This window comes from Bradyrhizobium sp. CCBAU 53338 (genome assembly GCF_015291665.1).
Classification (GTDB): Bacteria; Pseudomonadota; Alphaproteobacteria; order Rhizobiales; family Xanthobacteraceae; genus Bradyrhizobium.
On the sequence record NZ_CP030048.1, the window covers coordinates 7,058,692 to 7,174,034 of the forward strand.

General features: G+C 64.7%; 96 protein-coding genes (2 of these 96 only partly in view). 56 read left to right on the top strand and 40 right to left on the bottom strand.

Annotation, left to right across the window (positions count from 1 at the left end; genetic code table 11):
* From XH90_RS33250 to XH90_RS33280, 7 genes are all read left to right on the top strand, one after another.
* On the top strand, positions 1–213 hold the 3' portion of the coding sequence (locus tag XH90_RS33250; protein WP_194478434.1) for an ABC transporter substrate-binding protein. 918 nt of this gene lie to the left of the window's left edge; 213 of the gene's 1,131 nt are visible here — the last part of the coding sequence; its start codon lies beyond the left edge, outside the window; its stop codon occupies positions 211–213.
* A 164-nt stretch (positions 214–377) separates the two neighbouring features.
* Positions 378–1,253: a branched-chain amino acid ABC transporter permease gene (locus XH90_RS33255; protein ID WP_194478435.1), complete on the top strand. Its 876-nt coding sequence runs from the start codon at positions 378–380 to the stop codon at positions 1,251–1,253.
* The gene (locus tag XH90_RS33260; RefSeq protein ID WP_194478436.1) at positions 1,250–2,248 is read left to right on the top strand and encodes a branched-chain amino acid ABC transporter permease; all 999 of its coding nucleotides are present in this window, start codon (positions 1,250–1,252) and stop codon (positions 2,246–2,248) included. The genes XH90_RS33255 and XH90_RS33260 overlap by 4 nt, the downstream gene beginning before the upstream one ends.
* Positions 2,245–2,988 carry an ABC transporter ATP-binding protein gene (locus XH90_RS33265; protein ID WP_194478437.1) on the top strand — a complete coding sequence of 248 codons (744 nt, stop codon included), beginning with the start codon at positions 2,245–2,247 and terminating at the stop codon, positions 2,986–2,988. Before XH90_RS33260 ends, XH90_RS33265 begins: the two co-directional genes overlap by 4 nt.
* Positions 2,989–2,999: 11 nt before the next feature.
* Positions 3,000–3,737: an ABC transporter ATP-binding protein gene (locus XH90_RS33270; RefSeq protein WP_194478438.1), complete on the top strand. Its 738-nt coding sequence runs from the start codon at positions 3,000–3,002 to the stop codon at positions 3,735–3,737.
* Positions 3,734–4,792 (top strand): Gfo/Idh/MocA family protein, encoded by a 1,059-nt coding sequence (locus tag XH90_RS33275; protein WP_194478439.1) that lies wholly within the window; start codon positions 3,734–3,736, stop codon positions 4,790–4,792. Before XH90_RS33270 ends, XH90_RS33275 begins: the two co-directional genes overlap by 4 nt.
* Entirely contained in the window at positions 4,789–6,660 is a 1,872-nt protein-coding gene (locus XH90_RS33280; RefSeq protein WP_194478440.1) for a bifunctional sugar phosphate isomerase/epimerase/4-hydroxyphenylpyruvate dioxygenase family protein, read from the top strand. Before XH90_RS33275 ends, XH90_RS33280 begins: the two co-directional genes overlap by 4 nt.
* Positions 6,661–6,775: 115 nt before the next feature.
* Here XH90_RS33280 and XH90_RS33285 read toward each other — a convergent pair whose 3' ends face one another.
* On the bottom strand, positions 6,776–7,948 hold the full coding sequence (locus XH90_RS33285) for an ABC transporter substrate-binding protein (protein WP_194478441.1): 1,173 nt from the start codon (positions 7,946–7,948) through the stop codon (positions 6,776–6,778).
* A gap of 322 nt (positions 7,949–8,270) precedes the next feature.
* Between XH90_RS33285 and XH90_RS33290 the strand changes: the two genes are divergently transcribed.
* The gene (locus XH90_RS33290; RefSeq protein ID WP_194478442.1) at positions 8,271–9,533 is read left to right on the top strand and encodes an NAD(P)/FAD-dependent oxidoreductase; all 1,263 of its coding nucleotides are present in this window, start codon (positions 8,271–8,273) and stop codon (positions 9,531–9,533) included.
* A 59-nt stretch (positions 9,534–9,592) separates the two neighbouring features.
* On the opposite strand, the gene XH90_RS33295 is transcribed toward XH90_RS33290, so the two are convergent.
* Positions 9,593–10,801: a cytochrome P450 gene (locus XH90_RS33295; RefSeq protein WP_194478443.1), complete on the bottom strand. Its 1,209-nt coding sequence runs from the start codon at positions 10,799–10,801 to the stop codon at positions 9,593–9,595.
* An 83-nt stretch (positions 10,802–10,884) separates the two neighbouring features.
* Between XH90_RS33295 and XH90_RS33300 the strand changes: the two genes are divergently transcribed.
* The gene (locus XH90_RS33300; protein WP_194478444.1) at positions 10,885–11,385 is read left to right on the top strand and encodes a MarR family winged helix-turn-helix transcriptional regulator; all 501 of its coding nucleotides are present in this window, start codon (positions 10,885–10,887) and stop codon (positions 11,383–11,385) included.
* Between the two features lie 336 nt (positions 11,386–11,721).
* Here XH90_RS33300 and XH90_RS33305 read toward each other — a convergent pair whose 3' ends face one another.
* Together XH90_RS33305 and XH90_RS33310 are read right to left on the bottom strand one after the other, a co-directional pair.
* Positions 11,722–13,404: a tannase/feruloyl esterase family alpha/beta hydrolase gene (locus XH90_RS33305; protein ID WP_194478445.1), complete on the bottom strand. Its 1,683-nt coding sequence runs from the start codon at positions 13,402–13,404 to the stop codon at positions 11,722–11,724.
* A 215-nt stretch (positions 13,405–13,619) separates the two neighbouring features.
* Positions 13,620–15,476, bottom strand: coding sequence for a feruloyl-CoA synthase (locus tag XH90_RS33310; RefSeq protein ID WP_194478446.1), 1,857 nt, complete (start codon positions 15,474–15,476; stop codon positions 13,620–13,622).
* A 150-nt stretch (positions 15,477–15,626) separates the two neighbouring features.
* On the opposite strand from XH90_RS33310, the gene XH90_RS33315 reads away from it, so the two are divergent.
* Both XH90_RS33315 and atzF read left to right on the top strand, forming a co-directional pair.
* Positions 15,627–16,115 carry a MarR family winged helix-turn-helix transcriptional regulator gene (locus XH90_RS33315; protein WP_194478447.1) on the top strand — a complete coding sequence of 163 codons (489 nt, stop codon included), beginning with the start codon at positions 15,627–15,629 and terminating at the stop codon, positions 16,113–16,115.
* Positions 16,116–16,309: 194 nt separating this feature from the next.
* Positions 16,310–18,115, top strand: coding sequence for an allophanate hydrolase (atzF, locus tag XH90_RS33320; RefSeq protein ID WP_194478448.1), 1,806 nt, complete (start codon positions 16,310–16,312; stop codon positions 18,113–18,115).
* A 7-nt stretch (positions 18,116–18,122) separates the two neighbouring features.
* Here the strand turns inward: atzF and XH90_RS33325 are convergent, their stop codons facing one another.
* The 12 genes from XH90_RS33325 to ugpB form a co-directional block, all read right to left on the bottom strand.
* On the bottom strand, positions 18,123–18,845 hold the full coding sequence (locus tag XH90_RS33325; RefSeq protein ID WP_194478449.1) for a GntR family transcriptional regulator: 723 nt from the start codon (positions 18,843–18,845) through the stop codon (positions 18,123–18,125).
* 4 nt (positions 18,846–18,849) lie between these two features.
* The gene (hpxZ, locus tag XH90_RS33330) at positions 18,850–19,242 is read right to left on the bottom strand and encodes an oxalurate catabolism protein HpxZ (protein ID WP_194478450.1); all 393 of its coding nucleotides are present in this window, start codon (positions 19,240–19,242) and stop codon (positions 18,850–18,852) included.
* A gap of 1 nt (position 19,243) precedes the next feature.
* Positions 19,244–20,638, bottom strand: coding sequence for an AtzE family amidohydrolase (locus XH90_RS33335; RefSeq protein WP_194478451.1), 1,395 nt, complete (start codon positions 20,636–20,638; stop codon positions 19,244–19,246).
* A 7-nt stretch (positions 20,639–20,645) separates the two neighbouring features.
* On the bottom strand, positions 20,646–20,825 hold the full coding sequence (locus tag XH90_RS33340; RefSeq protein WP_194464956.1) for a DUF4089 domain-containing protein: 180 nt from the start codon (positions 20,823–20,825) through the stop codon (positions 20,646–20,648).
* Positions 20,826–20,854: 29 nt separating this feature from the next.
* Positions 20,855–22,624, bottom strand: coding sequence for an ABC transporter ATP-binding protein (locus XH90_RS33345; RefSeq protein ID WP_194478452.1), 1,770 nt, complete (start codon positions 22,622–22,624; stop codon positions 20,855–20,857).
* An 88-nt stretch (positions 22,625–22,712) separates the two neighbouring features.
* Positions 22,713–23,612 (bottom strand): ABC transporter permease, encoded by a 900-nt coding sequence (locus tag XH90_RS33350; RefSeq protein ID WP_194478453.1) that lies wholly within the window; start codon positions 23,610–23,612, stop codon positions 22,713–22,715.
* A 3-nt stretch (positions 23,613–23,615) separates the two neighbouring features.
* Complete coding sequence (locus tag XH90_RS33355) at positions 23,616–24,629, bottom strand: ABC transporter permease (protein ID WP_194478454.1); 1,014 nt, start codon at positions 24,627–24,629, stop codon at positions 23,616–23,618.
* Between the two features lie 249 nt (positions 24,630–24,878).
* Entirely contained in the window at positions 24,879–26,501 is a 1,623-nt protein-coding gene (locus XH90_RS33360; protein WP_194478455.1) for an ABC transporter substrate-binding protein, read from the bottom strand.
* 224 nt (positions 26,502–26,725) lie between these two features.
* Positions 26,726–27,703 carry a phosphotransferase gene (locus tag XH90_RS33365; RefSeq protein ID WP_194478456.1) on the bottom strand — a complete coding sequence of 326 codons (978 nt, stop codon included), beginning with the start codon at positions 27,701–27,703 and terminating at the stop codon, positions 26,726–26,728.
* Between the two features lie 18 nt (positions 27,704–27,721).
* Positions 27,722–27,997 (bottom strand): protealysin inhibitor emfourin, encoded by a 276-nt coding sequence (locus XH90_RS33370; protein ID WP_194478457.1) that lies wholly within the window; start codon positions 27,995–27,997, stop codon positions 27,722–27,724.
* 31 nt (positions 27,998–28,028) lie between these two features.
* Positions 28,029–29,060 carry a M4 family metallopeptidase gene (locus tag XH90_RS33375; RefSeq protein WP_194478458.1) on the bottom strand — a complete coding sequence of 344 codons (1,032 nt, stop codon included), beginning with the start codon at positions 29,058–29,060 and terminating at the stop codon, positions 28,029–28,031.
* A gap of 238 nt (positions 29,061–29,298) precedes the next feature.
* Positions 29,299–30,624 carry a sn-glycerol-3-phosphate ABC transporter substrate-binding protein UgpB gene (gene ugpB / locus XH90_RS33380; protein ID WP_371748287.1) on the bottom strand — a complete coding sequence of 442 codons (1,326 nt, stop codon included), beginning with the start codon at positions 30,622–30,624 and terminating at the stop codon, positions 29,299–29,301.
* 210 nt (positions 30,625–30,834) lie between these two features.
* On the opposite strand from ugpB, the gene XH90_RS33385 reads away from it, so the two are divergent.
* From XH90_RS33385 to XH90_RS33430, 10 genes are all read left to right on the top strand, one after another.
* Positions 30,835–31,830, top strand: a complete 996-nt coding sequence (locus XH90_RS33385) for a TRAP transporter substrate-binding protein (RefSeq protein ID WP_194478460.1) — start codon at positions 30,835–30,837, stop codon at positions 31,828–31,830.
* A 63-nt stretch (positions 31,831–31,893) separates the two neighbouring features.
* Positions 31,894–33,915, top strand: coding sequence for an ATP-binding protein (locus XH90_RS33390; RefSeq protein ID WP_194482894.1), 2,022 nt, complete (start codon positions 31,894–31,896; stop codon positions 33,913–33,915).
* Positions 33,885–35,630 carry a DUF3369 domain-containing protein gene (locus tag XH90_RS33395; protein WP_194478461.1) on the top strand — a complete coding sequence of 582 codons (1,746 nt, stop codon included), beginning with the start codon at positions 33,885–33,887 and terminating at the stop codon, positions 35,628–35,630. The genes XH90_RS33390 and XH90_RS33395 overlap by 31 nt, the downstream gene beginning before the upstream one ends.
* A gap of 24 nt (positions 35,631–35,654) precedes the next feature.
* On the top strand, positions 35,655–36,392 hold the full coding sequence (locus XH90_RS33400) for a response regulator (RefSeq protein ID WP_194478462.1): 738 nt from the start codon (positions 35,655–35,657) through the stop codon (positions 36,390–36,392).
* A 299-nt stretch (positions 36,393–36,691) separates the two neighbouring features.
* Complete coding sequence (locus XH90_RS33405) at positions 36,692–37,303, top strand: sigma-70 family RNA polymerase sigma factor (RefSeq protein WP_194478463.1); 612 nt, start codon at positions 36,692–36,694, stop codon at positions 37,301–37,303.
* 306 nt (positions 37,304–37,609) lie between these two features.
* Positions 37,610–38,302 (top strand): cytochrome c biogenesis CcdA family protein, encoded by a 693-nt coding sequence (locus XH90_RS33410; RefSeq protein WP_194478464.1) that lies wholly within the window; start codon positions 37,610–37,612, stop codon positions 38,300–38,302.
* Between the two features lie 30 nt (positions 38,303–38,332).
* On the top strand, positions 38,333–38,899 hold the full coding sequence (locus XH90_RS33415; protein WP_194478465.1) for a thioredoxin family protein: 567 nt from the start codon (positions 38,333–38,335) through the stop codon (positions 38,897–38,899).
* A gap of 83 nt (positions 38,900–38,982) precedes the next feature.
* Complete coding sequence (locus XH90_RS33420) at positions 38,983–39,957, top strand: hypothetical protein (protein ID WP_194478466.1); 975 nt, start codon at positions 38,983–38,985, stop codon at positions 39,955–39,957.
* Positions 39,958–40,154: 197 nt separating this feature from the next.
* A complete protein-coding gene (locus XH90_RS33425; protein ID WP_194478467.1) occupies positions 40,155–40,748 on the top strand; it encodes a L,D-transpeptidase in 594 nt (197 codons plus the stop codon).
* A 98-nt stretch (positions 40,749–40,846) separates the two neighbouring features.
* A complete protein-coding gene (locus tag XH90_RS33430) occupies positions 40,847–41,884 on the top strand; it encodes an amino acid ABC transporter substrate-binding protein (RefSeq protein ID WP_194482895.1) in 1,038 nt (345 codons plus the stop codon).
* A 168-nt stretch (positions 41,885–42,052) separates the two neighbouring features.
* On the opposite strand, the gene XH90_RS33435 is transcribed toward XH90_RS33430, so the two are convergent.
* A complete protein-coding gene (locus XH90_RS33435; RefSeq protein ID WP_194478468.1) occupies positions 42,053–43,192 on the bottom strand; it encodes an acyl-CoA dehydrogenase family protein in 1,140 nt (379 codons plus the stop codon).
* Positions 43,193–43,342: 150 nt separating this feature from the next.
* A complete protein-coding gene (locus tag XH90_RS33440; RefSeq protein ID WP_194478469.1) occupies positions 43,343–44,542 on the bottom strand; it encodes an acyl-CoA dehydrogenase family protein in 1,200 nt (399 codons plus the stop codon).
* Between the two features lie 136 nt (positions 44,543–44,678).
* Between XH90_RS33440 and XH90_RS33445 the strand changes: the two genes are divergently transcribed.
* On the top strand, positions 44,679–45,224 hold the full coding sequence (locus XH90_RS33445; protein ID WP_194478470.1) for a carboxymuconolactone decarboxylase family protein: 546 nt from the start codon (positions 44,679–44,681) through the stop codon (positions 45,222–45,224).
* A gap of 90 nt (positions 45,225–45,314) precedes the next feature.
* Complete coding sequence (locus XH90_RS33450; protein ID WP_194478471.1) at positions 45,315–45,809, top strand: VOC family protein; 495 nt, start codon at positions 45,315–45,317, stop codon at positions 45,807–45,809.
* Between the two features lie 95 nt (positions 45,810–45,904).
* Here the strand turns inward: XH90_RS33450 and XH90_RS33455 are convergent, their stop codons facing one another.
* Positions 45,905–47,143, bottom strand: a complete 1,239-nt coding sequence (locus tag XH90_RS33455; protein ID WP_194478472.1) for an MFS transporter — start codon at positions 47,141–47,143, stop codon at positions 45,905–45,907.
* 194 nt (positions 47,144–47,337) lie between these two features.
* Positions 47,338–48,585 carry an MFS transporter gene (locus XH90_RS33460; RefSeq protein ID WP_194478473.1) on the bottom strand — a complete coding sequence of 416 codons (1,248 nt, stop codon included), beginning with the start codon at positions 48,583–48,585 and terminating at the stop codon, positions 47,338–47,340.
* 187 nt (positions 48,586–48,772) lie between these two features.
* On the opposite strand from XH90_RS33460, the gene XH90_RS33465 reads away from it, so the two are divergent.
* A complete protein-coding gene (locus XH90_RS33465) occupies positions 48,773–50,842 on the top strand; it encodes a prolyl oligopeptidase family protein (protein ID WP_194478474.1) in 2,070 nt (689 codons plus the stop codon).
* Between the two features lie 11 nt (positions 50,843–50,853).
* Here XH90_RS33465 and XH90_RS33470 read toward each other — a convergent pair whose 3' ends face one another.
* Positions 50,854–51,528, bottom strand: a complete 675-nt coding sequence (locus XH90_RS33470; protein ID WP_194478475.1) for a DUF938 domain-containing protein — start codon at positions 51,526–51,528, stop codon at positions 50,854–50,856.
* Positions 51,529–51,749: 221 nt separating this feature from the next.
* Here XH90_RS33470 and soxX point away from each other — a divergent pair, with 221 nt between their 5' ends.
* The 10 genes from soxX (at position 51,750) to XH90_RS33520 (ending at position 59,288) form a co-directional block, all read left to right on the top strand.
* A complete protein-coding gene (soxX, locus tag XH90_RS33475; RefSeq protein WP_194478476.1) occupies positions 51,750–52,103 on the top strand; it encodes a sulfur oxidation c-type cytochrome SoxX in 354 nt (117 codons plus the stop codon).
* A gap of 22 nt (positions 52,104–52,125) precedes the next feature.
* Positions 52,126–52,611 (top strand): thiosulfate oxidation carrier protein SoxY, encoded by a 486-nt coding sequence (gene soxY / locus XH90_RS33480; protein ID WP_194478477.1) that lies wholly within the window; start codon positions 52,126–52,128, stop codon positions 52,609–52,611.
* A 19-nt stretch (positions 52,612–52,630) separates the two neighbouring features.
* Positions 52,631–52,942: a thiosulfate oxidation carrier complex protein SoxZ gene (soxZ, locus tag XH90_RS33485; RefSeq protein ID WP_194478478.1), complete on the top strand. Its 312-nt coding sequence runs from the start codon at positions 52,631–52,633 to the stop codon at positions 52,940–52,942.
* Positions 52,942–53,805 carry a sulfur oxidation c-type cytochrome SoxA gene (gene soxA / locus XH90_RS33490; RefSeq protein ID WP_194478479.1) on the top strand — a complete coding sequence of 288 codons (864 nt, stop codon included), beginning with the start codon at positions 52,942–52,944 and terminating at the stop codon, positions 53,803–53,805. Before soxZ ends, soxA begins: the two co-directional genes overlap by 1 nt.
* A complete protein-coding gene (locus XH90_RS33495) occupies positions 53,802–54,107 on the top strand; it encodes a hypothetical protein (protein ID WP_194478480.1) in 306 nt (101 codons plus the stop codon). The genes soxA and XH90_RS33495 overlap by 4 nt, the downstream gene beginning before the upstream one ends.
* A gap of 54 nt (positions 54,108–54,161) precedes the next feature.
* A complete protein-coding gene (soxB, locus tag XH90_RS33500) occupies positions 54,162–55,907 on the top strand; it encodes a thiosulfohydrolase SoxB (protein WP_194478481.1) in 1,746 nt (581 codons plus the stop codon).
* Positions 55,908–55,912: 5 nt separating this feature from the next.
* Positions 55,913–56,368 (top strand): hypothetical protein, encoded by a 456-nt coding sequence (locus tag XH90_RS33505; RefSeq protein ID WP_194478482.1) that lies wholly within the window; start codon positions 55,913–55,915, stop codon positions 56,366–56,368.
* A gap of 243 nt (positions 56,369–56,611) precedes the next feature.
* On the top strand, positions 56,612–57,652 hold the full coding sequence (locus XH90_RS33510; protein ID WP_194478483.1) for an MBL fold metallo-hydrolase: 1,041 nt from the start codon (positions 56,612–56,614) through the stop codon (positions 57,650–57,652).
* Positions 57,653–57,742: 90 nt separating this feature from the next.
* Positions 57,743–57,904 (top strand): hypothetical protein, encoded by a 162-nt coding sequence (locus XH90_RS33515; RefSeq protein ID WP_194478484.1) that lies wholly within the window; start codon positions 57,743–57,745, stop codon positions 57,902–57,904.
* Positions 57,905–58,079: 175 nt separating this feature from the next.
* Positions 58,080–59,288, top strand: coding sequence for an MFS transporter (locus XH90_RS33520; protein WP_194478485.1), 1,209 nt, complete (start codon positions 58,080–58,082; stop codon positions 59,286–59,288).
* A 99-nt stretch (positions 59,289–59,387) separates the two neighbouring features.
* Here XH90_RS33520 and XH90_RS33525 read toward each other — a convergent pair whose 3' ends face one another.
* Positions 59,388–60,734 carry an MFS transporter gene (locus tag XH90_RS33525; RefSeq protein WP_194478486.1) on the bottom strand — a complete coding sequence of 449 codons (1,347 nt, stop codon included), beginning with the start codon at positions 60,732–60,734 and terminating at the stop codon, positions 59,388–59,390.
* Positions 60,735–60,879: 145 nt separating this feature from the next.
* Here XH90_RS33525 and XH90_RS33530 point away from each other — a divergent pair, with 145 nt between their 5' ends.
* The 4 genes from XH90_RS33530 to XH90_RS33545 are packed head-to-tail and all read left to right on the top strand — an operon-like array spanning position 60,880 to position 65,477.
* A complete protein-coding gene (locus XH90_RS33530) occupies positions 60,880–61,533 on the top strand; it encodes an ABC transporter ATP-binding protein (protein WP_194478487.1) in 654 nt (217 codons plus the stop codon).
* Positions 61,530–63,992, top strand: a complete 2,463-nt coding sequence (locus XH90_RS33535) for an FtsX-like permease family protein (RefSeq protein ID WP_194478488.1) — start codon at positions 61,530–61,532, stop codon at positions 63,990–63,992. The genes XH90_RS33530 and XH90_RS33535 overlap by 4 nt, the downstream gene beginning before the upstream one ends.
* Positions 63,982–65,064 (top strand): lipocalin-like domain-containing protein, encoded by a 1,083-nt coding sequence (locus XH90_RS33540; protein ID WP_194478489.1) that lies wholly within the window; start codon positions 63,982–63,984, stop codon positions 65,062–65,064. The genes XH90_RS33535 and XH90_RS33540 overlap by 11 nt, the downstream gene beginning before the upstream one ends.
* Positions 65,065–65,090: 26 nt before the next feature.
* Entirely contained in the window at positions 65,091–65,477 is a 387-nt protein-coding gene (locus XH90_RS33545; protein WP_194478490.1) for an MAPEG family protein, read from the top strand.
* Between the two features lie 59 nt (positions 65,478–65,536).
* Here XH90_RS33545 and XH90_RS33550 read toward each other — a convergent pair whose 3' ends face one another.
* The 3 genes from XH90_RS33550 to XH90_RS33560 all read right to left on the bottom strand — a co-directional run bounded on the left by XH90_RS33550 (position 65,537) and on the right by XH90_RS33560 (position 71,262).
* Positions 65,537–66,727 carry an ABC transporter substrate-binding protein gene (locus XH90_RS33550; RefSeq protein ID WP_194478491.1) on the bottom strand — a complete coding sequence of 397 codons (1,191 nt, stop codon included), beginning with the start codon at positions 66,725–66,727 and terminating at the stop codon, positions 65,537–65,539.
* Positions 66,728–66,889: 162 nt separating this feature from the next.
* Complete coding sequence (locus XH90_RS33555) at positions 66,890–70,048, bottom strand: efflux RND transporter permease subunit (RefSeq protein ID WP_194478492.1); 3,159 nt, start codon at positions 70,046–70,048, stop codon at positions 66,890–66,892.
* Entirely contained in the window at positions 70,045–71,262 is a 1,218-nt protein-coding gene (locus XH90_RS33560) for an efflux RND transporter periplasmic adaptor subunit (RefSeq protein WP_194478493.1), read from the bottom strand. Before XH90_RS33560 ends, XH90_RS33555 begins: the two co-directional genes overlap by 4 nt.
* A 285-nt stretch (positions 71,263–71,547) precedes the next feature.
* On the opposite strand from XH90_RS33560, the gene XH90_RS33565 reads away from it, so the two are divergent.
* From XH90_RS33565 to XH90_RS33595, 7 genes are all read left to right on the top strand, one after another.
* On the top strand, positions 71,548–72,702 hold the full coding sequence (locus XH90_RS33565) for an iron-containing alcohol dehydrogenase (RefSeq protein WP_194478494.1): 1,155 nt from the start codon (positions 71,548–71,550) through the stop codon (positions 72,700–72,702).
* 19 nt (positions 72,703–72,721) lie between these two features.
* Positions 72,722–74,272: an AMP-binding protein gene (locus tag XH90_RS33570; RefSeq protein ID WP_194478495.1), complete on the top strand. Its 1,551-nt coding sequence runs from the start codon at positions 72,722–72,724 to the stop codon at positions 74,270–74,272.
* Between the two features lie 389 nt (positions 74,273–74,661).
* Positions 74,662–76,260 (top strand): ABC transporter substrate-binding protein, encoded by a 1,599-nt coding sequence (locus XH90_RS33575; RefSeq protein ID WP_194478496.1) that lies wholly within the window; start codon positions 74,662–74,664, stop codon positions 76,258–76,260.
* Between the two features lie 40 nt (positions 76,261–76,300).
* On the top strand, positions 76,301–77,248 hold the full coding sequence (locus tag XH90_RS33580) for an ABC transporter permease (protein ID WP_194478497.1): 948 nt from the start codon (positions 76,301–76,303) through the stop codon (positions 77,246–77,248).
* A gap of 9 nt (positions 77,249–77,257) precedes the next feature.
* A complete protein-coding gene (locus tag XH90_RS33585; RefSeq protein WP_194478498.1) occupies positions 77,258–78,151 on the top strand; it encodes an ABC transporter permease in 894 nt (297 codons plus the stop codon).
* A complete protein-coding gene (locus tag XH90_RS33590; RefSeq protein WP_194478499.1) occupies positions 78,151–79,158 on the top strand; it encodes an ABC transporter ATP-binding protein in 1,008 nt (335 codons plus the stop codon). Before XH90_RS33585 ends, XH90_RS33590 begins: the two co-directional genes overlap by 1 nt.
* Complete coding sequence (locus XH90_RS33595; RefSeq protein ID WP_194478500.1) at positions 79,155–80,141, top strand: ABC transporter ATP-binding protein; 987 nt, start codon at positions 79,155–79,157, stop codon at positions 80,139–80,141. Before XH90_RS33590 ends, XH90_RS33595 begins: the two co-directional genes overlap by 4 nt.
* Before the next feature lie 93 nt (positions 80,142–80,234).
* On the opposite strand, the gene XH90_RS33600 is transcribed toward XH90_RS33595, so the two are convergent.
* The 7 genes from XH90_RS33600 to XH90_RS33630 all read right to left on the bottom strand — a co-directional run bounded on the left by XH90_RS33600 (position 80,235) and on the right by XH90_RS33630 (position 88,903).
* The gene (locus tag XH90_RS33600) at positions 80,235–82,211 is read right to left on the bottom strand and encodes an acetyl-CoA carboxylase biotin carboxylase subunit (RefSeq protein ID WP_194478501.1); all 1,977 of its coding nucleotides are present in this window, start codon (positions 82,209–82,211) and stop codon (positions 80,235–80,237) included.
* Positions 82,208–83,824, bottom strand: coding sequence for an acyl-CoA carboxylase subunit beta (locus XH90_RS33605; protein WP_194478502.1), 1,617 nt, complete (start codon positions 83,822–83,824; stop codon positions 82,208–82,210). Before XH90_RS33605 ends, XH90_RS33600 begins: the two co-directional genes overlap by 4 nt.
* Positions 83,825–83,945: 121 nt before the next feature.
* The gene (locus XH90_RS33610) at positions 83,946–84,812 is read right to left on the bottom strand and encodes a 3-keto-5-aminohexanoate cleavage protein (RefSeq protein WP_194478503.1); all 867 of its coding nucleotides are present in this window, start codon (positions 84,810–84,812) and stop codon (positions 83,946–83,948) included.
* Between the two features lie 108 nt (positions 84,813–84,920).
* Positions 84,921–85,724, bottom strand: coding sequence for an AraC family transcriptional regulator (locus XH90_RS33615; RefSeq protein WP_194478504.1), 804 nt, complete (start codon positions 85,722–85,724; stop codon positions 84,921–84,923).
* A gap of 207 nt (positions 85,725–85,931) precedes the next feature.
* Positions 85,932–86,588 (bottom strand): glutathione S-transferase family protein, encoded by a 657-nt coding sequence (locus XH90_RS33620; protein WP_194478505.1) that lies wholly within the window; start codon positions 86,586–86,588, stop codon positions 85,932–85,934.
* On the bottom strand, positions 86,588–87,754 hold the full coding sequence (locus tag XH90_RS33625) for an acyl-CoA dehydrogenase family protein (RefSeq protein ID WP_194478506.1): 1,167 nt from the start codon (positions 87,752–87,754) through the stop codon (positions 86,588–86,590). The genes XH90_RS33620 and XH90_RS33625 overlap by 1 nt, the downstream gene beginning before the upstream one ends.
* Before the next feature lie 12 nt (positions 87,755–87,766).
* Positions 87,767–88,903: an acyl-CoA dehydrogenase family protein gene (locus XH90_RS33630; RefSeq protein WP_194478507.1), complete on the bottom strand. Its 1,137-nt coding sequence runs from the start codon at positions 88,901–88,903 to the stop codon at positions 87,767–87,769.
* A 266-nt stretch (positions 88,904–89,169) separates the two neighbouring features.
* On the opposite strand from XH90_RS33630, the gene XH90_RS33635 reads away from it, so the two are divergent.
* Positions 89,170–90,720, top strand: coding sequence for a long-chain fatty acid--CoA ligase (locus XH90_RS33635; protein ID WP_194478508.1), 1,551 nt, complete (start codon positions 89,170–89,172; stop codon positions 90,718–90,720).
* Between the two features lie 87 nt (positions 90,721–90,807).
* Positions 90,808–92,028: an ABC transporter substrate-binding protein gene (locus tag XH90_RS33640; protein WP_194478509.1), complete on the top strand. Its 1,221-nt coding sequence runs from the start codon at positions 90,808–90,810 to the stop codon at positions 92,026–92,028.
* 78 nt (positions 92,029–92,106) lie between these two features.
* On the opposite strand, the gene XH90_RS33645 is transcribed toward XH90_RS33640, so the two are convergent.
* Positions 92,107–92,877, bottom strand: a complete 771-nt coding sequence (locus XH90_RS33645; protein ID WP_194482896.1) for a helix-turn-helix transcriptional regulator — start codon at positions 92,875–92,877, stop codon at positions 92,107–92,109.
* Positions 92,878–93,063: 186 nt separating this feature from the next.
* Here XH90_RS33645 and XH90_RS33650 point away from each other — a divergent pair, with 186 nt between their 5' ends.
* The 4 genes from XH90_RS33650 to XH90_RS33665 all read left to right on the top strand — a co-directional run bounded on the left by XH90_RS33650 (position 93,064) and on the right by XH90_RS33665 (position 99,356).
* Positions 93,064–95,322, top strand: coding sequence for a marine proteobacterial sortase target protein (locus XH90_RS33650; RefSeq protein ID WP_194478510.1), 2,259 nt, complete (start codon positions 93,064–93,066; stop codon positions 95,320–95,322).
* Positions 95,323–95,412: 90 nt separating this feature from the next.
* Positions 95,413–95,982: a class GN sortase gene (locus XH90_RS33655; protein WP_194478511.1), complete on the top strand. Its 570-nt coding sequence runs from the start codon at positions 95,413–95,415 to the stop codon at positions 95,980–95,982.
* 143 nt (positions 95,983–96,125) lie between these two features.
* On the top strand, positions 96,126–98,345 hold the full coding sequence (locus XH90_RS33660) for an acetate--CoA ligase family protein (RefSeq protein ID WP_194478512.1): 2,220 nt from the start codon (positions 96,126–96,128) through the stop codon (positions 98,343–98,345).
* 180 nt (positions 98,346–98,525) lie between these two features.
* Positions 98,526–99,356 (top strand): MlaD family protein, encoded by an 831-nt coding sequence (locus XH90_RS33665; protein WP_194478513.1) that lies wholly within the window; start codon positions 98,526–98,528, stop codon positions 99,354–99,356.
* 3 nt (positions 99,357–99,359) lie between these two features.
* Here XH90_RS33665 and XH90_RS33670 read toward each other — a convergent pair whose 3' ends face one another.
* The 3 genes from XH90_RS33670 to XH90_RS33680 all read right to left on the bottom strand — a co-directional run bounded on the left by XH90_RS33670 (position 99,360) and on the right by XH90_RS33680 (position 105,040).
* On the bottom strand, positions 99,360–102,323 hold the full coding sequence (locus XH90_RS33670) for an autotransporter domain-containing protein (protein WP_194478514.1): 2,964 nt from the start codon (positions 102,321–102,323) through the stop codon (positions 99,360–99,362).
* Between the two features lie 335 nt (positions 102,324–102,658).
* Complete coding sequence (locus XH90_RS33675) at positions 102,659–104,161, bottom strand: NAD(P)/FAD-dependent oxidoreductase (protein WP_194478515.1); 1,503 nt, start codon at positions 104,159–104,161, stop codon at positions 102,659–102,661.
* Positions 104,162–104,281: 120 nt separating this feature from the next.
* Complete coding sequence (locus XH90_RS33680; protein ID WP_194478516.1) at positions 104,282–105,040, bottom strand: trypsin-like serine protease; 759 nt, start codon at positions 105,038–105,040, stop codon at positions 104,282–104,284.
* Positions 105,041–105,125: 85 nt separating this feature from the next.
* Between XH90_RS33680 and XH90_RS33685 the strand changes: the two genes are divergently transcribed.
* The gene (locus XH90_RS33685; protein WP_194478517.1) at positions 105,126–105,761 is read left to right on the top strand and encodes an HAD-IA family hydrolase; all 636 of its coding nucleotides are present in this window, start codon (positions 105,126–105,128) and stop codon (positions 105,759–105,761) included.
* Positions 105,762–105,865: 104 nt separating this feature from the next.
* Here the strand turns inward: XH90_RS33685 and mtnA are convergent, their stop codons facing one another.
* From mtnA to XH90_RS33700, 3 genes are all read right to left on the bottom strand, one after another.
* The gene (mtnA, locus tag XH90_RS33690; protein WP_194478518.1) at positions 105,866–106,975 is read right to left on the bottom strand and encodes an S-methyl-5-thioribose-1-phosphate isomerase; all 1,110 of its coding nucleotides are present in this window, start codon (positions 106,973–106,975) and stop codon (positions 105,866–105,868) included.
* A gap of 17 nt (positions 106,976–106,992) precedes the next feature.
* Positions 106,993–107,868, bottom strand: coding sequence for an S-methyl-5'-thioadenosine phosphorylase (locus XH90_RS33695; RefSeq protein WP_194478519.1), 876 nt, complete (start codon positions 107,866–107,868; stop codon positions 106,993–106,995).
* A 105-nt stretch (positions 107,869–107,973) separates the two neighbouring features.
* Positions 107,974–108,246: a phosphopantetheine-binding protein gene (locus XH90_RS33700; protein WP_194478520.1), complete on the bottom strand. Its 273-nt coding sequence runs from the start codon at positions 108,244–108,246 to the stop codon at positions 107,974–107,976.
* Positions 108,247–108,604: 358 nt separating this feature from the next.
* Between XH90_RS33700 and XH90_RS33705 the strand changes: the two genes are divergently transcribed.
* The 4 genes from XH90_RS33705 to XH90_RS33720 all read left to right on the top strand — a co-directional run bounded on the left by XH90_RS33705 (position 108,605) and on the right by XH90_RS33720 (position 114,799).
* On the top strand, positions 108,605–109,822 hold the full coding sequence (locus XH90_RS33705; RefSeq protein WP_194478521.1) for an acyl-CoA dehydrogenase family protein: 1,218 nt from the start codon (positions 108,605–108,607) through the stop codon (positions 109,820–109,822).
* A 39-nt stretch (positions 109,823–109,861) separates the two neighbouring features.
* Complete coding sequence (locus XH90_RS33710) at positions 109,862–110,842, top strand: amino acid--[acyl-carrier-protein] ligase (protein ID WP_194478522.1); 981 nt, start codon at positions 109,862–109,864, stop codon at positions 110,840–110,842.
* Positions 110,843–110,878: 36 nt separating this feature from the next.
* Positions 110,879–111,754 carry an acyl-CoA acyltransferase gene (locus XH90_RS33715; protein ID WP_194478523.1) on the top strand — a complete coding sequence of 292 codons (876 nt, stop codon included), beginning with the start codon at positions 110,879–110,881 and terminating at the stop codon, positions 111,752–111,754.
* A gap of 177 nt (positions 111,755–111,931) precedes the next feature.
* Positions 111,932–114,799, top strand: a complete 2,868-nt coding sequence (locus XH90_RS33720; protein ID WP_194478524.1) for a PAS-domain containing protein — start codon at positions 111,932–111,934, stop codon at positions 114,797–114,799.
* A 130-nt stretch (positions 114,800–114,929) separates the two neighbouring features.
* Here XH90_RS33720 and XH90_RS33725 read toward each other — a convergent pair whose 3' ends face one another.
* Positions 114,930–115,343 carry the final stretch of a bifunctional diguanylate cyclase/phosphodiesterase gene (locus XH90_RS33725; RefSeq protein WP_194478525.1) on the bottom strand. 1,281 nt of this gene lie beyond the right edge of the window, so 414 of the gene's 1,695 nt are visible here — the last part of the coding sequence; its start codon lies off the right edge, out of view; its stop codon occupies positions 114,930–114,932.

Below are 115,343 nucleotides of genomic sequence, written 5' to 3' on the forward strand. Positions count from 1 at the left end.
ATGGTGAAGGCCACCACCGAGAAGATGGGCAAGGTCGACTCCAAGGCTTTCGCCGACACGCTGCACGGATTGACCATCAAGGCCGCCGACGAGCCGGGCATCCTGATGGACGTCACCTTCGACCAGAATGGCGACATCGATCGCCAGAGCTTCCTGGTCGAAGTGGTCGACGGCAAACAGGTGGTGAAGCAGGTGCTGCCGAAGATGAAGTGATTTTCGCCTCCCTTCTCCCTCGCCCCGCTCTTGGCGGGGAGAGGGTCGGGGTGAGGAGTGCTTCTGCAAAGCCGGTGAGAGATGGGCTCGCGGACAGAGCCCCTCACCCGCCCTCTCCCGTAAGACTGGGAGAGGGAGACGAAAGAGCGACGCGAGAGGGGAAAATGTCCAATCTGTTCGATCTTCTGGTCGCTGGACTGGCCACCGGCGCGATCTACGCGCTGGTCGCGGTCGGCTTCACGCTGCTGTGGCAGACCTCGCAGACCATCAATTTCGCGCAAGGCGAGTTTGTGATGCTTCCGGCGTTCCTGATGCTGGCGGCAATGCATGTCGGCGCGCCGTTCTGGCTCGCGATCATCCTCGGTACCCTCTTGTCGATGATCCTGCTGGGCCTCGCCTTCAAGATGCTTCTGGTCGACCCGATGATGCGCCACGGCGTGCTGCCGCTGGCAATCGCGACCATGGCGCTCGCGATCGGGATCAAGGAAGCCGTAAAGCAATTCTTCAGCGCAGAGGCTTCGCCCTTCCCGTCGATCGTACCGACCAGCGACATCTCCGTGCTCGGCCACGCAGTCTCGCTGCAAAGCATCGGCGTGCTCGTCGTCGCGATCGTTGCCGTTTTCGGCCTGACCACGCTGCTGAACCGCACTTCGCTCGGCCACCAGATGCAGGCAGCGGCGCAGAACCCGACGGTCGCGCGCATCATCGGTGTGCCGGTCGAGCGTATGATCCTGTTGACCTTCCTGATCAACGCCTTCCTGGTCGCGCTGGCTTCGCTGCTGATCACGCCGATCTATCTGGCGAAATTCTCCTCCGGCGAAGTGCTCGGCCAGGCCGCCTTCATCGCGGCGATCGTCGGCGGCTTCAACCAGGTGCGCGGCGCGATCGCCGGCGGCCTGTTGATCGGCGTGCTCGACAACCTCGCGGCCGCCTACGTCTCGACGCAATACCGCGCCGCCGTGCCGATGATCTTCCTGATCGCCGTGATCCTGTTCCGGCCGCAAGGACTGCTCGGCCGCGCCGAGGAGCGCACGGTATGAGCGGCTTTGCCAAACCCCTGAAGATCGCGCTCGGCCTCATCGTCGTTGCCGGCCTGATCGTCATTCCCATCAACTTCAACCGCTACGGCCTGTTCATCCTCAGCCAGTGGGCGGTGATGACCATCGCGGCGATGGGCCTCAATCTCACGCTCGGCTATGCCGGCCAGGTCTCGCTGGCGCAGGGCGCCTTCGTCGGTATCGGCGCCTATGCTTCAGCGATCATGACCACTCACGGCTGGCCGCTGCCGGCCGCCATCGTGGCGGCGATCGTGCTCGCCTTCGCGGTCGGCTGGATCCTCGGCTATCCCGCGCTGCGCGTGCAGCACCACTACCTCGCCTTCGTCACCCTTGCCTTTTCCACGCTCGCCTTCCTCGTGTTCCGCAACGAGAGCTGGCTCACCGGTGGCATCTACGGCATCTCCAACATTCCGCGGCCGCATATTTTCGGCGTCGCGACCAACAAGCCCCTGCCGTTCTATTATGTCTGCCTCGGCTCACTCGCGATCGTCTCGGTTGCCGTGTGGTGGCTGATCCGTTCGCCCTGGGGCCGCGCCTTCATGGCGCTGCGCGAAAATCCGCTGCGCGCGCAATCGCTCGGCATCGACACCCGCCGCTATACGCTGATGGCGTTTGCAATCGGCTCGGCGCTCGGCGGCGTCGCGGGCGCACTCTATGCACCGCTGACGCAGTATATCGATCCCGTTCCCTTCAACCTGTCGCTCTCGCTCGATCTCCTGATGATGGTGATCGTCGGCGGCGCCGGCTTCTATTTCGGTCCCTTCCTGGGCGCGATGATTGCAGTGCTGCTGCCGGAATGGCTGCGCTTCACCGAAGGCTATTATCTGATGCTCTACGCCATCGCGGTCATGGGACTTCTGATCTGGTCGCCGACGGGCATCCTGGGCATCCTCGACCGCTATATGGCCGCGCGACGCACCAAGGCAGCCTCCGCGCTGCGTGCCGTCGCCAAGTCCCGCCTGGAGACGGCGCAATGAGTGCGGTGCTCGAAGTCACCAATATCAAGAAGAGCTTTGGCGGCATCACCGCGGTCGACGGCGTCTCCTTCGACGTGCGCGAGGGCGAGATCCTCGGCCTGATCGGCCCGAACGGCTGCGGCAAATCGACCCTGTTCAACTGCATCCTCGGCCAGCTCACGCCATCGGGCGGGGAGGTCAAGCTCGACGGCAAGCTCGTCACAGGCCTCCGCCCCTCCGAGCTCAACAAGCTCGGCGTCAGCCGCACCTTCCAGCTCTTGCAAGTGTTCCCAAAACTCTCGGTACGGGAGAACCTGATCCTCGCGGGCCAGGAGCATCAGGGCAACATGGCCTCGCGCCTGGTCGGCCGCTCCGATGCCGGACTGACCGAGGCCGCCAATCAGATGATCGGCTTCTTCAAGCTCGACCATCTCGCGGCCGAACCTGCCGGCGGCCTCTCCTACGGCCAGCAGAAGCTGCTCGACGCCGCCATGGCGTTCATGGGCGGGCCGCGTCTCGTGCTGCTCGACGAGCCCGCCGGCGGGGTCAACCCGACGATGCTGGCGGACCTGAAGGAGCGGCTGGTCGCGATCAACCGCGAGAAGAACGCCACCTTCGTCGTGATCGAGCACAACATGGAGTTCGTGATGTCGCTGTGCTCGCGCGTGATGGTGATGGCGGAAGGCAAGGTTCTGGCCATGGGACGGCCGGACGAAGTGCGCAAGAACCCTGCCGTGATCGAAGCCTATCTCGGACATTAGGGAAAGCGACCATGAGCGACCCGATCCTCTCGGTTCACAATCTCGTCGGTGGCTACGGCAAGATGACGATCCTGAACGGCACTAATTTCTCGGTGCCGCCGGCGACCATCACCACGATCATCGGCCCCAACGGCGCCGGAAAATCCACCGTGTTCAAGGCGATCTTCGGCCTGCTCAAGCTGCGCGACGGCAAGATCAGTTTTGCCGGCCGCGACGTCACCGGTTTGAGCCAGCGCGCACTGCTCAATGCCGGCATCTGCTACGTGCCGCAGGGCCGCAACATCTTCCCCGAGCTTTCGGTTCGCAGCAATATCGAGCTCGGCGGTGTCGCCGCCGGCAAGGGTATCGACCTGCCGACACGGATCGAAGCAGCGCTCGACCTCTTCCCCGCACTGCGTCGCAAATCGACGCAGCAGGCCTCGACGCTCTCGGGCGGCGAGCAGAAACAGCTCGAGATCGCGCGATCGCTGCTGCTCGAGCCCAAGCTCGTTCTGATCGACGAGCCCTCGATCGGCCTTTCGCCATTGATGGTGCAGCAGACCTTCGACATCCTCAAGTCCCTGCGCGACCGCGGCGTCACCATCCTGATGATCGAGCAGAATGCGCGCTCGGCGCTGGAGATCTCCGACATCGGCATCGTGCTCGAGCTCGGCCAGACCCGCATGGTCGACAAGGCGGAGCGCATCCTCAACGACCCCAGGATCGGCCAGCTCTTCCTCGGCGGCGCCATGGAGGAGAGCGCGGCATGAGCGCGAAAATGCGCATCGCCGTTGCCGGCGCCGGCCTGATCGGCCGCCGCCATGTCGAACTGATCGACGCGTCGCCCGATTGCGTGCTCGCGGGCATCGCCGACCCCTCCCCCGCCGCGAGTGAATTTGCGCTGGCGCGCGGCACGCCCTGGCATGCGGACCACCGCGCGCTCCTGGCGGACGAGAAGCCCGATGGTCTGATCATCGCTTCACCGAACGCGCTGCATTTCGAGATGGCGCTCGACTGCGCACAAGCCGGCGTGCCCGCGCTGATCGAGAAACCGGTGACTGACACCGTCGCGACCGCGCAACGCCTGTGCACGGCGATCAAACGGACGGGCGTGCCGATGCTGGTCGGCCATCACCGCCGGCACAATCCCATCATCAAGGCCGCGCGCGAGGCGGTGGCGACCGGCAAGCTCGGCCAGCTCACCGCCGTGGTCGGATTGTGGCTGCTGAAAAAGCCCGACGATTATTTCGACGTGGCGTGGCGGCGCGAGCACGGCGGCGGCCCCCTCCTCATCAACCTCATCCACGACATCGACAATTTCCGCTTCGTCTGCGGCGAGATCACCGAGGTGCAGGCGCTGACCTCGAACAAGGTTCGCGGCTTCGCCGTCGAGGACACCGCCGCCTTGCTGCTGCGCTTCGCCAATGGCGCGCTGGGCACGGTGACAGTGTCGGACGCAACGCCCGCGCCGTGGAGCTGGGAGCTCGCCTCGGGCGAGAATGCTGCGTATCCCAAGCAGGATCAGCCCTGTTACATCTTCTCCGGCACCGCGGGCTCGCTGTCGGTTCCCAATATGGAGCTGTGGTCCTACAGGCAGCAGCCTGGCTGGTATGCGCCGCTGTCGCGCGAGACGATCGCGCCTGTGACATTCGATCCGCTGGCCGAGCAGCTCCGGCACTTCTGCGCCGTGATCGCGGGCCGGGAACAACCCCTGATCTCAGTGGAAGACGCCATGGGCACGCTCGCGGTCGTCGAAGCCGTCAGCGAGGCGGCGCGCACGGGCCAAAAAATATCGCCGGGCCACATCATGGAGCAGGCCGCATGAACAAGCGCTCGATCGCAACCGTTTCCCTCTCAGGCGCGCTGGACGAGAAGCTGCGCGCCATCGCGTCCGCCGGCTTCGAGGCGGTCGAGATTTTCGAGAACGACCTGTTGTCGTTCGGTTCAGGCCCGCGCGACATCGCCAAGCTCTGCAAGGACCTCAACCTCGAGATCTGTGCGTTCCAGCCGTTCCGCGATTTCGAGGGCATGCCGGAGCCGCAGCGCGCGCGCAATTTTGCCCGTGCCGAGCGCAAGTTCGACCTGATGCAGGAGCTCGGCACCGATCTGTTGCTGATCTGCTCCAACGTGTCGCCAGCTTCGCTCGGCGGCATCGACCGCGCCGCCGACGATTTTCGCGAGCTCGGCGACCGCGCCGCCAAGCGCGGCTTGCGCGTCGGCTACGAGGCGCTGGCCTGGGGACGCCACGTCAACGACTATCGCGACGCCTGGGAGATCGTGCGACGTGCCGATCATCCCGCAATCGGCGTCATCCTCGACTCTTTTCACGCGCTGGCGCCGGGCTTCCCGGTTCGCGCGATGGCCTCGATCCCCGGCGACAAGATCTTCCTGGTGCAGCTTGCCGACGCGCCGAAGCTCGAGCTCGACATCTTGTCGTGGAGTCGGCACTTCCGTTCGTTCCCCGGGCAGGGCGATCTGCCGGTCGGCGAGTTCATGCAGGCGATCGCGGCGACCGGCTATTCCGGGCCGTGGTCGCTGGAGATCTTCAACGATCAGTTCCGCGCGGGCTCCGCGGCGCAGACCGCGGTCGACGGCCTGCGCTCGCTGATCCTGTTGCAGGACCACCTTGCCCCGGACTGGCCAAAGCTCGTGGGCGAGCCCCTGGCACCGAAGCCCAGGAGCAGCGGCACCGGCTTCATCGAATTCGCCGTCAACGAGACCAAGGCCGGCGAGCTCGCTCAGCTGTTTTCGCAGCTCGGCTTCCGCAAGACCGGCAAGCACCGCAGCAAGGCGGTGGAACGCTGGTCGCAGGGCAAGGTCGAGCTCGTGATCAACTCCGAGACCGACGGCTTTGCGCATTCGCACTACGTGACGCACGGCCCCGGCGTCTGCGCCATCGCGCTCGATGTCGACAACGCCGGCCTTGCCATGCAGCGAGCGGAGACGCTGAAGGCGCGCACCTTCTATCAACCGGTCGGACCGGGCGAGCTGGAAATCCCCGCGATCCACGGCGTCGGCGGCAGCCTTCTGTATTTCCTCGACCAGGCCGGCAAGAACTGGGATACGGATTTCGCACCGGTTGCAAGCGACGCAGGCACGGATGCGCTGCTCGCCGTCGACCACATCGCGCAGTCCATGCCCTATGACGAGATGCTGTCCTGGCTGCTGTTCTACACCGGGATCCTCGACCTCAAGCGGCTGCCGCAGATGGAGATCGCCGATCCCAGGGGCCTCGTGCAGAGCCAGGCTCTCATCAACGGCGACCAGAGCCTGCGCTTCGTCGTCAACGGCTCCTCCGCCAACCGCACGCTGCCGGCGCGTTTCATCTCGGAGTTTTTCGGCTCAGGCGTGCAGCACGTCGCCTTCGCGTGCGAGGACATTTTCGCCACCGTCGCCGCGATGCGTGCGCGCGGAGCCGGCTTCCTCGACATTCCCGACAATTACTACGACGACATCGAAGCCAAATACGAGCTCGCGCCCGATGTCATGGCAAAGCTCCGCGCCAACCACATTCTCTACGACCGCGAGGGCGACGGCGAGTTCTTCCAGGTCTACACCCATATCTTCGATGAGCGCTTCTTCTTCGAGATCGTCGAGCGGAGGAGCTATCAGGGCTTTGGCGCGGCCAATGCCGGGATCAGGCTTGCCGCGCAAGCCCGCGAAGTGCGCCCTCCGAGCATGCCGCGGGTGTAAACTCTATGCACGCAGTCATTGCGAGGAGCAAAGCGACGAAGCAATCCAGGGCCGTCCCGCAGGGGGATTCTGGATTGCTTCGCTTCGCTCGCAATGACGAAGGAAAGAGCTCAGCTCACTTCATCGGGCACTTGTCGTGGAAACGATCCTGGTCGTTCTCCACGATGGTCGCAACCGTCTTCAGCGAAAGCTGGCCTTCGCCGTCCTTGACCACGTCCTGGAGATAGAAGTTCTGCACCGGGATGTGGTTGTTGCCGTATTTGAAGGGACCGCGCAGCGACTTGAAGTTGGCCTTCTCCATCTCGGCCTTCATCGCGTCCTTCTTGCTGGTGTCGCCCTTCACCGCGACGACCGCGCTGTTGATGAGTTGGGCGGCGTCATAGGCTTGGGCGCCGTAGTAGGTCGGGCGCAGGCCGGTGTACTTCTTGCGGTAATCGGCGACGAAGCGCTTGTTCTGCTCGTTAGGCAGGTCGTTGACCCATTCCTGCGCGCCGGGAACGCCAAGCGCGTTCTCCTTCTGCAGCGGCAGCGACAACTCGTCGACGGTGAACGCCGTGTAGAGCGGCATCGTGCTCTTCAGGCCGGCTTGCGCGTATTGATTGAGGAACTGCACGCCGGCCGCACCGGGATAGAACACGAAGATCGACTCCGCGCCCGAGGCGCGCGCCTTCGAGAGTTCTGCGGAGAAATCGAGCTGGCTCGGCCAGACCGTATATTCCTCGCCCTTGACCTCACCCTTGAACGTACTCTTCACGCCCGCAAGCATGTCCTTGCCGGCCGCGTAGTTCGGTCCGATCAGGAACACGCTCTTGACGCCCTTCTGGTTCATGTAGAGGCCCATGGCGGCGGGCGTCTGGTCGTTCTGCCAGGAAGTCGAGAACACGTAAGGCGAGCATAGCTCACCGGCGAGCTGCGACGGACCTGCATTCGCCGAGACCAGAATGGTCTGCGAGTCCACCGCGGTCTTGAGCGAGGCCAGCAGGACGTTCGACCAGATGTAGCCGACAAGAAAATCGACCTTGTCGGACTGCACCAGCTTCTCGGTCTTCTGCTTGCCGACGTCGGGCTTCTGGCCGTCATCCTCGTAAATCACCTCGACCGGCTTGCCGCCCATCTTGCGACCCATGTGATCAAGCGCGAGCTCGAACGAGTTGCGCATGTCGTTGCCGATCACGGCGGTCGGGCCGCTGAAAGTCGAGACGAAACCGATCTTGATGGTGTCGCCGGCGAAAGCCGGGCTTGCCAGCACCAGCGCTGCTGCGCCCGCCAGCCAGAATGCCGTCCTCATAACCACTCCCCTCCTTATTATTGATCCCGGAAACGGGGTGATCGCCGCCCCGGGTCTGTCTCTATTGAACGCAAAATCTATCACGCCGCCAATGGCTCAGCGCCCGCTCCTGCACCATATTTCGCCTCAAATGAGGATGGCAAGAAATATAATTCTACTCACTTCGACCAAGGCCGGTCCAGGGCCGGTCCGGGGGCTGCGGCGCTTTTGCGCGCCTGATCGATGCTTCAGGCCTATGCCGCGATTGATGACGGCTATTGGACCGCGGCGCCCGATCCGCTCTTAAATAGAGAAAGACGCAGCGAGATTCGAAGGGTGCATCATGGCCGCAACTCCCCATCGCGTTGTCATCGTCGGAGCCGGCTTCGGCGGGCTGGAGACGACCTACCGCCTCGCGGGCGCGGCGGTCGAGATCACGCTGATCGACCGCCGCAACCACCATCTGTTTCAGCCGCTGCTCTACCAGGTCGCGACCGCCTCGCTATCGACCAGCGAGATCGCCTGGCCGGTGCGCCATCTCATGCGCGACCGGCGCGAGGTGACGACGCTGTTCGCGACGGTCAGCGGCGTCGACGCCGCGCGCCGATGCGTGCTGATCGACGACGGCAGCGAGGTGCCCTACGACACGCTGGTGCTCGCGACCGGCGCGCGTCACGCCTATTTCGGCCATGACGAATGGGAGGCGTGGGCGCCGGGGCTGAAGACGCTGGAAGACGCGACCACGCTGCGCCGCCACATCCTGGTGGCGTTCGAGCGCGCCGAGCGCGAGACCGATCCGGCCAAGCGCGCCGCGCGGCTGACTTTTGTCATCGTCGGCGCCGGCCCGACCGGGGTCGAACTCGCCGGCACCATCGCCGAGATGGCGCATCACACCTTGCCCGGCGATTTCCGCAACATCGATACGACCAAGGCGCGCGTCGTGTTGATCGAGGCTGGTCCACGCGTGCTTGGAGGCTTTCCCGACGACCTCTCGGCCTACGCGCAAGCCTCGCTGGAAAAGATTGGCGTGGAAGTCGTGCTCGGACAAGCCGTCACCGAGATCAACCGTGATGGCGTGGTGTTCGGCGGTCAGCTCTTGAATGCCAAGACCCGGATCTGGGCCGCCGGCGTGCGCGCCTCGCCAGCGGCGGAATGGCTGGGCGCACCGGCCGACCGTGCCGGACGCGTGCAGGTCGAGGACGACCTTACCATTCCCGGCCATCCCGAAATCTTCGCGATCGGCGACACCATCAACATCAACGCCTGGGACGGCAAGCCGGTGCCCGGCATCGCGCCGGCGGCGAAGCAGCAGGGCAAGCATGTCGCCGACACGATCAAGGCGCGGCTGCGCGGCGAGAGCAAGGGCGCATTCCGCTACAAGCACGCCGGCAGCCTTGCCCAGATCGGCAAGCGGCTCGCGGTCATCGATTTCGGCAAGGTCAAACTGCGCGGCACCATCGCGTGGTGGATCTGGGGCATCGCCCACATCTACTTCCTGATCGGCCTCCGCCACCGCCTCAGCGTCGCCTTGAGCTGGCTATGGATCTACGCCCGCGACCAGCGCGCGGCGCGGCTGATCACGCAGGGAAGCAGCAAGGTGGTATAGTTTGCTTCCGTCCCCCTCGTGGGAGAAGGTGCAGCGGGCGCCCTTCGCCGCCAGTAACGTCAGGCCGCAGTGATCGTCACAGGCAGGCTGTCTAGCCCACGCAGCGTGTTGTTGAAACGGCGCTTGGGCTCGCCGGTGATTTCGATGCTGGCGACGCGGCGAGCCAGTGCCGAAAGCATCGTCTCGCCTTCGAGCCGCGCCACGAGTTGGCCGACGCACATGTGGATGCCCGAGCCGTAGCCGACATGGCCCGACGTGCGACGGGTGATGTCGTAACTGTCGGGCCTGTCCCAGCGCCGTGGATCGCGATTGGCGGCGGCGAGAAACATCAGCACCTTCTCGCCCTCGCCGATGGTCGCGCCTGACAGCTCGACCTCTCGCGTGGTGGTGCGGAAGAAGGTCTGCACCGGGCTTTCGAAGCGCACCGCTTCCTCGAACGCGTTGCGCGCGAGCGTGAGATCGGCGCGCAAGCGCTGCCACTGCTCGGAGAAGCGCGCCAGGCAATAGACGGCGGCGCCGATGCCGTTGACGGTGGTATCAAGGCCGGCCGACAGCAGCGAGCGAACCAGCAACGGCGCTTCGGTAGCCGTGATGGCCCCCTCGTCGACATGAGCATGAATGCAGGCGCCGATGCCGCCGGGCGTGAGATTGTCCCGCTGGCACTGATCGGTGACATAGGCCTGGTGCGGCGCCGAGCGCGCAATCGCCTCCTGCCGGAGCTGATTCGGCGGACCGAAGGCGTTGAACACGAGGCTTGCATAAGGAATGAGATGCTCGCGCCCTTCGGGCTTCAGGCCGAGCGCATCCGGGAAGATCGAGAGCGGATAAGCCTCTGCGAGATCGGTGATCGCGTCAAAACAGCGCATCTGCAGCAGGGCATCCACGCGGTCCTCGGCTGCAGCCGCAAAACGATCGCGCAGCCCCTTCATCACGGTCGGGGACAGCACCTTTGACAGCACCGCGCGGGTGCGGGTGTGTTCGGGCGGATCGGCCTCGAGGATCAGGCTCGGCGGACGCCACGGCTTTTCCTTCTTGAAGTCGGACAGGCCGACGCCGCGGCTGGAGCAGAAAGTCGCGGGATCGTTCAGCACGGCATGGACCTCGGCATGGCGCGCCACGCCATAGAGCTTCCACTTGTCGAGATAGACGACCGGCCCGGTCTCCCGCAGCAGTTCATGCGTGGGATACGGGTCGGCAAAGAAGTCCATGTCGAAAGGGTCGACGCCGAGATGCGGGACGCCGGATGCGGTCGAGCCGGATGCGCTCATGAAGGTCCTCCCTCATTTTGATCTTGTGAAAGGGCAGCGCTTGCCCTTAGGTCATCAGCCACGCCGCGAGACAGAATCCCGCTATGCCGCCGTCGACCAGATCCCGCCAAAAGCCTGCGCCTGCCGACGTCGGGCCGACGCTCGATCTCGACCGTTACGTACCGGCCTTCATCACCTTCATCGCCAACAAGCTGTCGAACAGCGCGACCGCGTTCTATCAGAAGCAGTTCGGCGTCAACGTCACGGAATGGCGGATCATGTCGCTGCTGGCGATCGAGCCCGGCATTCCCGCCTCGCGCATCTGCCACGTCATCGGCTTCGACAAGGGCCCGGTGAGCCGCACGCTCGCCGGACTGGAGAAGCGCGGCCATGTGTCGATCCGGACCGATCCCAATGACGGCCGCACTCATTCGATCTCGCTGACTGCGAAGGGTCGCGCCACCCATGACAAGGTGATCGTCGCCGCCTTCGAGCGCGAGCGGCGGCTGCTGTCGTGTCTGAGCAGGGACGAACGCGAGGTACTGATCGATTTGTTGCGCCGGCTGCACGAAAATCTCGGCGCGGTGACGGGCAGCGATAGCTGAGCCGCCGCGCTGCGTGATCCGTCCGACTTTCATTGGAGCATGCGCCAGCGTTTGCCGGCGGCACCGTTCCTGCCAGACATGGCTCCTCCCCGAACGGGCTCAGCGGTTATCCCGCAGTCACCCTGCCTGTGAAGGATTCGCACAAATTAGTTGCTTAGGCAACAAAAAGAAGGTGTGCGAGGTGAGTCAGCAATGGTGGCTTATTCAAAAGGAAGCGCGAGCCAAATCGAGCAAGGTCTTCGACCGTCATTCCGGGGCGCCCGAAAGGCGAACCCGGAATCTCGAGATTCCGGGGTCGATGGTGCGCATCGTCACGGATTGCCGAAAGGCAGGTGACTACGGCACCTTGCAGACGAAGTTCGCGGCGTCCTCGCTGTTGCCCTGCCCCGAATAGGCGGCATAGGACGGATACGGACACAGCGGTCGCGTGCGGCTCGGGCTCCACGAGGCCGGGACTTCCTTGTTGGCGGGATTGGCCGAGGCGACAATCCGCTCGGGCGCCTTACCCTTCTCCACCCAATCCGTCAGCGCGGTCAGCGCATCGAACTTGTCGAGCGCGACACCACCACCGCAGTGAGTGCCGCCCGGAATCGTGAAGAGGCGAACGACGCCGTCGGCATGGCCTTGCAGGTTCCTGTTCAACCGATCGTACCAGCGAATGGTGTCGTTCAGCGAGAACACCGGATCGGCCTGGCCGTGGTAGATCAGCATCTTGCCGCCAGCCTTTTGCAGAGTCGCGAGCCGGGGATCGTCGACGTCGGGCGGCGTCATGAAATCCATCGCCGACTCGGTAAACGCACCATCCTTGGCAAAGATCTTCGGGGCGTCCTTGTCGAAATCGTAAGCCTTCAGTGCGTCGACGAGCTTGTCGTTGCTGCCTTCGACCGCAACCGGCGGCGTCGAGAAAATGTAGTTCAGCGACGCCGCGCCCATGGTGGCGATGATCGGATAGTTGTTCCAAGGCACGACCGGGCTCTCGACCTTCCAGGCACGCCAATTGCCGGTGCCGATGCCGCCGTCGAGCGGCCAGTCGGAATAGAGCGCCTCGCCCTTCGAATTCTTCGGTCCCGCAAGGCTCGTCTTCAGCGCATCGACCTTGGCTTCAGGCAGGCAGGCATTGGTCTGACCCGGCACGCAAACGAGGCTCTTGAAATCGAACGCCTTCTGGCACGCCGCGAGGTTCGCGGTCAGCCCATCCTTGACGCCGTCGAGCGCGTCGCAGGCCTCCGTGATGCGGGAAGCAATGAGTTGCGCGTCCTCTTTGGTGATTGATTTGCGCACGTCCGGATCAGCCTTCAGGAAGGCCTGCACGTCCCATGCGTGCTGAATAGCAGCGCGCGGCAGATCGAAGCCGGGATCGCCGACGAGGAAACCGTCGTAGTTTTCGGGCATGCGCGAGGCCGCGACCATGGCGTGGCGTCCGCCGTTGGAGCAGCCAGCCATGTAGGAACGATCGGGCTTGCGGCCATAGTGCAGCGCGATGATTGTCTTGGCGACCGGCGACAGCGTCATGTCGGCGGCGTAGCCGTAGTCGCGCCGGGCCTGCGGATCGAGGCCGAAGGCTGCCCCCGCGGTCAGACCCAGCGACTTGTTCGCGGGATCCGAGCCGGAATGCCCGCTGTCCGACGACAGCACGGCAAAGCCGCGCGCCAGCGGCACCGTGCCGCCGGAGGCGAAGCCGTCAGGCTTGTCGCCCAAAGCCGGCACGACGACGCCGTCATTGCCGCCGTTCACCTGGTGCAGGAAGCGGCCGTTCCATTCGGCAGGAAGCCGCAATTCGAACCGGATCGCATAGGATTTTCCGTCCGCACCGGTGCGCTGGTTGGCAATCCCGGTCAAGATGCAATGCTTGGGCAGCCCGTTGGCAGCCTCCTGCGTCTTTGATCCCGTAATCTCGACGCCCGAGACGGCAAGCGAGGCGGTGGTCACCGGCGAGCAGGCCTCACCCTCGGCGCGGGCCAGCGCGGTCGATCCAAGAAGAACGGCCAGCGCGGCGGTCGATCCCAAGCCAATCCTCACGGGCGGCCTCCCTAATTTAGTTATGATATATAATCATTACTTGATTTTCTCATTTTTGCAAGTCTATCGGTCCGCGTCCTCTGCGCGTTGCGGCATGAAATAACGCAATGCAGAACCGGACCAGCGCAACGTGAACGGGCCGGGCGCCGGCTCAGCAGCACATCACTACGTGCTGCGCTGCGTCCGGGCCACGAGCCGTTGCTCGCAGGTTCAAGTCAGCGACCGCAGCCGATCCACCCGGCGGAGGCATCGTCGCTCAAAGTCGCCACCGCGTCTGCGCGGCGGGTCAGCACGGCGCGCTGGTTGATGTAACCTTTATCGGTGATCTCGCTGCCGTCGACCGACGGCGGATCGGCGAGCAGTAGCGCACGGGTGGCGTGGCCGGAGGAGTTTCCGCTCTGCCCCTTCAACCTGGCGAGGCCCTCCGTAATCGCACGCCTGACCTTGTCATGGCCCAGCACCTCGGTCACCGCAGCGTTCTCAGGCAGGCCGGCGAGCGCGCGACAGGCGGCAAGGTTCGGGAACACCAGGAAGCGCACTTCGTCGCCGCCATGGCCGGCAACGACGATGTCCTGCGCGAGCGGCGCCAGCGCGGCGATGCCGGCGACGCGCAGCGTGCCGACGCTGACCCAGGTGCCGGAATTGAGCTTGAAGTCTTCCGCGACGCGGCCATCGAAGAACAGGCCGCACTCGGGCCGCTCAGCGTCCGCCGGCTTTACCGCGTCGCCGATGAGATAAAAGCCCTCCTCGTCAAAAGCTTGCTTCGTCAGCTCCGGCGCTTTCCAGTAACCCGGCGTGACATTGGGGCCGCGCACGCGCACTTCCAGCTTGTCGCCCGACTTGACGAGCTTCAGTTCGGTGCCGGGAATCGGCACGCCGATATTGCCGGAGCGTTCGGCGAGGAAGTGACAGTCAGTCGCCAACGGCGAGGTTTCGGTCGAGCCCCAGGCCGAGACCATCGGCAGCGTATGGCCGACCGTCTCGACGGAGAGCTGCTCCAGTGCATCCCAGAGGTTCTGCGGCAGCGCGGCGCCGGCATAGAAGGCGAACTTCACCTCGCCGAAGAAGCGGCGGCGCAGTTCTTCGTCGCTGCGCAGCGCCGCGATCAGCATGTCGAAACCGCGCGGGACGTTGAAATAGACCGTCGGCATCACGCTCTTCAGATTGGCGAGCGACGTCGCGAACAAACCGGGCGCGGGCTTGCCGCCGTCGATATAGAGCGAACCTCCATTGCGCAGCACGAGATTGAAATTGTGGTTGGCGCCGAAGGTGTGGCTCCAGGGCAGCCAATCGAGAATGACGAGATCATCGCCACTCTGTTCAAGAAAGGTCCAGGTCTGCGCCTTGGCCTGCTGGCTCGAGGTCAGCATGCGCTGGGTGTTGATGACTGCCTTCGGCGTTCCGGTCGAGCCTGACGTGAACAGGAATTTTGCGATCGTGTCGGGCGTCACCGCGGCAAAGGCTTTTGCGACGTCGGGAGTTTCAGGCGTTGCCGCGATGGTGCGGAAGGCAAGCGCATCGGCGTCGCCGGCATTACCACTGATGATCTGCGCCTTGTGCAGCGGCTTGATCGCGGCCAGCGCCGCGGCAAACGGCCTGGTGGCGGAAACATAGATCGCGCCGGGCTCGAGCAGCGCGGTCATGCCCTTTAGCTTGTCAAAATCCTTTGACATCAGCGAATAGGCCGGCGAGATCGCGGCTGAGGGCACACCGACATGTTGGGCGGCCAGCGCAAGGAGCGCATGGTCAATACTGTTGTCGGAGAGAATGACGACGGGTCGCTCAGCGCTGAGCCCCTGCGCCAGGATCCACGACGCCGCTGCACGCACCCGCTGCAGGGCACCCGCGTAAGTCACGGTGGCCCAGGGCGTGTCGGCGCTGTCGCGCTCGGCGAGGAAGATCTTGCCAGGGGCTTGCTGCGCAAAATGCTCCAGCCAGTCACCGATGCAGCGCGCACTGCCGCGCAACGGATCCGGCGAGCGCAGCACGATGCTGCCGTCGGCGCGATGCTCGGCGACGGTTCTCGGCGCTGCAAACAGGCTCGAAGCGTCACCGCGTGGGGCTGACGTCATGGCTTCCTCCTCGCCGGCACGTCCGGGATCAGTCGCAACCTCGTTCCGGGCTGCTTTGGCCATAATGTTGGGCACGACAATTGTTGTCGTCAACAACAATCTTCCGCTGAAGCCGCCAAGGCGCTAGGGTTGGGCGGCAGGAGATCCCACGTGACAGCCAGTGCAGCCCAGACGCCCCCGCAGAAAAGCAACGGTATAGCGCGGCGGATCGACGCGGACGAGATCGGCCTCGACGCGCTGGTCGGCCATGCCGGCTATGCGGTGCGGCGCTTCCAGATCTGGATCTTTCAGGATTTCATCAAGACGCTCGGCGATGTCGATATCAGGCCGACGCAATATTCGGTGCTGACGGTGATCGGCGCCAATCCGGGCCTTTCGCAAATGGCGGTCGCAAAGCGCCTCGGCATCGAGCGCGCGCGGCTGGTGCACCTGCTCGACAGCCTGGAGCAGCGCAGGCTGGTGAAGCGGATCAAGTCAAAGGCCGACCGGCGTTCGCACGCCCTGCACCTCACCGCCCAGGGCGAGACGGCGCTGGCCAAATTCAAGCGCCTCGCCGCCGAGCACGAGCGGCATGTCGAGGACAGGATCGGCAAGGCAAACCGGGAGCGGCTGCTCCAGATCCTTGCGGACTTCACCTGATCCTGGCTGCACATGATTTGGGCAAATGCCCAGAACCGGCCGTTGATGCGATCACCCGCCCGCTCATCGGCGTAGCTCCCAAACACCTGATCCTGCTGTAATATCCGGAGCGACCGCGCTGCCCGGATAATGTACACAATGGCACATCGCTTGCTTCAATCCGGGGTGAGACCCGTTGCCGGAGTTTTATCGCCATGGGGGCTGACCAGCCTGAAACGATCGCCGCGATTGTGGCCGCGCATCGCGCGGGCATGCTCACGCCAGCGCAGACGATCGCGCGGACCTATCAGCGCATCCGCGACCACGACGATCCCGCTGTCTTCATCAGCTTGCGCGACGAGAAGGACGCGATCGCGGAAGCCGAGAAGCTCGCCGCGAAGGATGCCGCGAGCCTGCCTCTCTATGGGGTGCCGGTCGCGGTGAAGGACAACATCGATGCGCTGGGATTTCCGACAACGGCGGCCTGCCCGGCCTTCTCCTACACGCCGACGCACGATTCCACCGCGGTAGAACGGCTGCGCGCGGCCGGCGCGATCATCATCGGCAAGACCAATCTCGATCAGTTCGCGACCGGCCTCGTCGGCGTGCGCTCGCCCTATGGCGTTCCCAAAAATTCGATCCGCCAGGATCTCATTCCCGGCGGATCGAGCTCGGGCTCGGCCGTTGCGGTCGGCGCGGGCCTCGTGCCGCTGTCGCTCGGCACCGACACGGCAGGCTCGGGTCGCGTGCCGGCGATGCTCAACAATATTGTCGGCCTGAAGCCGAGCCTCGGCATGATCTCGACCGCGGGACTCGTGCCGGCCTGCCGCACGCTCGACTGCATCTCGGTGTTCGCGCTGACGGTGGACGACGCCGCGCTTGCGCTCTCGGTGATGACTGGACCTGACCAGGCTGACCCGTTCTCGCGCGACCGCCCGCTGGGTGCGATCACGCCACTCCCGGCGAATCTACGTCTCGGCGTGCCGCGCAACGGGCAGCTGATCTTTTTCGGCGACAAGAAAGCGGAAGCCGCTTACGCCGATGCGCTGAAGCGCTGGACCGCGCTCGGCGCCGATCTGGTCGAGTTCGACCTGGAGCCGTTCTACGAGACGGCACGGCTGCTCTATGAAGGTCCCTGGGTCGCCGAACGCTACCTCGTGATCAAGAACCTGTTGGCCTCGGCTCCTGATACGATTCATCCCGTGACGCGCGAGATCACCGCGGCCGGCGCGCGGCTGACGGCGGCGGAAACCTTCTCCGCGCTTTATCGTCTCCAGGGCCTGCGCAAGATCGCCGAGCGCACCTTTGCAAACATCGACGCGCTGGTGCTGCCGACGGCGCCGACGGCGTATACGACTGCGCAGGTGCTCGCCAATCCGATCGAGCTGAACAGCCGGCTCGGCACCTATACCAATTTCGTCAACCTGCTCGACCTCTGCGGCCTCGCCGTGCCGGCATCGATGCGTGGCGACGGGATTCCGTTCGGCATCACGTTGCTGGCGCCTGCGGGGCGCGATGCGATGCTTTCGGGCATAGGTCGCGTCTTCCATGCGGATACGAGGTTGACGGTTGGCGCGAAGGGCGCGACGCAGCCTCCTCTCGCGCCGCTGCCGAAGAGCAGCGGCGACGAGATCCCCGTTGCCGTGGTCGGCGCGCATCTGTCCGGCATGGCGCTGAACGGCGAGTTGAAGGCGTTGAACGGCAAGTTGATCGAGGCGACAAGGACCGCGCCGGACTACAGGCTCTATGCGCTGAAGACCACGCCGCCGAAGCCGGGCCTGCTGCGCGTAGAGGCCGGCAAGGGCACGTCGATCGAGCTGGAGATCTGGTCGTTGTCGTCGTCTGCGTTCGGCAAATTCGTCAATGCGATACCTGCACCGATGGCGATTGGCACGATCCGGCTCGCGGATGGCCGCAGCGTCAAGGGCTTTCTCGTCGAGCCGGAGGTGCTGGGCGAGGCGCGGGATATCACCAGCTATGGTGGCTGGCGGAAGTTCGTGGCCGAAGCCGCGACGGCGTAGGCGCGAGCTACACCGACACCGCGTAAATCTCGTACTCTCCGCGCACCAGCTCGATATGCGCGCGCATCGCGGCGGCGGCGCCCTGCTTGTCGCCGCGCATGATGGCAACGACGACGCGGTCGTGCTCGGCTTGCGATTTTGCCAATCGGCCGAGATTGCGGAACTGGGCGCGGCGAAACGGTTGCACGCGCACGCGCGTCGCCAGCGTGATCTCGGCGATGTAGCCGTTCTGCGATCCCGCATAGATCGCGTTGTGGAAACGCTCGTTGACCTCGTGGAAGCGATCGGGATTTCCGGCGTAGCTCAGCACGCGGAGCTCTTCATGGATGGCCTCCAGGCCGTGCCGCTCGGCAGCCGACATGCGCTCGGCGGCGAGACCGGCGCACAGCGCCTCCAGCTCCGCCATCGCCTCGAACATGCTCTTGAGACGCTCGATCGAGGGCTGCGCGACCACCGCGCCGCGATGGGGCCGGGCCTCGACAAGGCCGCTCGCGACCAGTTGCCGCAGCGCTTCGCGCACTGGCGTGCGGGAGACGCTGAAGCGGCGCGCGATGTCGGTCTCGTCCAGCGGCGCGCCGGGCGCCAGGGCTCCACGCACGATCTCGTCGGCAAGCTGAAGGCGCAGCTCCTCGGCGCGGGTGACCTTCTGCACCGACGGCGAGGCACGGTCGACGCGGGGCACCACCGGCTCGGCCGGCAATGTCGCGGGCGGAAAATCGTCAAGCGTCATACGGTCAGGTCTCTTTCGACTCGTCGATGATGCTGACATGGGCCGCGACGACGCGCCAGCCCTCCGGGAAGCGAATCCAGGTCTGCATCTGCCGGCCGACCTTGCCGGGAGCCGTGTCGCGATAGAACAGGGTGGAGGCGACAGCCGTATCGCGCCCATAGCTGGAGATCACCGTCTTGGCCGTGCGGCGGTTGAGACCGACCGGCGAGCGGCCGGCGCGGAAGCCGGAGATCGCCTCGTAGCCGTAGAGGTTCTCGCCGATGCCATAGCGCAGCGTGCGGGGATCGTTGCGGAACAGCTCGCCAAGCACGGCGACGTCGTTGGTGACGAGCGCCTGCTCATAGCGTTCGAACGCGGCTTTGACTTCCGCGATCACGTCGGGGAGATCGATCTCCATTTCAGAATCCTCTCGGGGCTGGCGCGGCGACGACGCCCATCTGCTCCAACGCGTATGCGACGCGAAGCGCGATGTCCTCGCGCCAGGGCGCGCAGATGATCTGCACGCCGATCGGCAGCGGCTCGATCGGCACGGGCACCGCGACCACGGGAAGGCCGATGAACGAGATCGGCTGGGTGTGGATGCCGATATTGGCGCGCACCGGCAACTCGACGCCGTCGAGATTGAAATTGACCTGGCCGAGCTTCGGCGCGGTGCAGGGCGTTGCCGGCGCGAGCAGCACGTCGACAGATTTGAAGATCTCGGCGAACTGCGCGCGATACCAGCGGCGGAATTTTTGCGCGCGGTCGACCAGCGGCGCCGGCACCATGGCGCCCGCGATCAGCCGGTCACGCACGGCCGGATCGAAATCGTTGGGGCGCTTGCGCAGACGATCGAGATGCAGCGAAGCACCTTCGGTGGTGGTGATGACGTAAGCTGCCGCGCGGGCGCGCGAAGCTTCGGGGACATCGACCACCTTCGTCGTGCCCAGCGCGGTGGCGACGCGGCTGACGGCTTCGACGGCTTCCGGGAACACGTTATTCTGAAAATGCCCGCCGGCGATCGCGATACGCAAATCCGAGATCGGATTGGCGAGCAGCGGCAGCGTCGGCTCCAACCCACGCGTCGTGCAGGCGCCGTCGTCGGCATCCGGCCCCTGCATCGCGTCATAGGCGAGCGCCAGATCCGTGACCGAGCGTGCGAACGGGCCGAGATGATCGAGGCTCGCAACGAACGGGAACGAGCGCGCGCGCGACAGCCGGCCGTAGGTCGGCTTCAGGCCAAAGATGCCGCAGAAGGACGACGGCACGCGGATCGAACCGTTGGTGTCGGAGCCGAGCGCGATCGGCACCAGCGCGCCGCCGACGGCGGTTCCGGAACCGCCGGAGGAGCCGCCGCTCATCCGCGTGGTGTCATGCGGATTGCGCGAGGGTCCGTCGTGGATGTTCTCACCGGTGAAGTCGTAGGCATATTCGCCCATGTTGAGCGCGCCGACCAGAACAGCGCCGGCCGCTTCCATGCGCTCGATCAGCGTGGCATCGCGCTTGGCGGGCGCGAGGTCGCGGTTGATCCTGGAGCCGGCGCGCGTGGGCAGGCCCGCGACGTCGAACAGGTTCTTCACCGCGAAAGGTACGCCGGCGAGAGGGCCGACCTCTTTGCCGGCGGCGATGTCGGCATCGATTGCACGTGCTTTCGCACGCGCGCGATCGGCGGTGACGTCGGTGAAGGAATTGAGGGTGCCGTCGTGCTGCTTGATGCGCGCGAGCGCGGATTCAGTGGCATCGAGTGCGGACATCCTGCCGCCTGCGACCGCACTTGCTATGTCGGCAGCACTCATCTCTGGCTTGGAGGTCATGGCAGCGTCAGGCCGTGAAGATCGGCGCCGGCTCGGTCTCGTCCGGCAGTGCGAATTCGTCGACCAGGCGGCCAAGCCGCAGCGAGACGTCGAGATTGGCGCGCACTGCGGGCCGCCAGGCCTCCTCGACCGGCAGCGCCAGCGCTTTCGATACGGCGTCGATATAGTCGTCCAGCGGCTCGGCCATCACTCTCTCAAGCTGATCTCAGTGCACTCTTAGTGGACCTGCAACGGCGGATGCGGGATCGCCGTCAGCAGCTCCTTGGTGTAGTCGTCCTGCGGATCGCTCAAAACCTTCTCGGAAGAGCCTTCCTCGACGATCCGCCCCGTCCGCATCACAATGACACGATCGCACAACAAGCGCACTACATTCAAATCATGCGAGACGAACAGATAGCTCATACCCAGCCGCGCCTTGAGATCCTGAAGCAGGTTCAGGACCACCGCCTGCACCGACACGTCCAGCGCCGCGGTCGGCTCGTCCAGGATGACGAGCTTTGGATGCAGGGCGATGGCGCGGGCGATGCCGACGCGGGCCTTCTGGCCGCCGGAGAGCTGGTGCGGGAAGCGATCCAGCAGGTTGTGCGGCAGGCCGACCATGGTGGCCAGCTCCTCGCAGCGGGTGCGGAGCGCGTCGCGGCCCTTGACGTCGCCCAATTGCATGATCGGGTCGGCGATGGCGCGCGCGGCGGTAAAGCGCGGGTTGAGGCTGTCGGTCGGATCCTGGAACACCATCTGGATCCGGCTGCGCTGCGGCAGCCGGGCAAACGCGGCAGGCTGGATGCCGCCGATGTCCTCGCCGTCGAACCGGATCAGGCCGGAGGTCTGGTCGAGCAGCCGCATCACCATCATCGACGTGGTCGATTTGCCGCAGCCGGATTCGCCGACGAGGCCGACGCTCTCGCCGTGGCCGATCGAGAAGCTGATGCCGTCGACGGCGCGGAACACGTCGGGCTCCACCGGCGGCTTGCGGCCGAACAGCTTTCCGAGCGTGGCGGTCGCGCCCTGGCGGGGATATTCCTTGACCAGCTTTTCGATGAGGAGAAGGGGTTTTGGATTTTCGTCACCCCCGGGCTTGACCCGGGGGTCCATCGACAGAGACTGGTCTTGCGAAACGTGATGGATGGCCGGGTCAAGCCCGGCCATGACAGCGGAACCCTCTTCCTCCGGCAGCAGATCGCGCAAGCTCACACCGAGCCGTGGCGTCGCGCGCATCAGCTTCCTGGTGTAGGGGTGCTGCGGGCTCGCAAAGATGTCGGCGGCTTTTGCCGTCTCCACCACACGGCCCTTCTCCATCACGACGACACGGTCGCAATAGGCGGCGGCGAGGCCGAGGTCGTGGGTGATCAGGATGGTCGACATCGCACGCCGCTTGGTCAGCTCGACGATCAGGTCCATCACCGCCTTCTGGGTGGTGACGTCGAGGCCGGTGGTCGGCTCGTCCGCGATCAGGAGCTGCGGGTTGCAGGCGAGCGCGAGCGCGATGACGACGCGCTGGCACATGCCGCCTGAAAGCTCGAACGGATAGGCGTGGTAGCGCTCGCGCGGGCGGGCGATCTTGACCTGCTCCAGCGCCTCGATCGCCTTCTCGCCGCCATCCGTGACCTGGGCCTGCTGCACATGGGTGCGCAGCACGTCCTCGATCTGGTCACCCACCTTGCGGATCGGGTTCAGCGCGGCGCGCGGGTTCTGGAAGATCATCGAGACTTCGCGGCCGCGCAAATCGCGCATCTGCGCTTCGGTCGCGGCCTTCACGTCGATGCCCGAGAACATCACCGAGCCTTCGGCAATCTTGCCGGCGCGGTCGAGGATGCGCATCACCGCGTAGGACGTCACCGACTTGCCGGAGCCGGACTCGCCGACGATGGCGAGCGTCTCGCCCCTGGCGACGGAGATGTTGACGTGCTGCACGGCCTTGACGATGCCGCGGCGGGTGGTGAATTCGACGGTGAGGTCCTGGACGTCGAGCAGCGGCTGGGCGGTCACAAATGCCTCCCGTCGCTCAAGAGGTCGAAAACAACCCCATGCACAGTAGAGGCGCCACTGAAATCATTGGCAAATTTTTTCCCGCCCATCACGTCCTCCGCTGGGGATCGACGATGTCGCGCAGGCCGTCGCCGAGGAGGTTGAAGCAGAACACGGCGATCATCAGCGCGAGGCCGGGGAACAGCGCGATCCACCATTCGCCCGAGACCATGAAGCCCGCCCCCTCGGCGACCATGATGCCCCATTCGGCGGTCGGCGGACGGACGCCGAGGCCGATGAAGGACAGGCCCGCGGCGTTGAGGATGGCGTAGCCCATGGTCAGCGACATCTGCACGATCATGATCGGCATGATGTTCGGCAGGATATGCACCAGGAGAATGCGGAATTCGCCGTTGCCGGAGAGCCGCGCGGCCTGCACGAAGCCGGCATTGCGGCGCACGTTAGCCTCGGCGCGCGCCACGCGGGCGTAGAGCGGGAAGTTCACGATCGCCGTCGCCAGAATGATGTTCTGCACGGTGTTGCCGAGCGCGGCGACGATGCCCATCGCCAGCACGAACAGCGGGAAGGCCATGATGGTGTCGGCGATACGGCCGACGATGCGGTCGGTCCAGCCACCGAAATAGCCCGCGGCGATGCCGGCGAGGCCGCCCATCAGGAACACCAGCACGACGGAGGCAACCGCGATGAAGGTATCGAGCCGCGTCGCCACCACCACACGGCTGAAGATGTCGCGGCCGAGCTGATCGGTGCCGAACCAGTGCGCGGCCGACGGCGGCTTCAGCGCCGCGGCGGTGTCGGAAGCGAGCGGATCATGGGGCACGACATAGGGGCCGAAGATTGCGGCAACGAGGATCAGGATCAGCAATGCGAAGGCAAAGCCGGTGACCTTGTTCTCGCTGAGAACGTAGCGGGTCTGTTCGATGATCGCAGCGAGTCCCGAGGTGCGTGCGGGACCGACCGGTTCAACAGCAGGCGCAACGGAGCTCATGGTTCAACCCTCCAACCGCACGCGCGGATCGATCACGCCATAGAGAATGTCGATCACGAGATTCAAAAGCACGTACATCACCGCCATGGTGAGGACAAAGCCCTGCACCGGCGCGAAGTCCGAGGAGATCAATGCCTCCACCGCGTAGGAGCCGATGCCGGGCCAGGCGAACACTTTTTCCACCAGCACGTTGGCCCCCAGCAGGAACGAGAACACCATGCTGAGCGTGGTGATCACGGGCAACATCGCGTTGCGGAACGCGTAGGTGACGATCACGGTGGTCGGAGACAGGCCGCTGGCGCGCGCGGTGCGGACGAATTCGCTAGCGAGCACCGCCAGCATCGAGGCGCGGGTCATGCGCGCGATCGGCGCCAGCGAGAAGATCGCGAGCGTCGTCGCGGGCAGGATGAGCTGGCTGAGTGCCGAGCGGAACGCCTCGAGATCGCGCGCGATCAGCGTGTCGATCAGATAGAAGCCGGTGACCGTCGGCGGCGCGCTGTAGAACACATCGAGGCGCCCGAGCGGTGCAGGGGACCAGCCGAGCTGGAAATAGAAGACGTAGACCAGCACCAGGCCGGTGAAGAACACCGGCAGCGAGACGCCTGCTGTCGTCGTGACGCGACAGAGATGATCGACCCATGACCCTGGTCGCGTGGCCGCCAGCACGCCGAGCGGAATGGCGATGACGATGGAGACGATCAGCCCCAGCAGCGTCAGTTCGGCCGAGGCCGGCAGGCGATTGCGGATCTCGGCCGCGACCGGCTGTCCCGTGGTCAGCGAATTGCCGAAATCGCCATGAGCGAGATCGTTGGTGTAGCGGAAGAACTGCTCGATCAGCGGCTTGTCGAGGCCAAGCTTCTTGCGGACCTGCTCGACCGCTTCCTTGGTCGCGGCGGGACCGGCGAAGTACGCCGCAGGATCGCCCGGCAGCGCGCGCGTCAGCAGGAAGGTGACGATGACGACGCCGATCAGCGATGGAATCGCGAACATCAGGCGCTTGCCGATCATGGTGAGCATGGGGCGCTCCCGGTGTGGGAATGAGATCGTGCAGCGCGCTCTGCTGCGCCCCCTCTCCCCTTGTGGGAGAGGGTTGGGGTGAGGGGTCGCCCCAAGCGAGGTCGGAGTTCGTAGCTACCCCTCACCCTGCCCCTCTCCCACAAGGGGAGAGGGAATGAGAGAGCAGTGCCCACCTCACGCACGAACACCACCACTTGCTCCGCTGCGTTCCGGGACCCTGAAGAGCGTGCTCACCTCACCCACGTCCTCTCACCCCTTCGCCATCGCGCGATAGTCGAGCCTCCGGTGGAACCAATATTGATAGCCGCTGATGTTCTTCTGCATCGCGACGTTGACGAAGGGCTGGTACAGCGGGATGCGCGGGATGTCGGTGAAGGCGAGATCGACGAACCCCTTCACGTCGGCATCGTAGGCTGCCTTGTCGCCCGATGCGGCGGCGGTGCGCGCGCCGTCGATCAGCTTGTCCATCTCCGCCGACTTGTAGCTCATGGTGTTGAAGACGGAATTGTTGCCGTGATAGCACCAGTAGAAGAAGTACTCGGGGTAATCGAGCCAGCCCGAGAACACGTTGGTGAAGAGCGGCATCTCCTTCTTGTTCAACTCGGTGCGCCAGTTGGCGCCGGGCACCTTGTTGATGGTGGTCTTGATGCCGATCTGCGCCAGGCTCTCCTGCACCAGCACGCACAGCGGTTCATTGACGCCGGCGAAATTCAGGTCGAACGAGATCGTGGTCTCGAAGCCGCCCGCGAGGCCCGCTTCCGCCATCAGCGCCTTCGCCTTGTCCATGTCGGTGTTGTATTTGTGCGGCTGCGGCCAGGCGACTTCGGTCGGCTTGTCCTTGGGCGCGCCGAACATCGGGTTCGCCAGCCCGAACATCACGGCGTCCATGATCTTCTGATAGGGCAGCGCGTAGGCGACGGCCTGACGGACCTTCGGATTGTCGAACGGCGGCCTGGTGACGTTCATGCCGATATACTGGATGCCGTTGGAGAACGGCAGCGACACGACGTTGAGCTTGCCGTTGGCCTTCATTTCCTGGAAGTCCTTGTTCGGCAGCTCGTAGGAAATGTCGGCGTCGCCGCGCTCCAGCAGCGCGCGGCGGTTGCCGGCCTGCGGCACCATGCGCCAGATCACGCGCTTGATCTTCGGCATCGGACCGCAGACCCAATCGTCGTTGCGCTCCATGATCACTTCGGTGCCGGCGGTCCACTTCGTCACCTTGTAGGCGCCGGAGCCGGCGGTCTGCTGCTTGGTGAATTCGAGGCCCCAGGGGTCCTTCTCGCTGGAATTCTTCTTCACCAGCTCCGAGTTGACGATGCAGGGCACGATCACGGCGAGATCGGGAATCGTCAGCCTGTCCTTCTTCAGGAAGTCGATGCGCACGGTGTAGTCGTCGATCACGACGAACTGCTCCGGCTTCGTCAGCGAGCCCGCGCTCATCTGGAAGGTCGGGAAGCCGCCGACGCTGACTGCGCGGTCGAGCGACCACTTCACGTCCTTGGCGGTGACAGGCGCGCCGTCGTGGAATTTTGCGTTCTTGCGCAGCTTGAAGGTGACCGACATGTCGTCGATCTTGAACTCCTCGGCGAGCTCGCCCTTGAACTTGTCGCGGTCGTAATAGGGCACGCCGCCGGGGCCGCTCTTCATCTCGTGGCTGATCAGGCGGTCGTAGCAATTCCAGGACACCTCATAGCCGGGCACGTTGGTGCCGACGCCGTGGATGTCGAGATTGTTGGGACCGCCCTCCGAGACGATCAGCAGCGTCTCCGAGCGCGCGTCGGCATGGGCCGACGAGACGATTGGCGGCACTGCCGGGAGCGCCGCGCCGGCGGCCAATCCGGATACGGACTTGAGGAAATCGCGACGCTTCATGAGCCTGCTCCAACACGGAAGTTTCTGGTTGGAACCGGATTCGCAAGGTTCGTGCCAAGGCCGGGTGATGTGCCAAGATCGACTTAATACATTGATATTGCTTGATTAAAATCGATCTTGCGGACGAAGTTGCAGCGTCCAGGTTGCGAGCATTGCATACAAAGAGATGCATTTGCCTACTAATTAGACTGAATTCCGTGCCGGCTTATTTGGTGGGCGAAGCATCACTCCGCCCAGATCAGCTCCTGCAATTCGAGAAGATCACTCGCCTGCTCCTGCCAGCCCTCGATACAGATGTGGCTGTTGAGGTCGCTGGCCCGGTGCAGGAGCATGAGCGCCATCAGGCGCCGCTTCAGCGCGAAATCCGGCTTCGCATAGCCGAAGCCTTCGAGCAGGCTGCGGACCCTTCCCGGCCGGCCCGCCGCCATGAAGGCGCTGGGCCCGAGCAGGTCGTAGTCGCGCCATCCCGCCAGCACGTCACCGAAGTCGAACAGGCCGGCGAGCGACCATCGATCGCCGTCACAGGCGAGCAGGAAGTTTTCCGGAATGTACTCGCCGATCAGGATCACCGGCGGTGCATCCATCGGGATCAGCGTCGCGGCGTCGCGCAGGAGATCGTCGAGGCCGGCGAGGAATTTCGGCGCAAGACCAAGGCGCGCGTGCCGCGCCTTACAGCCCTGCATCTGCGCGCGCATGAACCCATCCCAGCGCGGCGCGATCTCTGCGAGCGGGCCGGGCGGCGCGCGCTGGACGGCGGCGATGGTCTCGCCGATCTGGCGCAGCACGCGCTCCTTCTGGTCTTCCGGCAGCGAGGGCCAGATCTCGGAGCCGAGCGTGCCTGAAAGGCGCGTGATGATCAGATAGGGCCAGCCATCGCGCATCCCCTCCGCAACGATCTCGGGGATCGGCAGATGAAGCTGTCCGTTGAGCTGCATCAGCGAACCGCGCTCCGAGACGAATTGCGCGCGCGACAGCGGCGGGAAGATTTTCAGGATCAGCTTCTCGCCGAGCCCGACGACGAGATTGGTTCCGGTCGCGAACACATGCGGCGCGCTGATATCGACACCATGGCCGCGCGCAATGTCGAGCGCCACCGGCAGCCATCGGGAACGGTCGGCGCGCAAGGCGCGATAAGCCTCCAGGCTCGTCGAAGCCGACGTGCCCCATACCCCGGCCGCGCCAGGCGGTAGCGTCGCGTCCATCACAGTGCCCGCCCGGCTCTACTCCAGCACATCCTTAACGCTGTTCTTGATGGTCGAGGGCACGGCATGCTCGGGGACTTCAATGGTCTGGGCACCCCGCGTGATGCGGTAACTGAAAGCGTCGGCCTGCCCGGAACGCGCTGCGGGAATCTTTTTCGGATCGGCAAAGAGAGACTCCACCGTCTTCTGGTCGGCGGACGACAGATCCGACACGGCCAGCTCACCGCGACTCTTGAGGTGAGGGCCGCCGAAGCCGGCGACCCCTCCAACGCGTTCGATCTTCAAACGATCCACGCTGTCTTCCTTTCGGGGCGTGCTATACCCTTCACAGCCCGATCTTCGTCCACCCCGCATTGACGGCAGCGGCGACGGCGGGCGCCTTCGGGTACATGGTTTGCGCCACCTGACGGGTCCGGGCGGCGAAGGCCTTCATCGTCATGTTTGGCGTGGGGCCGAAACCCGTGAGCGAACGATACCACACTTGCCCGATCTCGGCCCAGCTATTCCCGCCATGCGTCATGCACGCCGTGTAGAAAGCCAGATTGGGCGGCCCGCTCGAGTAATGCGGATCCATGCCGGGCGTGATCTGGGAATATTTGGTCGGCTGCGGCGCCAGGCAGTGCTTGGCGGCGGGATTGGCCATGTCACGCAGGCAGGTAAAGCCTCTCTTCTTCGACGCCGCGCCCATGATGTCGCGCCCGATCAGCCAGTCCGCCTTCTTGACGGTCTGCTTGGCTTCCCACTGCCGGAACATCGAGCCGAAACAGTCCGACATGCTTTCGTTCAGGCCGCCGGCATCGCCGCTATAGGCCAGCTGGAGACTGTGCTGGGTCACGCCATGAGTCAGCTCGTGGCCGATGACGTCGTTCCCCCTGGTGAAGTCGACGAAGATGCTGCCGTCGCCATCGCCATAGACCATCTGCGATCCGTTCCACATCGCGTTGTTGTACTTCTCGCCGAAATGGGCCGACGACATCATGGTCATGCCGTGATCGTCGATCGAATTCCGGTTGAAGACCTGCTGATAGAATTTCGCGACTTTGGTGGTCTGGTTGAAGGCGCGCTTGACGGACGCATCGGACGACGTCTTCGGCTTCGGAACGGGCGTACCCGGCAGCGTCTGCGTATGCTTGCAATCGTAGACCGTGACGGACGGTGCCGCGGCAAGCGTCACCAGCCCACCGGCGTGCGTCGCGGCCACGCTGGTGAACCTCGCAGCCTGCGTCCGCAATTCGCGCAGCTCGTGACTGATCTGGACGGTGTCGACCATCCGCTTGCGCAGCGGAGCCGCGAGCTTCTTGTCCTGGGAGAGCCTGGTCAGAACGTCGTTCGGGATGATGAAGCATGAGCAGGGCATCGATAGCCTCCAATACAGCTTTTCGAAAATGATGAATGAAGAACAACCGCAAGGTCACTGGCGCCAACGGCGACGTGCGTTGCCGCAGACGGGGCGTGACGCGGCCAGTATTATTGCAGGGACCCGGCGCGTTGCGTGTGAACTCGCACACACATCTGTGGTTGAGCGACGCCCCGGTCACATGCCCCGCCAACGCGGGTCGCGCTTCGCGTGCACGCTCGGCAGATCAGCGCCGCGTCTACCGTTCCGGGCTGGCGCGCTCGAACTGGCGCAGCAGCTTGTTGCCGCGCTCGACCGCGGAATCGAGCGCGGCTTGCGCGCTCTTCTGGCCGGCAAAGGCCTGCTCGAGCTCTTCCTCGATCGCGCCGCGGATCAGGTTGAAGGAGCCGAGCCGGATGCCCTTCGAATTCTCGGTCGGCGGATGCAGCGTGATCTCCTCGAACGAGATCGCCGAGCCGGGGATGCGTTCGTAGAATCCTTGCGCGCGCGTCAGCTCGAAGGCGGCGCGGGTAACAGGCAGGTAACCGGTGTTCTGGTGCCAGGCGGCCTGAACGCCGGGCTGCGACAGATAGGCGAAGAACCGCGCCACGCCCTTGTATTCGTCGCGCGGCCGGTCGCGCAGCACCCACAGCGTGGCACCGCCGATGATGGAATTCTGCGGCGCGCCCTTCACGTCGGGCCAGTACGGCATCATGCCGTAGCCGATCTCGAATTTCGAATTGGCCTTGATGTCGGCACGCGTCGCCGAGGAGCCGATGAAGATGCCGCATTCACCGTTCTGGAAGCGCGGCTCGGCCGACTGCCCACGGCCGCTATAATCGAAGATCTTCGTCTTCTGCCATTCGGCGAGCTGGGCGATGTGCTTGACCACGACCGGATTGTTGATGGTCAGCTCCGCATCGAGGCCCGCAAAGCCGTTGGCCCGGGTCGCCAGCGGCAGATTGTGAAACGCCGAAAAATTCTCGACGTGAATCCACGACGGCCACGACGTGGTGAAGCCGCAGACGGCGCCGCGCTCGCGCAGGCGTTTTGCAGCGGCGCCGAGTTCGGGCCAGGTCTTCGGCGGCGCCTCCGGATCGAGGCCGGCGTCGCGGAACATGGTCTTGTTGTAGTAGAGGATCGGCGTCGACGAGTTGAACGGGAACGACAGCAGATTGCCCGCGGCATCGGTGTAATAGCCGGAGACCGCCGGAAGATAATCGTTGAGCGAGAACGGCTCGCCCATATCGCGCATCATGCTGTAGACCGGATAGATCGCGCCCTTGGCCGCGGTCATGGTGGCGGTGGCGACCTCGTTGACCTGGACGATCGCGGGCTGGCTGCGCGAGCGGAAGGCAAAGATCGCGGCCGTCACCGTCTCGGTGTAGCTGCCCTTGTAAGCGGGCACGACGCGGTAATCCGACTGCGAGGCGTTGAAATCGGAGGCGAGCTTTTCGAGCTGCTTGCCGAGTTCGCCGGACATGGCGTGCCACCAGGCGATCTCGGTGGTCGCGCGCGCCTCGCAGATCGAGGCGAGGGCCAAGGTGGCGGCGGCGACCTGCAAAAGGCGCAAAGCTGAAGTCACGATGGCTCTTCCCGGATCAAGCGGCAAAAGGCGACCGCATCCTGCTTAAGGCGCAGCACAGGCGGTTTCAACCGGGAATGAAGGCGAACGGTGGCGCACAATCGCCCGGCCGGCCCAAGGACGGGGGCGGGATGGCCTTCCCTCTACCATCTGGTAGATTGCATTGAACCTTTTTATCCCGCCATAGACTCCATCTCCGAGGGGTTGAGTGTGCCAGTGTTAAACCGTGCCGAACTCTCACGGACCGGGGTGATTTTCGTCGCGCTATTGGTCGCCATCTGTGCGACGAGCGCCGCTGCGCGCGAATTCCGCGCCGCCGACACCCAGGCCGAGGACTACCCGACCGTCCAGGCGCTGCGCTACATGGGCGCCCTGATCGCCGAGCGCACCGGCGGCCGCCACGAGGTCAAGGTGTTTCACTCCCGCCAGCTCGGCGAGGAGAAGGAGACGATCGAGCAGACCCGCGCCGGGGCAATCGACCTCAACCGGACCAACGTGGCCCTGATCGGAAATTTCGTCCCGGCGATGAACGTGCTCGCCATGCCGTTCCTGTTCCGGTCCATCGAGCACATGCAGAAGGTGCTGGACGGGCCTATCGGCAACGAGATTCTGAACAGCTTCGAGCCCTACGGCTTCGTCGGGCTCGCCTTCTACGATTCCGGGGCACGCTCGATCTACAACTCCGTCCGCCCGGTGAAGAGCCTCGCCGACCTCAAGGGATTGCGGATCCGGGTGCAGCAATCGGAGTTGATGAGCGAGATGATCCGCGCGCTCGGCGCCGAGCCGGTCGAGTTGCCCTATGGGCAGGTGCTGACGGGGCTCGCGACCCATCTGATCGACGGCGCCGAGAACAACTGGCCATCCTTCGTGACGACAGACCATTACAAATATGCCGGCTACTACACCCTCACCGAGCACACCATGAGCCCGGAAGTGCTGGTGATCTCGCTCAAGGCCTGGCGCAGCCTGTCGGCCGGGGACCAGACCATCTTCAGGGAGGCCGCGCAGCGCTCCAGCCGGTTCATGCGCGAGAAGTGGCGCGACCTCGAGGAGCAGTCGCAGCACAAGGCGGAGGCCGCCGGCATCTCCGTGATCAAGGACATCGACCGCAAGCCGTTCGAGGATGCGATGGCGCCGATCTACGCCAAGGCGGCGCAGGATCCCGCCGCGGCCGCGCTGATCGAACGCATTCGCAAGGTGGAGTGAGGCCGCTTGATCGCGCCAGGCACCAGCGAGATCGCAGAGCGGCCGCCCGGCCCGATCGGGCGGATGCGCGCGCGCCTCGTCGGCGCGCTGCGGGCGGTGCCGATCCGCTGGCGAATCCTGTCGATCGCGGCGCTGAACTCGGCCGTGGTGATCGTGCTGGCGGCGATGATCTGGAACGGCGCGCAGGTGCTGGGCTCGGCCTGGGACGACGTCCGCCAGGTGCGCGAATCCGACCGGATCCTGGCGCTGCTCGAAAGCGAGACCGGGCGGCTCCAGAACCTGATCCACCGCTACATCAACCAGCCGAGCCCGGACCTGTTCGCCGAGATCCTGCTGCTGCGCGAAGCCGTGCTGGGCACGCTGACCGACCGCGCCGCCAAGGACCCGATGCTGTCGGGATCGGTCGAGGAGCTGGAGCGCACCACCGACCGCTTCCTCAACGGCTTCGGCGAGCTGCGCACCGTGCAGGCCACCATCGCCAAGACCTACGAGGAGCAGGTGCAGGGCCCGGCCAAGGACATGGCGGGCCTGTACTCCATCATCGAGGGCGCCACCGGCCATCGCGACGCGCTGATCTGGCCCTCGCTCGGCAAGTCGCGCGAGGCCTTCACCGCGATGCTTGTCGCGGCCAATTCCTATTACCTGTCGCAGTCAGTGGCCGCGGCCGACGACGCGCGACGCCACACCGAGACGATCGAAAAGACGATTCCCGTCATGATCGATCTTGCCGACAACGACCTGCAGCGCATGGCGCTGCAAAAGCTCGCGACCCGCACCACGGCGCTGCAGGAGGGCTTCGCAAAACTCTCGGAGCAGCTGACCAACCGCACCGAGCTGCTGCGCAACACCATCGACGCCAGCCAGGCCGAGGCGATCGGCGCCATCGACGATCTCTCGACCAAAATGCGCCGGCGCGAGCAGAAGGCGCAGGAGACGTTCGACCGCACGCTGGGGGCGATTTCCCGCCGCGTTCTCTCCATTGCGGTGATCTTCCTCGGCATCATCCTCTCCGCCGGCGTGCTGATCGCGCTGTCGATCCGGCTGCCGCTGCAGCAGATCATGGCGGCGATGCGCGCGATCACGCTCGGCGATCTCGGCCGCGAGGTGCAGGGCACCAGGGCGCGCGACGAGGTCGGCGCCATGGCGCGCGCGGTGGAAGTGTTCCGCGAGAACGCGATCGCGAAGCGCCAGACCGAGGACGAGCTGCGCGCGTCGAAGGAAAAGGCCGAGAGCGCCCTGCTCGAGCTCAACACCGCGCAGCAGAATCTGATCGACGCCGAGCGGCTCGCAGCCCTCGGCGGCCTCGTCGCCGGCGTCGCGCACGAGGTCAACAACCCCATCGGCATCAGCCTGACCGTGGCCTCGAGTTTTGCGAGGCGCAGCGAGATCTTCGAGGCCCAGCTCAGGGGCGACGGAGGCCTGCGCCGCTCGCAGCTGGACGAGTTCGTGCAGTCTTCGCGCGACGCCTCGCAGCAGCTCGTCGCCAACCTCACCCGCGCCGGCGAACTAATCCAGTCGTTCAAGCAGGTCGCAGTCGACCGCTCCCACGCCGAGCGGCGGCAGTTCTCGTTGAGCGAAGCCACCGACCAGATCATCGCGAGCCTGCGGCCCGTGCTGAAGCGCTCGCCGACCACGCTCCAGGTCGATGTGCCCGAGGGGCTGCTGCTCGACGGCTATCCCGGCTCCTACGGCCAGATCCTGACCAACCTCTTCCTCAACGCCGCCAACCACGCCTTCGCCGACGGCCGCGCCGGCACCATCACGATCTCGGCCCGGCCGCGCGGTACCGACGACATCGAGATCATCTTCGCCGATGACGGGGCCGGCATGACCCCGGACGTGCAGCGCCAGGCCTTTGACCCATTCTTTACCACCCGGCGCAATGAAGGTGGCACGGGACTGGGCTTGCATATCGTCTATAACCTCGTCACCCAGCAGCTGGGCGGGCGGATGATGCTGGAATCCAAGCTGGGACAAGGCACTACTTTTCGGATTATCATGCCGCGGATCGCCAAGGGCGGCGCGCAAAGCACAGAAAGCGACGGGACTTCCCAATGGCCGAACAGGACGATGTCCTCCACCTGATCGACGACACCGGTACCGCGTCGGAGGATATGGACGCCCGGAGATGGAAGATCGCCGTCATCGACGACGATCCGGCCGTGCATGACGGCACGCGCTTTGCGCTCTCGGACTACAGCTTGAACGGCCAGAGCCTGGAGATCCTCTCCGCCCATTCCGCGGCGGAAGGCCGCAAGCTGATGGCCGAGCACGGCGACATCGCCGCGGTGCTGCTCGACGTCATCATGGAGACCGACGTCGCCGGCCTCGAGCTGGTCGAATACATCCGCAACGTGCTCAAGAACGAGACCGTGCGCATCATCCTGCGCACCGGCCAGCCCGGCCAGGCGCCGGAGCGGCGCGTGATCGTGCAGTACGACATCAACGACTACAAGGCCAAGACCGAGCTCACGGCCGACAAGCTGTTCACCTCGCTGACCGCGGCGCTGCGCTCCTACCAGCAGCTCGAGCGCATGGTGCAGACGCGGCGCGGGCTCGAGATCATCATCGACGCGGCCTCGACGCTGTACGACTTCAAGTCGATGCAGCGGCTCGCCGAGGGCGTGCTGACCCAGCTCGCCTCGCTGCTCAATGCCGATTGCGCCGGCATCCTCGTTCTGCGCGACAATGGCGGCGTCGACCCCGAGCTCTCCGTGCTCGCCGGCAGCGGCTGCTACAGCCGCTTCATCGGCACGACGTCGTCCAAGGCGCTCGATCCCGATTTGCGCGCGATGGTGGAGGCCGCGTTCCAGGGCCGCAAGAACGAATTCGCCGACCATCGCAGCGTGATCTATCTGCGCACCGGATCGGGCCGCGAGGTCGTGGTGCTACTGCAGGCCGAACGCGAGCTGTCCGAGACCGATCGTTCATTGGTGGAGATCTTCTCCTCCAGGCTCTCGATCGCGTTCGACAACGTCATCCTCTATCAGCAGCTCCAGGACGCCAACACGCAGCTGGAAGACCGCGTCGCCCAGCGCACCCGCGCCTTGATGCAGGCCAACCGCCGCCTCTCGGCGCAATGGCTGCGGCTGCAACGCGCCAACGGCTTCAAGAACGAGATTCTCGGCACCGTCGCCCACGATCTGAAGAACCCGCTCGGCGTCATCCTCGGCCGCACCGAGATGCTGAAGGAGCTGATCTCGACCGGCGCGTCCGCAAGCGGCGTGGTCGCCCAAGTCGATCACATCCGCGACGCCACCAAGCGCCTGACCACGATGGTCGACCATCTGATCTCGGACGCGATGGCGGATGCCTTCGACATCACCATCCGCCGCGAGCCGGTCGACGTCGCCGCGCTGGTGAAGGAAGTCGCCGAGGCGAACCAGCCGCTCGCGGTCAACAAGCAGCAGGCGATCAGCGTCACCGCGCCGGCCAACATCGTCACCATGTGCGACACCGACCGCATCCGCGAGGCGATCGACAACCTGATCAGCAACGCCATCAAATATTCGCCGATCGCCGGCAGGATCGCCGTGGCGGTCATCCACGAGGGCCACGACACCATCATCAAGGTCAGCGACGAGGGCGCCGGCCTGTCGCCGGAGGATCTCGGCCGCCTGTTCGGCCGATTCCAGCGGCTATCCGCAAAACCGACGGCTGGCGAGAGCTCCACGGGGCTTGGGTTGTCCATCGTCAAGCGTATTATCGACATGCATGGCGGCGAGGTAACCGCCGACAGCGACGGCCCCGGCAAGGGCTCGACCTTCACCATCACCCTGCCCGCGACCGAGATGCCGTGATTCGAGTATCGAGATCCGAGTGACATGACACAAAGCCAGCACATCATGATCGTCGACGACGAGGCCCCGGCCCGGGAGATGGTCGGCGATTACCTCAAGATGCACGGCTTCACCGTGACGCTGTGCGACGGCGGCAAGGCCCTGCGCGCCGCGATCGACGGAGGCATGCCCGACCTCGTCGTGCTCGACCTCAACATGCCCGAGGAAGACGGGCTGTCGATCATCCGCGACCTCAAGAGCCGCATCAACGTGCCCGTGATCATGCTCACGGCGACGGCGAGCCCGATCGACCGCGTCGTCGGCCTCGAGCTCGGCGCCGACGACTACGTCGCAAAACCCTGCGAGCTGCGCGAGCTGATGGCGCGCATCCGCTCCGTCTTACGGCGAAGCGCGCCGGTGAAATCAGCGGGGTCCGACGCGGCGCCGGCGAAATCGGACAAGGATCAATTGGTGCGCTTCGGCACCAAATGGCTCGACCTCGAAGCCCAGGCCCTGCGCGACGACGAGGGCAACGAGCATCCGCTCACCGCATCCGAATTCGGGCTGCTCAAGGTGTTCGCGGCCAATCCGAAGCGCGTGCTGTCGCGCGAGCGCCTCCTGGAATTGGCCAATGCGCGCGACGCCGAAGCCTTCGACCGCGCCGTGGACCTGCGCATCATGCGCATCCGCCGCAAGATCGAGCCCGACCCGACCAAGCCTGCCGTGATCCGCACCATCCGCGGCGGCGGCTATCTGTTCTCGCCCGCGGGCGAGAAGGCTTAGCATCGCCTCCGCGGTCGCCCCGACGAAGGCCAGGTCGACGGAAGCGTATGCGGTGCGACCAAACGCAAGCCCCGGAAAATCGTTCCTGCTCGTCCAAATCAGCGGTCCCGTATTTTCCGCACATTGAAATTCCACGCTTTTCCGGTCCGAATGTTTCGTCGCGACCCCTCCGACGAAACAATTTGGCGACGCACGAAACCATTTTCCCCTTTTCGTGCAGACGTCCCGAAACGTTGGCTCATTAACACTTTGGTCCAAGGAAACGCCGCTCGGTTGCGGCGCACCGGGGAGCCAAGTCCATGCCGAACGTCATCGCCATCAACGCCCAAGCCAGCCAGGGCATCATTGCCGCTCAGGCGACCTCGGACGACATGCTTCTCGAAAGCATTGCCGACGGCAACCGGACGGCCATGCACATCCTCTACTGCCGTCACAATGTGCGGGTCTACCGCTTCATCCTGCGCATCGTGCGTGACGCCACCACGGCGGAAGACCTGGTCAGCCAGGTGTTCCTGGACGTGTGGCGCACCGCCGGCCAGTTTCAGGGCCGCTCGCAGGTCTCGACCTGGCTGCTCTCGATCGCCCGCTTCAAGGCGCTCACCGCGATGCGCCAGCGCCGCTTCGAGGACATCGACCAGGAAGACGTGCGCGAAATTCCGGATGGATCCGACACGCCCGAGGCCTCGCTCGACCGCAGCGACACCAGCGCCATCCTGCGTGCCTGCGTCCAGAAACTGTCGCCCGCGCATCGCGAGATCATCACCCTCGTCTACTACCACGAGAAGTCGGTGGAGGAGGTCGGACGGATCATCGGCATCCCCCAGAGCACGGTGAAGACGCGGATGTTCTACGCCCGCAAGCAACTCGCCGATCTGCTTAAGAATTGCGGCGTCGACCGTTTCGCCGCCTAAGATCAGATATTTCAATGGGATAGGACCGGACCTCCGGCCCCGTCCCGGGACACCAAAGCGTTACCGCCGACGAAACAAATGAAACAAAGCACAACATCAGGCGGAAAAACTTCGTCCCTATAAAGCTGACATACGGTTTTTGCTTAAACCTCCCAAGACCTCCAGCGACCCGGACGGGATGCCCCCCTCCGGGTCGTTTTGTATTTGGGGCTGGGAGCAGCACCCCCCGTCACGAGCGCGTGACGGCGCGTAACGTCCGGCATCCCCATTCCGAACTGCCCTCGTGACTTCCATCACGAGTGCCCCATGCTCGAATTGCTCTTCGCCATCCTCGCCGGCATCCTCACCATCGCCGCACCCTGCACGTTGCCGATGCTGCCGATCCTGCTCGGCGCCTCGATCGGGCGCTCGTCGCAGCTGCGGCCCGCGATGATCGCGCTCGGCTTCGTCGTTTCCTTTTCCGCCGTCGCTTTGCTGCTCGGCGCGCTGACGCGGGCCTTCGATTTCGATCCGAATGTGCTGCGCGAGGCGGCGGCGATCCTGCTGCTCGGCTTCGGCCTGTTGATGCTGTGGCCAACACCGTTCGAATGGCTGTCGCTCCGGCTCAATGGCTGGCTCAATTTGGGCGGCGGCGCGCAGCGCGAGGGCGCGCTGGGCGGACTCGTGCTTGGCACCACGCTCGGCCTGGTCTGGACGCCCTGCGCCGGTCCGGTGCTCGGCTCGATCCTGACGCTGGTCGCGACCTCGAAGAACCTCGCCTGGGCCGGCACGCTGCTGGTCGCCTACGCGATCGGCGCGGCGATCCCGATGCTGGCGATCGCCTATGGCGGACAGGCCGCGACCACGCGCGTGCGCAGCCTCGCCCGTATCTCGCCGCGGCTGCAGCAGGGGTTCGGCGTGGTCGTGATCGCCTTCGCGCTCGCCGCCTACTTCCAATACGACACGCTGATCGTGGCGTGGCTCACCGGCTTCTATCCCACCGGCCAGATCGGCCTGTGATCGCCTCACCTCTCAACGGAGAACAAGACCATGACCTTCAAGCTGCTCGCCGTCTCCGCCGCCCTGATCGGTTTCGCCGTGACCGGTGCCGTCATCCCCGGCATCTGCGACGAGGCCACGCCCGCAGCGCCGGTCAAGATCGCGGCCGCGAGCCAGGCGGTGACCGCGCCCGACTTCGCCGGCATCAGCAACTGGTTCAACTCGAAGCCGCTCAACATCGCCGATCTCCGCGGCAAGGTCGTGCTGGTCGATTTCTGGACCTACGGCTGCGTCAACTGCGTCAACACGCTGCCGCACGTCACCGAGCTCTATGCAAAATACAAGGACAAGGGCCTGGTCGTGGTCGGCGTGCACACGCCCGAATTCCCGTTCGAGCGCTCAGCCTCCAATGTCCAGGCGGCGCTGAAGCGCCACGGCATCACCTATCCGGTGGCGCAGGACAATGATTCCAAAACCTGGGATGCCTACCGCAACCAATATTGGCCGGCGCAATATTTGATCGACCAGACCGGCAAGATCGTGTTCCAGCACGAAGGCGAGGGCCGCTACGACGAGATCGATCGCACCGTGGCGAAGCTGCTGAACGCCAGCAGCTGATGCCGCATGCCGCGGCCATGTGATGCGGCTTGACTCCACGGACCCGTCCGTGGAGTTTCGCAGCCACCAAATCAGCCGCCGCAATGAACGACGCGACCACCAGCAACGACATCCGCCTTCGCGAAGGCTCCTCGATCGCGCAGCGGCTTGTCGTGGCCGGCTCTGCGGCGGCCGTTGCGCTCTGCTTCACGCCGGGGCTGTTCACCCACGATGTCCTGGAGGTGACCATCTCCGTGGTCGCGCTGCTGGCGGGGGCGGCGTTCGTCGGCGCGGTCATGCTGACGCCGGCGGTGGTGTGGATCATCACGCCGGACGAGATCCTGATCGGGCGACAGCGTCCGTTCGGGAAACTCCGGACGCGAATCGTCGCGAAAGACGACATCACGAGACTTCAGGTTCCCGGCAGCAAAACCGCCAAAGCCCGCTTCCAGCTCGCCTTCACGCTGGCCTCGGGCGAACACCTGACCTCTCCGCCGCTCTCGGACGTCACCCATGTGCATGAGACCGTGGCGCGGATCGCGGCGCAGTTCGACGTCCCCGACGTCGAGGCGCCCGTCAATCCGCTCGATGCCAGCAATCCCGAGATGCGTCTTGGCGAACCCGTCGAGCCGTTCTCGCAGAGAGACATCAGGATGGCGGCGTTGATCGCCGTCGCGCTGAGTGTCGCACCCTATGCCTACAGGCTCTGGCGTGGCTTGCCGCCCCAATGGATCGACTACACGCTGCTGCCGCTTGGCGTGGTCGCCGCGTTCGGCGTCTACCGATTTGCCAATCTCGTCACCGGCGCGTTCTGGGTCATCCGCGAGGGCGATATTCGCGTCGAACGCCTTTGGGGCAATGGCCAGCCGCGTGAGGACTATATCGATGGGCCCGGCGTGAAAGCGATCACGGTCGAGCGGCGCGGCCGGTCCGAGGATGAGCATTGCATCGTGACGATCCGCCTGCAGTCCGGACGACGGTTTCGTAGCCCCCGGATCGGCTCGCGCAACGAGGCCCGCGCGGTCGGCGCCGAGATCGTCCGGCGGCTCGGGATCGGGGCGAAGGCCAACCAAATCTAGGCACTTCTACCCAGACGCGAGATGACCGATGCGGCTTTTCGCGCCACCCCACCCTGTTCATGGTGTTGATCCACGTCAAAAAACCAAAGCATTCTCGTGACATATCAACCGCGCGTGCCTTTAACTTGCCACGAAGCTGCCCCTGAGTTCAGATGGTTCCTGACGATTTGCGCTGTGGCAGCGGGGAGAGCTTTGAAATGACGGATTTTCGTCGCCTGACCGGGACATTGTTGGCTGCGATGGGGCTGATCCTGTCCGCGCCGCAAGCCTACGCCCAGCAGCCGGACCGCGGCGACGAGCCCGGCCTGATCGCCGACGACAGCTACCAGCTCGATCCGGAATGGCAGAAGCAGGTCGTTTACTACCGCACGACCGAACCGCCGGGCACCATCATCATCTCGACCGCCGAGCGTCACCTCTACCTGATCCAGCCCGGCGGGCGCGCGATCCGCTACGGCATCGGCGTCGGCCGCGACGGCTTCCAGTGGCAGGGCCTGGTGCAGATCACCAACAAGAAGGAATGGCCGGACTGGACGCCGCCACCGGAGATGATCCAGCGCCAGCCTTACCTGCCGCGCTTCATGGCCGGCGGGCCGGGCAATCCGCTCGGCGCCCGCGCCATGTATCTGGGTACCACGGTCTATCGCATCCACGGCACCAACCGCCCTGACACGATCGGCACCAAGGTGTCCTCGGGCTGCTTCCGTCTGGTCAACAACGACGTCGCCGATCTCTACGATCGCGTCCCTGTCGGGACCAAGGTCGTCATCAGGCAGAAGCCTGAACTCTAAGCCTGCCGTTCGCACACGATCTCCTGCAATCCCCTTGGGATCGTGTGTCCCGCCTCTTCCAGAATTCCTTTTCCCGATTTTTTCGAGAGAGCAACATGATGCGCACATTTCGAGGCGGCCTGCTGATCGGGCTCGCGGTCGCCGTGCTGGTCGCCGCCTTGGCCATCACCTACGAGTTCTACGACACCCGCACGCTGAAGCGCACCGTGCGTCGCGGTGAAGTGCTGTGTGGCGTCAACAAGGGCCTGCCGGGCTTCTCGATCCCCGACGACAAGGGCAACTGGACCGGCTTTGACGTCGATTTCTGCCGCGCGGTGGCCTCCGCAATCTTCGACGACCCGAACAAGGCGAAGTTCATTCCGCTCGACGCCAGCGAGCGCTTCAAGGAATTGCAGAGCCGCAAGGTCGATATCCTCTCGCGCAACTCGACCTGGAGCTTGTCGCGCGAGCTCCAATACGATCTCTATTTCCCGGCGGTCGCCTATTACGACGGCGAAGGCTTCATGGTGCCGCGCTCCCGCAACAAGGAGACGTCGCTCGATCTCGCCGACAGCAAGGTCTGCGTTCAGTCCGGTACCACCACGCTGCTCAACCTCGCCGACTACTTCAAAGCCAACAACATGAAGTATGAGCTGATGAAGTTCGACAAGCTGGACGACGTGGTGAAGGCCTACGACACCGGCAAATGCGACACGCTCACCGCCGACGTCTCCCAGCTCTATGCGCTGCGGTTGAACCTGTCGAAACCCGGCGATCACATGATCCTGCCCGACGTGATCTCCAAGGAACCGCTGGCCCCCGTCGTGCGCCAGCGCGACGACGACTGGATGATGATCGTGAAGTGGACGCTCTACGCCATGATCAACGCGGAAGAACTCGGCGTCACGTCGCAGAACATCGACGAAGCGCTGAAGTCGAAGAAGCCGGAAGTGATGCGGCTGGTCGGTACCGAGGGCAATTACGGCGAACAGCTCGGCCTCACCAAGGACTGGGCCGTGCGCATCATCCGCCACGTCGGCAATTACGGCGAGATGTACGAGCGCAACATCGGCGCGAAGTCGCAGCTCAAGATCCCGCGCGGCATGAACCAGCTGTGGAATGCGGGCGGCGTGCAGTACGCGCCGCCGATGAGGTAAGAAAGTCTAACCGCCGTCATTGCGAGCGTAGCGAAGCAATCCAGAGTCTTTCCACGAAGACAGTCTGGATTGCTTCGCTTCGTTCGCAATGACGGGTTCGGGGTAGGCGCCCTCCACACCCTCAACTGTCATCGCACATGAGGCACGCCCTTCGCGCCTCAGCCTGCCTCAATACCCCCGCGCCCGCGCGAGCTGCTCGGTGTGGTAGTTGGCGTCGCCGAACAGCTCCTCGCACACGCGTGCGCGCTTCATGAAGAAGCCGATGTCGAACTGGTCGGTCATTCCCATGCCGCCATGCATCTGCACGCCTTCCTGCACCGCGCGGGTGGCGGTGGTGCCGGCGCGGGCCTTGGCGACTGCGACGCTTGAAGCAGCCTTGGCGACGTCGGCATCCAGCGCCTGCAGCGCCTTCATGGTGGCGGCGCGGGTGATCTCGATGTCGACATAGAGCTCGGCCGCGCGGTGCTGCAGCGCCTGGAATTCGCCGATCAGCTTGCCGAACTGTTTTCTGTTCTTGAGGTACTCGACGGTGCGGTTGAAGACCTCGTCGCTGAGGCCCACCATTTCGGCGGCGATCGCGCCGCGGCCGATGTCGAGCACGCCGTCGAGCAAAGCGGCGCCCTGGTCGACCTCGCCGAGCACGCTGTCGGCATTGACCTCGACGTTCGCAAGCTCGATCCGCGCCGCATTGTGCGCGTCGACCATGACGGTGCGCTCGATCGCAACGCCCCTGGCCTTGGGATCGACCAGGAACAGCGTCAGCCCGTCGCGCCCACCGGCGGAGCCAGCCGTGCGCGCGGCGACGATGAAGAGATCGGCGACATGGCCGTCGACGACCAGCGCCTTGGCGCCCGACAGCTTGAAACCATTGCCGGCGCGCACGGCCTGCAAATTGGTCTGGAGCGGACGATGCTTTGCGCCCTCGTCCACCGCGAGCGTTGCGAGCAGCGAGCCGTTGGAGATCTTCGGCAGGTATTCCGCCTTCTGCGCGGCATTGCCGCCGCGGTTCAGCGCCGAGGCCGCGACCACGGAGGTGGCGAGAAACGGCGACGGCATCAAGGTGCGGCCGATCTCCTCCATGACGACACCGGCCTCCATGAAGCCGAGGCCGCTGCCGCCGAACTCTTCCGGCACCAGGAGGCCGGCAAAGCCCATCTCGGCGAAGGAGTGCCACAGCTCCTTGGAGAAGCCGGTGGGATCCTTGCTATCGCGCAAGCTGCGCAGGTGCGACACCGGCGCCTTGTCGCTGATCAGCCCGCGCGCGCTGTCGCGGAGCATCGATTGTTCTTCGGTGAGGACGAGAGCCATGTGCGTGTTTCCGATTCGAAATCCAATTGTCTTCGTCAGTCCGGGATGGCCCGAAGGGGCAGGCCCGGAATCCATAACCACGATCGGGATCATGGATTCCGGGCTCGCGACTACGTCGCGCCCCGGAATGACGTGGTGAGAGAGGTCGGCTCACGCCCCCGGCAGATCCAGGATGCGCTTGGCGACGATGCCGAGCATCACCTCCGTCGTACCGCCCTCGATCGAGTTGGCCTTGGTGCGCAGCCAGGCGCGCGGGCGGGCGCCCTGCCGCGAGCGCTCGCTCTCCCACTCCAGCGCATCGACGCCGCCGGCCGACATCAGGATTTCATAGCGGCGCTTGTTGAGTTCGGTGCCGTAATATTTCATCGCCGACGAGAACGCCGGATGCGCCTGACCTGCCTTGGCGAGATCGACCGCGCGCTCGGCGCAGGCCGCAAGCGCGGCCTCGTCGACGTCGAAGCTCGCGATCTGGCCGCGCAGCATGGAATCGTCGAGCCTGCCCTGTGCATCCGAGCCGACCGAGTCGGCCGCGATCTGGCCGAGCGGACGGCCGACGCCGCGCTCGCCCATGCCCGAGATCATTGCGCGCTCGTGCTGAAGCAGATACTTTGCGACGTCCCAGCCGCGGTTGACGGTGCCGACCACGTGCGATTTCGGCACGCGGACGCCGTCGAAGAAGGTCTCGCAGAATGGCGAATAGCCCGAGATCAGCAGGATCGGCTTGGTCGTCACGCCCTTCGAGGTCATGTCGAACAAAATGAAGCTGATGCCGTCGTGCTTCTTCGCCGCGGGATCGGTGCGGACGAGGCAGAAGATCCAGTCGGCGTAGTTGGCGTAGGACGTCCAGATCTTCGACCCCGTGATGACGAATTCGTCGCCATCGCTCTCGGCGCGGGTCTGCAGCGAGGCGAGATCGGAGCCGGCGTTCGGCTCGGAATAGCCCTGGCACCAGCGGATCAGGCCCGCTGCGATTTTCGGCAGATGCTCCTTCTTCTGTGCCTCGTTGCCGTACTTCAGCAACGCCGGTCCGAGCATCCAGATGCCGAAGCTCGACAGCGGCGGGCGCGCGCCCATCCTGGCCATCTCGGAACGCAGCACCTTGTGCTCGGCGGCGCTGAGGCCGCCGCCGCCGTATTCCCTCGGCCAGTCAGGCACGGTCCAGCCCTTGTCGCGCATGCGCTCGAACCAGATGCGCTGCGGCTCGGACGAGAATTTTGCATTACGTCCGCCCCAGAACACATCCGTGTCAGCGGTCGCGGGCTTGCGCATCTCCGGCGGGCAGTTCGCTTCCAGCCAAGCGCGTGTCTCGACGCGAAATTGTTCGAGTTCGGCGGTTTCAGTCTCGCTCATGATCGCTTCCATCAATCACATCAGATTTGTTGGACACGACTCTGGGCCAAGCCCTCGCGGAATTCAACCACTTCCGTGGCGCGTTGTCGGCTATAGTCGTGGCGCGATGGTGCTTGAAAACAAAGAGGAAACGCGAATGCGCCTGAAACTTCTTTCGCCTGGCGAAATGAACGAGAGTCAGCGGCAGACCTATGACGAGTCGATCGCCGGCAAACGCGGCAAGCCGCCGGCGCCGATGATGGCCTGGCTCAACAGCCCCGACATGGCCCGTCACGCCACGCGGCTCGGCGAAGTGCTGCGCTACGACACGATCTTTCCGGCAAAGCTGTCGGAGATCGCGATCCTGGTGACGGCGCGGCACTGGACCGCGCATTACGAGTGGTATGCGCATAAGCGCCTCGCGCTCGCGGGCGGGATGAAGGTGGAGATCATCGACGCCATCCGCGATCGCCGCACGCCCGAGTTCGACGATCCCAAGGGGAAGATGATCTACGACCTCGCAAAGTCGCTGCATGAGGGCCACGGCGTCGAGAAGGGTCTCTACGATGAGGCAGTGAAGCTGCTCAGCGAGCGCGGCGTCGTCGAGGTGATCGGCCTGTGCGGCTACTACACGATGGTGTCGATGACGCTGAACACATTTGAATTCGAGCTGCCGGAGGGCGAGGTGCCGGAGCTTTCATAGCTTCGCATCCGGAAACGCTGGGTTTCGGGACCAGGCAGTAGCGCTGTCCCGATGCCCGGATTATCTGGAGTTCAGACATGGAGCAGCCACATGCCGCAATCATCACCCGTCGCCGCAGGCACCAGGATCGGCCACGTTCACCTCAAGGTCGCCGATCTCGATCGCGCGCTCGGCTTCTATTGCGGCGTGCTCGGATTCGAGCTGATGCAGCGCATGGGCTCCGGTGCGGCCTTCATCTCGGCGGGCGGCTATCATCACCACATCGGGCTCAACACCTGGGATAGCAAGGGCGGCTCGCCGCCGCCGCCCGGCACGACCGGGCTGTTTCACACCGCGATCCTCTATCCGACGCGCCCGACGCTGGCGGATGCGTTGCACCGGGTGTTGTCGGCAGGCATCGCGCTGGATGGTGCCAGCGACCACGGCGTGTCCGAGGCGCTGTATCTGCGCGATCCGGATCAGAACGGCGTGGAGCTATATTGGGACAGGCCGCGCGAGCAGTGGCCGGTCGGGCCGGATGGGAAGCTCACGATGTTCACGAAGCGGCTGGACGTGGAGGCGTTGCTGAGGCAGCGGGAGATTTAGGCTCCGCTCTCTCCGCGTCATTGCGAGGCAGACTGGATTGCTTCGTCGCGAGGGCTCCTCGCAATGACGGAGCGTATCGAAACGCCGTCGCGCCCCTATGCCGTCTTCGCTCGCGACTTCCCCCGCACCATGATCAACGCCGCCGCCAGCACCTCCAACGCGATGCACAGGTAGAACGGCAGCGCGTATCCGCCGGACCAATCGCGCAAGAAGCCGACGACGCCGGGGCCGAATGCGTAGGTCACCTGGTTGATCGCGGTATTCAGGCTGATCAGCACGCCAAAGGAGGCCGAGTCGAACTCCTGCTGCACGATCAGCGACGGCAAGGTGATGAGGTTGCCGACGGAGAAGCCGAACACCGCGCAGGCCGCGATCAGCACGTAATCATTGTGCAGATTGATCACGACGCACAGCGCGGCCGCCTGGCTGAGGAACGACAGCGCCGAGGCCAGCCGCTGGTTGAGGCGATCGATCACCGTCGAGAACAGCACGCGGCCGATCACCGCCATCGCGGTCAGCACCGCGACCGCCACGGCGGCACGCTCGCGCCCGATCACGGGATCGAGGAACGAGATCAGGTGCACGATGAAGCCGACCTGCGCGAACAGCACCAGCGCGAAGGCAATCGTCACGGTGAGGAAGCCGACATCGCGTAGCGCCCAGGCACGGATCTGTGCCGAGGATTGCGGCTTCGCCTTGGCCGACGCGTGCCAGCCGTGAAGATCGGGCGGCCGGCCGACGACCAGCAGGATCACCGGCACGAGCAGCACCAGCATGGCGCTCGCGGCCGCATACATCGCGCCGGCAAAGCCGGCATGGCTGATCAGCGTCACCAATAGCGGCACACCGACGATGCCGCCAAAGCTGGCGCCGTTCAGCGCCAGGCTGATCGCCATGCCGCGCTTGTGGTCGAACCACAGGCTGATCGTGTTGGTGATCATGGCCAGACTCGTGCCGGCCCAGCCGAAGGCGAGCACGGCATCGGCCAGATAAAGCTGCCAGGGCTCGCGCACCGCGCCGATTGCGACGCTAGCTGCCGCCATCGCCAGCGTGCCTGATATCAGGCAGATGCGTGGGCCATATTTCCGGACCGCCTCGCCGACGAAGACGACCAGCAGCGCGCCGAACAGATAGAAGAAGGTCGTGCCCGACGAAATCAGCGAGGCCGGCCAGCCCCGTGCGCGCTGCAGCTCGGCGACATAGACGCTCTGGCCGTAGAAACCGAGGCCCCAGCCGAAGGTCGCGAGCAGGAAACAGACCGCGACGATGCGCCAACCTTCGTAGCGGAGCGAGGTTTCGTCGATTGGCGCGGTGGTGCGGGGATTGTCGAGCATTTGCGCTTGTCCTTCGTTTCCCCCGCGAGCGCTTCGCTTCACGCCCGCCTGTTGATGACGAGCATCATGTAACAACCCGGCTGCCGAAAATCACTTCGACAGCGATCGAACTATCGACGTTGCTGACAGCCTCCTGCCATCCTCTCGATCGTGACATCGTCGGGAACCCGCTGCACACTTTCCCGGATCATGCATCAAATCGCGTCCGGGAACTCGCCCATCGCAGCCTCGAGTCGCGCCTTGCGGCGGCGGGCCCAGGACGCCAGCGAGAGCGCGACGAGGCCAATCGCGACCGGCGGGAACACCACCATGTTCACCGCGGACCAGCCGTAATTCGCAAGCAGCTGCCCCGATGAGAACGAGCCGACCGCCATCATCCCGAATACCAGGAAATCGTTGAAGGCCTGCACCTTGTTGCGCTCCTGCGGACGGTGCGTCTCCAGCACCAGGGCGGACGCACCGATGAAGGAGAAATTCCAGCCCACGCCGAGTACGATCAGCGTGGCCCAGAAATGCATCGCGGTGATGCCGGAGAGACCGATGGTGGCGGCACCGGCTTCCAGCAGCAGGCCGGCCGCAACAATCTTCGGTGCGCTGGAGCGGGAGATCAGCGCGCCCGTGAAGAAGCTCGGCCCGTACATGGCGACGATGTGCCATTGAATGCCGAAATTGGAATCGGACAGGCTCAGCCCGCACATCTTCATGGCGAGCGGCGCCGAGGTCATCACCAGATTCATCATGGGATAGGAGATGACGCCGCAGAGTGCGGCGGCGATGAAGCGCGGCTGGGTGACGATCGTCAGCAGCGGTCGTCCCCCATGCAGATCGGCGGGTGCGGGCTTGGGCATGTCGACGCCGGCGACGATGCCCATCGCGATCAATGCGACCGCGGCCTGCACCAGGAAGCTGAAGGCGAACAGATAAGGCGACCAGATGTTCATGGTCCATTGCACGAGCTGCGGACCGAGCACGCCGGCGAACACGCCGCCCGCCATCACCCACGACACGGCTTTCGGCCGATAGGCCGCGCTGGCGCCGTCGGCCGCGGCGAAGCGATAGGATTGCGCCACCGAGCCGTAGAGGCCGCCGAGAAAGGTCGCGAGACAAAACAGCGCGAACGAGCCGTGCAGGATCGCGAACGAGCCGGTGAGACCGGTGAGCGTGCCGAGGCCCGTGCCGGTGATGAAGGCCACGCGGCGGCCGAAGCGGCGCGAGATCGCGCCGGTCGGCAGCGTACCGGCGGCGAGCCCCAGCACGTACATCGAGATCGGCACGGTCGCGAACGACATGTCGGGCGCAAGCGTGGCGCCGACGATCGAGCCGGTGGCAAAGATCACCGCCGAATTGGCGCCGGTCAGCGCCTGCGCGGCGGCGAGGCGCACCACGTTGGCGCGCACCCGGGCGTCGTTGGCGATCTCGCTGGTTGAAGTCACGTCTAGCATCGGCATTTCCGCCCAAGGGGCCTTGTTGATTCCCGGCACTATGGAGGGGCCGAAAGGACCGGGCAACCGGCGCAAACGGGCGCAGGCCATGCCGGTGACGCAATCGGGCCGATGATACCGGGCCGCGCTCTTGACGGCTTGCGCTCGATCAAATCCTATCCCGCCGCCGTTTCAGGGAGTTTCGTTCATGTCCGTCGACGACAGGCCTACGCTCAGCGCTCCCGACGACGATCCCTGGCTCTGGCTGGAGGAGGTCGAGGGCGTCCGCGCGCTCGAATTCGTCGAGCGGCAGAATCGCCTGACGCTGGACAAATTCGGCAGCGTGGCGTTCGAACGCGACCGCGACCTGCTCGCGGCGATCTTCGATCGTCCCGATAACATTCCCTATGTCAGCCGCAGCGGCGGCCTGCTCTACAACACCTGGAAGGATGCAGAGCATCCGCGCGGCCTGTGGCGACGGACCACGCTCGCAGAATTCCGCAAAGCCGAGCCGTCCTGGGAAACCGTCCTCGACGTCGACGCCCTCGCCGCCGGCGAGGGCGAAGACTGGCTGCTCAATTGGACCACCTCGCGGTCCGGATATTCGCGGGTCATGTTGAGCTTGTCGCGCGGCGGCAGCGACGCGGTCGTGCTGCGCGAATTCGACGCAGAAGCGAAGCGCTTCGTCAGCGACGGCTTTGTCCTGCCGGAAGCGAAGGGCAGTGTCGACTGGCTCGGTCCGGATACGCTCGTGCTCTCCAGCGCCTATGGCGAAGGCATGGCGACGACGTCGGGCTACGCCAGAACGGTCCGGCTGTGGCGGCGCGGACAGCCGGTCGAGCAGGCGGAAGTGATCTTCGAGACCAGTGCCGACCGCATGCGCGTCTATTGCGGCGTCGACGACAGCGGTGCGGCGCCGCGCGCCTGGATCATCGATCAGCTCGACTTCTTCAATTTCGCGATCTGGCTTCGCGACGCCGCCGGCACGCTCACCAGGCTCGACCTCCCGAGCGGCGTGTGGATGCAGGCGCATCGCGACTGGTTCGCGATCAAGCTGCGAGAGCCATGGACCGTTGCGGGACGAGCCCATGCGGCCGACAGCGTGCTCGGCATCTCGCTCTCGGCATTTCTCGCCGGCGACCGCGACTTCGCCGTGCTGTTCGAGCCCGGACCACGCCGCGCGCTTCAGGGATTTTCCTGGGCCGCCGGCAAGCTCCTGCTGTCGATCCTCGACGAGCTGCAGCCGGTGTTCGAGATCTGCACGCCGTTGCCCACCGGCTGGAGCCGCGAGACGCTGCGCGGCCTGCCCGCGATCGGCGTGGTCGACGTCTGGCCATTCGATCATTATCAGTCCGAGAGCAATGGCGACCTGCTCGCCAACGTGCAGGACCCGCTCACGCCATCCTCGCTGATGCTGCTCGCACGCGGCGTCGAAAGCCCGGTCGTGCTCAAGCAGGCGCCGAAGATCTTCAACGCCGACGGCCTCAAAGTGACGCAGCACGAGGCCATCTCTGTCGACGGCGAGCGCATTCCCTATGTGCAGACCGGTCCCGCCGGCGTGTCAGGCGATGCACCGGTCTATATGAGCGCCTATGGCGGCTTCGGCCTCGCCGTGAAGCCGCAATACAATTCATCGCTCGGCAAGCTCTGGCTGGAGCGCGGCGGCACGACGGTGCAGGCGAATTTGCGCGGCGGCGGCGAGTTCGGCACCCGCTGGCACGATGCCGGCCGTTACGCCGGCAAGAGGCTGTCGCATGACGATTTCGCAGCCGTTGCCGCCGATCTCGTCCGCCGCGGCGTGACCACGCCGAAGCGCATCGCCGCCCAGGGTGGATCGAACGGCGGCATTCTCATCACCAACATGCTGGTGCGTTATCCGGAGCGATTCGGCGCGCTGTTCTGCACGATTCCGCTGATCGACATGCGCCGCTACACCAAGCTGCTCGCGGGTGCGAGCTGGATCGCGGAATATGGCGACCCCGACAAGCCGGACGAGTGGGAGTGGCTGAAGACCTACTCCGCCTATCACAACGCCAAACCCGGCGAGCCCTATCCGCCGATCCTGATCGCCACCACGCGGCGCGACGACCGCGTCCATCCCGGCCACGCGCGCAAGATGGCGGCCAAGCTCCAGGCCATGGGCTACGAGGCCTGGTTCTACGAGCCCGCCGCCGGCGGCCACGGCTACGGCAAGGACAACAAGGAGCGCGCCGGCTTCCAGGTGCTCGGCTTCCAGTTCTTGAAGGAGAAGATCGGCTGGCAGGAGGGCGAGGCCTGACGGCCTCGCGCCTACCCGCGCGCAAACACAAGCGTCAGATTGTTCGCGGGCATCTCGATCGTGTCGATGAGACGAAGCCCTATGCCGCGCGCGAGGGTCTCGACGTCGCCGGCGTCGCGCACGCCCCATTCGGGATTGCCTTCGCGCAGCGACGTATCGAACACGGCATTGCTCAGTGCGGTGTGCTTGCCGCCGCGCTTGAACGGGCCGTAGAGGAACAGCTGTCCGTCGGACCGCAAGTACCGGCCGGCGCCGGCGAACAGTCCCTCGGCCACGGCCCAGGGCGCAATATGGATGACATTGGCGCAGAACACGGCGGCGAGATCGGTCGGCCCCTGCCCGCTCTTCATCTCCGCGCACCAGTCGGGATCGGACAGGTCGATCCGCAGGGGGCTGCGGATGTTCGACAGGCCCGAATGCACACGCCAGGCCTCGATGCTCTTCACATGGCGCTGGTTGAGGTCGCTCGGCCACCAGACCAGATCGGGCGTGTGGCGGGCGAAATGGACCACATGCTGGCCGGTTCCACTGCCGACCTCGACCACGTCGCCCGACTTTCCGGCAAGATGCTTTTCGAGTGCCGTCCACAGCGGTTCGTGGTTGCGATGGAAGGCCGGTGCATCGAGACGGCCGTCAGGCTCGACCCGCCCGCCGTCCCTGCCAAATTCAACGACATAATCAGCCAATTCACGTCCCCGGAAAATGAGAAAGCAGACCAAAACGCAAGCCGAGGGCAAAACGCCCCAAAAAACAGCGCCGGAGAAAGCCGGCTTGATGAACGATCCATCTCGTCAGTTGCAATGCGAAAGATATTAACGCCATTTTGCGCCCTGCATAGTCTTGATTGTCAGGGCATGTCCTTTGTGCTTTTGAACACTATCTTTTTCGGACAACTCGGACCGACGCCTTGACCGCCTTTCGCAAGCCCGCCCTGCTCCTCGCGCTGGTCGTCCTCGCCGGCCTCGCCGCGCGCCCCGCATGGGCGCAGTCGACCGTCGCCGAGGGCCAGAAACTCGCCTTCGACCGCAGCAAGGGCAATTGCCTGACCTGCCACGTCATGAAGGGTGGCGATCTGCCCGGCACGATCGGCCCCGAGCTGAAGGACCTCAAGACCAGATACCCCGATCGTAACGAGTTGGTTGCGATCCTGTTCGACGAGACCAAGCGCAACCCGCAGACCATGATGCCGCCGTTCGGCCGCAACCGAATCCTGACCGAACAGGAGATCAACGCGATCGTTGATTTCCTGCAGACGCTGTAACGGTCGGCCAAGGAGACTTTTGATGACGACGACCACCGGCCCTCATCCGACGCGGCGCCTGATCCTTCAGGGCGCCGTCTCGGTCGCGCTGATCGGCCTCGGCAATCTCGCATTCGTGCCGGCGCACGCCGCGGCCAACGACAAATATCCGGAAGAGGCGTTCAAACTGAAGAACCAGGCCGACGCGATCAAGGCGCTCTATGGCAGGACCGCCGAGCCGTCCGACAAGGTCAAGCTCGATGCGCCAGAGATCGCCGAAAACGGCGGCGTGGTGCCGATGTCGGTGACGACGACGCTGGACAAGGTCACCTCGATCTCGTTCTTCGTCGCCGAGAATCCGTACGCACTTGCGGCGTCCTACAAATTTCCCGACGGCACGATCCCCGCCGTCGCCAACCGCCTGAAGATGGCCAGGACCAGCAACGTGACCGCGATCGTGGAAGCCGACGGCAAGCTCTACAGCGCGACCAAGGAAGTGAAGGTCACCGTCGGCGGCTGCGGCGGCTGAGGCGCGAAGGAGAACAATCATGGCATCCAGCATTCGCGTCCGCGCAACGTCGAACGGCGACATCACCGAGGTGCAGACGCTGATCCAGCACCCCATGGATACCGGCCTGGTCAAGGACGCCAAGGGCGAGTTGATTCCGGCGCACTACATCCAGGAACTGAAGTTCGCATGTAACGGCAAGGACGTCTTCGTCGCCAATTGGGGCACCGCGATCTCCAAGGACCCCTACGTCAAGTTCAGCTTCAAGGGCGGCAGGAAGGGCGACGATCTGACGATCTCCTGGGCCGACAACAAGGGTGGATCGGATACGACCACCGCGAAGATCGCGTGATGAAGGCCCGCACCGCCCTCCTGCTGTCTTCGCTCAGCGCCGCGCTGGTCGCGTTCGCGCTCACCTCTCCGCGCGTTGTTGCGGCCGACAAGATCGATCCCGTCGCCGACGCCAAGGCATTCCAGAACTACTTCTTCCACAAGTTTCCCGATGTGAAGCATGAGGATTTCGTCAACGGTCCTTATTCCATGAACGAGGGCATGAGGCGGCAGTGGCAGGAGAAGGAGGAATTCCCGCCCTACGAGTTTGTGCTCGACGCCGGCAAGGAGATGTTTTCGACGCCGTTCAAGAACGGCAAGACCTATGCCGACTGCTTCCCCGACGGTGGCATCGGCATTCGCCAGAACTATCCCTATTTCGACACGAAGGAGGGCAAGGTCGTCACGCTGGAGCTCGCGCTCAACCGCTGCCGCGAGGCCAATGGCGAACAGCCCTACTCCTACGTCAAGGACGAGATGGCCTCGCTCACGGCGTACATGGCCTTCACCTCGCGCGGCAAGCCGATGGACATCAAGATCCCCGATGACCCCCGTGCGCGCGAAGCGTTCGAGAACGGCAAGCGCTATTTCTACACCCGCCGCGGGCAGCTGAATTTTTCCTGCGCGAGCTGCCATGTGCAGAGCCCGGGCCAGCGCATCCGCGCCGAGATCCTGGCGCCCGCGCTCGGCATTCTGAACGCGATGCCGATCTACCGCTCCGAATGGAACGGCATGGGCACGATCAGCCGCCGCTTCATCACCTGCAACAGCCAGACCCGCGCGGTCCCGCTGGAGCCGCAGGCGGAAGAATATCGCGACGTCGAGTATTTCCTGTCCTACGTCGCCAACGGCCTGCCGATTTCGGGCCCGGGAGCGCGGCCATGAAGCGGTCACTTCCCTTGGCCATGTTGCTGCTCATGAGCCTCGCACCATCCGCGCGCGCGGCAAGCGAGGCAGACTACAAGGCGGCTTACGCTGCTGCGGAGGCTGCGTCCAAAGAGGCAACCGGCATGCGCAACCAGTGGACCACGACCGTCTCGACGCTGGCGGCCGCCAAGAAGGCGGGCGATGGCGGCGATTTCGACCGCGCCGTGGCCGCCGCCAAGGAAGCTGAGGCGCTGGCGAAAGCGTCGATCTTCCAGGCGACATCGGAAAAAGAGGCCTGGAAGGCAATGGAAATCCGCTAGCGTGAGCCCTGGTGGAACGATCGACCTGCCGAGACCAGGCGCGGAGACTGTGTGATGGCGATCCGCCGCCGCGATTTCCTGAAGAGCTCGGCAATCGCTGCCGCATCGCTTGCGCTGCCGCGGCTTGCGCGCGGCGCTGAAGCCGCCGGCATTTACGACATCGAGCGGTTCGGTAACGCGCGGATCCTGCACACCACCGACACGCATGCGCAGCTCAATCCGGTCTATTTCCGCGAGCCCAGCGTCAATATCGGCATTGCCGAGATGGCGGGACGGCCGCCGCATCTGGTCGGCCGCGCCTTTCTGGAACGATTCGGAATCCGGCCCGACAGCGCCGATGCCTATGCTTTCACCTGCGTCGAGTTCGAGAAGTCGGCCGGCCGCTTCGGCAAGCTCGGGGGCTTTGCCCATCTGAAGACGCTGATCGACCGCCTCCGCAGCGACGTCGGCGACAAGCATGCCATGCTGGTCGACGGCGGCGATCTCTGGCAGGGCACGGGCCTCGCCAACGTCATGCAGGGCCGCGACATGGTCGAGGTCGCCAATCTGCTCGGCATCGAGGCGATGACCGGGCATTGGGAATTCACCTATGGCGAGCAGGCGCTGCGCGACAATCTCGAGCACTTCAAGGGCGAGTTTCTGGCGCAGAACGTCTTCCTGACCGAGGAAGCCGCCTTCAACGACGCCCCCGCCTTCGACAAGGCGACGGGGCGCGTCTTCAAGCCGTCCATCATCAAGGAGCTCAGTGGCCATCGCGTCGCTGTCATCGGCCAGGCCTTTCCTTACGTGCCGATCGCGCATCCCAAGCGGTTCACACCGAACTGGACCTTCGGCATTCGCGATGAGGAGCTCCAGAAGCACGTCGACGCATTGCGCGGCAACGACAAGGTCGATGCAGTCATCCTGCTCTCGCACAACGGCATGGACGTCGACCTCAAGCTCGCAAGCCGCGTCACCGGCATCGACATCATCCTCGGCGGCCACACCCATGACGCCGTGCCGCAGCCGATTCCCGTGACGAACGCCGGGGGTACGACGCTCGTCACCAATGCCGGGTCCAATGGAAAATTCCTGGCCGTGCTCGATCTCGCGCTCGACAAGGGAAAGGTCAGCGACGTTAAATATCATCTGCTGCCGGTCTATTCCGAACTGCTGAAGCCCGATCCCGCCATGGCCGAGCTGATCGGCAAGCTGCGCGCGCCTGTTGTCACCGACTGGTCGGAGAAGATCGCGACGCCCGATCGGTTGCTCTATCGTCGCGATAATTTCGCCGGCCCCGTCGACGAGCTGATCTGCGCCGCCCTGCGCACCGAGCTCGACGCCCAGATCGCGCTGTCGCCCGGCTTCCGCTGGGGCGTCACCGCGCTATCAGGCCAGCCGATCACGATGGAAGACCTGCTCGCGGAAACCGCGATCACCTATCCCGAGACGTACGTGCAGGAGATGACGGGCGCGGACATCAAGAACGTGCTCGAAGACATTTGCGACAATCTCTTCAACGCCGATCCCTACCATCAGCAGGGCGGCGACATGGTGCGCGCCGGCGGGCTCAGCTACGCCTGCAGCCCCGCCAATGCGATCGGCAGCCGCATCTCCGAGCTCAAGCTCGCCAACGGCAGGGCGCTCAACGCCAACCATCGCTACAAGGTCGCGGGCTGGGCCTCGGTCAACGGCCAGCAGGGCGCGCCGGTATGGGACGTCGTCGGCAAATATCTGCGCTCAGGCCGGATGTTCCAGGAACGGCTCGGCAGCGGCGTCGCGCTCAAGGGCGTCGACGGCAATCCGGGCATTGCGGGATAGCAACGATGCGGTCGCAGATCACGGGTGCAATGCTGCTGGCGCTGCTCGCCTGGGCCGCGGTGCCGCTCGCGTTCGCGCAGCAGGTGCCGCTGCAGGACAAGCCGTTCGCCGAGCACAAGGTCGTGCTTCAGCTTTCCGACGGCGACGCCAGGAAGCAGGCGCTGGTGCTGAGCGTCGCCAACAATCTGCTCAAGGCCTACGACCCCGACAAGATCGCGGTGGAGGTCGTCGCCTTCGGTCCCGGCATCGATCTGCTGCTGTCCGGCAACGAGCGCCGCAAGCAGGTCGAAAGCCTGATCGCGCAGGGCGTGCGCTTCGACATCTGCCTCAATACGGTCGACACGATCGAGCGGGAGACCGGAAAGAGGCCGGACTTCATTCCGGCGGCAACGCCGGTGCAAGTGGGAGTCGGGCAGATCCTGTTTCTGGCGGAGAATGGGTACACGGTGGTGCGGCCGTAGGCGACGCAAGGGCGAGTCCGCGCCAAACTCGGTGTCATTCGCCGCGAAAGCGGGGAATCCAGTACGCCGCAGCTTCACCGTGTCCCACCCGGGTCTCTGGAATCGCGGGCGATGACAGCGGTGGGGGTGGCTGCCCCGGCGCAATAAAAATTTTCTAAAATCTCCTATCGGTGCAGTGATTTACTTCTCCTTCTGCCCTCCGGCGTAGTAGAATCCTCGAAATCACTCACGCCGGGTCCTGCCATGATCTTTCGCCAGCTCTTCGACAGCGTTTCGGGAACCTACAGCTACCTGCTTGCCAGCCGCGCCGGCGGCGAAGCTTTGATCCTTGATCCAGTGCTGGAGAAGGTCGACCGCTACTGCCAGCTGCTGCGCGAACTCGACCTCAAGCTGGTCAAGGCCGTCGACACCCATCTGCATGCCGACCACGTCACCGGGCTCGGCGAACTGCGAGACCGCACCCATTGCATGACCGTGATGGGCGACCAGACCAAGGCCGACGTGGTGGCGATGCGCGTTGCGGACGGCGACAAGGTGACGATCGAAGGGCTGTCGCTCGACGTGATGTACACACCGGGCCACACCGACGATTCCTATTCCTACCTGATGGGCGACCGCGTCTTCACCGGCGACACGCTGCTGATCCGTGGCACCGGCCGCACAGATTTCCAGAACGGCTCGTCCCGCGCGCAATATGATTCGATCTTCAACCGGCTGCTGAAGCTGCCGGACGAGACGATGGTCTTCCCGGCGCACGACTACAAGGGTGACACCGTCTCCACCATCGGCGAGGAGAAGCGCTACAATCCCCGCCTCCAGGTGCGCTCCGTCGACGAATATATCGAGCTGATGGCGAACCTGAAGCTGCCCAACCCGAAGATGATGGACGTCGCGGTGCCCGCCAATATGCGGGTCGGCCTGCATCAGGACGAGTTGGCGAAAGAGGGCCGCGCGCTCAGCGCGGTCGAGGCGATCCGCTCGCTGCACCGGCCCGACATCCTGCTGGTCGATCTGCGCGAGACCAATGAACGGATGAAGCATGGCATGCTCGAAGGCGCGCTGCACACGCCCTATCCGAGCGTGGAGGAGAGCCTCAAGCCCGGCGGCATGCTGCGCGAGGTCGCTGCCGCGACGGGGCGCCGCGTCGTGTTCTTCTGCGCTTTCGGCGAGCGTTCGGCGATGGCTGTTGCCGCGGCCAAGGAGGCCGGCCTTTCCAACACCGCTCATATCGCAGGCGGTATCGATGCCTGGAAGAAGGCGGGCGGCCCGGTGGTGCACGCCTGACGGCGGCGCCGCAGGCTCTTGAGATAGGTCAGGAAGCGCTTAGGTTTTCTGGCTAGAAGCGGATGAACGCATCACCATCCGGGACCGACCATGGCCAAATCAGCCAAGCCGAGTGAGCCGCCGAAGACAACGACCGCAGCGGACAAGGCCAAAAAGCCCCAGCCGCCGCGCGATACCGACGACGACTACGAAGACGGCGACATCGCCACGCCGAAACGCGATCGTTACGGGAATGACGACGAGCCGTTGTGAGGGAGAGCCGTCGTGAGGGGTGATCTTGCCCCGCGAACGGTGTGCCCCACGGCTGCATGCAGCTATCGGTGAGGCCACGCCCCACCCGCGCTACCTGCCATGCGCCCGCGTTCATGGACAAATAACCCGACAGCCCGATATTTTGCGCCTCCATAGGACGCAAAACGGAACCGCAATGGTCGACGTTCTCGCCGCACCGCAACAAGGCAAGGCGGACAGCGCGCTGCGCACGCTGACCGGAATCTCGATCGCGCATTGGGTCAGCCATTTCCATCTGCTGGTCTTGCCGATGCTGTTCCCGTTCCTGAAGACCCAGCTTGGCGTCGGCTATGTCGAACTCGGCTTCGCCCTGACCGTGTCGGCCGTCGTCTCCGGGCTGACGCAGGCACCCACCGGCTATCTCGTCGACCATTTTGGCGCGCGCAGGATCCTGCTCGGCGGACTGACGCTCGGCGGGCTCGCGCTGATCATGCTCGGGCTGCATCTGAGCTACGCCTCGCTGATCGCCTGCGCCGTCCTGCTCGGGCTCGCCAACAGCGTCTACCATCCCGCCGATTACGCGATTCTGGCCGAGCACATGGACGAAGCGCGGATGGGCCGCGCCTTCTCGGTCCACACCTTTGCCGGCTATTTCGGTGGCGCCGTTGCACCGGCGATCGTCGCCGCGCTGATGACGGTGTCCGGCGGCGTCGGTGCGCTGCTCGCCTCGGGCGCGATCGGGGTGCTGGTGGCGCTGCTGCTGGTGGTCATAAGCATTCCCGACGCCGGCGCACACAAGGCCAAGCCCGGCACCGCGGATGCACCGAAGCAGGCCGTCATCACGCCTGCCCTGATCACGCTGACCGCGCTGTTCATGCTGCTGAGTCTGTCGGTGGCCGGCATCAACAATTTCGGCGTGGTCGCGCTGATGAGCGGCTACGGCGCGACCTATTCCATCGCCAATGTGGCGCTGACGGCATTCCTTGGCTCGAGCGCGGTGGGCGTGCTCGCCGGCGGTTTCCTCGCCGACCACACCGAGCGCCACGGCTACGTCGCCGCCGCCTGCTTTGCCGCGAATGCCGCGATCGTTCTGCTGATCGCGTTGGTCACGCTGCCGGCTTGGGCGCTCACCGCCACGATGGCAACCGCCGGCTTCCTCTCCGGCGTGATTGCGCCGTCGCGGGACATGCTGGTGCGCAATGCGGCGCCTCCCGGCGCTGCGGGGCGCGCCTTCGGCATCGTCTCCACCGGCTTCAATCTCGGCGGCATCGTCTCACCGCTGCTGTTCGGCTGGATCATGGACCAGAGCGCGCCGCATTGGGTGTTCGGCGCCTCCGTGATCTTCATGGTCGCAACGGTGGTGCTGTCGCCGTTCACGGAACGGAAGACGCAAGCCAAGGCTTGAGCTGCAAGTTTTATCGTCGTCCCCGAGTTCAGGTGTCGTCCCGGCGAGGGCCTAGCCTTCCGCCGGGACGACAGTTGTGATTGAGGCGAGGGAGCCCTCTTACGTCGGCGAGACCACACCCTTCAACCCGGCTTCCCGCGGAGCCGCGCCACGGGTCAGCCTGGCCTTTTCCGTGTTCGGCCGGAGCAACAGCAGGCCGACGACGCCGGAGCCGATCATCACCAGCGCGTTGATGGTGAAGCCGGTCATGTAGCCGTTGAGCATGCTGCCGGCGCGCTGGATCACGGTGCCCATCACCATCGGGGCGATGATGCCCGAGAGCGTGTAGAGCGCGCCGTAGATCGCGATGACCGCGCCGCGCTGCGAGGCGGGCGTGAACTCGCCGAGCATCGGCGGGCACACCACATAGATCGCACCGCAGAGGCCCGAGCCGACGACGAGCAGCGCGATCTGCAGACCCGCGCCCGAGACATGCGGCATCAACGCGAGGATCAGGCCGCCGATGACCAGCGGCACCGAGCCGAGCACGCCGCGCGAGATGCGCGTGGTGTAACCGCGCGCCATCATCACCTGCGAGATCCAGCCGGTCAGGATGACGATGGTGGCGCCGAACACCCAGGGCAGGATCGAGATGAAGCCGGCCTGCTGCTGCGAGAAGCCGAGGCCCGTGATGATGAAGGCGGTGAACCAGGTGAGGCCGAGCGAGAGCGCCCAATAGGCACCGAAGGTCGCGATCACGCAGCCGAGGAAGGTGCGGGAGGTCAGCAGCTGGACGTAGGGAATTTTCGGCTCATTGGCCGCGAGCGCCTGGGTGTCCTCGAGCGGACCTTCCTTGCCGAGCGCGAGCCAGGCACAGACCCAGATCAGTCCGACCAGGCCGAGTGCGCCGAAGGCGTAGTGCCAGGAGTGGTTGACGATCACCCAGTTCAGCGCCGGCACGGCGAGAATGACGCCGAAGGCCGAACCCTGCGACAGGATCGCGGTCGGCAGCGTGCGCTTCTCGTCCGGGAACCATTTGTAGATCGCGTGCGCGGCAACCGAGAAGGCCGGCCCTTCACCCGCACCGAGCACGATGCGGCAGATCAACAGTGTGGTGAAGGAGACGGTGCCGACCATCGGAAACTGCGCCAGCGCCCAGACCACCGCCAAGGTCAGCAGCACATAACGCGTTGCCACCTTGTTGACGATGAAGCCGACCACGATGGCCGAGATCGAGAACAGGAAGAAGAACGAGGAGCCGAGCAGGCCGAACTGCGCAGGCTCGAGCTTCAGTTCGGTCATGATCGGCACGCCGGCGAGGCCGACGACGATCTTGTCGGCGAAGTTCACGACCATGAAGAGAAAGAGCAGAAAAGTGACGGTCCAGGCGCCCTTCGGCGTTGCATTCGTCCCTTGGGACACCCCTGCCGTCCTGCCCGCCGCACTGGGCGTTCCCTGAGCGCTCATCATTCTCCCCGTATGTCTTTATTGTCGGCACTTTTGATTTGGCCGTCTCGGGAGCTAACAACGGCTTGAACGGCAACGCAACCCCGGCATTTCCACATCAAGTGTGCTACGCAGCATTGAGTTAATTCCGTCCGGCGCACTGACCTTGCTGAGCATCCGAAACCTCTCCAAAACCTTCACCTCGGCCGGCGAGCCGGTCCATGTGCTGCGTGGCGTCGATCTCGACCTGAGGGCGGGCGAGCGCGTCGCGCTCACTGGCGAATCCGGCAGCGGCAAGAGCACGCTGCTGCACCTGATCGCCGGGCTGGATGCCGCCGATGGCGGTACGATCCGGCTGGAGGATACCGAGATCACCGAGCTCGCGGACGCCGGGCGCGCCGAACTGCGGCGTGACCGGATTGGCCTCGTGTTTCAGCAGTTCAACCTGATCCCGAGCCTGTCGGTGGCGGACAACCTCGCCTTCCAGGCGCGCATCGCCGGCCGGCATGATACGGCATGGACCAGGGAGCTGGTCGAACGGCTCGGGCTCGGCGGCCTGCTCAAGCGTTATCCAGAGCAATTGTCGGGCGGCCAGCAGCAGCGGGTCGCGATCGGTCGGGCACTGGCGACCAAGCCGTCGCTGCTGCTCGCGGACGAGCCGACCGGCAATCTGGACGAAGCCACGGCCGACGATGTGCTGGCACTGACGCGCGACCTCGTCGCACGCACCGGCTGCGGCTTCCTGATGGTGACGCACAGTTTGCATCTGGCCGGCACGCTCGACCGCCACATCGTCCTCCACGCAGGGCGGATCGCATGAGACGCGCGCTGTGGGTGCTCGCGGTGCTGCTCAGCCATTGGCGGCGACACAGGATGCAGTTCGCGACGCTGCTGATCGGGCTGATCGCGGCGACCGCGCTGTGGAGCGGTGTGCAGGCGATCAACCAGCAGGCCCGCACGGCCTATGACCGCGCGGCGGCGACGTTTGGCGGCGTGCGCACGGCCACGCTGGTCGCACCTGATGCGGCGACGTTCTCGCAGGACTTGTTCGTCAAGCTCCGCCGCACAGGCTGGCCGGTTTCGCCAGTGCTGGAAGGCCGGGTCCAGGTCAATGGGCGTTCGATGCGGCTGCTCGGCATCGAGCCGGTGACGCTGCCGGTCGATGTCGGCAATGCGCCGCGCCTTGGTGCCGCGGACCTGGGCAGCTTCGTCGCGCCACCGGGCCAGACGCTGGCGGCGCGAGAGACGCTTGGCGATTTGCACGAGGCGGAAGGCGCGACGCCGTCGATCAGCAGTGGCGCAGAGCTGCCGCCGCTGCATGTGCTGCCGCAACTCGTGCCCGACGTGCTGGTGGTCGATATCGGCGTGGCGCAGCGGCTCCTGAACAAGCCGGACCAGGTCTCGCGCCTGCTGATCGGCAAAGTGAAGGGCAAGCCTGCGCCGCTCGCAAGCGTCGTCGGCGAGCAGTTGAAGCGGGTCGAGCCGAATGCGGAGACGGAGCTGGAACGTCTGACCGACAGTTTTCATCTCAACCTCACCGCCTTCGGCCTGCTGTCGTTCTTCGTCGGCCTCTTCATCGTCAACTCGGCCGTCGGACTCGCCTTCGAACAGCGGCTGCCGATGCTGCGCACCTTGCGCGCCTGCGGCGCCTCGGCGCGGCTGGTCAACAGCGTGCTGGTGGTCGAGCTGGTGGCGCTGGCGCTGCTCGCAGGGCTGATCGGGCTCGTCTGCGGCTATGTGATCGCGGCCGCGCTGCTGCCCGACGTCGCAGCGTCGCTGCGCGGGCTTTATGGCGCGCAGATTCCGGGGCAGCTCACGCTTCGGCCCGAGTGGTGGCTTGCCGGCATCGGCATCAGCATTGCCGGCGCGATCGTGGCGGCCGCGACCAGCCTGATCAAGGCGATCCGGATGCCCGTGCTGGCGACCGCACAGCCGCGGGCCTGGCAGCAACGGCAGCGCCGCTGGCTGATGCTGCAAAGTCTTGCCGCCTGCGCGGTGTTCGCGGTCGCGCTGCTGCTGCTCTATTACGGACAGTCGTTGATCGCAGGGTTCGGCCAGCTGGCGGCGCTGATGCTCGGCGCAGCTCTGATCCTACCGGCCTTCCTCGAACTCCTCTTGCTCGTCGGCCAGCGTTTGGCGCGCGGGCCGCTGGCGCTGTGGTTCTGGGCCGACAGCCGGCAACAGCTGTCCGGGTTGTCGCTGGCATTGATGGCGCTGCTGCTCGCGCTGGCGGTCAATGTCGGCGTCTCGACCATGGTGGAAACGTTCAGCCGCACCTTCGTCGGCTGGCTCGATGGACGGCTCGCCGCCGACGTCTATATCAGCGCCGCCGACAATGCGCAGGCGGTCGCGATCCGCAACTGGCTGCGGGACCGCAGCGAGGTGCAGGCGATCCTGTCGGGTGGGCGGGCGGAGACGCAGGTGCAGGGCCAGCCGGTGGAACTGCTCGGCCTGCCCGATCACGCGCTCTATCGCGAGCGCTGGCCGCTGCTGGAGTCCGCGCCGCGCGCCTGGACGCAACTGGTGCCGGGCAACGCCGCCTTCATCAGCGAGCAGCTGAGCCGCCGCCTCGGCGTCCGCGTCGGCGACGTCATCGAGGTGCCGGCGCCTGGGGGGAGCTGGGAGCTCGACATCGTCGGCATCTATGCCGATTACGGCAATCCCAAGGGACAGCTCGCGGTGAATGTCGCGGCGCTGATCCGGCAGTTTCCGCAGACGCCGCAGACGCGGATCGGACTCGTCGTTCCACGGGACAAAATTGCCGGCCTGATCGCGGCCTTGCACAAGCGGTTCGCGCTCGACGATCGCGCGGTGGCCGATCAGGCAACGGTGAAGGCCGAATCGATCCGCATCTTCAACCGCACCTTTGCGGTGACCTCGGCGCTGAACGCCTTCACGCTCGGCGTCGCCGGCATCGCGCTGCTGACCAGCCTGCTCACGCTGGCGAACTCGCGCCTGCCGCAGCTCGCGCCGCTCTGGGCGATCGGCATCACACGGCCGCGCCTTGCGGCGATCGAATTGACCAAGACGCTGTCGGTCGCGCTGTTCACGACGCTGCTCGCGGTGCCGCTCGGGCTGTTGGTGGCGTGGTGCCTGATCGCGATCGTCAACGTGAAGGCGTTCGGCTGGCGACTGCCGTTCCACGTCTTTCCGCTGCAACTGGTCGAGCTGGTGGCGGTCGCGCTTGTAGCCTCGCTGCTGGCCGCGCTGCCGCCGGTGCTACGGCTGGCGCGGATGCAGGCCGCACACCTCGTCAAGGTGTTTGCCAATGAGCGCTGACAAATTCTCGCGACGCGCCTTTACCGGCGGCATCGCCGCGCTGGCCCTCGCGCGCCGCGTCAACGCGCAGGGCTATGCCGGGCTCGGCGAAACCGCGGACGGCTTTGCGAGGGTCACGCCAGGCAAGACGTTTTCGTTCCCGGCCGATCACGGACCGCACCCGGATTTTCGCATCGAGTGGTGGTATCTGACGGCGAACCTCGTCGACAGTGCTGGAGCTGCTTGCGGGCTGCAATGGACGCTGTTTCGCCAGGCCGCAAAGCCGGGCCCGCAAGGCGAAGGCTGGGCCAATCAGCAGATCTGGATGGCGCATGCCGCGGTGACGCGCGCCGACACACACCGCTTCAACGAGCTGTTTTCGCGCGGCGGCATCGGTCAGGCCAACGTCGAGGCCAGGCCGTTCGCGGCGTGGATCGACGATTGGGAGATGAAAGGGTCTGAGCACAGCGACGATCGCACCCTGTCGCCGGTGACGCTGAAGGCATCTGGCACCGATTTCAGCTATGCGCTGACGCTCGAGGCCGATCGTCCGGTCGTCCTGCAGGGGGACGGCGGCTACAGCCGCAAGTCCGAGCGCGGACAGGCGTCGTACTATTACAGCCAGCCGTTCTACCGCGCGCGCGGCATGCTGACCATCGACGACAAGCCGGTCGAGGTCTCGGGCCAGGCCTGGATGGACCGCGAATGGAGCAGCCAGCCGCTCGACGCCGACCAGACCGGCTGGGACTGGCTGTCACTGCATCTCGCCACCGGCGACAAGCTGATGCTGTACCGGCTGCGCCAGAAGGACGGCGAGGATTATCCGTTCGGCAACTGGATCAGCGCCGGCGGCGGAACACGGATGATTGTAGGCAGCGACATCCAGATGACACCAAAGGCAACGGCGGAGGTGGCCGGTCGCAAGCTGCCGGTGGAATGGCAGATCGCGATCCCGTCGCGCTCGTTCTCGATCTCCTGCAAGCCGCTCAATCCCCGGGCGTGGATGGGGACTGGCTTCGCCTACTGGGAAGGACCGATCAGCTTCACCGGCACACACGATGGCGTTGGCTATCTCGAACTTACCGGCTATTGAGCCGCATCCGACTGCCGGAGGCCCCGATGTATCATCTCACCGCGCTCGTCACGCTGCTGGCGCTTGCATTTTACTTCTTCACCTGCGTCAACGTCTCGCGGTCGCGGACCAGAACCGGCGTCAAGGTGCCGGCGATGTCAGGCCATCCGGACTTCGAGCGCGCCTTCCGCATCCAGATGAACACGCTGGAATGGATGCCGATCTTCCTGCCGTCGCTCTGGCTGTTCGCGACCTATGTCAGCGACGCCATCGCAGCGGGCATCGGCGCGATCTGGATCGTCGGCCGCATCGTCTATTTCATCGGCTATTCGCGGGCCGCCGCCAAGCGCGGCCCCGGCTTTGCGATCCAGGCTTTCGCAGCGATCGCGCTGTGGGCAGGGGCGTTGGCGGCGGTGGTGATGCGGCTGGTGTGACGGCAACTGCACCGCCACATACTCGGTGTCGTCCTGGCTTTCGCCAGGACGACAAAGAATCACTTCGTCAGCGGGCAGCCGCTTTCCTTGGCGGTGAAGAAGGCCTTGTCGCCGGGAACGGTTGCGATTTCCTTGTAGTAATCCCACGGCTTCTTCGATTCCGAGGGCTTCTTGACCTCGAACAGATACATGTCGTGGACCATGCGGCCGTTCTCGAGCACCTTGCCCTTGGCGAAGGCGTCGTCGACCGGCAGCTCCTTCAGCTTCCTGGCGACCGCCTCGGTATCCTTGGTGCCGGCGGCCTTCACCGCCTTCAGATAGCTCAGCGTCGCCGAATAGGTGCCGGCGTGGATCATGCTCGGCATCCGCCCGGTACGCTTGAAGAAGCGCTCGGAGAAGGCGCGCGTGGTGTCGTCGTGATCCCAGTAGAAGCCTTCGGTCAGCACCAGGCCTTGCGCCGCCTGGAGGCCCAGACCATGCACCTCGGCGAGCGTCATCAAGAGGCCTGCCAGCTTCTGGCCGCCGGAGACGATGCCGAACTCGGCCGCCTGCTTGATCGAGTTGGTGGTGTCCTGGCCGGCATTGGCGAGCCCGACGATCTTTGCCTTCGAGCTCTGCGCCTGCAGCAGGAAGGACGAGAAGTCGGAGGAGTTGAGCGGCACGCGGACCGAGCCCACCACCTTGCCGCCATTGGCGGTGACGATCTCGCTGGTGTCCTTTTCCAGCGCATAGCCGAAGGCATAGTCCGCGGTGAGGAAGAACCAGCTGTCGCCGCCGGCCTTGGTCAGCGCGCCGCCGGTGCCGACCGCGAGCGCATGGGTGTCGAACGCCCAGTGGAAGCCGTAGGGCGAACACGCGGAGCCGGTGATGCTCGACGTGGCCGCGCCGACCACGATGTCGATCTTCTTCTTTTCCTTCGACAGGTCCTGCACGGCGAGCGCCACCGACGACGTCGTCAGCTCCGTGATCATGTCGACATTGTCGGCGTCATACCAGCGGCGTGCGATGGAAGTGGCGAGATCAGGCTTGTTCTGGTGGTCGGCGGTGATCATCTCGATCTTCTGGCCCAGCACCTCGCCGCCAAAATCCTCGATCGCCATCTTGGCCGCTTCGACCGAATACTTGCCGCCGTAATCGGCATAGACGCCGGACTGATCGTTGAGAATGCCGATCTTGACCCCTTGCGCGGAGGCCGGCGTGGCCAGCAGCAAAGCCGACGTCGCGACAGCGGCCAAAAGTGCTGATTTCATTTATGATCTCCCAGCATTGTTCTGTTTTGAAATCGCGCCGAGTGTAATGAAGAACCCCGGCCGCGCCCATCCATTTCATGATGCTCGTCAGCACGGAGGTGGTGCGGCATTATGCGCCGTCGTTCGGGCGATGTGGGCACGCCGACGGGCATAGAGGCAGCCTCAAGCCGCCGCCTCCGGCTTCTTCTCGTTCCGTCCTTCCGCCAGGTTCCGCACCACCACATAGAAGATCGGCGTGAACAGCAGGCCGAACAGCGTGACGCCGATCATGCCGAAGAACACGGCGACGCCGACGGCCTGGCGCATCTCGGAGCCCGAGCCGGACGAGATCACCAGCGGCAGCACGCCGAGGATGAAGGCGAAGGACGTCATCAGGATCGGCCGCAGCCGCAATCGGCAGGCCTCGATCACGGCCTCAAGCCTTGGCTTGCCTTCCTTCTCGATGTCGCGGGCGAACTCGACGATCAGGATCGCGTTTTTCGCCGCGAGCCCGACCAGCACGACGAAGCCGATCTGGGTGAGGATGTTGACGTCCTGCCCCATGATGCGAACGCCGATCGTGGCAGCCAGCAGGCACATCGGCACGATCAGGATTACCGCGAACGGCAAGGTCCAGCTGCCATATTGCGCGGCGAGCACGAGATACACGAACAGCACGCAGATCGGGAACACATAGAGGCCGGCATTGCCGCCGGTGACCTGCTGGTATGACAGGTCGGTCCATTCGAAGGTGAAGCCGCTCGGCAGGGTGTCGTCCGCCAGCTTCTTGATGGTGTTCAGCGCGGTGGTCGAGCTCGTGCCCGGCGCCGGCTCACCCTGCAATTCGGACGCCGCGTAGAGATTGTAGCGGGCGACGCGATCGGGGCCCGAGACGTCCCTGAAGTCGACCACGCTGCCGAGCATCACCATGTCGCCCGAGGCGTTGCGCGTGCGCAGCCGCGCCAGATCGCTTGGTTCCTTCCGGAACGGGAAATCAGCCTGCGCAGTGACGTGATAGGTGCGACCGAACAGGTTGAAGTCGTTGACATAGGTCGATCCGAAATAGGTCTGGATCGTGTCGTTGATGTTCGAGATGGGAACGCCGAGCTTCTGCGCCTTGGTGCGGTCGATGTCGACGAAGAGCTGCGGCGTGTTGGCCGAGAACGGCGAGAACACCGAGGTCAGGTTCGGCGATTTTCGCGCGGCAGCGACGAGCTCGTCGGTCGCGGACGCCAGCAGCTCCGGCCCGCGGCCCTGGCGGTCCTGGATGCGGATAGCGAAGCCGCCGCCGGTGCCGATGCCGGGCACGGCCGGCGGCGGAATCACGATGATGAACGCGCCCTGGATCGCGGCGAGCCGCTTGCGCAGCTCGGCCGTGATGGCGTTCGCCGTCAGCCCCTTCTTCAACCGCGCCTCGGGCTCGTCGAACACGGGAAATAGCGCGGCCGCATTGCCCGCCTGCGTGCGCGTCGCGCCCGAGAAGCCGGCGAAGGCTGCGACGCGGATGATGCCCGGCGTATCCAGCGAGATCCGCTCGATCTCGCGCACGATTTCGGTCGTCCGCGCCAGCGATGCAGCCCCCGGCAATTGCACCGATACGATGACGTAGCCGCGGTCCTGCGCGGGGATGAAGCCCTGCGGCGTGGTCCCGATCAACCAGCCGGCGCTGCCGATCAGCACGACATAGATCAGGATCATCACCACCGAATGCCGGATCACGAAATTGGCGACGCCGGCATAGCCGTGCGCCAGCCGGTCAAACACACGGTTGAAGGCGCCGGTGAAGGCACCCCACGCCCGCGCGATCAGATTCCAGGCGGCGGGTGGCCGCTTCGCTTCGTGGGGCGTGAGGATCTGCGAGGCCAGCGCCGGCGAGAGCGTCAGCGAGCAGAAGCAGGAGATGGCGGTCGCCACGGCAATCGTGACGGCGAATTGCTGGAAGAACTGCCCGGATATGCCGCCGAGGAACGCTGTCGGCACGAACACCGCACACAGCACCAGCGCAATCGAGACCAGCGCGCCACCGACCTCCTCCATGGTCTTCAACGCGGCGTCGCGCCGACTGAGGCCATGCTCAAGATGCCTCTCGACATTCTCGACCACGACGATGGCATCGTCGACGACGATGCCGACGGCGAGTACGAGTCCGAACAGCGTGAGATTGTTGATGGAGAAGCCGAGCGCCGCCATCACCGCGAAGGTGCCGACCAGCGAGACCGGGATCGCGATGATCGGGATGATCGCCGGCCGCCAGCCTTGCAGGAACACCAGGACGACGACGACCACGAGCAGCATGGCCTCATAGATGGTCTTGATCAGCTCGTGGACGGACTGGGCGATGAACTCGGTCGGGTTGTAGCCGATATTGTAGTCGAGGCCCTTCGGGAAGCTCTGCTTGAGCCGCGTCATGGTGTCGGAGATGTTCTTCGCGGTGGCGAGCGCGTTCGACCCCGGCCGCTGCGTCACCAGCATGGCGACCGCCGATTTGCGCAAGAGGAAGCTGTTGGTCGAATAGGCGAGCGCGCCGAGCTCGATGCGAGCCACGTCGCGCAGGCGCACCGTGCGGCCGTCCGAGCCGGCCTTGATCAGGATGTCTTCGAACTGCTTCTGGTCCTTCAACCGTCCCGTGAAAACGAGGTTCGGCTGGAAGGCGCGGTCGGCGATTGGTGGTTCGGCGATCTGGCCGCCGGCGATCTGCACGTTCTGGGCGCGGATCGCGGCCAGTACCTCGGCCGAGGTCAGGCCGAGATTGGCGATGCGGTCGGGATCGAGCCAGAGCCGCATCGAATAGTCGCGCGCACCGAAGATCTGGATGTCGCCGACGCCGTCGATGCGCAGCAGCTGGTCGCGGACCTGGAGCAGCGAGTAGTTGGAGATATAGAGCTGGTCGAACGTGTCGTCCGGCGACAGCATGAACACGACCATCAGGATGTCGGGCGAGTTCTTGCGGGTGACGACGCCGTTGCGCTGCACTTCGTCCGGTAGCTGCGGCTGCGCGATGGCAACACGGTTCTGGACCAGCACCTGCGCCTTGTCGAGATCGGTGCCGAGCTTGAAGGTGACGGTGATGGTGAGCTGGCCGTTCGACGTGGCCTGGCTGTAGAGATACAGCATGTCCTCGACGCCGTTGATCTGCTGCTCGATCGGAGCGGCAACGGTGTCGGACACGGTTTGCGCCGAGGCGCCCGGATATTGCGTGGTGACGACGACGGTCGGCGGCACCACTTGCGGATATTCGGAGATCGGCAGCGTCGAATAAGCGAGCGCGCCGACGATCAGGAGCACGATCGACAGCACCATCGCAAGAATGGGCTGGTTGATGGAGAGACGGCCAAGATTCATGACTTGTCACCAGCCTTGCCACCGGCCGGCGCTGGAGCGGTCTGCGGAGCGACCTTGGCGCCGACGCGGGCGCGCTGGATACCATTGACGATGACGCGGTCCTCCGCCTTCAACCCTTCGCGGATCACGCGCAGGCCGTCATCGAGCGGCCCGAGCACCACGGGGCGCGCCTCGACGGTGTCGTCAGGCTTCACCACGAACACGATCTTGCGCGACTGGTCGGTCGCAACAGCGGCATCCGGGATCAGCAGCGCCTCGTAGGGCGCGCTGCCGATCAGGCGGACGCGGCCGAACTGGCCGGGCAGGATCGACAGATCGGTATTCTTGACCACGGCACGGCTGCGCAGCGTACCGGTGGAGACATCGAGGCGGTTGTCGAGGAAGTTGATGGCACCGTCATGCGACGGCTTGGTTTCGCCGGCGAGCGTCACCTGCACCGGGTTCGCCGTGTCGCGCGAGCTCGGGCGCTTACCTTCGAACCACAGCTTGCTGTATTTGATGAAGGTGGTCTCATCCATGTCGAAATAGATGTAGATCGGGTCCATCGTCACGATCGAGGTCAGCAAGGTCGAGGAGCCGTTGTCACTGCCTTGCACGAGATTGCCCGGGCTGACGAGATGGCGGCTGACGCGGCCGGTGATCGGCGCGGTCACATGCGTGAATTCGATGTTGAGCTGGGCGGCCTTCAGCGCGCCCTCGGCCTGGGTCTCGGCGGCGTGCGCGGCCTGCAAGGCTTGCCGGCGCTGGTCGACGACCTGCTCGGAAACCGCGCTGGTCTGCACCAGGTTCAGGCCGCGATCGAGCTCCCGCTTGGCGAGTTCCACCTTGGCGCGGGCGTCGGACAGCTGGCCGTCCGCCTGCTCGGCCACGGCCTCGAACGGACGCGGGTCGATAACATAGAGCAGGTCGCCCTGATGCACGATGGCGCCGTCCTGGAATTCGACCGAGTTGACGAAGCCGCCGACGCGGGGACGTACCTGCACCTCTTCGACCGCTTCGAAGCGGCCGGTGTACTCATCCCAATCGGTGACGGTGCGCTTGACCGGCTGGGCGACGGTCACCGGCGGAGGCGGCGGCGCAGCAGCCTGCGAGGCCGGTTGACCGCAACCGCTGAGCGCGAATGCCGCGACGAAAAGGCCGGCCATGGCGTAAGGCCTGATCTGAACGAAATCGTGCGTTTTGACAAATTGCTCGCTTCCGTCCGGTCCACTCATCCCAGGTCCTCGCATGAAAGCCGCGGAAAATGCAGGGTAGTCACCTACCCGCGGGCGCCACAAGATGGGTGGCGATGATGAAATCTTCAAGACCATGTCACGCGCAATGCTTCGGAGAGTGCCCTGGCCGGATGGCGAGTTGACACGCGATCTCTTCGTCTCTCCCCGCTTGCGGGGAGAGGGAGACGAGAGAGCGGAGACCCAGCGTCTTCGCACATGACGGATGCCGGCCGCTCGGCTAGATTGGCCTTACAAAACAAGACGAATTGTCCGGGGAGGACGCGAGTGCATCAGGGACGTGTCGTTTACGGCGCGATCGAGGAGGTCGTGTTCGGCCATCCGGCGGCTGAGGCCGTCGTCGCGCAGATGGACCGGCTGGGGACTCGCCGCGCCTTCCTGATGGTCTCGGGCACGCTGAACCGAGAGACCGACGAAATCGCGAAAATCGTAAAGGCGCTCGGGCCGCTCTGCGTCGGGCTGTTCGATGCGATGCCCGCGCACACGCCGCGCGAGGCGGTGATCGCGGCCGCCAATGCCGCGCGTGAGGCCGGCGCCGATTTGATCGTCACCGTGGGCGGCGGCTCGATCACCGACGGCGCCAAGGCGGTGCAACTCTGCCTTGCCAACGGCATCGACGATATCGGCGGCATCGACCGCATCCGCGTGCACAAGGGCGTCGCACCCGAGATGACGCCGCCAACAGTGCGCCAGGTCAGCGTGCCGACCACGATTGCCGGCGGCGAATTCTCGTCGATTGCCGGCGTTACCGACCGCGGCACGAATGTGAAGCAGATGCTGCGGCATCCACTGGCCGTGCCGCGGGCGACCATCCTCGACCCTGCCATCACCGTTCACACGCCGGAATGGCTGTTTCTCTCCACCGGCATCCGCGCCATCGACCATTGCGTCGAGGCGATCTGCTCGCGCGAGACCCATCCCTATGCCGACGCGCAGTCGGTGAAAGGGCTCGCGATGCTCGCCGACGCCCTGCCGCGCGTGAAAGCCGATCCGAGGGATCTCGATGCACGCATGGATGCGCAGATCGGCACCTGGCTGTCGATGGGCGCTCTCGCGGCCGGCGTGCCGATGGGCGCGAGCCACGGCATCGGTTACGTGCTGGGCGCGGCCTTCGGCGTGCCGCACGGCTACACCTCCTGCATCATGCTGCCGGCGGTGATGCGCTGGAATGCGAGCGCCAATGCCGAGCGGCAGATGATCGTCGCCGCCGCAATGGGTTTTCCCGGCCATAACGCCGCCGACGTGCTCGATGCCTTCATTCGATCGCTCGGCATGCCGCGGAGCCTCACTGACGTGCGCGTCGCGCCCGAGCATTTCGATGCGATCGCCGAGCAGGCGATGCGCACCAACTGGATTCCGCGCAATCCGCGCAGGATCGAAAATCCTGTGCAGATACGCGAAATCCTCGATCTCGCCGCATGACATTTAGCCCGGAGGATTGATGTACCCAGGTCTGCATGCCCGCCTGCGCCCGCTCCAGCCCGCCTTCATCATGGCGGCGACGGGCGAGGCCGTCACCTATCGCGAGCTGGACGCGCGCAGCAACAGGCTCGCGCATCTGTTCCGCAAGCATGGATTGAACCGGCTCGATCACTACTCGATCTTCATGGAGAACAACTCACGCTATCTCGAAGCCTGCGGCGCGGGCGAGCGGTCGGGGCTGTACTACACCTGCATCAACTCCTTCCTGACGCCGGGCGAGCTCGCCTATCTCCTCGTCAACAGCCAGTCGAAGATCTTGATCACCTCGGTGGCAAAGCTCGACATCGCGCGCGAGGCAATCCAGGCCTGCCCTGACGTCAAGCTCTGCATCGTCGCCGACGGCCCCGGCGAGAGCGACCGCATCGTGGGACTGGCCGACGTCACGGCTGATATGCCGAAGACTCCAGTCGCGGACGAATGGCTGGGCACCGCCATGCTGTATTCCTCCGGCACGACCGGACGACCGAAAGGCATCTTGCGGCCGCTGCCGGAGGAGCCGCCGAAGCACAATCTGCCGCTGTTCGATTTCCTCACCGGACTTTGGCACTACCGCGAGGGCATGGTCTATCTGTCGCCGGCACCGCTCTATCACTCGGCGCCGCAGGCCGCGGTCAATCTCACGATCCGCATGGGCGGCACCGTGGTCATCATGGAGACGTTCGATCCGGAACGTTACCTCCAGCTCGTGCAACAATGGGGCATCACGCACACCCAGCTGGTGCCGACGATGTTCTCCCGCATGCTCAAGCTGCCCGAGGAGGTGCGTCAGCGTTACGACCTGTCATCGCTCGAGATCGCGATCCATGCCGCCGCGCCCTGCCCGGCGCTGGTCAAGGACGACATGATCAAATGGTGGGGGCCGATCATCCACGAATATTACGGTGCCACCGAAGGGCTCGGCTTTACCGCCTGCAACAGCGAGGAATGGCTCAGCCATCGCGGCACCGTCGGCAAGGTGCTGCTCGGCGACCTGCACATTCTCGACGAGAACATGCAGCCGTGCCCGATCGGCACGCCCGGCCAGGTCTGGTTCAAGACCGGATCGCCGTTCGAGTATTTCAACGACCCCGAGAAGACCAGGGAGGCACGCTCGGCCGATGGCAGCATGAGCACGGTCGGCGACGTCGGCTATGTCGACGCGGACCGCTTCCTGTACCTGACCGATCGTGCCACCTTCATGATCATCTCCGGCGGCGTGAACATCTATCCGCAGGAATGCGAGAATCTGCTGATCACCCATCCGAAGGTCGCGGATGCCGCGGTGTTCGGCGTGCCCAATGCCGATCTTGGTGAAGAAGTGAAGGCCGTGGTGCAGCCGATGCCGGGCGTGATGCCGGGCGAAGCGCTCGCCGCAGAGCTGATCGCCTTCTGCGGGGCCTCGCTGTCGCGGCAAAAGGTGCCGCGTTCGGTCGATTTCGAGAAGGAATTGCCGCGCCTGCCGACCGGGAAACTCTACAAGCGGCTTCTGCGGGACCGGTACTGGGGCAACAAGACGTCGCGGATCGTGTGAGAGCCTCCGTAGTGTGCGCAGGCAGCGCCACAAACTCAGCCGTCGTCCCGGGGCGCGACGCATTCGCGAGCCCGGGACCCATCACCACAGGGAGGAGTCGCAGCGCGAGCAGGCAACTCCGGGTCTTCGTCAAATCCAATCCTGTGGTTATGGATCCCGGATCGGGGACGACGGCGGAGATTGGCGATGCGGCTGCGCACAACATCGGCGCAGGAACCGTCTCTTCGCACCTGCACTCTCACATTGTGAAAGTGTGAAGCTCCTGCGGCGTTACGTCATCCAAAGTGCCAAGGCCCCAAAGCGCGTTGGCCGGTTGCCTCCGTCCATGCGGCTCGGCTATCGTTGGGTCAAACAGGCCGTAAACGGCCGATGTCCAGGGAGGACCGAGGATGCGGAGCGTATGGGCGCTCGCCGCGACGGCGGCGCTATCTTTGCTGGCAATTTCGTCGACGACATTCGCCGGAGAGCCGAAACCGGGCGGGATCCTGCGGATGTATCACCGCGACAGCCCCGCCAATGCGTCCATCCTCGAAGGGGCGACCTATTCGGTCAACGTGCCCTTCATGGGGATATTCAACAATCTCGTCATCTACGATCAGCACATCGCGCAGAACAGTCCCGACACCCTCAGGCCTGAGCTGGCGGAGAGCTGGTCCTGGAGCGGCGACAACAAGAAACTGACGTTCAAACTCCGCCAGGGCGTCAAATGGCACGACGGCAAGCCGTTCACATCGGCCGACGTCAAGTGCACGTTCGATCTGCTCATGGGCAAGTCGCAGCAGAAACTGCGGCAGAATCCGCGCAAGGCCTGGTACAGCGAAGTCGACGACGTCACGCCCAACGGCGACTTCGAGGTCTCCTTCAACCTGAAGCGACCGCAACCCTCGCTGCTGGCGATGCTCGCCTCCGGCTATACGCCGATCTATCCCTGCCACGTCTCGCCTGCGGACATGCGCACCCATCCGATCGGAACCGGCCCGTTCAAATTCGTCGAGTTCAAGGCCAATGAATCGATCAAGCTGACGCGAAATCCGGACTACTGGAAGAAGGGCCGGCCCTATCTCGACGGCATCGAATACACCATCATCCCGAACCGCTCGACCGCGATTCTCGCCTTCGTTGCCGGGAAATTCGATATGACCTTTCCGACGCATATCACCATCCCGCTCCTGAAGGACATCAAGTCGCAGGCGCCGAACGCGGTCTGCGTCGTCGAACCGACCAACGTTTCGACCAACATCATCGTCAATTCGAGCTCCCCGCCGTTCGACAACATCGATATCCGTCGTGCGATGTCGCTGGCACTCGACCGCAAGGCCTTCGTCGACATCCTGTTCGAAGGCCAGGCCGACATCGGCGGCACCATGCTGCCACCTCCGCAGGGCATCTGGGGCATGCCCAAGGACAAGCTCGAAACCATCCCGGGCTATGGTCCGGACGTGAAAGCGAATCGCGAGGAGGCGAAGAAGCTGATGCAGAAGGCAGGCTACGGCCCCGACAAGCATCTCGCCGTGAAGATATCGACGCGCAATCTCGCGGAATATCGCGATCCCGCGGTGATCCTGATCGACCAGCTCAAGAGCATCTATATCGACGGCGAACTCGATGTCGTGGAGACCGCAAACTGGTTCCCGAAAGTCGCGCGCAAGGACTATATGCTCGGCCTCAATTTGACCGGCAATTCGGTCGACGATCCGGACCAGTCCTTCTACGAGAACTATTCCTGCGGCTCGGAGCGGAACTACACCAACTACTGCAACAAGGAGATCGAGAAGCTGTTCGACGCGCAGTCGCAGGAGATCGACGTCGGCAAGCGCAAGCAAATGGTCTGGGACATCGACAAGAAGCTGCAGGAGGACGTCGCCCGCCCCATCATCTTCCATGCGCGCGCCGGAACCTGCTGGCAGCCCTATGTCAAGGGGATCACCATCATGTCGAACAGCTCTTACAACGGATTTCGCTACGAGGACGTGTGGCTCGACAAATAGTGCGACGGGCTGAAGACTAGCAGCTTGCGGAGGGCGCAGGATGTTTGCCTATCTGGTACGGCGCCTGTTCCTGATGCTCGTGACCCTGTTCGGGATCTCGATCGTCATCTTCTTCCTGTTGCGCATCGTCCCCGGCAACATCGTCGACATCCTGTTCGCCGCAGCCGGCTATGTCGACCCCGCCGACAAGGCCAATCTGGAGAAGGAGCTCGGCATCGACCAGCCGCTGATCATGCAATACTGGCACTGGATCAGCGGCTTTCTGCGCGGCGATTTTGGCTACTCCTACGTCTCCGAGAAGCCGGCGCTGCAGGAGATTTTGCCGCGGATTCCGATCACCGCACGGCTCGCCGGGCTGGCGCTGCTGTTCTCGGCTTCGATCGGCATTCCGCTCGGCGTCATCAGCGCGGTGAAGCAGGGGTCGCGGATCGACTACGCGTTGCGTGTGGTGAGCCTGAGCGGATTGTCCCTGCCCTCGTTCTGGCTCGGCCTTCTGGTTCTGACCGCATCGGTCGCAATGTTCGGACAGATGCCGATCTTCAATCCCAATCCGCAGAGTTTTGGCGAGGCATTCGCGACCTATTGCATCCCGGCGATGGTGGTCGGCTTCCGCAGTTCGGCGCTGACGATGCGCATCACGCGCTCGTCCATGCTGGAGGTGCTGAGGCAGGACTATATCCGCACCGCGCGCGCCAAGGGCGCCTCTGACGCCGCGGTGAACTATCACCATGCGCTGAAGAACGCGATCCTGCCCGTCATCACCGTGATCGGCATCGAGGCGGCGTTCCTGATCGGCGGCCTCATTGTCACCGAGACGGTGTTCAACATCCCCGGCGTCGCCCGCTTCCTGGTCGAGGCGATCCGCTGGCGCGATTATCCGATCGTGCAAAATCTCGTGATGTTCATCGCCATCGTCGTGGTGTTCGCGAACTTCACCGTCGACATGCTGTACGCGGTGTTCGACCCGCGTATCCGGTACACGGACTAGGAGATTAGCTTGGCCGCGATCGACTTTGACGTTGAACTCAGGCGGGCCGGCGCGCATGCGACCGGCGGCTGGCGGCGCGTGCTGTTTCTGGCGCAGCGGCACGTGCTGGGCGCGGTCGGGCTCACCATCATGACGTTGTTCGTGCTGACGGCGATCTTCGCCGACTTCATCGCACGCTACGACCCGCTGAGCGTCGATTCCGCCCACGCGCTGATGCGGCCGAGTCTCGCGCACTGGATGGGCACGGATTCCTTCGGCCGCGACGTGTTCAGCCGCATCATCCACGGCTCGCGGATTTCGCTCGCGGTCGGGATCGGCTCGACCGCGCTCGGCGGCACCATCGGCGTGATCGTCGGGCTCACTTCGGGCTATCTGTCCGGCTGGATCGATCTCGTGTTCCAGCGCGTCTCCGACGTCCTGCAGGCACTGCCGCTGCTGGTGCTGGCCCTGATCATGACGGCCGCGCTCGGCCCGTCGCTGCCGAACGTGATCCTCGCCATCGCCATTCCGCTGATCCCCACCGTGTCCCGCGTCACCCGAGCCAACACACTGGCGCTGCGCGAGCAACCGTTCGTCGAGGCAGCGAAATCGGTCGGCATGAGTGAGGTTCGAATCGCGCTGCGCCACGTGCTGCCGAACACGCTGGCACCGCTGATCGTGCTCGCGACCGCGCAGCTCGGCTCGACGATCCTCACCGAAGCCTCGCTCTCCTTCCTCGGCCTCGGCATCCCCGAGCCATATCCGTCGTGGGGCCGCATGCTCTCCGAGTCCGCCGCCGAATATGTCCGCACCGCGCCGTGGCTCGTGATCTTCCCTGGCATCGCGATCAGCCTCGCCGTGTTCGGCGCAAACCTGTTCGGCGACGCCCTGCGCGACATCCTCGATCCCCGGCAGCGCGGCTGATGGCTGACACCTCCGATCTCGTCCTCGAAGTGAAGAACCTGAAGACGGTGTTCTTCACGAACTCCGGCCTGTTCAAGGCGGTGGATGACGTCTCCTTCACCGTCGGCCACGGCGAGACGCTGGCGATCGTCGGCGAATCCGGCTGCGGCAAGAGCGTCACCGCGCTGTCCCTGATGCGGCTGGTGCCCGATCCGCCCGGCCGCATCGTCGGCGGCTCCGTTTCGCTCGAAGGCACCGATCTGCTGGCGCTGGACGAAGCGGAGATGCGCAAGATCCGCGGCAATCGCATCTCCATGATCTTCCAGGAGCCGATGACCTCGCTCAATCCGGTGATCCGGATCGGCGACCAAATCGTCGAGGCGGTGCGGCTGCATCGGAACCTGACGGCCAGGGAGGCGCACGACGTCGCGGTGGAGATGCTGCGGCTGGTGCGCATCCCCGAGCCGGCGCGGCGCGCGCGCGAATATCCGCACCAGCTCTCCGGCGGCATGCGCCAGCGCGCGATGATCGCGATGGCGCTGGCGTGCAGGCCGGCGCTGCTGATCGCGGACGAGCCGACCACCGCGCTCGACGTCACCATTCAGGCGCAGATCCTGGCGCTGATCCTCGATCTCCAGAAGGAGCTCGGCACCGGCCTCGTGCTGATCACCCACGATCTCGGCGTCGTCGCGCAGACCGCGCAGCGCGTGATCGTGATGTATGCGGGACGGAAGGTGGAGGAAGCCAGCGTCGAGGCGCTGTTTGCTTCGCCGAAGCATCCCTATACGCGCGGGCTAATGGCCTCGATTCCGGCCGTGCCGGCGTCGGGCGTCGCGCCACAGGAGCGGCTGAACGAAATTCCCGGCACCGTGCCATCGCTGGTCCGGCTGCCCAAGGGCTGTGCCTTCGCGCCGCGCTGCAAGCTCGCGGTGAAGCGCTGCGAGGCCGAATATCCGCCGCTGGCCGATTGGGGCGGCGGCCATCTCGCCGCCTGCTGGCGTGCGGCCGAAGTTGCGGAGGTGGCATGACCAGGGCGCTGCTCGAAGTCACCGACCTCAAGAAACATTACCCGGTGCGCGCTGGCGTGCTGCGCCGGCAGGTCGGCACCGTTCACTCGGTCGACGGCGTCTCGTTCTCCCTTGGTGCCGGCGAGACGCTCGGCCTCGTCGGCGAGTCCGGCTGCGGCAAGTCGACGGTGGCGCGCAGCGTGCTGAGGCTGGTGGAGCCGACCTCGGGCCAGATCCGGCTCGACGGCGAAGACATCACACACCTGTCCAAGACGGCGCTGCGCCCGCATCGCCGCTCGATGCAGATCGTGTTCCAGGATCCGTTCGCCTCGCTCAATCCGCGCATGACCGCCGGCGATATCGTCGGTGAGCCGATCGCGGTCCACGGTCTCGCCACCGGCAAGGCGCTGGAGGCACGCGTCGCAAGACTGTTCGAGCAAGTCGGCCTGCGGCCCGACCAGATGCGCAATTTTCCACATCAATTCTCCGGCGGGCAGCGCCAGCGCATCTGCATCGCGCGGGCGCTCGCGCTGGAGCCGCGCCTGATCGTCTGCGACGAGCCGGTCTCCGCGCTCGACGTGTCGATCCAGGCGCAGGTCATCAATCTGCTGATCGATTTGCAGAAGCAGCATGGCTTCTCCTATCTCTTCATCGCGCACGACCTCGCCGTGGTCGCCCATATCAGCCACCGCGTCGCGGTGATGTATCTCGGCCGCATCGTCGAGATCGCCGACAAGGACGAGCTGTTCCGCAACCCGCGTCATCCCTACACCCAGGCCCTGCTCGCCTCGGTGCCGATCGCCAACCCGCTCGCGAAGAAGCTCGCGCCGCTGGTGGACGGCGACGTGCCGAGCCCGGTCAATCCGCCACCCGGCTGCGCGTTTCACACGCGTTGCCGATTCGCGATGGAGCGATGCAAGGCGGAGCGGCCCGCGCTGCTGGATGCCGGCGATGGGCATCAGGTGGCGTGCCTGCTCAATGACGGGACGGGCCGGGGCCAGTGATTCCGCCGTCATTGCGAGCGCGGCGAAACAATCCAGACTGCCTCTGCGGGCGGATTTCTGGATTGCTTCGTCGCAATGACGGAGCTAGCCGCGCTACCTCGCCTCGATCTCCGCGACGATCCTACCCGTGGTCACCTGCTCGCCTTCGGCGACATCGATCGCCGCCACTACACCGTCGATGCCGGCCTTGTGGACGTGCTCCATCTTCATCGCTTCCAGCGTCAGCACCGGCTGGCCTGATGTGACGCGATCGCCCGGCTTGACCAGCACGGCGACGACACGGCCGTTCATGGCGGCGCGAACCTTGCCGTCGCCTCCATTGCTTGCGGCCGCCTTCGGTGCAGCGAGCGTGAGATCGGTGACCGCGAGCGGGATGCCGCGATGCTGGACGTAGAGCCGGTCGCCATCGCGCAGGAACTTTGCGCTGTCCATGACGCCGTCGTGGCGGAAGCGAATCGCGTCAGCGTCGAGCTGGTCGATCTCGAACTTGTCCTGGCGGCCGTCAGCGGCGACAATGTAGCTGCCGTCGCGCTCGCGGGTGACTTCGAGCTCGAGCGCCTGGCCTCCAATCTCGATCTTCGCGGGCAGTGGAAACGTTGCCGACAAGCTTCGGCCGTTTCGCCATGACGGCGCGCGCGGGTTGGTGACGTAGAGCAACAGGCCGGCCAACGCGGTGTCGAATGCAGTGTCCGCACGCGGCGCCAGCAGTTCGTCGCGATGCGCGCCGATGAAGGCTGTCGTCGCCTCGCCCTTGGCAAAGCCGGGATGTCGCAGGCACGACATCAGGAACGCCTGGTTGGTGGTCACGCCAAGCGCGGTGAGCCGCTCCAGCCCGACGATGAGCCTTCCCCTGGCCTCCTCCCGCGTGGCACCGTAGCTGATCACCTTGGCGATCATGGAATCGTAGAACGGCGGGATCTCCGTGCCCGATTGCAGCGCGTGCTCGACGCGGATGCCTTCCGGCACTTGCCAGCACGCCATGCGGCCTGACTGCGGCATGAAGTCCTGCGCGGCATCTTCCGAGCAGAGCCGCACCTCGATGGCGTGACCGAAGAACTTGACGTCCTGCTGCTTCACCGGCAGTGGTTCGCCGCGCGCGACGCGCAGTTGCAGCTCGACCAGATCGAGTCCGGTGATCGCCTCGGTGACGGGATGCTCGACCTGGAGACGCGTGTTCATCTCCATGAAGTAGAATTCGCCGTTGGCATCGAGCAGGAATTCCAGCGTGCCGGCGCCCTCATAGCGCAGCGCCTTCACCGCTGCGACCGCGACCTCGCCCATCTTCGCGCGCAGGTCCGGCGTGACCGCGGGCGACGGCGCCTCTTCGATCAGCTTCTGGTGACGCCGCTGCACCGAGCAGTCGCGCTCCCCGAGATGGATGGCGTTGCCGTGGCTGTCGCCGAACACCTGGATCTCGATGTGGCGGGGATTCTGGATCGCGCGTTCGAGAATGACGGTGGGATCGCCGAAGGCCGCCTTCGCTTCCGAGCGCGCGCTGCGCAGGGCATCGCCGAACGATGCGGCATCAGGGACAAGCCGCATGCCGCGACCACCGCCGCCGGCAACCGCCTTGATCATCACCGGGAAGCCGATCTTTTTGGCTTCCGCGAGCATGACCTCATCGCCCTGATCGGCGCCCTGATAACCGGGCACGCAGGGCACACCGGCTTTCTTCATGATCTCCTTGGCACCGGCCTTGTTGCCCATCGCCTCGATTGCCTGCGGCGACGGGCCGATGAAGACGAGGCCGGCATCCTTGCAAGCTTGCGCAAAATCCTCGTTCTCGGCGAGGAAGCCGTAGCCGGGATGCACGGCGTCCGCGCCACTCGCCTTGGCGGCTGCGATGATCGCGGGGATGTTGAGATAGGATTGCGCCGGCAAAGCCTCGCCGATGCGCACGGCCTGGTCGGCCTGCTTGACGTGGAGCGCGTCGCGATCCGCATCCGAATAAACCACGACGACGCCAAGGCCGAGCTGCCGGGCGCTGCGCATCACACGCAGTGCGATCTCGCCGCGATTGGCGACCAGAACCCTGGAGAACGGCCGATGCTGCACTGATCCGTTCCTCATGGCCGGGCAACCGAAAACTGCATACGCTGCGGGGTGCGCGCATCGCCCTCGCGGCAGATCGCGAGCACTTCGGAGAGGACCGCACGGGTGTCGCGCGGATCGATCACACCATCATCGAGCACGCGGGCGCTGGTCGAGAACACGTCCATCTGACCGTCGAACACGCCGACGATCTGCGCCTTCATCGCGTCCAGCTTTTCCTTCTCGACCGGCTTGCCACGGCGTGCGGCTGCGGCCTCGGTCACGATCGCCATGGTCTCGGCCGCCTGCTCGCCGCCCATCACCGCGGTCTTGGCATTGGGCCAGGAGAAGCAGAAGCGTGGATGGAAGCCGCGGCCGCACATGCCGTAATTGCCGGCGCCGAACGAGGCCCCGCAATAGATGGTGATCTGAGGCACCGTCGCCGAAGTCACCGCCTGGATCATCTTGGAGCCGTGCTTGATCATGCCGGCTTCTTCATAGGCCTTGCCGACCATGTAACCGGTGGTGTTGTTGAGATAGAGGATCGGCGTGCGGGTCTGGCAGCAGGCCTGGATGAAATGCGTCGCCTTGTTGGCGCCGGCGGGATCGAGCGGTCCGTTGTTGGTGATGATGCCGATCGCCTGGCCCTCGATGCGGGCATGCCCGCAGACGGTGGCCGGACCGTAGTTCGGGGCCATCTCGGTGAAGTCGGAATCGTCGACGATGCGCGCGATCACCTGCTTCATGTCGACCGGGCGCTTGTGGTCCATCGGCATGATGCCGAGCAGCTCGTCCTGATCGTAGCGCGGCGGCTTGAAGTCCGGCAACTCCCTGCCGGGCCGTTCCCATTCCAGCGCCGCCATGATCTCGCGGGCGATGCGCAGCGCATCGCGATCGTCCTCGGCGAGATAGTCCCCGAGGCCGGACACCTGCGTGTGCATCTCGGCGCCGCCGAGCTCTTCCTCGGTCGCGATCTCGCCGGTTGCAGCCTTCAACAGCGGCGGCCCCGCGAGGAACGCGCGGGTGCGCCCGCGAACCATGACGATGTAGTCGGACAAGCCAGTCTGGTAGGCACCGCCTGCGGTGGACGAGCCGTGCGTGACGGTGACGACGGGCAGGCCAGCCGCGGAGAGCCGCGCAAGATTGCGAAAGATGTTGCCGCCGCGAACGAAGTCCTCGACGCGGTAGCGCAGGAGATTGGCGCCGGCGCTTTCGACGAGCTGGACGTAAGGCAGCTTGTTCTCCAGCGCGAGTTCCTGCACCCGCAGGGTCTTGTCGAGGCCGTAGGGCTGCAGCGCGCCGGCATCGATACCGGAGTCGCTGGCGCTGACCATGCATCGAACACCCGAGACGAAGCCGATGCCGGCGATGACGCCGCCCCCCGGCACGCTCCTGGCCACATCCGACACGTCGAACATGTAGCCGGCGAGCGTGGAGAGCTCGATGAAGGGCGCGCCGGGATCGAGCACCAGCGCGACGCGCTCGCGCGGCAGCAGCTGACCGCGCTTATGGAAGCGGTCCTTTGCGGCCGCCGATGCAGCACGCGTGCGCTCTTCGAGTGACCGCATGCGGTCGATCAGGCCGAGCATGCCGTCACGGTTGGCGTGATAGGCGGCACTGCCGGGGGAAATGGTGTTTTCGAGAATGGACATCAAAGCTCCTACCCGTCATTCCGGGGCGCGCGTAGCGCGAGCCCGGAACCCATACTCCCGATCGTGGTTATGGATTCCGGGCCTGGCCCTTCGGGCCATTCCGGAACGACGGAGTGTGTGACTACCTGTTCGTCCCAAAGATCTTCCGCGCCTCGGCGGGGCTGGCGATTTCGCGGCCGGCGCGGCGGGCGCAGGCGGCGATGGCCTCGATCAACTGGCCGTTCGACGTCACCTTCTTGCCGTCGGCGAGATAGAACGCATCCTCGAGGCCGGTGCGTAAGTGCCCACCGAGCTCGGCACAGCGCTGGTGCAGCGGCCAGATCTCTTCGCGGCCGATCGCGGTGACCTGCCAGTGCGCTTCCAGGCGCTTCAGCTTGATCAGGATCGGCAGCAGCTCGGGATCAGCGGGCATGCCGGAGGCGACGCCCATCACGAAGTTGTACTCGAGCGGACCCTTGTACATGCCGACCTGGTGATACATGCCGACGCAGCGCACGATGCCGACGTCGAAACATTCGAACTCTGGGATGGTGCCGACCGCGTTCATGACGTCGAGATAGTCCTTCACCTTCTCGACCGCGTTGTCGAACATCATCGGCGGCCAGGCCCAGGTGTTGTCGGCCTTGACCTTGAGATAATTCAGCGAGCCGGCGTTGCAGGCGGCGATCTCCGGCCTGGTCTCGCGGATGCAGTCGAGCGCGCCGGAGTAGTTCGGCCCCGACACGCCCGAGGTGTGGTTGATGATGACGCCGGGGCAGGCTTCGCGGATCGCCTGCTGGATCTCCTTGCTGACGCTCACTTCCCAGGACGGCAGATGGCCCTTGTTCGGCGCCTGCTGGCGCAGATGGATGTGCATGATCGACGCGCCCGCATCGAACGCCGCCTTGGCCTCCCGCGCCATCTGCTCGGGCGTCACAGGTACGTTGTGCTGCTTCGGGTCGGTGAGCACGCCGTTCAGCGCGCAGGTGATGACGGCCTTGTCGCTCATGCCAATGATGTCTCGCAACGTTGAGAATTCAACGCCTGCGATCATGTGATGCAGGGCATGCGGCTTCTTGCGCGGAGAAGCTGGGAAAAGCGACGAATCGCGGCCGCGCTATCCCGCCTCCGCGAGCTCCCGCACCGTCTCGCTGCTGCGATAGATCGCAAGGTCGCGCGAGCCGACGAAGATCGCCCGCGGCTTCAATCCATAGAAGCGGCGGATCGAATGGCTGAAATGGGTCGAGTCGGGATAGCCGATGTCCTGCGCGAGATGGGCGAGGTTGAGGTCCTGGTTGGCGAAGTGCAGCAGATGCCGCGCACGCTTCCAGGCGCGGAAGGAGCGGAAGGAGATGCCGGTCTCTTCCTTGAACAGATGCAGGAAGCGCGAGGCCGAGAGGCCCGCTTCGGCGGCACAGGTGTCCGCTGTCACCGGCTCGCCGGAGAAACGCTCGATGCGAGCGACGGCGCGCGTCACGCGCGGGTCGAGCACACGGCGTGGCAGCGCCTCGCCAAAGCACATCTCGTCGAATTCGGCGGTGGCGATGTCGCCGTAGCGGCGCTGCCGCAGCAGCGCGTAAGCCGCGAGGATCTTTCGGGCATACACTGGCCGGTCGGGTCCCATCAGCCGCTGGGCCAGATCTTCCAGCACGCCATCCGGCATGCTTTCGGGCTCGAGCGTCACGCTGATGGCGGTGCGGTAGTCGCTGGCGATGGAGTGCCGCTGGTTTGGCAGGGTGACGAACAGCTCGGCCGTGGCGGGAACGTCGTCGATCGTCATGTGCAGGCTGCCCTTCACTGCGACATAGACGTGGCAGCAACCTGGGGTCCGCTTGCGGGGCCGGCCGAGCAAGCCGGCATAGAAGACCCGCTCCGGCGTGATCAGCATCAGATGGTCGGATTCGCGACCCTTGTCTTCCATCGGGGATCCTCCTCGCGCGGCTCTTTGGCCGCTGCGGACGGAGGTCACCTTAGCGGAAATTTGGGCGCTGTCACGACGGGATAGCGCTGTCATCGCGCGCAAAACATTACCGTTCCGGGACGACCGAAGGGCGGGCGCGGAACCTCGCGCTGCAACTCCTGGATTCCGGGTTCGCGCTATTGCGCGCCCCCGGAATGACAGCCTCCCTTACGCCCTCACCCTTGGCGCAACATTCTGCTCGGTGCCCGCCTTCTGCTCCGCAGCAACCGCGCGGTTGAACCCATCGCGCTGCTGCAAGCGCGCCCAATAGGCCGCGACACCAGGTCCAAAATCCTTGGCGAGACCGATATTTTCCGCGAGGCGGAGTGCATAACCAATGACAATGTCAGCGGCGGTGAACCGGCCGGCGCACAAGGTTTCGGCATTCGCGGTCGCTGCCTCTACTGCGCGCAGCCGCCCCAGGAACCACTTCGCATAGTCGGTGGCGACCTGGGGGTTACGGCGCTCCTCAGGCTCGAGCTGGGTGTAGCGGAGCACCAGCGTTTGCGGGAACGTTAACGTGGCGTCGCTGAAATACATCCAGTTCAGGAAGGCGCCATAGGCGGGATCGTCGGGACCGACCATCAGCGGCGTCGGGCCGTATTTGACGCCGAGATAATGGCAGATGCCTGATGACTCCGTCATCTTGGTCTCGCCGTCGACCATGAAGGGAATCGTGCCGAGCGGATTGAGCGCGAGGTATTCCTTGGCGAAGACGCGCGGCGGGAACGGCAACATCTTCAGCTCATAGGGCAGCCCCATCTCCTCCAGCATCCAGAGCGGACGGAACGAGCGCGCGGCGTCGCAGTGATAGAGCGTGATCATCAGGTCGTCTTCCCCTTGCTGCCGGGCAGCGTACCCATCATCTTGCACAGGACCATCAGCATGACCTCGTCGGCACCACCGCCGATCGAGGTCAGGCGGCTGTCGCGATAGGCGCGGCTGACCGGCGTCTCGTTGGTAAAGCCCATTCCGCCCCAATATTGCAAGCAGGCGTCGGTGAGCTCGCGGCCGAGCCGGCCGGCCTTCAGCTTGGCCATGGTCGCAAGCTTTGTGACGTCCTCGCCGGCGACCAGCTGCTCGGCGGCGCGATAGATCAGCGCGCGCAGCAGCTCGACCTCTGTCTGCATCTCCGCGAGCTTGAAGTGCACGACTTGGTTGTCGAGGATGCTCTGGCCAAAGGCCTTGCGGTTGCGCGTGTACTCGATCGTCTCGTTGATGATGTATTCGTGTGCTTTCAGGCAGGCCGCCGCGCCCCAGAGCCGCTCCTCCTGAAACTGGATCATCTGGTAGGTAAAGCCCTTGCCTTCCTCGCCGATCCGGTTGCGCTTGGGCACGCGGACATTGTCGAAGAAGATCTGCGCGGTGTCCGACGAGCGCATGCCCATCTTGTCGAGCTTGCGCGCCACGTTGACGCCCTTGCTTCTCATGGGGACGCAGATCAGCGATTTGTTGCGATGGACGGGACCATCGCCGGTGTTGGCGAGCAGGCAGATCCAGTCGGCCTGGGTGCCGTTGGTGATCCACATCTTGCCGCCGGTGATGAGGTAGTCGTCGCCGTCGGAGCGGGCGCTGGTCTTGATCGAGGCGACATCTGAGCCCGCGCCGGGTTCGGAGACGCCGATGCAGGCGACATAGTCGCCGGAGATCGAGGGCGCGAGAAATTCGCGCCGCACTTCGTCCGAACCGAACCGCGCCAGCGCCGGCGTCGCCATGTCGGTCTGCACACCGATCGCCATCGGCACGCCGCCGCAGGTGATGGCACCGAGCTCTTCGGCCATCATCAGCGCATAGGAATAGTCGAGGCCGGAGCCGCCGAACTCGACAGGCTTGTTCAGGCCGAGGAAGCCGAGGCTACCCATCTTCTTGAACAGCTCATGCGCCGGGAAGATGTCGGCCTTCTCCCATTCATCGACGTGGGGATTGATCTCGTTGGCGATGAATTTCTGTAAGGAGCGACGAATCTCGTCGTGGTCGCCGGTGAACAGCATTTCTTCCTCTCGTCACAACCCCATCTGCCGCGACGCCAGATCCTTCATGATCTCCTCGGTGCCGCCGCCGATGGCATTGACCTTGACTTCGCGGTAGATGCGCTCGGCCTTGATGCCGCGCATAAAGCCGGCGCCGCCAAAGATCTGAACGGCTTCGGAAGCGCAGAACGCCATGGTCTGCGTCGCCTGGTTTTTCATCATGCAGATTTCTGCCACCGGGCTTTCGCCCTGCTCGAGTCGCCAAGCCAGCATTTCCAGCATCGCTTGCGACGCCGCAACCTTCTGCGCCATGTCGACGATCTTGTGCCTGATGACCTGATGCTGGGCGAGCGGCTTGCCAAAGGTCTTGCGCTCCTTGGCGTAGGCGACCGCCTCGTCGAGACAGACGCGGGCAAAGGCGGTGCAGCCCGCGGCCATGCCCATGCGCTCGCTGTTGAAGTTCTGCATGATGATCTTGAAGCCTTGGCCCTCCTCGCCGATCAGGTTTTCGGCCGGCACACGGCAATCGTCGAAATGCAGCGTCGCGGTGTCGGAGGCCCACCAGCCCATCTTTTTCAGCCTGGTGCGCGACAGGCCGGGCGTATCGCCTTCGATCAGGAGCAGGCTGACACCGCCGGCACCCTCGCCGCCCGTACGCACCGCAACGGTCAGATAATCGGCGCGCACGCCCGAGGTGATGAAGGTCTTCTCACCGCTCACGACGTAGTGATTGCCGTCGCGCCGGGCGCGGGTACGGAGGCTCGCGACATCTGACCCGCCGCCCGGCTCGGTGATGGCGAGCGCCGAGATCTTCTCACCTGACAGCACCTGCGGCAGCACGCGTGCCTTCACTTCGGGCCGCGCTGCGCGGGCGATCGGCGGCGAGCCGATGGTGTGGCTCATCAGACTGGCGCTGACGCCGCCGGCACCTGCCCGCGCCAATTCCTGGCTCGCAACGATCTTCATGAACTGGTCGGCGGCGATCCCGCCATATTCCTCGGGGAATCCGAGGCCCAACAGGCCGATCTCGGCCGCCTTGCGATAGAGCGCACGAGGGAATTCGCCGGCCTCGTCCCACTCATGGGCGAACGGCGCGATCTCCTTGTCGACGAAGCGGCGCATCACGTCGCGGAAGGCGTCGTGCTCGGCGGTATAAAACGGGCTCTTCATGGCGTGCGCGCCTTCGACGACTCTCTTCTCGTTCCACCATGGCTGGAACATCGCCGGCTCACTTGCGCGCAGTGGCTGGCTGGGGGAGCAGCACCTCGCGGGTCATGGCCTAGCAACTCAACGCAAGACGATTTTCACCCCTCGCAGGCCAACTCCAAATCAAAAAAGACTGCTGCACAGAAACTCCGGCTGGCCTCCCAGGGCCAGCCGGGCATGGTGCACAGCAATAAAATTCAGGCGGCACAAGACCGCCGAGGGAGGAAGCGTTGGCCGTTCGTTACTACGACTGGATCGCTCATCATGCGCGCCGCGCTCCCGGCAAGGTCGCGACCATCGATCTCGCGAGCGGCCGCCGCTTCACCTATGCAGAGCTCAATGCGCGCGTCTCGCACCTCGCCTCGTTCTTCCGTCATACGCTGAAGGTTGCGCGCGGCGATCGCGTCGCGGTGCTGGCGCTGAACACGACCGACACGCTGGAGGTGCAGTTCGCGTGCGGACGATTGGGTGCCGTCTTCGTGCCCCTGAACACCCGCCTCACCGTCCCCGAGCTTCAGTTCATCACCGGCGATTGCGCGCCGAAGGTGATGATCCACGACACCGATCTGGCCGAGACGGCGCTGAGCGTCGCAAAGCTCTGCAACGTCGCGACAAGTTTGCTGCTCGGGCCCGGCGGCGCTTATGAGGCAGGCATCGCCGCGGCGAAACCGCTCGAGCGCGCCGAAGAAGTCACGCTCGATGATATCTCGACCATCATGTACACGTCGGGCACGACGGGACACCCGAAGGGCGCGACCATTACGCATGGCATGACCTTCTGGAATTGCGTCAATCTCGGCGGGCCCGCCTGCATCGGGCCGTCCTCGGTGCTGCTCACCGTGCTGCCGCTGTTCCACACCGGCGGATTGAATTGCTACACCAACCCGGTCCTGCATGCCGGCGGCACCGTGATGATCATGCGTGCCTTCGATCCCGGCACGGCGCTCGGCCTGATCGGCGACCCGGCGCAGGGCATCAACGTGTTCTTCGGCGTGCCCGCGATCTACCAGTTCATGGCGCAGCATCCGGCGTTCGCAACGACCGATCTGTCCCGATTGATCGTCGGCGGTGTCGGCGGCGCGCCGATGCCGTTGCCGCTGCTGAAAGCTTGGGAAGCGCGCGGCGTCGCGCTTCAGCAGGGTTACGGCATGACCGAGACCTCGCCGGCCGTGCTGGTGCTCGATCGCGAGGACGCGGCGCGCAAGGCCGGCTCTGCCGGCAAGCCGGTGCTGCACACGGAGGTCCGCATCGTCCGCCCCGACGGCAGCGATGCCGATGTCGGCGAGCTCGGTGAGCTCTGGGTCAAGGGACCGAACATCACGCCGGGCTACTGGAACAGGCCCGAGGCGAACAAGACCTCCTTCACCGACGGCTGGCTGCACACCGGCGATGCAACCCGCGTCGATGACGAGGGCTTCTACTACATCGTCGACCGCTGGAAGGACATGTACATCTCCGGCGGCGAGAACGTCTATCCGGCGGAGGTCGAGAACGTCCTGCACCAGCTCACCGCGATTGCGGAGGCCGCGGTGATCGGCATTCCCGACCCGCAATGGGGCGAGGTCGGCCTCGCCATCGTCGCGGTCAAACAAGGCCAGCGGCTGACCGAGGCCGACGTCTTCGCCCATTGCGCGGCCAATCTGGCGCGCTTCAAATGCCCGCGGCAAATCCGCTTCATCGATGCCCTGCCGCGCAACGCCACCGGGAAGATCCACAAGCCGACCCTGCGCAAGGAATTCTCGGTGGCTTCCGAAGTCGACAAGAATGTCGCCAATGCCTGATCAAAGCGCCCCTTCGCGGGCGCTTCTGTTTTTTGACGTGCCTGCCCCAACCCAGAAGAATCGCCAAGGAAAAACCAAGGAATTTTCATGAACAAGAAACTCCCCCTGCTTGCCGCAGCGACCGCGCTGACGCTGCTCTCAACCCAGGGCGCCTTTGCCCAGAAGACATACGACACCGGCGTCACCGACACCGAGATCAAGATCGGCAATGTCGAGGCATATTCCGGCCCGGCGTCCGCCTACGGCATCATCGGCAAGACCGAGGAAGCCTATTTCAAGATGATCAACGATCAGGGCGGCATCAACGGCCGCAAGATCAACTTCATTTCCTATGACGATGGCTATTCGCCGCCGAAAACGGTGGAGCAGATCCGCAAGCTGATCGAGAGCGACGAGGTCTTCCTCGTGTTCAACGCGCTGGGCACACCGACCCAGACCGCCGTGCAGAAATATCAGAACTCCAAGAAAGTGCCGCAGCTCTTCCTCGCCACCGGCGCCAGCAAGTGGAACGATCCGAAGAACTTCCCCTGGACCATGGGCTTCCAGCCCAGCTACCGGGTCGAGGCACGGATCTTCGCAAAATACATTTTGAAGGAGAAGCCGGACGCGAAGGTCGCGATCTTCTATGCCAACGACGATTTCGGCAAGGACTACCTTGCCGGCATCAAGGACGTGTTCGGCGACAAGGCCTCGAAGCTGATCGTGGCCGAGGAAAGCTACGAGACGTCGGAGCCCTCGATCGATGCGCATATCGTCAAGCTCAAGGATACAGGCGCCGATGTCTTCGTGAACATTTCGACCCCGAAATTCGCGGCTCAGGCCATCAAGAAGATCGCCGAGCTTAACTGGAAGCCGATGCATCTGATGACCGACGTGTCGGTGTCGATCGGGGCGGTGATGAAGCCCGCCGGCTTCGAGGCTTCCGAGGGCGTGCTCTCGGCCGGTTACCTGATGGATGCGTCCGATCCGCAGTGGAAGGACAACGAGGGCATGAAGAAGTTCCTGGCCTTCATCGACAAGTACATGCCCGGCGCCAACATCTCGGACACCAACCTGGTCTACGGCTACGCCGCCGCCCAGACGATGGTGCAGGTGCTGAAGCAGGCCGGCGACAATCTCACCCGCGAGAACGTGATGAAGCAGGCCGCGAGCCTGAAGGACTTTATCCCGGATACGCTGATCCCGGGGATCAGGATCAACACGTCGGCCAACGATTTTGCGCCGATCGAGCAGCTGAAGATGTGGCGGTTCAAGGGTGGTCACTGGGAGCTGTTCGGCGACATCATCAGCGCCGAGGTCGGCGGCTAGTTCGCCACGAGCCTCGCACATCTCGAGGAAATAGCGGCCGCAGGGCCGCTATTTTTCTTGCAGGCCGCGCGCGGCGGACTATCCCGGCAGCAAGAGCGCAAAGGATTCCTCGACGGTACGGCGCAAATGATCGCGGTAGATTGCATGGTTGACGTCGCCAGGCGCGATCCGCCCCAGCGACGGAGTCGGGACATTCTTGAGCGGCACATAAGCGATCGGCGCAGCGACCGGCGTCAATTGCGAGCCGGCGCCGGCGCGCAGCGTCGAGATGATGCCATACATCGCGCCAGTCACGGTAGGCCGCGACACCGTGATCACCCGGTGCTGGCCATGCTTGTTGATGACAAGATAGATGAATCCGGACTGATGCGGCACCGCGACTTCGCCGGTGTGCTCGTAGGCCGCGTCCGTCCGCTCGCCCTCGCGGAAGACCAGCGAGGAGACCTTTGGCTCCCAGACGATCTCGGTGCGATAGGCAAAGATCGCATCCTTGTCGCCAAAGGAAGGTCGCAGCGTGATGTAGACACCCTCGAGCCATGTCACGGCGCGATGCGAATAGGAGCCGAGGCCGTCAGGGGCGACATCGCTGCCTGCCGCGGGCGCCGGCGCAACCTGGCTCTTGCGCAGGGACACGCCTAGCGCCTGCTCCAGCCGGACCGTGGTCGCCAGTGTGAACGGACGACGGCCGCCGAGCGCCTTTTCCAGCGTCGACAGGCTGAGCTTGGCCTGCTCGGCCAGCGCCTGCCGCGAGATGCGGCGCTTGGCGATTTCCTCGCGGATCGTCTCTGCAACCTCCCGGCTCTGCTCGTCCGAAAGCTGCTTGTCAGAGAGCTTGTCTTGCGTCTGCATCATTAACCCTGCTCCACGGCGGCCAGTCTAGCAGGGCGGACAAGTCAGCACAAAACCGGACACGGCCGCCCAAGCCGCCGGCCGCCCAGGCCGACCGCGACGGAACATTGCCAATCATTCTGCTCGCGGGATCCGGCCCTCCCGACCGATGCTCAGCGTCGTCAAACACGCTTCGGGAGCAGGCAAATGGACAATTACGACACGGTCGACAGCGACGAACACCCTTGGCTCGGCAGGCTGATCAAGGTCGGGCTGTTCCTGCTGGCGCAGAGCATCGCCGTGCTCCTGGTCAGTTTCGTGGCCCTGCTGGTGAGCTTCGAGACCTCCTGGTCGGCGACGACGGAGCAGGCGAGCCTGCTTCAGCCTGGGGACGCCAAATCCGGCACCCTCCTGCTTAGGGAAGACGTTGCCTATACTGAAGCCATCCGCCTCGGGATCGACGTCGACGTCACGGTCTCTGGTCCGACGCTGCGCACGCGCGTCACACAGATCTTCCGCAATCCGACCAAACACTGGGTCGAGGCGACCTATGTCTATCCGCTGGCGAGTGCCGGCGCGGTCGACACGCTGAAGATGGTGGTCGGCGATCGCGTCATCGTCGGCGACATCAAGGAGCGTCAGCAAGCGCGAACCATCTACGAGCAGGCCCGCCGCACCGGGCAGAAGGCCGCACTCACCGAGCAGGAGCGGCCGAACATCTTCACCAACTCGGTCGCCAATATCGGCCCCGGCGAAACCGTGCTCGTGCAGATCGAATATCAGGAGCCGGTGCATCAATCAGGCAACGAATATTCGCTGCGCGTGCCGCTGGTGGTCGGGCCGCGCTACAATCCGGCACCGATCGTGCAGAGCGTCGACTTCCGCAAGGACGGCTCCGGCTGGGGCGCAACCACGTCCGACCCGGTGCCGGACCGTGACCGCATCTCGCCACAGGTCCTCGATCCCGCCGAGAACGCGCCGGTGAATCCGACCAGCATCACGGTGCATTTGCATTCCGGCTTTGCGCTCGGCGAGGTGAAGAGCCATTACCACAACGTCAAGATCGAGAGCCCCGACGACACGACACGCGTGGTGACGCTTGTCGACGGCACCGTGCCCGCCGATCGCGACTTCGAGCTGACTTGGAAGCCGGCCGCCCAAAAGGCGCCTTCGGTCGGCCTGTTCCGCGAGCACGTCGGCGATGCCGACTATCTGCTCGCCTTCGTCACGCCGCCGGCCGCCGAGCAGGCCACGCAGAAGCCGCGGCCGCGCGAAGTGGTGTTCGTGATCGACAATTCCGGCTCGATGGGCGGCACCTCGATCGAGCAGGCCAAGGCGAGCCTTCTCTACGCACTCGGCCGCCTCCAGCCGAACGACCGCTTCAACGTGATCCGCTTCGACGATACCATGGACGTATTGTTTCCGGCCTCGGTTCCGGCCGACGCTGCGCACGTCGGTGAAGCGACCTCGTTCGTCAGCGCATTGCAGGCCCGCGGCGGCACCGAGATGGTACCGGCGATGCGTGCGGCCCTGACCGACAAGCTCGCCGACACCAGCATGGTTCGCCAGATCGTCTTCCTGACCGACGGCGCGATCGGCAACGAACAGCAATTGTTCGAGACCATCACGGCGATGCGCGGCCGCTCGCGCATCTTCATGGTCGGCATCGGCTCCGCGCCCAACACCTACCTGATGACGCGGGCCTCCGAACTCGGTCGCGGCGCCTTCACTCATATCGGCTCCGTCGAGCAGGTCGAGGAGCGCATGCGCGGCCTGTTCGCCAAGCTGGAGAATCCCGCCGTGACCGGCCTCAGCGCAAAATTCTCCGAAGCCAAGGCCGATATCACCCCCGCGATCATCCCCGACGTCTACCGCGACGAGCCGCTGGTGCTGGCGGCGAAGCTCGACAAGCTCGCGGGCTCGCTGGAGATCAAGGGTCGCGTCGGCGACCGGCCATGGTCGGTGACGCTGCCGCTGCAAAATGCCGCCGAAGGCAAAGGCCTGTCGAAACTCTGGGCCAGGCGCAAGATCAGCGATGCCGAGGTGGCGCGGACGCTCCGCGAGATGACCCCTGAGGATGCCGACAAGACCATCCTTGCGCTGGCCCTCGACCATCAGATCGTCACGCGGCTGACCAGTCTCGTCGCAGTCGACAAGACGCCGAGCCGGCCCGAAGGTGAACCGCTCGAGCTCAGCGAACTGCCGATCAACCTGCCGGCGGGCTGGGATTTCGCGAAGGTGTTCGGCGAACGGCCGCAGCTGACGCCGGCGCAATTGCGCGAACGCCGCGCCGATGCAGGCCAGCCTGCAGCAAGGCCGGCCCCGGTCACGTCGGATTCGATCCGCTTGCCCAAGACCGCGACCTCGGCCGAACTGAAGATGATCGCAGGCCTGGTCATGATCGCACTCGCCCTGATCCTGTTCGTGTTCAACCGGCGTCGGACCTTGCTCACCGACGCTGCTTGAGGGAGGAGCCCCCCGAACTCCTCTTGCTTGGCGCGCGCGGCTGCCCGTCCCGAAACCAACGGCCGCGCGCGCTTTTTTTTGGTGTAACCCATGCCCCGCCTCGTCTCGCCTCTGGTGCTCGCACTCGTCGGAACGTTCCTGCTCGGCGAAGGCGCCTATATTCACGCCAAGGCGTGGCTCGCTCAGGTGCTGCTGGAGCGTGCGTTCGAGCGGAGCATTGCGATCGGACAGCCGGTCAAGCCGTGGTCCTGGGCGGATACCTGGCCGGTGGCGCGGATCGAGGTGAAGCGGATCGGCGCCAGCGCCATCGTGCTCTCTGGTACAAGCGGTCAGGCCCTCGCCTTCGGCCCCGGTCATCTCGACCAAACGGTCGACGCCGGCGAGCGCGGCGTTGCCGTATATGCCGCACATCGCGATACACATTTCCGCTTCCTGCGGAATGTCGTCATAGGTGACGTGGTCGATGTCACACGCAGCGACGGCAAGCATTTTCGCTACCGCACGGACGGCTCGGCGGTTGTCCGTTTCGACGCATCGGGCATCGATCCCTCGACGCAGGATTTCGAGCTTGTCCTTACGACTTGCTGGCCGTTCGACGCCGTCACGTCCGGCCCCGAACGCTACCTCCTGCATGCCACCCTGATCGGAGATCGCGAATAGCATGGCCGAAGATTAAGGGCTTCGCTTGCGATCCGTCGCGCATTCCGCCACGCGGCATGCAGCACGGCTGGTTGCCACTCCACACAACTCGCCATACGATCCGGAGACGCACGACCAAGAAGAACAACAGGTGAGATCACGCCATGGAAGCTCAGGTTTCTACCGCATCGGTTCCTGCCCGCCCATGGTCGCCACCACCCGATGCCAGCGACATCGTCAAAGGCATCCACGCCATGCTGCATCCGCACAACATCGTGCTGGTGGGCGCAACCGACAAGCCGGGCAATTACGCCGAGCGCATCTGGAACAATCTGGTCAAATACGGCTTCGAGGGCGGGCTCTATCCCGTCAACGCCAAGCGCGACACCATCTGGGGCGTGCCGTGCTACAAGGACTTTGCGAGCCTCCCCGAGAAGCCTGACCACGTTTTGGTGCTGGTGCCGGCGCGCTTTGCCGTGCAGGTGATCCGCGATGCCGCTGCCGCGGGTGCGCGGTCGGCCACCATCGTCACCTCGGGTTTCAGCGAGTTGCAGGACGAGGAGAGCCAGAAACTCGCCGCGGAGCTGCAACAGGCAGTGCGCGAAACGGGCCTCGCGGTCACCGGCCCCAACTGTCTCGGCAATTTGAGCGCCGGCGAAAAGCTCTTCACCAATATCGACGACCGCATCGTCACCATGGAACAGGGTGCGGTGGCGATCGCCGGCCAATCCGGCGCCATCGTCATGGCGATCCGGCAGGCGCTGGAGGATCGCGGCGTCGGTGTCGGCTACATGGTGACCACGGGCAACGAGACAGGGCTCGAAACGCCCGACCTCATGCGCTATTTCGCGGAGGATCCCAGCGTCAAGGTGATCGTGGTCTATCTCGAAGGCGTGCGCAACACCAAGGCGTTTCGGGACGCCTGCAAAGCCGCGCGCGCCGCGAGCAAGCCGGTGATCGCACTCAAGCTCGGATCATCGGAAGGTGGCCGCGCGGCAGCGATGGCGCATACCGGCGCGCTCGCCGGCTCGATCGAGACATTCGACGCGATCGCAACCCGCGAAGGCGTGATCCGCGTAAGCGGGCTCGACGAATTGATCGAGACCGCCGAATGCTTCGTCCATGCCAAAGTTCCCAAAGGCAATCGGCTCGCGGCGGTCTCGCTCTCCGGCGGCAAGCGTGGCATGCTGATCGACGCCTTCTACGCGGAGGGCCTTAATTTTGCACCTTTGAGCCCACATGCCAGCGGCGAGCTTGCGAAAATGCTGGGGCCGGGTTCGATTGTCGGCAATCCGCTCGACGCCGGCTTTGCGGCAGTCGTCGATCCCTCCGTCTACATGAAGTCGATCAAGCTGATGATCGACGATCCCGACATCGATGTCGTGATCATTGATGCTGAATTGCCCAAGGCTCCGCACGAGTTGCGCGAGCGGAACCTGCGGATCGTCGACGAGATGGCAAGCCGGGCCGGAAAGCCCGTGATCTATGTCAGCGCGATGTCGATCGGCTTCACGGAGTTCACCAAGGGTCTGCGCAAGTCGCTGCCGCACCTCACGGTCATGCAAGGACTCGACCGTGCCGTCACCGCGATCAAATCGCTGCTCGCTTATGCGAAGCTGCGCAAGGAGGTGCCCGACATCGTCTCGAGCTCGAAGCCCGCCGCGCGCGCTGTGCTGGAGAAGGCGCTGAAATCCGCGACCGGCGCTGCGCTCGACGAAGTCGCCTCGAAGAAGCTGCTCAAGGCCTATGGCATTCCGATTTCGAAGGAGGGTATCGCGCAGACCTCCGTGGAAGCCGTGAAGATCGCCAAGCAGATCGGATTTCCGGTCGTGGCCAAAGTCGTCAGCGCCGAGATCCTGCACAAATCGGATATCGGAGGCGTGGTGCTTAACCTCAAAAGCGCAGCCGAGGTGAAGAAGGCATTTGCCGACATCACCGCGCGGGTGAAGAAGCTCAAGGGCAAGCCGAAGCTCGACGGCATCCTGATTGCGCAGCAGGTCAAGGCTGACCTCGAACTCGTGGTCGGCGCCTCGCTCGACGCCGAGATGGGGCCCGTCGTTCTGTTCGGCACAGGCGGTGTCGATATCGAGCTGATGAAGGACGTGGCGCTGGCCGGCGCACCGCTGGACGAGGCCGAGGCGCGGCTCCTGATCGGCCGCACCAAGGCCGGCGTCAAGATGCGCGGCTATCGCGGCAAGCCGGCTCTGCACGAAGTTTCCGCCGTCAAGGCACTGGTTGGGCTGTCCAACCTGATCGCGGACGCCGGCGACCGGATCGCTTCCATCGACGTCAACCCGTTCCTGATCAACGCCAAGACCGGCGTCGCGGTCGATGCACTGATCGTGTTGAACAATGCCGCAGCCAAACGCGCCGCGAAGCATTGATGTCGCGTAGGGCCGATTGGCGAAGCGCAATCCGCCTATTTGTACAAATGCCAGCATCAAACGGCGGGTTACGCCTCCGCCTTCGCTCTTCCAGCTACGGCGGACAAGTCGTTAACCCGCCCGCGCTAGTATTGCGGCCTTCTTCCAACTTCCCCGCTTTGGTCGTAAAATCGCACCCGCATGGCACGCGCGAGCAATCTGGTGATCGGAACGGCGACGCTGGCGGTGATCGCCGTGGCGTTCGGCGGCCTGCTCGGCGTGCAGAAGTGGCGCACGGTTCAGAGTCGCAGCCAGTTGCGCGTGGTGTTCGAGGGCGGCTCCGCGAGCGGACTGCGCCGCGGCGGCCCGGTCAATTTCGACGGCGTACCGGCCGGCCAGATCTTGTCGATCAAGCTGGACAGTCCACGCAAGGTCGTGGCTCTGGTGTCGCTCGACAACACCGCGCCGATCCGCAAGGACACGGTGGCCGGCATCGAGTTCCAGGGCCTTACCGGCGTCGCCGCGGTTTCGCTGATCGGCGGCGCTCCGTCCGCGCCACCGGTGCCGCTGGATTCTGACGGCGTCCCCGTGCTGACCGCCGATCTCAGTGACGCCGAATCCATCGTCGACACCTTGCACAGCGTCGACCGCACCATCGTCAGCAACGCGCCCGCCATCAAGGAGGGCCTGCGCACCTTCGAGGACTATACGGCCGATCTCAAAGGCAAAGGCGACGAGATCGACGCGGTGATGCTCAAGGTCGACAATGCGTTTGCCGGCTTCGACAAGGCGGTCACCAAGATAGAGGGCGTGGTGCCGGGCTTCGTCGACGGCAAGGCCGACGAACTGTTCGAAAAGGTGAAGGGGCTGCACGAGCTCGCCGACACCATGAAGAAGAAATCGGCAAGCTTCCTCGAAGACACCCGCCGCTCGCTGCTCGATGTCAGCGAGGCCGCCAACAAGATGAGCGGAACGCCCACGCCCGCCGCGGCTCCGCGCCCGCCGCGCAAGCCGACGCAAAAGAAACGATAGAGCCTACCAGGTGTAGCGCAAGACGGCCTTGCCGGCGGTGGAGCGCGTGACGCTCGAGAACTCGCCCTCGAAGGTTGCCGAAGCGGACCAGCCGTTCATCCAGTTCATTTGCACCGACGCCGTGGTCAGCGCGGAATCGCGCGCCAGCGCCGCGCCGTTCACGACGAAGGCCGAACCCGGCAGCGCCTGGAACACCGCGCCGACCGTGCGGTCCGGATTGAAATCATGCGCCCAGGCGGCGCGGCCGCGCAGGGTCACCAAGCCGCCGGCGGCGGCGAACGATCTGTCGGCGCGCAGGCCGAGCTCGGTGCGGGTGCTGGTCACGTCCTTTGCGGCATAGTTCAGTGCGAAGGTGTTGTTGCCGACCACGGCGAATTCCGAATAGCTCGGCAGGCTGAACAGCGTGGCCTGGACCGCGGCATAGGGCTTCAGCCCGATCCATGGCGTTGCGTGGCGATAGCCGCCCTCGATACGGCCCGACACGGCGTTGGTGTTGAACTGCGCACGCAGCTGATCGGTGCCGGCCGCGGTGACGATGCGGTTGGTCGTGACATCCTGCCAGCCATAGGCCAGCGCGGCCGTGATGTAGGCGGGGCCGGAATTGTGACGAACGAAGGCGCCAGCCTGGAACAGGTCGGAGTGCCCCCAACCGAGTCCGTTGACGCCAAAGCCGGTGCCACCACCGGCGAGCGCGAAGCCCGCAACCGTCGACGGCGAGAAGCGGTAATCGAGACCGACCGCAGTGCCGTAGAGGCTGCTGGTGGTGGCGTTGGAGCCGAGCCCCGCATGGCCGTCAGTGGTCTGCAAACCGCCGAAGCCGGCGGCCCAGACATCCCAGCGCTGCTCGAACGTCGGAGCCGGCGCCTGGCGATAGATCGAGGCAAAGGCATCGCTCGGTCGCCTGCCGGCCGCAGCATAGGCGTTCGCACTGATCTCGTCGGCATAAGGCGTCGCACCCGGCGTGCCACTGCGGCCCGCACCGAAAACGTCGGTCAGCAGGCCCATGAACAGGTTCATCGCACTGAACGTCGTCTGCTGCGATCCCGTTGCGGACTCACCCGAGGCCTGGGTCAGTCCGGCGGGGCCGAGGCCCGCGAGTTCGGCTGGTAGAACGCCGTTGGCGTCGAAGAAGTTCTGAAGGGTCGTCGCGACGTGCTGCTGGTTGATGTTGAGCGCGTATTTCGCGCCGTAGTTCAGCGTGAAATCGAGCAAGACCTCGTTCGAGCCGACGGCCGTCGTGCCAATCAGTCCACCTGGTGCGGCAACACCGGCAAAATTGCCTGAAGCGGTGCCGAGGAAGTCCATGATCGCGTAGTGCTTCATCACCGTGCTGCCGGGATACAGCGCAACGCCGACCATGCCGTTCAACGCGACATTGCCGGTGACGAGCGCATGGCTCGTGCTGGAGGCGCTGCCAACCTGCACGACATAGACCGAGCCGGCCTGAAGAGTGAGATCGCCCTGGACCTGCATGCTCGAACCCGGCCCGCCATCGCCGGGAGCGTAGGTGCCGTCGTTGCCGATGACCGTGTTGCCGACGATGCCGGCGCCATACAGCGCGCCGCCCGCATTCACCGTGGTCAGGATGGACTGCGAGATATCGCCATCGACGCGCAGGATGCCGCCATTCACCGTCGTCGTGCCGGTATAGGTGTTCGTGCCGGAGAGGATCAGCGTTCCGCTGCCGACTTTTTCCAGCGAGCCCGGTCCGGCGGCACCGCAACCGCAGGGATTGAAGTCGCCGATGACGCCGCTGACCTCGGTCGACAGATTGTTGCCGCCGACGACGAGCGTGTTGCCGCCGCCGATATAATAAAAGCCGCTCCCTTCGATCGATCCAGCGGTGATGCGGCCGTCGCCGGCGGGGCCGGTGCCGCCGCCGAAATCGACGATGCCGGTGCCGGTGGTGATGAAGCGCGCGGCGCCGCCGGTGGAATTGTCGAAGAACGAGGTCTGGCCGCCGTCCCTGGTGATGATTGTCGCATTGCCGGCAGTCGAGAACGCACCAAAATCGGTGATGCCGTTGGCTTCGTTGATGATCGTTGCGTTGGCGGCGGTCGCAGTGCTTCCGGGCACGGCGCCGAACGTCGTACCGCCAAAATCCTTGTTGACGATGGTCGCCGACCCCGCCGAAGCTTGATCGATGAACGCAGTGCTGCCGCTGTTCTGGTTGGTGATGCTGGCCGAGCCCGCACTGGTCTGACTGAAGAAGGCGATCAGGCCGCCGTCATTGGTAATGGTCGCCCGACCGGCCGTCGCGGTGTGGGTCCCGCTCCCGGTCGGATCACCGAAATAGATCTGGCCATTGTTGGTGATCGTCATGGCGCTGGCCGAGGTCGCATTGAGGAACGTCGTCACGCCGGAGAAAGCGTTCGTGAGCGACGTGACGCCCGACATGTCGGCGTTGACGATCTTGAACAGGCCCTCGTTGGTGACGCCGCCGATGATGCTGCCGGTATGGGTCGCATCACCAAGCTGCAACGAACCACAGGTGCAGATGAAGGTATCACCGGCATAAGTATTGGCGCCGAGCAGCGCCAGGAAACCAGGGCCCTGCACCGAGATGCCGCCACTACCGACGATGCGGGACGTGATCACGGCCGAGGGATCCCCGGTGCCGGTCACATCGTTAGTGAAGAACGTGGTGCCACCTGGTGCCAGCCTGAGGTCACCGCCCTGGATGGTATAGATCGAGCCGTCGCCGGTGAGGTCGAAGCCCATGAGACTGGTGAGTTGCACGCCGCCTGGCGTGACCGTCACCGTACCGCCCGTCGCGGGCGTCGAGGGACCGCTGCTGCCGAACAGCGTGCCGGCTGATGCGGGGTCATAGGCCGTGCTGGTCGAGCCGAAGAAGTCGGTCCAGTTCGTCGTGACGTTGTCCCAGACGCCGCCACCGCCGTTGACCGAGCCGTTCGGTGTGGTCTGCGATCCGTTGAAGACCTGTTGCGCGGATGCGGGGCTCGCCATAACGGCCACGCTCGAGGCGAGGCCAAGCCAGAGTGCCGTGGCAACACACCAGCGCGCACAACCCTGCCCGCTCGATGGCAACCCAGCTTCCAAGTTCAACCCCTGCCACGCGGCGCTCCCAGTGGCGCCGCCGAGGAATTTAGGGCACGGGGATGATCAGTAGAACTACGGCCGGGTCAGAATCCGGCTTCGAGCCTGCAACCTGGACAGATTCGACACATGATGTTGCAACCGGGCCACGTTTTGACACGTTCAACTGCGGCAGAATGGCCGGCCATATGGACGGCCATTCACATCAGCACATCCACAGTCATGGATCGGGCTGCCGGAAACCCTCACCCATACAAAAACGCCTTGTCATCAAGATCCGTCTTCGGGATTTCGTCCTTCTCGGTCCAGTAGTCCTGGCTATGCTGCCATTCCGGCTTGTCGCCGCGCTTGGGCAGCAGGTTCATGTTGCGCATGATGTAGCCGGGGTTGAAATTCTCCGGATCGATCCACGGCAGGATCGGCATGTTGTGGTCTTCGGGCCGCAGCTTGACCTCGACTTTCTTCGCGCCCTTGGCCTTCATATGGCCGAGCAGACGGCAGACGAAGTCCGCGACGAGATCGACGCGCAGCGTCCAGCTCGCACGGAAATAGCCGAACACCCAGACCATGTTCGGCACGCCCGTGAACATCATGCCGCGATAGGTGACGGTATCGCCGAAAGCGAGCGGCTTGCCGTCGATCTCGAATGCGATGTCGCCGAGCGCCGAAAGATTGAAGCCGGTCGCGGTGACGATGACGTCAGCTTCCAGCAGCTTGCCGGATTTGAGCTGGATGCCGTTCTCGACGAAGCACTCGATCTCGTCGGTGACCACCGAGGCCTTGCCGCTGGCAATGCCCTTGAACAGGTCGGCATCGGGCACGAAAGCGATGCGCTGCCGCCACGGGCGGTAGCTCGGCGTAAAATGCGTCTCGACGTCGTAGTCCGGACCGAGAACCGCGCTGATTTGACCGATCAGCTCCTTCTTCACCTGCTCGGGCTTGGCCAGGCAGAGCTTCGTGAACGCATCCTGCTCGAACAGGATTTTTCGTCGAACAATCTCGTGGATCCAGGCTTCATCCACCTGGAGCCGGCGCAACTCCTCCGCGATCTCGATGGCGTTGCGCCCGAGGCGGAAATAGGTCGGCGAGCGCTGCAGCATGGTGACATGCGCGCAATCGTCCGCGATGTTCGGCACCAGTGTCGCAGCGGTCGCACCCGATCCGATCACAACGACCTTCTTGTCCTTGAGTTCGATGTCGTCGGGCCAGGTCTGCGGATGGACGATTCGCCCCTTGAAGCGATCCATGCCCTTCCACTCCGGCGTATAGCCTTCAGAATGGCGATAATAACCCTGGCACATCCAGAGGAAGTTGGCGGTGAAGGTCCTGGCCTCGCCGGTGTCCGTCGTCACGGCCTCGACGGTCCAGAGATTCTGCTCGCTCGACCAGCTGGCCGAGACGATCTTGTGCTTGTAGCGGATGTGGCGGGCGATATCGTTGTCGTCGATCACCTCGTTCATGTAGGCGAGGATCTCCTCGGCGGTCGCGATCGGCGGCCCGACCCAGGGCTTGAAGCTATAGCCGAAAGTGTGCAGATCGCTGTCCGAGCGAATGCCGGGATAGCGATGCGTGCTCCAGGTGCCACCGAAGGTCGCCTGCGTCTCGAGGACGACGTAGCTCGTGCCCGGAAGCTGCTTTTCGATGTGATAGGCGCTCCCGATGCCGGAGATTCCGGCGCCGACGATCAGCACGTCGAAATGTTCCGAAGCCTGTTTGGTCGTGGCGTGACTGCGAACAGCGACATTCATTGTTGCTTCTATGCCTTGTCATTTTCAGGCCGCCTTGATGGCGACGCGTTTCCTCCGCGACGGGCATGATCGTCCATCGCGCTTCCCTTGCAAAATGACATAGATCAAGTCGCGATCAAACTACAACGCCGCGCCCCAGCTCCGCGCGGTCTGCAAGATCCAGTCGCGATAGAGCGTCAGCGGCGTAACCCCGGTCAATCCGCCGCAACCGGCAGCGCCGTTCGGCCCCGTGGACCAGCTGATGACGCCGACGAGCACGGCACCGCCCGGCTTGTCCTCGAACACCGGGCCGCCGGAATCACCGGTACAGGCACCGATTCCGTCACGAACACCATTGGTTACGGGATCGACCAGGCGGATCTGGAACGTGCCGGGCTGGCCTGTGACAACGAGACCGGCGACGCGAATCGTACCACCGCTCTTGCCATCACCGCGAACGGTCACGCCGATACCGGCGATGGCAAAGCGGCTGCCGACACGAATTGGAATGTCGGGCGCGCCGACTGGTACCGTCGATTTTCCCTTGAGTGGAATTTCCAGTTGCAGCAACGCCACGTCGGCCGTGGCGCGGTGCGCCAGCATGGCCTGCATGTTGAAGCTCGGGTGGATCGCGACGGCGCGCACGTTCAGCAACTGCGGCGTACCGTCCGCGCCGCGATCAACAATTTTGTAGTCTGCGCCGGGCTGCACGCAATGGGCAACCGTGAGCACGAGCTTCGGCGCGATCAGGCTGCCCGTGCAGAAATTGCCGCGCGAACCGACGATGGTGACAACCGCACGCGCAACGCCATCCGTCTGCGGCGTGCCACCGCCGACGATCGCGTAGGCAGGCGTGGCAAGCAGCAGCGTGGATATGACGAGAGTCACGAGATTCTTCATGGAACACGCTCTGGCGTCGGCAGGACTGGCCCTTGCGGATAGCGCATGCTAGCCCTCTTGGAAAGGAATTGACGAGGGCAGGATCTTGGCGATCGAGGCTGTAATCTTTGATTTTGGCGGCGTGTTGACGAGCTCGCCGTTCGAGGCGTTCACGCGATTCGAGACGGAGCGCGGCCTGCCCGCCGACATCATCCGGCGCACCAACGCCGCCAATCACCTGGAAAATGCCTGGGCCAGGTTCGAGCGCGCCGAGGTCGATATCGAAACTTTCGACGAGTTGTTCGCCGGGGAATCGCGCGCCCTCGGCGCTGAAGTGCGCGGCCGCGATGTGCTGCCGCTGCTGCAGGGCGATCTGCGTCCAGAGATGGTCGAAGCCTTGAAGCGCATCAAGGCACAATTCAAGACCGGCTGCATCACCAACAATCTGCCGGCCAATGCGATCGGCAGCATGACCGGGCGCTCGCTCTACGTCGCCGAGGTGATGGTGCTGTTCGACCACGTCATCGAGTCCGCCAAGATCGGCCTGCGCAAGCCTGACCGGCGCATCTACCAGCTGATGGTCGAGACGCTGAAGGTCGATCCAGGCAAGTGCGTCTATCTCGATGACCTCGGCGTCAATCTAAAGCCCGCGCGCGAGATGGGCATGACCACGATCAAGGTCACCAGCGGCGCGCAGGCGATCGTGGAGCTCGAAGTTGCCACAGGGTTGACGCTGGCGTAGTCTATCATTTTCGTCATTGCGAGCGCAGCGAAGCAATCAAGAGTCGTTCCGCCGCGGTGCTAAACTCGCAATGACGGGTGTGGCGAGACTCGCCTGAATAGAGCCTACTCCGCCGCAGTGGCGATCCGTTCCGGAAATGCCGCCGCCAGCGAGGCGCGGTCGGGCTTGAGCACGCCACGCTCGGTGATGAGGCCTGTGACGAGGCGCGCCGGGGTCACGTCGAACGCGTAGTTCGCAACCGGCGAGCCCTCTGGCACGATGCGCACCGTCTCCAATCGGCCGTCGGCGGTACGGCCGGTCATGTCGGTGACCTCAATGCCGCTGCGCTGCTCGATCGGGATGTCGCGGATGCCGTCATCGACGGCGAAATCGATCGTCGGCGACGGCAGCGCGACGTAGAACGGCACGTTGTTGTCGTGCGCGGCGAGCGCCTTCAGATAGGTGCCGATCTTGTTGCAGACGTCGCCATTGGCGGCGACGCGGTCGGTTCCGACGATGGCGAGATCGACCATGCCGTGCTGCATCAGATGCCCGCCGGTATTGTCGGGGATCACGGTGTGCGGCACGCCGTGATGCCCGAGTTCCCAGGCGGTGAGCGAGGCACCCTGGTTTCGCGGGCGCGTCTCGTCGACCCAGACATGGATCTTGATGCCGCGCTCGTGGGCGAGATAGATCGGCGCGGTCGCGGTGCCCCAATCGACAGTGGCGAGCCAGCCGGCGTTGCAATGGGTCAGCACGTTGATCGTCTCGCCCGGTTTCTTCCTGGCCACGATCGCTTCGATCAAGGCTAGACCATTGGCGGCAATGCCGCGATTGATCTCGACATCCTGCTCGACGATCTCATCGGCGCGGGCGTAAGCGGCTTCCGCCCGTTCGACCGGATCGATCGGCGCGAGCGTCGCGCGCATCTCGTTGAGCGCCCATTTCAGATTGATCGCGGTCGGTCGCGCCACGACGAGCGTATCGTAGGCGCGCTTCAGACCGGCGTCTGAGGCGTCCTCGCGCATCGCGAGCGCCATGCCATAAGCCGCCGTCGCGCCGATCAGCGGCGCGCCGCGCACCAGCATGTCGCGGATCGCCATCGCCGCGTCCTCGCACGAGGTCAGCTTCGCAATGACAAACTCGTGCGGTAACCGGCGCTGATCGATCGCGCCGACCGACCAGCCGTCACGCTCGCGCCAGATGCTGCGGAAATGTTTGCCATCGACCTTCATCGATCATGCCTTTCGTCTCAACCGCGCAGGATGCGCCCGGCCACTGCGTCGAGCTTCTTCAAAAGCTCGGGATCGCGCGCTTCGGGCGCGGTGATCAGCGCGGTGTCGAGCGCGCGATCCGAGCCGATCGGGCACGGCTCGTGCTCACGCGGGAAATCCTTGGCCAGCCGCGCCACCAGCGCCTTGGCCTTGTCGGCGTTTGACGTCAGTACGCGGATGATGTCCTGCACGGTGACTGCGTCGTGATCGGGATGCCAGCAGTCGAAATCCGTCACCATCGCGACGGTCGCGTAGCAAATCTCTGCCTCTCGGGCGAGCTTTGCCTCGGGCATGTTGGTCATACCGATGACTGAATAGCCCAGCGTTTTGTAGGTCATGCTCTCCGCGTAGGTGGAGAATTGCGGCCCCTCCATGCAGACATAGGTGCCGCCCCGTGCGATCGCGATACCCTCGGCTTCGGCCGCCGCAGCCAGATGGATGCGCAGCCGCGGCGAGACCGGGTGCGCCATCGAGACATGCGCAACGCAGCCCTTGCCGAAGAACGAGCTCTCGCGCTTGTGGGTGCGGTCGACGAACTGGTCGACGAGGACGAAGGTACCGGGCGGCATCTCCTCCCTGAAAGAACCGCAGGCCGAAAGCGAAATCAGATCCGTGACGCCGGCACGCTTCAGCGCGTCGATATTGGCGCGGTAGTTGATATCGGAGGGCGACAGACGGTGGCCCTTGTCATGCCGCGGCAGGAACACGATTGGCAGACCAGCAATTGTCCCGCGCCGCACCGGTGCTGACGGCTCACCCCAGGGGCTCTTGATCACTTCTTCGCGCGCGCCCTCGAGACCCGGCAGATCGTAGATGCCGGAGCCGCCGATGATGCCCAGTACCGCCTGTGTCATGCCTGCTCACCCCTGTCCGCCACCTGCGACATGGTTAAGCTATGCCAGTTTTGCGGCGGTTTTGAAACGGGGTGGCGAGGGTCCTGCCGGGAAGCGGCGGCCGGATTAGGCCGCAGTCGCCGGTTGCAGCTGGGTCGCGACCATGCGTTCCAGCGTCTCGATGGACTGGAAATTCTCGGGCGTGATCTCGGCTTGCGGAATCGTGAAGTCAAACTCGGCTTCGACGCCCAGCATCAGATTGACCATGTCCATCGAGGTCAGGCCGACATCGACGAGCTTCGTGGACAGCGTGATATCGGCGGCGAGCGAGTTCTGCGCGAGGATGCCCTTCACCAGCTTGATGATGCGGTTACGCACGTCGGTGCCGAAGGCCTGCATGGTTAAATTCCCATATGTCCAAAATAGATCGAACCTGTCGCCCGGTACGATGGGCGCGACGGACTGATCTCACAATGGGTGTCACCATTACTTCGCGTTTCTTAGTAAACGATGACTCAGATTGTCTGGAATTTGAGCTTCTTCCAGAACCCTAACGCCATCACGGAAATTCGGGCCATGCAAACAACCGGGTCTTAACTGTTCGTTCGGAATTGCAGTTCGTTTACCCTCAATTTCATCGACGAATTTGAATTAAATCCGTAGCCTCCTCTCACAAGCAAAGATGGTCGGAGGATCGCCGATGCGACATCGCGAATGATGCCGGCGATCCCGAACGACGAAGCGGAGGCGGACGAGTATGAACGTGCGTGAAGCAGTCCAGACTTTCGACGAAACTCAGCCGAGCCTTCTCGAGCACGGCCCCTCCTTGATCGAGCGCGCGGCGCGCACCGCCAGCGTGGCTGCGGCCGACGCCGACGCCGTCGATCGCGACGCCCGCTTTCCGCACAAGGCATTCGACACCGCACGCGAGCAAAAGCTGCTCGGCGTCATGATCCCGGTCGAGTTCGGCGGCTTCGGTGCCTCGATCTACGACGTCACCGACATCTGCTACACGCTCGGGCGCGCCTGCGCCTCGACCGCGATGATCTATGCGATGCACCAGACCAAGGTCGCCTGCGTCGTCAGACACGGTCACGGCATCCCCTGGATGGAAACCATGATGCGCCGGGTCGCTCGCGACCAGTGGCTGCTCGCTTCCTCCACCACCGAAGGCCAGAATGGCGGCAACATCCGAGCCAGCGCGGCCGCAGTCGACCACGCCGGCGACACCGTTTCTCTGGTCCGCGACGCCACCGTGATCTCCTACGGGGCCCAGGCCGACGGCCTCGTCACCATCGCCCGCCGCGCCACCGAGGCTGCGGCTTCGGATCAGGTGCTGCTGGCCCTCGCGAAGGACGATTACTCGCTGAAGCAGACGCAAGGCTGGGAAACGCTCGGCATGCGCGGCACCTGCTCGACCGGTTTCGAGCTCAAGGTCGATTGCCCCGCCGACCGTGTGTTCCCGGAGGCCTATGACAAGATCCACGCGCAGACCATGACGCCGTTTGCACATCTGTGCTGGTCGTCGGCCTGGGCCGGCATTGCCGCCGCCTCCGTCACGCGCGCCCAGGCTTTCGTCCGCAAGGCGGCCCGCGGCTCCGGTGGCCAGATGCCGCCAGCGGCCGCGCATTTCACGGCCGCGAAGATGTCTCTGGCAAAGCTGCGCGCGCTGATATCGGCCAATCTCGACGCGTTCGCCCATGCCGAGCATGACGAGCGCGCGCTCGGCTCGCTCGACTTCCAGTCGTCGATCACCCTTCTCAAGGTGCAGGCCTCCGAGCTTGCGGTCGAGACCGTGATGCATGCGATGCGCACCGCGGGCCTCGCCGGTTATCGCAACGACGGCGAGTTCACCATGGGCCGCCATCTGCGTGACGTGCTGTCGTCGCCGATCATGATCAACAACGACCGCATCCTGGCCAACGCCGCCACCTCGACGCTGATGAGCGGCATCCCGACGAGCCTTCGTGACTAAACCAACAAGAACAAATTTGAGATAGCAGGACACCATCCCATGAACATTGCCGTCCTCCCCGATTCGCCCGACACCGCGCCCCAGATCGTCGACCCGCTCGATCATCTCGCCGACAAGCTGTTCCATCGCATGGGCTCGGACGGCGTCTACGCCCGTACCGCGCTCTACGAGGGCATCGTCGAGAAGCTCGCCGCGTTGATCACCAATCATCGCGAAGCCGGCACCGAGGCGCTGCGCTTTCCGCCCGTGATGAGCCGTGCCCAACTGGAAAAATCCGGCTACCTCAAGAGCTTTCCCAACCTGCTCGGCTGCGTCTGCGGCCTGCACGGCACCGAACGCGAGATCAATGCCGCGGTGAGCCGCTTCGATGCCGGCGGCGACTGGACAACCTCGCTCTCGCCTGCCGACCTCGTGCTGTCGCCCGCGGCCTGCTATCCCGTCTATCCGATCGCGGCGAGCCGCGGCCAGTTGCCGAAGGGCGGCCTGCGTTTCGACGTCGCGGCCGACTGCTTCCGCCGCGAGCCGTCGAAGCATCTCGACCGGCTGCAATCGTTCCGGATGCGCGAATATGTCTGCATCGGCACGCCGGATGACGTCGCGGATTTCCGCGAGCGCTGGATGGTGCGCGCGCAGAAGATCGCGACCGATCTCGGCCTGACCTTCCGCGTCGACTATGCCAGCGACCCGTTCTTCGGCCGCGTCGGCCAGATGAAGGCGGTGAGCCAGAAGCAGCAGCAGCTCAAGTTCGAGCTCCTGATCCCGCTGCGCTCGGAAGAGCAGCCGACCGCCTGCATGAGCTTCAACTATCACCGCGAGCATTTCGGCACGACCTGGGGCATCCAGGACGCCAATGGCGAGCCCGCCCACACCGGTTGCGTCGCCTTCGGCATGGATCGTCTGGCCGTCGCGATGTTCCACACTCACGGCACCGATCTCTCCGCCTGGCCCGCCAAGGTGCGCGAGATCATGGGCATGCAGCCGCAACTCGCGGCCGACGCCCACGGCGAAGGCTGGCGCTAAGTCGAGAGGCCGACCATTTCTACGGGCAAGACGAGCGTGATCCACACCAAGGTCCGATGTCGCGAGATCACCGAGTCCGATGTCGACGGCATCGCTGACTTGCTGACGCGCGGCTTCGCCGGCCGCTCGCGCAACTACTGGATCCAGGGCCTGCGCCGGCAGGCCTTCCGGCCGGTGCCGGACGGCTATCCGCGCTTCGGCTACATGCTCGACAATGACGGCGAACCGGTCGGCGTGCTGCTGCTGATCTACACGACGCGCAAGAATGGCGAGGAGATCGCCATCCAGTGCAATCTGTCGAGCTGGTATGTCGAGCCGGCCTACCGCAACTACGCGCCGCTGCTGACCAAGATCGCGCAGCGGCACAAGCACGTCACCTATCTCAACATCAGCCCGGCACCCTGGACCTGGCCGATCATCGAGACGCAGGGTTTTCGCGCCTATTGCCGCGGCATCTTCTTGTCCGTGCCCGCGCTGTCGCGCGCACCGCGCTGGAGCAAGATCGAAGTCATCTCTCCACATACCAAACAGATCGAAGGCCTCACCGACGCCGAGACCGAGCTGCTGACACGGCATGCGCGCTACAGCTGCCTCAGCCTCGTCTGCCGCACGCCGAAGGGCGTCTTCCCCTTCATCCTGCAACCGGTGCGAATCCGCCGCGGGTTCATCGCACCGCCGGTGATGCAGCTGATCTACTGCCGCAGCGCCGCCGAATACGCCGCCTGCGCCGGCCGGATCGGCCGGCTGCTGCTACGGCTCGGCAAGATCGCGGTGATCATCGATTCCAACGAGCCCGTCCCCGGCCTTGTCGGTATTTATACCGAGCGCCGCGGCCGCAAATATTTCAAGGGCCCGCATCGCCCGCGACTGGCCGATCTCACGGATACGGAACTCGTGCTCTACGGACCGTAGGCGCCGCGCGCGCCTGCAACACCGAGATTTGTGGCGCGGGGCCAGACCTGCACTCTCTGCATCGATAGTCACCCTCCGTAAACTACAGCGCTTAAGGGAATTTTCCCGCCTCTTCGCTACGCTCGGTGGCTGAATTACGTTGCGTTAAGCCTATTGCCACCGAGATCCGCTGATCCCATGACGTCGACCCGCGACAACGAGCTCGGTGCTTACAGCGAGCAAGGCCAAGAGGCCCTGCTGTCGCTGAGCCAGCTTGCGCTCGACGGCATGGAACAGGGCGTCTGTGTCTACGACTCCGGCAACCGGATCGTGCTGGTCAACCGCCGATATGTCGAGTTGTTCGGCATGTCGGCCGACATCGTGCGGCTCGGAACGAGTTACCGCGACGTCCTTGCCCACAGCATGGCGCGCGGAAATATTCCGGCCGATGAACTCGACACCCTCTACGCCTCGCGGATCGCATTGATTTCGGCCGGCAAGCCGTTCCAGACCCGGCAGACGCTGTCAAGCGGCCTTGTCATCACGCTCGAGCTGAAGCCGCTTCCCGCCGGCGGCTGGATGACGATCTGCGACGACGTCAGCCGCCTCGCCCGCCTCGAGACCGAGCTGCAGCTCCAGACCGAGCGCAGCCAGCATGCGCTCGCGCACATGTCGCACGGCCTCATCATGTACGACGCCGACGCCCGCGTCGTCGTCTGCAACGAGCGCTTCCTGCAATTCTACGACCTCGACCCAGACGTCGTGAAGCCGGGTGTCGCGCACAGCACGGCCATCGACCACTGGCTGTCGCGCGGCAACAGAGCGGACATGAGCGGAGAAGAGTTCCGCGACGCCCGGATCAACGACGTCAGGACCAGGAGCCCGAAGACCCTTCTCGTGACGCGCCATGACGGCCGCAAGGTGCAGGCCGTATCCCGCTTCATGCCCGACGGCGGCTGGGTCACCGTGCACGAGGACGTCACCGAACGATTGCAGCACGAGGAGACTCTGAAACAGCAAAACCTCATGCTGGATGCCGCGCTCGAAAACATGGCGCATGGGCTCGCCTTCTACGACGGCGACATGCGCCTGCGCGTCTGCAATTCGACCTACCGTGAGATCTACCGGCTATCGCCGGAAGAGAGCAAGCCCGGCACCCATCTCTCCGAACTGATCGAGCGGTCGATTGCGAACGGCGCGTTCTCGTCCGAATACAGCCCGCAGCAGATCCTTGAAGCTGCCCGCGCCCGGATCGAGAGCAACGATTCCTCGCCGATGCGGCGGCGCATGACCAATGACACGATCGTGTCGGTGCGCTATTGCGCGCTGCCCGAGGGCGGCTTCGTCGCGACTTACGAGGACATCACCGAGCGCGAGCACGCGGTCGAGGAACTGAGCGAGCAGTATCGTCGCTTCGACGCCGCCCTGAACAACATGAGCCAGGGCCTGTGCATGCTCGATGCGAGCCTGCGCGTGATCGTCTGCAACCGCCGCTACATCGAGATGTACGGCCTCTCGCCCGAGATCGTGAAGCCCGGCGTCTCGATGCGCGAGATCATGGAGCATAGCTGCGATCTCGGCATCCATCCGAACACGACGGCCGCCAAGCTGTACGCCGACTATGTCGAGCGGCTGCGCGAGGGCGAGCACACGCTGCACCGCCATTTGAGCGACGGCCGCATCATCAAGCTCAACCACAAGCGGATGGAGCATGGCGGCTGGGTCGTCACCTACGAAGACGTCACCGAGCGCCACAAGGCCCAGGCGCGCGTCGCGCACATGGCGCGGCACGACTCCCTGACGGATCTGCCCAACCGCACGCTGTTCCGCGAGAAGATGGGCGAGGGATTGAACCAGGTCGCGATCGCCGGCGGCGCCATGGCCGTGCTGTGCTTCGACCTCGACAATTTCAAGACCGTCAACGACCGGCTGGGCCACGCCGCCGGCGACCGGCTGCTGCGCTGGGTCGCGGCGCGGCTGAAGGAGAATGCCGGCGAGCACGACACCGTCGCCCGCCTCGGCGGCGACGAGTTCGCCGTGCTCCAGCGCGGGCCGCAGCCGCAATCGGCGGAGCGGCTGGCACGGCGGCTGGTCGAGATCATCGGCCACCCGCCGCCGCTGGAGAGCCAGTCCATTCATGTCGGCGTCTCCGTCGGCATCGCGATCGCGCCGGATCACGGGCTCGATGCCGACGAGCTGATGAAGTGCGCCGACCTTGCGCTGTATCAGGCCAAGGCCAAGGGGCGCGGCGCCTTCCAGCTGTTCGAACCCGGGATGGAAGAACAGGCGCGCAGCCGGCACGCGCTCGAGCACGATCTGCGCGGCGCGCTGGAGGCCAGCCAATTCCATCTGGTGTTCCAGCCGCAGGTGCGGCTCGACACCACCGAGCTGACAGGCTTCGAGGCATTGCTGCGCTGGAAACATCCCTCGCGCGGTCTCGTCTCGCCGGCCGAGTTCATTCCGATCGCCGAAGAGAACGGGCTGATCGTTCCGATCGGCGAATGGGTGCTGCGCACGGCCTGCGCCACGGCCGCCGCGTGGCCCGAGGTCACGGTCGCGGTGAACCTGTCGCCGGTGCAGTTCCGCTCGCGCGGACTGGTGGCGATGGTCACGAGCGCGCTTGCGGAGGCCGGCCTGCCGCCGCAGCGGCTCGAACTCGAGGTCACCGAGACTGCGCTGCTCGACGACAGCGAAGCCACCATCGGGATCCTGCACCAGCTCCGCGCCCTCGGCGTGCGCGTCAGCCTGGATGATTTCGGCGTCGGCTATTCCTCGCTGAGCTACTTGCGCAAGTTTCCGTTCGATCGGATCAAGATCGACCGCTCCTTCGTCGGCACGCTCGGCGAAAGCCCGGAGAGCGTCGCCATCGTTCGCACCATCGCGAGCCTCGGCTCCGTGCTCGGCGTCGAGACCACGGCGGAAGGTGTCGAGACGGTGGAGCAGCTCGACTTCGTCCGCGAATGCGGCTGCACCGCGGTGCAGGGCTATTATTTCGGCAAGCCCTGTCCGGCGTCCGAGGTCGGGCTGACCATCAAGACGCTGAACGCGATCCGCCGCGTGGCGTGAGTTTCTTCCATCGGCGTGAGCTTCCGCGAAAACAACCCCATGCACAGTAGAAGGGGGATTGATTTCAAAGGAGAAATTCAAGGACCAGGTGAAGCTCGGCTGCCCCACCCAGGGGGATGACCACGAAGCCCTACCCGGCCGCAGGCAGAGCGCTGTCCGGCAACGGACGCCACGGCCGGTCGGCTGAGGCGAGGCCGATCAGGCGGCCCTGGATGTAATCGCAGCCCCAGTCGCGCAGCATGTCGGCGGCCTCCTCGTCCTGCACCCATTCGGCAACGGTCTTGATGTCGAGGCGACGGGCGAGGTCGATCAGGGTCTGCACGAAGGCGCGGTCGTCGGCGGAACGGTTGATGTTCTGCACGAAGGCGCCGTCGATTTTGACGATGTCCACGCCGAGCTTGCGCAAATTGCGGAACGAGGTGTAGCCGGCGCCGAAATCGTCGATGGCGATGCGGCTGCCGAAATTCTTGAGCCGGCTGACGAAGGCGCGAACGTCGTCGATGTCCTGGATCGCGACCGTCTCGGTGATCTCCACGATCAGCCG

Coding starts and splice junctions, on each gene's coding strand:
- XH90_RS33255 (WP_194478435.1), top strand. CDS start 378: ATGTCCAATCTGTTCGATCTTCTGGTCGCTGGACTGGCCACCGGCGCG.
- XH90_RS33260 (WP_194478436.1), top strand. CDS start 1,250: ATGAGCGGCTTTGCCAAACCCCTGAAGATCGCGCTCGGCCTCATCGTC.
- XH90_RS33265 (WP_194478437.1), top strand. CDS start 2,245: ATGAGTGCGGTGCTCGAAGTCACCAATATCAAGAAGAGCTTTGGCGGC.
- XH90_RS33270 (WP_194478438.1), top strand. CDS start 3,000: ATGAGCGACCCGATCCTCTCGGTTCACAATCTCGTCGGTGGCTACGGC.
- XH90_RS33275 (WP_194478439.1), top strand. CDS start 3,734: ATGAGCGCGAAAATGCGCATCGCCGTTGCCGGCGCCGGCCTGATCGGC.
- XH90_RS33280 (WP_194478440.1), top strand. CDS start 4,789: ATGAACAAGCGCTCGATCGCAACCGTTTCCCTCTCAGGCGCGCTGGAC.
- XH90_RS33285 (WP_194478441.1), bottom strand. CDS start 7,948: ATGAGGACGGCATTCTGGCTGGCGGGCGCAGCAGCGCTGGTGCTGGCA.
- XH90_RS33290 (WP_194478442.1), top strand. CDS start 8,271: ATGGCCGCAACTCCCCATCGCGTTGTCATCGTCGGAGCCGGCTTCGGC.
- XH90_RS33295 (WP_194478443.1), bottom strand. CDS start 10,801: ATGAGCGCATCCGGCTCGACCGCATCCGGCGTCCCGCATCTCGGCGTC.
- XH90_RS33300 (WP_194478444.1), top strand. CDS start 10,885: ATGCCGCCGTCGACCAGATCCCGCCAAAAGCCTGCGCCTGCCGACGTC.
- XH90_RS33310 (WP_194478446.1), bottom strand. CDS start 15,476: ATGACGTCAGCCCCACGCGGTGACGCTTCGAGCCTGTTTGCAGCGCCG.
- atzF (WP_194478448.1), top strand. CDS start 16,310: ATGGGGGCTGACCAGCCTGAAACGATCGCCGCGATTGTGGCCGCGCAT.
- XH90_RS33325 (WP_194478449.1), bottom strand. CDS start 18,845: ATGACGCTTGACGATTTTCCGCCCGCGACATTGCCGGCCGAGCCGGTG.
- hpxZ (WP_194478450.1), bottom strand. CDS start 19,242: ATGGAGATCGATCTCCCCGACGTGATCGCGGAAGTCAAAGCCGCGTTC.
- XH90_RS33335 (WP_194478451.1), bottom strand. CDS start 20,638: ATGACCTCCAAGCCAGAGATGAGTGCTGCCGACATAGCAAGTGCGGTC.
- XH90_RS33340 (WP_194464956.1), bottom strand. CDS start 20,825: ATGGCCGAGCCGCTGGACGACTATATCGACGCCGTATCGAAAGCGCTG.
- XH90_RS33350 (WP_194478453.1), bottom strand. CDS start 23,612: ATGAGCTCCGTTGCGCCTGCTGTTGAACCGGTCGGTCCCGCACGCACC.
- XH90_RS33355 (WP_194478454.1), bottom strand. CDS start 24,629: ATGCTCACCATGATCGGCAAGCGCCTGATGTTCGCGATTCCATCGCTG.
- XH90_RS33360 (WP_194478455.1), bottom strand. CDS start 26,501: ATGAAGCGTCGCGATTTCCTCAAGTCCGTATCCGGATTGGCCGCCGGC.
- XH90_RS33365 (WP_194478456.1), bottom strand. CDS start 27,703: ATGGACGCGACGCTACCGCCTGGCGCGGCCGGGGTATGGGGCACGTCG.
- XH90_RS33375 (WP_194478458.1), bottom strand. CDS start 29,060: ATGCCCTGCTCATGCTTCATCATCCCGAACGACGTTCTGACCAGGCTC.
- XH90_RS33390 (WP_194482894.1), top strand. CDS start 31,894: ATGCGCGCGCGCCTCGTCGGCGCGCTGCGGGCGGTGCCGATCCGCTGG.
- XH90_RS33395 (WP_194478461.1), top strand. CDS start 33,885: ATGGCCGAACAGGACGATGTCCTCCACCTGATCGACGACACCGGTACC.
- XH90_RS33400 (WP_194478462.1), top strand. CDS start 35,655: ATGACACAAAGCCAGCACATCATGATCGTCGACGACGAGGCCCCGGCC.
- XH90_RS33405 (WP_194478463.1), top strand. CDS start 36,692: ATGCCGAACGTCATCGCCATCAACGCCCAAGCCAGCCAGGGCATCATT.
- XH90_RS33410 (WP_194478464.1), top strand. CDS start 37,610: ATGCTCGAATTGCTCTTCGCCATCCTCGCCGGCATCCTCACCATCGCC.
- XH90_RS33415 (WP_194478465.1), top strand. CDS start 38,333: ATGACCTTCAAGCTGCTCGCCGTCTCCGCCGCCCTGATCGGTTTCGCC.
- XH90_RS33420 (WP_194478466.1), top strand. CDS start 38,983: ATGAACGACGCGACCACCAGCAACGACATCCGCCTTCGCGAAGGCTCC.
- XH90_RS33425 (WP_194478467.1), top strand. CDS start 40,155: ATGACGGATTTTCGTCGCCTGACCGGGACATTGTTGGCTGCGATGGGG.
- XH90_RS33430 (WP_194482895.1), top strand. CDS start 40,847: ATGCGCACATTTCGAGGCGGCCTGCTGATCGGGCTCGCGGTCGCCGTG.
- XH90_RS33435 (WP_194478468.1), bottom strand. CDS start 43,192: ATGGCTCTCGTCCTCACCGAAGAACAATCGATGCTCCGCGACAGCGCG.
- XH90_RS33440 (WP_194478469.1), bottom strand. CDS start 44,542: ATGAGCGAGACTGAAACCGCCGAACTCGAACAATTTCGCGTCGAGACA.
- XH90_RS33445 (WP_194478470.1), top strand. CDS start 44,679: ATGCGCCTGAAACTTCTTTCGCCTGGCGAAATGAACGAGAGTCAGCGG.
- XH90_RS33450 (WP_194478471.1), top strand. CDS start 45,315: ATGCCGCAATCATCACCCGTCGCCGCAGGCACCAGGATCGGCCACGTT.
- XH90_RS33455 (WP_194478472.1), bottom strand. CDS start 47,143: ATGCTCGACAATCCCCGCACCACCGCGCCAATCGACGAAACCTCGCTC.
- XH90_RS33460 (WP_194478473.1), bottom strand. CDS start 48,585: ATGCTAGACGTGACTTCAACCAGCGAGATCGCCAACGACGCCCGGGTG.
- XH90_RS33465 (WP_194478474.1), top strand. CDS start 48,773: ATGTCCGTCGACGACAGGCCTACGCTCAGCGCTCCCGACGACGATCCC.
- soxY (WP_194478477.1), top strand. CDS start 52,126: ATGACGACGACCACCGGCCCTCATCCGACGCGGCGCCTGATCCTTCAG.
- soxZ (WP_194478478.1), top strand. CDS start 52,631: ATGGCATCCAGCATTCGCGTCCGCGCAACGTCGAACGGCGACATCACC.
- soxA (WP_194478479.1), top strand. CDS start 52,942: ATGAAGGCCCGCACCGCCCTCCTGCTGTCTTCGCTCAGCGCCGCGCTG.
- XH90_RS33495 (WP_194478480.1), top strand. CDS start 53,802: ATGAAGCGGTCACTTCCCTTGGCCATGTTGCTGCTCATGAGCCTCGCA.
- soxB (WP_194478481.1), top strand. CDS start 54,162: ATGGCGATCCGCCGCCGCGATTTCCTGAAGAGCTCGGCAATCGCTGCC.
- XH90_RS33505 (WP_194478482.1), top strand. CDS start 55,913: ATGCGGTCGCAGATCACGGGTGCAATGCTGCTGGCGCTGCTCGCCTGG.
- XH90_RS33510 (WP_194478483.1), top strand. CDS start 56,612: ATGATCTTTCGCCAGCTCTTCGACAGCGTTTCGGGAACCTACAGCTAC.
- XH90_RS33515 (WP_194478484.1), top strand. CDS start 57,743: ATGGCCAAATCAGCCAAGCCGAGTGAGCCGCCGAAGACAACGACCGCA.
- XH90_RS33520 (WP_194478485.1), top strand. CDS start 58,080: ATGGTCGACGTTCTCGCCGCACCGCAACAAGGCAAGGCGGACAGCGCG.
- XH90_RS33525 (WP_194478486.1), bottom strand. CDS start 60,734: ATGAGCGCTCAGGGAACGCCCAGTGCGGCGGGCAGGACGGCAGGGGTG.
- XH90_RS33535 (WP_194478488.1), top strand. CDS start 61,530: ATGAGACGCGCGCTGTGGGTGCTCGCGGTGCTGCTCAGCCATTGGCGG.
- XH90_RS33540 (WP_194478489.1), top strand. CDS start 63,982: ATGAGCGCTGACAAATTCTCGCGACGCGCCTTTACCGGCGGCATCGCC.
- XH90_RS33545 (WP_194478490.1), top strand. CDS start 65,091: ATGTATCATCTCACCGCGCTCGTCACGCTGCTGGCGCTTGCATTTTAC.
- XH90_RS33550 (WP_194478491.1), bottom strand. CDS start 66,727: ATGAAATCAGCACTTTTGGCCGCTGTCGCGACGTCGGCTTTGCTGCTG.
- XH90_RS33555 (WP_194478492.1), bottom strand. CDS start 70,048: ATGAATCTTGGCCGTCTCTCCATCAACCAGCCCATTCTTGCGATGGTG.
- XH90_RS33560 (WP_194478493.1), bottom strand. CDS start 71,262: ATGAGTGGACCGGACGGAAGCGAGCAATTTGTCAAAACGCACGATTTC.
- XH90_RS33570 (WP_194478495.1), top strand. CDS start 72,722: ATGTACCCAGGTCTGCATGCCCGCCTGCGCCCGCTCCAGCCCGCCTTC.
- XH90_RS33575 (WP_194478496.1), top strand. CDS start 74,662: ATGCGGAGCGTATGGGCGCTCGCCGCGACGGCGGCGCTATCTTTGCTG.
- XH90_RS33580 (WP_194478497.1), top strand. CDS start 76,301: ATGTTTGCCTATCTGGTACGGCGCCTGTTCCTGATGCTCGTGACCCTG.
- XH90_RS33590 (WP_194478499.1), top strand. CDS start 78,151: ATGGCTGACACCTCCGATCTCGTCCTCGAAGTGAAGAACCTGAAGACG.
- XH90_RS33595 (WP_194478500.1), top strand. CDS start 79,155: ATGACCAGGGCGCTGCTCGAAGTCACCGACCTCAAGAAACATTACCCG.
- XH90_RS33600 (WP_194478501.1), bottom strand. CDS start 82,211: ATGAGGAACGGATCAGTGCAGCATCGGCCGTTCTCCAGGGTTCTGGTC.
- XH90_RS33605 (WP_194478502.1), bottom strand. CDS start 83,824: ATGTCCATTCTCGAAAACACCATTTCCCCCGGCAGTGCCGCCTATCAC.
- XH90_RS33610 (WP_194478503.1), bottom strand. CDS start 84,812: ATGAGCGACAAGGCCGTCATCACCTGCGCGCTGAACGGCGTGCTCACC.
- XH90_RS33615 (WP_194478504.1), bottom strand. CDS start 85,724: ATGGAAGACAAGGGTCGCGAATCCGACCATCTGATGCTGATCACGCCG.
- XH90_RS33620 (WP_194478505.1), bottom strand. CDS start 86,588: ATGATCACGCTCTATCACTGCGACGCCGCGCGCTCGTTCCGTCCGCTC.
- XH90_RS33625 (WP_194478506.1), bottom strand. CDS start 87,754: ATGCTGTTCACCGGCGACCACGACGAGATTCGTCGCTCCTTACAGAAA.
- XH90_RS33630 (WP_194478507.1), bottom strand. CDS start 88,903: ATGAAGAGCCCGTTTTATACCGCCGAGCACGACGCCTTCCGCGACGTG.
- XH90_RS33640 (WP_194478509.1), top strand. CDS start 90,808: ATGAACAAGAAACTCCCCCTGCTTGCCGCAGCGACCGCGCTGACGCTG.
- XH90_RS33645 (WP_194482896.1), bottom strand. CDS start 92,877: ATGCAGACGCAAGACAAGCTCTCTGACAAGCAGCTTTCGGACGAGCAG.
- XH90_RS33650 (WP_194478510.1), top strand. CDS start 93,064: ATGGACAATTACGACACGGTCGACAGCGACGAACACCCTTGGCTCGGC.
- XH90_RS33655 (WP_194478511.1), top strand. CDS start 95,413: ATGCCCCGCCTCGTCTCGCCTCTGGTGCTCGCACTCGTCGGAACGTTC.
- XH90_RS33660 (WP_194478512.1), top strand. CDS start 96,126: ATGGAAGCTCAGGTTTCTACCGCATCGGTTCCTGCCCGCCCATGGTCG.
- XH90_RS33665 (WP_194478513.1), top strand. CDS start 98,526: ATGGCACGCGCGAGCAATCTGGTGATCGGAACGGCGACGCTGGCGGTG.
- XH90_RS33670 (WP_194478514.1), bottom strand. CDS start 102,323: ATGGCGAGCCCCGCATCCGCGCAACAGGTCTTCAACGGATCGCAGACC.
- XH90_RS33675 (WP_194478515.1), bottom strand. CDS start 104,161: ATGAATGTCGCTGTTCGCAGTCACGCCACGACCAAACAGGCTTCGGAA.
- XH90_RS33680 (WP_194478516.1), bottom strand. CDS start 105,040: ATGAAGAATCTCGTGACTCTCGTCATATCCACGCTGCTGCTTGCCACG.
- mtnA (WP_194478518.1), bottom strand. CDS start 106,975: ATGAAGGTCGATGGCAAACATTTCCGCAGCATCTGGCGCGAGCGTGAC.
- XH90_RS33695 (WP_194478519.1), bottom strand. CDS start 107,868: ATGACACAGGCGGTACTGGGCATCATCGGCGGCTCCGGCATCTACGAT.
- XH90_RS33700 (WP_194478520.1), bottom strand. CDS start 108,246: ATGCAGGCCTTCGGCACCGACGTGCGTAACCGCATCATCAAGCTGGTG.
- XH90_RS33705 (WP_194478521.1), top strand. CDS start 108,605: ATGAACGTGCGTGAAGCAGTCCAGACTTTCGACGAAACTCAGCCGAGC.
- XH90_RS33710 (WP_194478522.1), top strand. CDS start 109,862: ATGAACATTGCCGTCCTCCCCGATTCGCCCGACACCGCGCCCCAGATC.
- XH90_RS33720 (WP_194478524.1), top strand. CDS start 111,932: ATGACGTCGACCCGCGACAACGAGCTCGGTGCTTACAGCGAGCAAGGC.